This is a genomic window from Pyrodictium brockii (assembly GCF_055379715.1).
The window spans coordinates 785,496-897,549 of the sequence record NZ_AP042401.1; the positions used below are offsets into that span (position 1 = coordinate 785,496).

Annotated in this window: 124 protein-coding genes, 2 tRNA genes and 1 pseudogene (1 of these 127 running past the window's edge); 35 read left to right on the plus strand and 92 right to left on the minus strand. The window is 61.6% G+C overall.

Annotation, left to right across the window (positions count from 1 at the left end; translation table 11 throughout):
* A protein-coding gene (locus ACZ42Y_RS04250; RefSeq protein ID WP_464735760.1) for a coiled-coil domain-containing protein crosses the window boundary here: on the minus strand, positions 1-738 show its start. It extends 1,419 nt beyond the left edge of the window; the window shows 738 of its 2,157 coding nt (coding positions 1-738); its start codon is at positions 736-738; its stop codon lies off the left edge, out of view.
* Positions 739-954: 216 nt separating this feature from the next.
* Between ACZ42Y_RS04250 and ACZ42Y_RS04255 the strand changes: the two genes are divergently transcribed.
* Positions 955-2,163 (plus strand): helix-turn-helix transcriptional regulator, encoded by a 1,209-nt coding sequence (locus ACZ42Y_RS04255; RefSeq protein ID WP_058371113.1) that lies wholly within the window; start codon positions 955-957, stop codon positions 2,161-2,163.
* On the opposite strand, the gene ACZ42Y_RS04260 is transcribed toward ACZ42Y_RS04255, so the two are convergent.
* The 8 genes from ACZ42Y_RS04260 to lpdA all read right to left on the minus strand — a co-directional run bounded on the left by ACZ42Y_RS04260 (position 2,160) and on the right by lpdA (position 10,051).
* On the minus strand, positions 2,160-2,936 hold the full coding sequence (locus tag ACZ42Y_RS04260) for a beta/alpha barrel domain-containing protein (protein WP_464735761.1): 777 nt from the start codon (positions 2,934-2,936) through the stop codon (positions 2,160-2,162). The two genes, ACZ42Y_RS04255 and ACZ42Y_RS04260, sit on opposite strands and share 4 nt — an antisense overlap.
* A gap of 34 nt (positions 2,937-2,970) precedes the next feature.
* Positions 2,971-3,537: an anthranilate synthase component II gene (locus ACZ42Y_RS04265; RefSeq protein WP_058371111.1), complete on the minus strand. Its 567-nt coding sequence runs from the start codon at positions 3,535-3,537 to the stop codon at positions 2,971-2,973.
* Between the two features lie 30 nt (positions 3,538-3,567).
* Complete coding sequence (locus ACZ42Y_RS04270; protein WP_058371110.1) at positions 3,568-4,860, minus strand: anthranilate synthase component I family protein; 1,293 nt, start codon at positions 4,858-4,860, stop codon at positions 3,568-3,570.
* Positions 4,851-5,507: a phosphoribosylanthranilate isomerase gene (locus ACZ42Y_RS04275; protein WP_058371109.1), complete on the minus strand. Its 657-nt coding sequence runs from the start codon at positions 5,505-5,507 to the stop codon at positions 4,851-4,853. Before ACZ42Y_RS04275 ends, ACZ42Y_RS04270 begins: the two co-directional genes overlap by 10 nt.
* On the minus strand, positions 5,495-6,535 hold the full coding sequence (trpD, locus tag ACZ42Y_RS04280; RefSeq protein ID WP_236698166.1) for an anthranilate phosphoribosyltransferase: 1,041 nt from the start codon (positions 6,533-6,535) through the stop codon (positions 5,495-5,497). The genes ACZ42Y_RS04275 and trpD overlap by 13 nt, the downstream gene beginning before the upstream one ends.
* On the minus strand, positions 6,532-7,827 hold the full coding sequence (locus ACZ42Y_RS04285; protein ID WP_058371108.1) for a TrpB-like pyridoxal phosphate-dependent enzyme: 1,296 nt from the start codon (positions 7,825-7,827) through the stop codon (positions 6,532-6,534). The genes trpD and ACZ42Y_RS04285 overlap by 4 nt, the downstream gene beginning before the upstream one ends.
* 2 nt (positions 7,828-7,829) lie before the next feature.
* A complete protein-coding gene (trpA, locus tag ACZ42Y_RS04290; protein ID WP_058371107.1) occupies positions 7,830-8,591 on the minus strand; it encodes a tryptophan synthase subunit alpha in 762 nt (253 codons plus the stop codon).
* Between the two features lie 83 nt (positions 8,592-8,674).
* Positions 8,675-10,051 carry a dihydrolipoyl dehydrogenase gene (gene lpdA / locus ACZ42Y_RS04295; protein ID WP_058371106.1) on the minus strand — a complete coding sequence of 459 codons (1,377 nt, stop codon included), beginning with the start codon at positions 10,049-10,051 and terminating at the stop codon, positions 8,675-8,677.
* A 90-nt stretch (positions 10,052-10,141) separates the two neighbouring features.
* Here lpdA and ACZ42Y_RS04300 point away from each other — a divergent pair, with 90 nt between their 5' ends.
* On the plus strand, positions 10,142-10,633 hold the full coding sequence (locus ACZ42Y_RS04300; protein WP_058371105.1) for an alanyl-tRNA editing protein: 492 nt from the start codon (positions 10,142-10,144) through the stop codon (positions 10,631-10,633).
* Here ACZ42Y_RS04300 and ACZ42Y_RS04305 read toward each other — a convergent pair.
* From ACZ42Y_RS04305 to aroF, 3 genes are read right to left on the minus strand one after another with little or no spacing between them, the layout of a single operon-like run.
* Positions 10,630-11,334, minus strand: a complete 705-nt coding sequence (locus tag ACZ42Y_RS04305; RefSeq protein ID WP_058371104.1) for a type I 3-dehydroquinate dehydratase — start codon at positions 11,332-11,334, stop codon at positions 10,630-10,632. The two genes, ACZ42Y_RS04300 and ACZ42Y_RS04305, sit on opposite strands and share 4 nt — an antisense overlap.
* The gene (aroB, locus tag ACZ42Y_RS04310; RefSeq protein ID WP_058371103.1) at positions 11,309-12,424 is read right to left on the minus strand and encodes a 3-dehydroquinate synthase; all 1,116 of its coding nucleotides are present in this window, start codon (positions 12,422-12,424) and stop codon (positions 11,309-11,311) included. The genes ACZ42Y_RS04305 and aroB overlap by 26 nt, the downstream gene beginning before the upstream one ends.
* A complete protein-coding gene (aroF, locus tag ACZ42Y_RS04315; protein ID WP_058371102.1) occupies positions 12,421-13,239 on the minus strand; it encodes a 3-deoxy-7-phosphoheptulonate synthase in 819 nt (272 codons plus the stop codon). Before aroF ends, aroB begins: the two co-directional genes overlap by 4 nt.
* Before the next feature lie 181 nt (positions 13,240-13,420).
* Between aroF and ACZ42Y_RS04320 the strand changes: the two genes are divergently transcribed.
* The 3 genes and pseudogenes from ACZ42Y_RS04320 to ACZ42Y_RS04330 all read left to right on the plus strand — a co-directional run.
* Entirely contained in the window at positions 13,421-14,227 is an 807-nt protein-coding gene (locus tag ACZ42Y_RS04320) for a transketolase (protein WP_464735762.1), read from the plus strand.
* Positions 14,193-15,173, plus strand: coding sequence for a transketolase family protein (locus tag ACZ42Y_RS04325; RefSeq protein ID WP_464735763.1), 981 nt, complete (start codon positions 14,193-14,195; stop codon positions 15,171-15,173). The genes ACZ42Y_RS04320 and ACZ42Y_RS04325 overlap by 35 nt, the downstream gene beginning before the upstream one ends.
* A 9-nt stretch (positions 15,174-15,182) precedes the next feature.
* Positions 15,183-15,806, plus strand: a pseudogene (locus ACZ42Y_RS04330) (prephenate dehydrogenase/arogenate dehydrogenase family protein); the annotation flags it as partial.
* Between the two features lie 705 nt (positions 15,807-16,511).
* Here the strand turns inward: ACZ42Y_RS04330 and aroC are convergent.
* Positions 16,512-17,750, minus strand: a complete 1,239-nt coding sequence (gene aroC, locus ACZ42Y_RS04335) for a chorismate synthase (RefSeq protein ID WP_464735764.1) — start codon at positions 17,748-17,750, stop codon at positions 16,512-16,514.
* A gap of 43 nt (positions 17,751-17,793) precedes the next feature.
* Positions 17,794-19,050 carry a 3-phosphoshikimate 1-carboxyvinyltransferase gene (gene aroA / locus ACZ42Y_RS04340; protein ID WP_464735765.1) on the minus strand — a complete coding sequence of 419 codons (1,257 nt, stop codon included), beginning with the start codon at positions 19,048-19,050 and terminating at the stop codon, positions 17,794-17,796.
* Between the two features lie 152 nt (positions 19,051-19,202).
* Between aroA and ACZ42Y_RS04345 the strand changes: the two genes are divergently transcribed.
* Entirely contained in the window at positions 19,203-20,087 is an 885-nt protein-coding gene (locus ACZ42Y_RS04345) for a shikimate kinase (protein WP_058371097.1), read from the plus strand.
* Positions 20,088-20,162: 75 nt separating this feature from the next.
* On the opposite strand, the gene ACZ42Y_RS04350 is transcribed toward ACZ42Y_RS04345, so the two are convergent.
* The 5 genes from ACZ42Y_RS04350 to pstS form a co-directional block, all read right to left on the minus strand.
* Positions 20,163-23,588 carry a hypothetical protein gene (locus ACZ42Y_RS04350; protein WP_464735766.1) on the minus strand — a complete coding sequence of 1,142 codons (3,426 nt, stop codon included), beginning with the start codon at positions 23,586-23,588 and terminating at the stop codon, positions 20,163-20,165.
* Between the two features lie 184 nt (positions 23,589-23,772).
* Positions 23,773-24,534, minus strand: a complete 762-nt coding sequence (locus ACZ42Y_RS04355; RefSeq protein ID WP_464735767.1) for a phosphate ABC transporter ATP-binding protein — start codon at positions 24,532-24,534, stop codon at positions 23,773-23,775.
* Between the two features lies 1 nt (position 24,535).
* Complete coding sequence (gene pstA, locus ACZ42Y_RS04360) at positions 24,536-25,405, minus strand: phosphate ABC transporter permease PstA (protein ID WP_058371094.1); 870 nt, start codon at positions 25,403-25,405, stop codon at positions 24,536-24,538.
* Entirely contained in the window at positions 25,398-26,384 is a 987-nt protein-coding gene (gene pstC / locus ACZ42Y_RS04365) for a phosphate ABC transporter permease subunit PstC (RefSeq protein ID WP_201783093.1), read from the minus strand. The genes pstA and pstC overlap by 8 nt, the downstream gene beginning before the upstream one ends.
* A gap of 22 nt (positions 26,385-26,406) precedes the next feature.
* A complete protein-coding gene (gene pstS / locus ACZ42Y_RS04370) occupies positions 26,407-27,606 on the minus strand; it encodes a phosphate ABC transporter substrate-binding protein PstS (RefSeq protein WP_058371093.1) in 1,200 nt (399 codons plus the stop codon).
* 418 nt (positions 27,607-28,024) lie between these two features.
* Here pstS and ACZ42Y_RS04375 point away from each other — a divergent pair, with 418 nt between their 5' ends.
* The gene (locus ACZ42Y_RS04375; RefSeq protein WP_058371092.1) at positions 28,025-28,369 is read left to right on the plus strand and encodes an MTH1187 family thiamine-binding protein; all 345 of its coding nucleotides are present in this window, start codon (positions 28,025-28,027) and stop codon (positions 28,367-28,369) included.
* A gap of 24 nt (positions 28,370-28,393) precedes the next feature.
* Here ACZ42Y_RS04375 and ACZ42Y_RS04380 read toward each other — a convergent pair whose 3' ends face one another.
* Positions 28,394-29,446 carry a 60S ribosomal export protein NMD3 gene (locus ACZ42Y_RS04380; protein ID WP_083494544.1) on the minus strand — a complete coding sequence of 351 codons (1,053 nt, stop codon included), beginning with the start codon at positions 29,444-29,446 and terminating at the stop codon, positions 28,394-28,396.
* 164 nt (positions 29,447-29,610) lie between these two features.
* On the opposite strand from ACZ42Y_RS04380, the gene ACZ42Y_RS04385 reads away from it, so the two are divergent.
* Positions 29,611-31,164: an amidohydrolase gene (locus ACZ42Y_RS04385; RefSeq protein ID WP_058371090.1), complete on the plus strand. Its 1,554-nt coding sequence runs from the start codon at positions 29,611-29,613 to the stop codon at positions 31,162-31,164.
* Entirely contained in the window at positions 31,149-32,063 is a 915-nt protein-coding gene (locus ACZ42Y_RS04390; protein ID WP_058371089.1) for a triphosphoribosyl-dephospho-CoA synthase, read from the plus strand. The genes ACZ42Y_RS04385 and ACZ42Y_RS04390 overlap by 16 nt, the downstream gene beginning before the upstream one ends.
* Here ACZ42Y_RS04390 and ACZ42Y_RS04395 read toward each other — a convergent pair.
* On the minus strand, positions 31,993-35,124 hold the full coding sequence (locus ACZ42Y_RS04395) for a DEAD/DEAH box helicase (protein WP_058371088.1): 3,132 nt from the start codon (positions 35,122-35,124) through the stop codon (positions 31,993-31,995). The two genes, ACZ42Y_RS04390 and ACZ42Y_RS04395, sit on opposite strands and share 71 nt — an antisense overlap.
* Positions 35,125-35,216: 92 nt before the next feature.
* Between ACZ42Y_RS04395 and ACZ42Y_RS04400 the strand changes: the two genes are divergently transcribed.
* Positions 35,217-35,909, plus strand: coding sequence for a diphthine--ammonia ligase (locus tag ACZ42Y_RS04400; protein WP_058371087.1), 693 nt, complete (start codon positions 35,217-35,219; stop codon positions 35,907-35,909).
* A gap of 481 nt (positions 35,910-36,390) precedes the next feature.
* On the opposite strand, the gene ACZ42Y_RS04405 is transcribed toward ACZ42Y_RS04400, so the two are convergent.
* Positions 36,391-36,750, minus strand: coding sequence for a hypothetical protein (locus tag ACZ42Y_RS04405; protein ID WP_464735168.1), 360 nt, complete (start codon positions 36,748-36,750; stop codon positions 36,391-36,393).
* Entirely contained in the window at positions 36,747-37,547 is an 801-nt protein-coding gene (locus tag ACZ42Y_RS04410; RefSeq protein WP_058371085.1) for a nucleoside phosphorylase, read from the minus strand. Before ACZ42Y_RS04410 ends, ACZ42Y_RS04405 begins: the two co-directional genes overlap by 4 nt.
* Before the next feature lie 211 nt (positions 37,548-37,758).
* On the opposite strand from ACZ42Y_RS04410, the gene speD reads away from it, so the two are divergent.
* Entirely contained in the window at positions 37,759-38,154 is a 396-nt protein-coding gene (speD, locus tag ACZ42Y_RS04415; protein ID WP_058371439.1) for an adenosylmethionine decarboxylase, read from the plus strand.
* Positions 38,155-38,218: 64 nt separating this feature from the next.
* Here the strand turns inward: speD and ACZ42Y_RS04420 are convergent, their stop codons facing one another.
* From ACZ42Y_RS04420 to glmM, 5 genes are all read right to left on the minus strand, one after another.
* A complete protein-coding gene (locus ACZ42Y_RS04420; RefSeq protein ID WP_058371084.1) occupies positions 38,219-39,217 on the minus strand; it encodes a hypothetical protein in 999 nt (332 codons plus the stop codon).
* 96 nt (positions 39,218-39,313) lie between these two features.
* The gene (locus tag ACZ42Y_RS04425) at positions 39,314-39,547 is read right to left on the minus strand and encodes a hypothetical protein (protein WP_058371083.1); all 234 of its coding nucleotides are present in this window, start codon (positions 39,545-39,547) and stop codon (positions 39,314-39,316) included.
* Between the two features lie 138 nt (positions 39,548-39,685).
* Positions 39,686-40,531 (minus strand): 5'/3'-nucleotidase SurE, encoded by an 846-nt coding sequence (gene surE / locus ACZ42Y_RS04430; protein WP_236698165.1) that lies wholly within the window; start codon positions 40,529-40,531, stop codon positions 39,686-39,688.
* Between the two features lie 63 nt (positions 40,532-40,594).
* The gene (locus tag ACZ42Y_RS04435; protein WP_464735169.1) at positions 40,595-41,020 is read right to left on the minus strand and encodes a Trm112 family protein; all 426 of its coding nucleotides are present in this window, start codon (positions 41,018-41,020) and stop codon (positions 40,595-40,597) included.
* Positions 41,017-42,405: a phosphoglucosamine mutase gene (gene glmM, locus ACZ42Y_RS04440; protein WP_464735784.1), complete on the minus strand. Its 1,389-nt coding sequence runs from the start codon at positions 42,403-42,405 to the stop codon at positions 41,017-41,019. Before glmM ends, ACZ42Y_RS04435 begins: the two co-directional genes overlap by 4 nt.
* A gap of 115 nt (positions 42,406-42,520) precedes the next feature.
* Here glmM and ACZ42Y_RS04445 point away from each other — a divergent pair, with 115 nt between their 5' ends.
* Positions 42,521-43,543, plus strand: a complete 1,023-nt coding sequence (locus ACZ42Y_RS04445) for a DUF1152 domain-containing protein (RefSeq protein WP_058371080.1) — start codon at positions 42,521-42,523, stop codon at positions 43,541-43,543.
* A 37-nt stretch (positions 43,544-43,580) separates the two neighbouring features.
* Here the strand turns inward: ACZ42Y_RS04445 and ACZ42Y_RS04450 are convergent, their stop codons facing one another.
* The 4 genes from ACZ42Y_RS04450 to ACZ42Y_RS04465 form a co-directional block, all read right to left on the minus strand.
* Positions 43,581-43,736, minus strand: coding sequence for a hypothetical protein (locus ACZ42Y_RS04450; RefSeq protein WP_168371323.1), 156 nt, complete (start codon positions 43,734-43,736; stop codon positions 43,581-43,583).
* A gap of 97 nt (positions 43,737-43,833) precedes the next feature.
* Entirely contained in the window at positions 43,834-44,262 is a 429-nt protein-coding gene (locus ACZ42Y_RS04455) for an Hsp20/alpha crystallin family protein (protein WP_058371079.1), read from the minus strand.
* A 20-nt stretch (positions 44,263-44,282) separates the two neighbouring features.
* Positions 44,283-45,056: a proteasome assembly chaperone family protein gene (locus tag ACZ42Y_RS04460; RefSeq protein WP_058371078.1), complete on the minus strand. Its 774-nt coding sequence runs from the start codon at positions 45,054-45,056 to the stop codon at positions 44,283-44,285.
* Between the two features lie 150 nt (positions 45,057-45,206).
* Positions 45,207-45,560: a hypothetical protein gene (locus ACZ42Y_RS04465; protein WP_168371322.1), complete on the minus strand. Its 354-nt coding sequence runs from the start codon at positions 45,558-45,560 to the stop codon at positions 45,207-45,209.
* A gap of 261 nt (positions 45,561-45,821) precedes the next feature.
* On the opposite strand from ACZ42Y_RS04465, the gene ACZ42Y_RS04470 reads away from it, so the two are divergent.
* Positions 45,822-46,151, plus strand: coding sequence for a hypothetical protein (locus ACZ42Y_RS04470; protein ID WP_058371076.1), 330 nt, complete (start codon positions 45,822-45,824; stop codon positions 46,149-46,151).
* Here ACZ42Y_RS04470 and ACZ42Y_RS04475 read toward each other — a convergent pair.
* Positions 46,099-46,422 carry a DUF424 domain-containing protein gene (locus ACZ42Y_RS04475; protein WP_058371075.1) on the minus strand — a complete coding sequence of 108 codons (324 nt, stop codon included), beginning with the start codon at positions 46,420-46,422 and terminating at the stop codon, positions 46,099-46,101. The genes ACZ42Y_RS04470 and ACZ42Y_RS04475 overlap by 53 nt on opposite strands.
* A 91-nt stretch (positions 46,423-46,513) precedes the next feature.
* Here ACZ42Y_RS04475 and ACZ42Y_RS04480 point away from each other — a divergent pair, with 91 nt between their 5' ends.
* The 3 genes from ACZ42Y_RS04480 to uppS all read left to right on the plus strand — a co-directional run bounded on the left by ACZ42Y_RS04480 (position 46,514) and on the right by uppS (position 48,773).
* Positions 46,514-46,960: a translation initiation factor IF-2 subunit beta gene (locus ACZ42Y_RS04480; RefSeq protein ID WP_058371074.1), complete on the plus strand. Its 447-nt coding sequence runs from the start codon at positions 46,514-46,516 to the stop codon at positions 46,958-46,960.
* 62 nt (positions 46,961-47,022) lie between these two features.
* On the plus strand, positions 47,023-47,916 hold the full coding sequence (locus ACZ42Y_RS04485; RefSeq protein WP_058371073.1) for a CBS domain-containing protein: 894 nt from the start codon (positions 47,023-47,025) through the stop codon (positions 47,914-47,916).
* A gap of 131 nt (positions 47,917-48,047) precedes the next feature.
* Positions 48,048-48,773 carry a polyprenyl diphosphate synthase gene (gene uppS / locus ACZ42Y_RS04490; RefSeq protein ID WP_058371072.1) on the plus strand — a complete coding sequence of 242 codons (726 nt, stop codon included), beginning with the start codon at positions 48,048-48,050 and terminating at the stop codon, positions 48,771-48,773.
* Here uppS and ACZ42Y_RS04495 read toward each other — a convergent pair.
* The 5 genes from ACZ42Y_RS04495 to ACZ42Y_RS04515 form a co-directional block, all read right to left on the minus strand.
* Positions 48,682-49,839: a DUF373 family protein gene (locus ACZ42Y_RS04495; protein ID WP_058371071.1), complete on the minus strand. Its 1,158-nt coding sequence runs from the start codon at positions 49,837-49,839 to the stop codon at positions 48,682-48,684. The genes uppS and ACZ42Y_RS04495 overlap by 92 nt on opposite strands.
* Positions 49,802-50,740, minus strand: coding sequence for a coiled-coil protein (locus ACZ42Y_RS04500; RefSeq protein WP_464735170.1), 939 nt, complete (start codon positions 50,738-50,740; stop codon positions 49,802-49,804). The genes ACZ42Y_RS04495 and ACZ42Y_RS04500 overlap by 38 nt, the downstream gene beginning before the upstream one ends.
* A gap of 79 nt (positions 50,741-50,819) precedes the next feature.
* A complete protein-coding gene (locus ACZ42Y_RS04505) occupies positions 50,820-51,227 on the minus strand; it encodes an SWIM zinc finger family protein (protein ID WP_058371069.1) in 408 nt (135 codons plus the stop codon).
* Positions 51,224-51,973: a ribose 5-phosphate isomerase A gene (gene rpiA / locus ACZ42Y_RS04510; RefSeq protein ID WP_058371068.1), complete on the minus strand. Its 750-nt coding sequence runs from the start codon at positions 51,971-51,973 to the stop codon at positions 51,224-51,226. The genes ACZ42Y_RS04505 and rpiA overlap by 4 nt, the downstream gene beginning before the upstream one ends.
* Entirely contained in the window at positions 51,963-53,258 is a 1,296-nt protein-coding gene (locus tag ACZ42Y_RS04515; RefSeq protein WP_058371437.1) for a tRNA (N(6)-L-threonylcarbamoyladenosine(37)-C(2))-methylthiotransferase, read from the minus strand. Before ACZ42Y_RS04515 ends, rpiA begins: the two co-directional genes overlap by 11 nt.
* Positions 53,259-53,424: 166 nt before the next feature.
* On the opposite strand from ACZ42Y_RS04515, the gene ACZ42Y_RS04520 reads away from it, so the two are divergent.
* Positions 53,425-54,030: a YbhB/YbcL family Raf kinase inhibitor-like protein gene (locus ACZ42Y_RS04520; protein ID WP_070807838.1), complete on the plus strand. Its 606-nt coding sequence runs from the start codon at positions 53,425-53,427 to the stop codon at positions 54,028-54,030.
* Between the two features lies 1 nt (position 54,031).
* On the opposite strand, the gene ACZ42Y_RS04525 is transcribed toward ACZ42Y_RS04520, so the two are convergent.
* The gene (locus ACZ42Y_RS04525; RefSeq protein ID WP_058371067.1) at positions 54,032-54,307 is read right to left on the minus strand and encodes a MoaD/ThiS family protein; all 276 of its coding nucleotides are present in this window, start codon (positions 54,305-54,307) and stop codon (positions 54,032-54,034) included.
* A 202-nt stretch (positions 54,308-54,509) separates the two neighbouring features.
* On the opposite strand from ACZ42Y_RS04525, the gene ACZ42Y_RS04530 reads away from it, so the two are divergent.
* Entirely contained in the window at positions 54,510-54,905 is a 396-nt protein-coding gene (locus ACZ42Y_RS04530) for a thioredoxin family protein (RefSeq protein WP_058371066.1), read from the plus strand.
* Positions 54,906-54,945: 40 nt separating this feature from the next.
* On the opposite strand, the gene ACZ42Y_RS04535 is transcribed toward ACZ42Y_RS04530, so the two are convergent.
* The 33 genes from ACZ42Y_RS04535 to ACZ42Y_RS04695 form a co-directional block, all read right to left on the minus strand.
* Positions 54,946-55,275 (minus strand): P-II family nitrogen regulator, encoded by a 330-nt coding sequence (locus tag ACZ42Y_RS04535; RefSeq protein ID WP_058371065.1) that lies wholly within the window; start codon positions 55,273-55,275, stop codon positions 54,946-54,948.
* 3 nt (positions 55,276-55,278) lie between these two features.
* Positions 55,279-56,475, minus strand: a complete 1,197-nt coding sequence (locus ACZ42Y_RS04540; protein ID WP_464735785.1) for an ammonium transporter — start codon at positions 56,473-56,475, stop codon at positions 55,279-55,281.
* A 372-nt stretch (positions 56,476-56,847) separates the two neighbouring features.
* A tRNA-Ser gene (locus ACZ42Y_RS04545) sits at positions 56,848-56,935 on the minus strand.
* A 44-nt stretch (positions 56,936-56,979) separates the two neighbouring features.
* Positions 56,980-57,597 carry a class I SAM-dependent methyltransferase gene (locus ACZ42Y_RS04550; protein WP_464735171.1) on the minus strand — a complete coding sequence of 206 codons (618 nt, stop codon included), beginning with the start codon at positions 57,595-57,597 and terminating at the stop codon, positions 56,980-56,982.
* Entirely contained in the window at positions 57,594-58,637 is a 1,044-nt protein-coding gene (locus tag ACZ42Y_RS04555; RefSeq protein ID WP_083494540.1) for an RNA-guided pseudouridylation complex pseudouridine synthase subunit Cbf5, read from the minus strand. The genes ACZ42Y_RS04550 and ACZ42Y_RS04555 overlap by 4 nt, the downstream gene beginning before the upstream one ends.
* A gap of 147 nt (positions 58,638-58,784) precedes the next feature.
* The gene (locus ACZ42Y_RS04560) at positions 58,785-59,081 is read right to left on the minus strand and encodes a 50S ribosomal protein L14e (protein ID WP_058371063.1); all 297 of its coding nucleotides are present in this window, start codon (positions 59,079-59,081) and stop codon (positions 58,785-58,787) included.
* Positions 59,082-59,137: 56 nt separating this feature from the next.
* Positions 59,138-59,731, minus strand: coding sequence for a (d)CMP kinase (gene cmk, locus ACZ42Y_RS04565; protein ID WP_083494605.1), 594 nt, complete (start codon positions 59,729-59,731; stop codon positions 59,138-59,140).
* A gap of 157 nt (positions 59,732-59,888) precedes the next feature.
* Positions 59,889-60,194, minus strand: a complete 306-nt coding sequence (locus ACZ42Y_RS04570; RefSeq protein ID WP_058371062.1) for a 50S ribosomal protein L34e — start codon at positions 60,192-60,194, stop codon at positions 59,889-59,891.
* A gap of 23 nt (positions 60,195-60,217) precedes the next feature.
* Positions 60,218-60,718 (minus strand): hypothetical protein, encoded by a 501-nt coding sequence (locus ACZ42Y_RS04575; RefSeq protein WP_058371061.1) that lies wholly within the window; start codon positions 60,716-60,718, stop codon positions 60,218-60,220.
* A 68-nt stretch (positions 60,719-60,786) separates the two neighbouring features.
* Complete coding sequence (locus ACZ42Y_RS04580; RefSeq protein WP_464735172.1) at positions 60,787-61,404, minus strand: adenylate kinase; 618 nt, start codon at positions 61,402-61,404, stop codon at positions 60,787-60,789.
* 116 nt (positions 61,405-61,520) lie between these two features.
* Positions 61,521-62,900, minus strand: coding sequence for a preprotein translocase subunit SecY (secY, locus tag ACZ42Y_RS04585; RefSeq protein ID WP_464735173.1), 1,380 nt, complete (start codon positions 62,898-62,900; stop codon positions 61,521-61,523).
* A gap of 213 nt (positions 62,901-63,113) precedes the next feature.
* The gene (locus ACZ42Y_RS04590) at positions 63,114-63,575 is read right to left on the minus strand and encodes an uL15 family ribosomal protein (RefSeq protein WP_058371058.1); all 462 of its coding nucleotides are present in this window, start codon (positions 63,573-63,575) and stop codon (positions 63,114-63,116) included.
* A 25-nt stretch (positions 63,576-63,600) separates the two neighbouring features.
* The gene (locus ACZ42Y_RS04595; protein ID WP_058371433.1) at positions 63,601-64,131 is read right to left on the minus strand and encodes a 50S ribosomal protein L30; all 531 of its coding nucleotides are present in this window, start codon (positions 64,129-64,131) and stop codon (positions 63,601-63,603) included.
* 122 nt (positions 64,132-64,253) lie between these two features.
* Positions 64,254-64,904 (minus strand): 30S ribosomal protein S5, encoded by a 651-nt coding sequence (locus ACZ42Y_RS04600; RefSeq protein WP_058371057.1) that lies wholly within the window; start codon positions 64,902-64,904, stop codon positions 64,254-64,256.
* Positions 64,901-65,539, minus strand: a complete 639-nt coding sequence (locus ACZ42Y_RS04605) for a 50S ribosomal protein L18 (RefSeq protein WP_058371056.1) — start codon at positions 65,537-65,539, stop codon at positions 64,901-64,903. Before ACZ42Y_RS04605 ends, ACZ42Y_RS04600 begins: the two co-directional genes overlap by 4 nt.
* 142 nt (positions 65,540-65,681) lie before the next feature.
* A complete protein-coding gene (locus ACZ42Y_RS04610; protein ID WP_058371432.1) occupies positions 65,682-66,128 on the minus strand; it encodes a 50S ribosomal protein L19e in 447 nt (148 codons plus the stop codon).
* A 98-nt stretch (positions 66,129-66,226) separates the two neighbouring features.
* Positions 66,227-66,613 (minus strand): 50S ribosomal protein L32e, encoded by a 387-nt coding sequence (locus tag ACZ42Y_RS04615; RefSeq protein WP_058371055.1) that lies wholly within the window; start codon positions 66,611-66,613, stop codon positions 66,227-66,229.
* Positions 66,613-67,173: a 50S ribosomal protein L6 gene (locus tag ACZ42Y_RS04620; protein ID WP_058371054.1), complete on the minus strand. Its 561-nt coding sequence runs from the start codon at positions 67,171-67,173 to the stop codon at positions 66,613-66,615. The genes ACZ42Y_RS04615 and ACZ42Y_RS04620 overlap by 1 nt, the downstream gene beginning before the upstream one ends.
* Positions 67,174-67,280: 107 nt before the next feature.
* Complete coding sequence (locus tag ACZ42Y_RS04625; protein ID WP_058371053.1) at positions 67,281-67,682, minus strand: 30S ribosomal protein S8; 402 nt, start codon at positions 67,680-67,682, stop codon at positions 67,281-67,283.
* Positions 67,683-67,706: 24 nt separating this feature from the next.
* A complete protein-coding gene (locus ACZ42Y_RS04630) occupies positions 67,707-67,871 on the minus strand; it encodes a 30S ribosomal protein S14 (protein ID WP_058371052.1) in 165 nt (54 codons plus the stop codon).
* A 29-nt stretch (positions 67,872-67,900) separates the two neighbouring features.
* A complete protein-coding gene (locus tag ACZ42Y_RS04635; RefSeq protein ID WP_058371051.1) occupies positions 67,901-68,497 on the minus strand; it encodes a 50S ribosomal protein L5 in 597 nt (198 codons plus the stop codon).
* Positions 68,494-69,264 (minus strand): 30S ribosomal protein S4e, encoded by a 771-nt coding sequence (locus ACZ42Y_RS04640; protein WP_058371050.1) that lies wholly within the window; start codon positions 69,262-69,264, stop codon positions 68,494-68,496. The genes ACZ42Y_RS04635 and ACZ42Y_RS04640 overlap by 4 nt, the downstream gene beginning before the upstream one ends.
* A gap of 20 nt (positions 69,265-69,284) precedes the next feature.
* Positions 69,285-69,731: a 50S ribosomal protein L24 gene (gene rplX, locus ACZ42Y_RS04645; protein WP_058371049.1), complete on the minus strand. Its 447-nt coding sequence runs from the start codon at positions 69,729-69,731 to the stop codon at positions 69,285-69,287.
* A gap of 15 nt (positions 69,732-69,746) precedes the next feature.
* On the minus strand, positions 69,747-70,163 hold the full coding sequence (locus ACZ42Y_RS04650; protein WP_058371048.1) for a 50S ribosomal protein L14: 417 nt from the start codon (positions 70,161-70,163) through the stop codon (positions 69,747-69,749).
* A gap of 84 nt (positions 70,164-70,247) precedes the next feature.
* Positions 70,248-70,598: a 30S ribosomal protein S17 gene (locus ACZ42Y_RS04655; protein WP_058371047.1), complete on the minus strand. Its 351-nt coding sequence runs from the start codon at positions 70,596-70,598 to the stop codon at positions 70,248-70,250.
* Positions 70,537-70,890 carry a ribonuclease P protein component 1 gene (locus ACZ42Y_RS04660; RefSeq protein WP_058371046.1) on the minus strand — a complete coding sequence of 118 codons (354 nt, stop codon included), beginning with the start codon at positions 70,888-70,890 and terminating at the stop codon, positions 70,537-70,539. The genes ACZ42Y_RS04655 and ACZ42Y_RS04660 overlap by 62 nt, the downstream gene beginning before the upstream one ends.
* Positions 70,887-71,108 (minus strand): 50S ribosomal protein L29, encoded by a 222-nt coding sequence (gene rpmC / locus ACZ42Y_RS04665; protein ID WP_070807927.1) that lies wholly within the window; start codon positions 71,106-71,108, stop codon positions 70,887-70,889. The genes ACZ42Y_RS04660 and rpmC overlap by 4 nt, the downstream gene beginning before the upstream one ends.
* Positions 71,109-71,165: 57 nt before the next feature.
* Entirely contained in the window at positions 71,166-71,912 is a 747-nt protein-coding gene (locus tag ACZ42Y_RS04670; protein WP_058371045.1) for a 30S ribosomal protein S3, read from the minus strand.
* 2 nt (positions 71,913-71,914) lie between these two features.
* Positions 71,915-72,385, minus strand: coding sequence for a 50S ribosomal protein L22 (locus ACZ42Y_RS04675; RefSeq protein WP_058371044.1), 471 nt, complete (start codon positions 72,383-72,385; stop codon positions 71,915-71,917).
* A 445-nt stretch (positions 72,386-72,830) separates the two neighbouring features.
* Positions 72,831-73,091: a 50S ribosomal protein L23 gene (locus tag ACZ42Y_RS04680; RefSeq protein WP_058371043.1), complete on the minus strand. Its 261-nt coding sequence runs from the start codon at positions 73,089-73,091 to the stop codon at positions 72,831-72,833.
* Between the two features lie 13 nt (positions 73,092-73,104).
* Entirely contained in the window at positions 73,105-73,935 is an 831-nt protein-coding gene (gene rpl4p / locus ACZ42Y_RS04685; RefSeq protein ID WP_083494539.1) for a 50S ribosomal protein L4, read from the minus strand.
* Positions 73,936-73,960: 25 nt separating this feature from the next.
* Complete coding sequence (locus ACZ42Y_RS04690) at positions 73,961-75,004, minus strand: 50S ribosomal protein L3 (RefSeq protein ID WP_058371042.1); 1,044 nt, start codon at positions 75,002-75,004, stop codon at positions 73,961-73,963.
* Positions 75,005-75,089: 85 nt separating this feature from the next.
* On the minus strand, positions 75,090-75,941 hold the full coding sequence (locus ACZ42Y_RS04695; RefSeq protein ID WP_058371041.1) for a putative RNA uridine N3 methyltransferase: 852 nt from the start codon (positions 75,939-75,941) through the stop codon (positions 75,090-75,092).
* 487 nt (positions 75,942-76,428) lie between these two features.
* On the opposite strand from ACZ42Y_RS04695, the gene ACZ42Y_RS04700 reads away from it, so the two are divergent.
* Together ACZ42Y_RS04700 and ACZ42Y_RS04705 are read left to right on the plus strand one after the other, a co-directional pair.
* Positions 76,429-77,004, plus strand: a complete 576-nt coding sequence (locus ACZ42Y_RS04700; protein ID WP_058371040.1) for a YkgJ family cysteine cluster protein — start codon at positions 76,429-76,431, stop codon at positions 77,002-77,004.
* 2 nt (positions 77,005-77,006) lie between these two features.
* Positions 77,007-77,285 (plus strand): hypothetical protein, encoded by a 279-nt coding sequence (locus ACZ42Y_RS04705; RefSeq protein WP_058371039.1) that lies wholly within the window; start codon positions 77,007-77,009, stop codon positions 77,283-77,285.
* Positions 77,286-77,288: 3 nt separating this feature from the next.
* On the opposite strand, the gene ACZ42Y_RS04710 is transcribed toward ACZ42Y_RS04705, so the two are convergent.
* Positions 77,289-79,304 carry a VWA domain-containing protein gene (locus ACZ42Y_RS04710; protein ID WP_058371038.1) on the minus strand — a complete coding sequence of 672 codons (2,016 nt, stop codon included), beginning with the start codon at positions 79,302-79,304 and terminating at the stop codon, positions 77,289-77,291.
* On the minus strand, positions 79,264-80,280 hold the full coding sequence (locus ACZ42Y_RS04715; protein ID WP_083494538.1) for an AAA family ATPase: 1,017 nt from the start codon (positions 80,278-80,280) through the stop codon (positions 79,264-79,266). The genes ACZ42Y_RS04710 and ACZ42Y_RS04715 overlap by 41 nt, the downstream gene beginning before the upstream one ends.
* Positions 80,281-80,446: 166 nt before the next feature.
* Between ACZ42Y_RS04715 and ACZ42Y_RS04720 the strand changes: the two genes are divergently transcribed.
* Complete coding sequence (locus tag ACZ42Y_RS04720) at positions 80,447-80,899, plus strand: hypothetical protein (protein WP_058371037.1); 453 nt, start codon at positions 80,447-80,449, stop codon at positions 80,897-80,899.
* Here the strand turns inward: ACZ42Y_RS04720 and ACZ42Y_RS04725 are convergent.
* The 7 genes from ACZ42Y_RS04725 to ACZ42Y_RS04755 all read right to left on the minus strand — a co-directional run bounded on the left by ACZ42Y_RS04725 (position 80,815) and on the right by ACZ42Y_RS04755 (position 89,112).
* Positions 80,815-81,504: a class I SAM-dependent methyltransferase gene (locus ACZ42Y_RS04725; protein ID WP_464735174.1), complete on the minus strand. Its 690-nt coding sequence runs from the start codon at positions 81,502-81,504 to the stop codon at positions 80,815-80,817. The two genes, ACZ42Y_RS04720 and ACZ42Y_RS04725, sit on opposite strands and share 85 nt — an antisense overlap.
* A 109-nt stretch (positions 81,505-81,613) precedes the next feature.
* A complete protein-coding gene (locus tag ACZ42Y_RS04730) occupies positions 81,614-82,048 on the minus strand; it encodes a 30S ribosomal protein S19 (protein ID WP_058371428.1) in 435 nt (144 codons plus the stop codon).
* Between the two features lie 79 nt (positions 82,049-82,127).
* Positions 82,128-82,844 (minus strand): 50S ribosomal protein L2, encoded by a 717-nt coding sequence (locus ACZ42Y_RS04735; RefSeq protein WP_058371036.1) that lies wholly within the window; start codon positions 82,842-82,844, stop codon positions 82,128-82,130.
* Positions 82,810-84,273 carry an ATP-binding protein gene (locus ACZ42Y_RS04740; RefSeq protein WP_464735175.1) on the minus strand — a complete coding sequence of 488 codons (1,464 nt, stop codon included), beginning with the start codon at positions 84,271-84,273 and terminating at the stop codon, positions 82,810-82,812. The genes ACZ42Y_RS04735 and ACZ42Y_RS04740 overlap by 35 nt, the downstream gene beginning before the upstream one ends.
* Positions 84,274-84,444: 171 nt before the next feature.
* Positions 84,445-85,902 carry a hypothetical protein gene (locus ACZ42Y_RS04745; protein WP_058371034.1) on the minus strand — a complete coding sequence of 486 codons (1,458 nt, stop codon included), beginning with the start codon at positions 85,900-85,902 and terminating at the stop codon, positions 84,445-84,447.
* Between the two features lie 13 nt (positions 85,903-85,915).
* Positions 85,916-86,191: a DNA import protein CedA1 gene (cedA1, locus tag ACZ42Y_RS04750; RefSeq protein ID WP_058371033.1), complete on the minus strand. Its 276-nt coding sequence runs from the start codon at positions 86,189-86,191 to the stop codon at positions 85,916-85,918.
* 59 nt (positions 86,192-86,250) lie between these two features.
* Positions 86,251-89,112, minus strand: coding sequence for a DEAD/DEAH box helicase (locus ACZ42Y_RS04755; protein ID WP_464735176.1), 2,862 nt, complete (start codon positions 89,110-89,112; stop codon positions 86,251-86,253).
* Between the two features lie 93 nt (positions 89,113-89,205).
* Here ACZ42Y_RS04755 and ACZ42Y_RS04760 point away from each other — a divergent pair, with 93 nt between their 5' ends.
* Positions 89,206-91,050: an ATP-binding protein gene (locus ACZ42Y_RS04760; protein WP_464735177.1), complete on the plus strand. Its 1,845-nt coding sequence runs from the start codon at positions 89,206-89,208 to the stop codon at positions 91,048-91,050.
* 104 nt (positions 91,051-91,154) lie between these two features.
* Positions 91,155-91,388 (plus strand): RNA polymerase subunit Rpo13, encoded by a 234-nt coding sequence (locus ACZ42Y_RS04765; RefSeq protein ID WP_464735178.1) that lies wholly within the window; start codon positions 91,155-91,157, stop codon positions 91,386-91,388.
* A 16-nt stretch (positions 91,389-91,404) separates the two neighbouring features.
* On the opposite strand, the gene ACZ42Y_RS04770 is transcribed toward ACZ42Y_RS04765, so the two are convergent.
* On the minus strand, positions 91,405-91,785 hold the full coding sequence (locus ACZ42Y_RS04770; RefSeq protein ID WP_464735179.1) for a hypothetical protein: 381 nt from the start codon (positions 91,783-91,785) through the stop codon (positions 91,405-91,407).
* 269 nt (positions 91,786-92,054) lie between these two features.
* On the opposite strand from ACZ42Y_RS04770, the gene ACZ42Y_RS04775 reads away from it, so the two are divergent.
* Positions 92,055-92,297 carry a hypothetical protein gene (locus ACZ42Y_RS04775; RefSeq protein WP_058371028.1) on the plus strand — a complete coding sequence of 81 codons (243 nt, stop codon included), beginning with the start codon at positions 92,055-92,057 and terminating at the stop codon, positions 92,295-92,297.
* A gap of 32 nt (positions 92,298-92,329) precedes the next feature.
* On the opposite strand, the gene ACZ42Y_RS04780 is transcribed toward ACZ42Y_RS04775, so the two are convergent.
* The 4 genes from ACZ42Y_RS04780 to ACZ42Y_RS04795 all read right to left on the minus strand — a co-directional run bounded on the left by ACZ42Y_RS04780 (position 92,330) and on the right by ACZ42Y_RS04795 (position 95,419).
* Complete coding sequence (locus ACZ42Y_RS04780) at positions 92,330-93,091, minus strand: DNA polymerase sliding clamp (protein WP_464735180.1); 762 nt, start codon at positions 93,089-93,091, stop codon at positions 92,330-92,332.
* A gap of 175 nt (positions 93,092-93,266) precedes the next feature.
* The gene (locus ACZ42Y_RS04785; protein WP_058371026.1) at positions 93,267-94,064 is read right to left on the minus strand and encodes a DUF72 domain-containing protein; all 798 of its coding nucleotides are present in this window, start codon (positions 94,062-94,064) and stop codon (positions 93,267-93,269) included.
* A 15-nt stretch (positions 94,065-94,079) separates the two neighbouring features.
* Positions 94,080-94,490, minus strand: a complete 411-nt coding sequence (locus ACZ42Y_RS04790) for an AbrB/MazE/SpoVT family DNA-binding domain-containing protein (RefSeq protein WP_464735181.1) — start codon at positions 94,488-94,490, stop codon at positions 94,080-94,082.
* Positions 94,491-94,546: 56 nt separating this feature from the next.
* Positions 94,547-95,419, minus strand: coding sequence for an Mrp/NBP35 family ATP-binding protein (locus ACZ42Y_RS04795; protein WP_058371024.1), 873 nt, complete (start codon positions 95,417-95,419; stop codon positions 94,547-94,549).
* Between the two features lie 167 nt (positions 95,420-95,586).
* Between ACZ42Y_RS04795 and ACZ42Y_RS04800 the strand changes: the two genes are divergently transcribed.
* From ACZ42Y_RS04800 to ACZ42Y_RS04815, 4 genes are all read left to right on the plus strand, one after another.
* Entirely contained in the window at positions 95,587-96,267 is a 681-nt protein-coding gene (locus tag ACZ42Y_RS04800; RefSeq protein ID WP_058371023.1) for a helix-turn-helix domain-containing protein, read from the plus strand.
* Between the two features lie 8 nt (positions 96,268-96,275).
* Positions 96,276-96,821, plus strand: coding sequence for a hypothetical protein (locus ACZ42Y_RS04805; protein ID WP_168371319.1), 546 nt, complete (start codon positions 96,276-96,278; stop codon positions 96,819-96,821).
* A 123-nt stretch (positions 96,822-96,944) separates the two neighbouring features.
* The gene (locus tag ACZ42Y_RS04810) at positions 96,945-98,480 is read left to right on the plus strand and encodes a DEAD/DEAH box helicase (RefSeq protein WP_070807836.1); all 1,536 of its coding nucleotides are present in this window, start codon (positions 96,945-96,947) and stop codon (positions 98,478-98,480) included.
* A gap of 637 nt (positions 98,481-99,117) precedes the next feature.
* On the plus strand, positions 99,118-99,609 hold the full coding sequence (locus ACZ42Y_RS04815; protein WP_168371318.1) for a CARDB domain-containing protein: 492 nt from the start codon (positions 99,118-99,120) through the stop codon (positions 99,607-99,609).
* A gap of 75 nt (positions 99,610-99,684) precedes the next feature.
* Here ACZ42Y_RS04815 and hjc read toward each other — a convergent pair whose 3' ends face one another.
* Both hjc and ACZ42Y_RS04825 read right to left on the minus strand, forming a co-directional pair.
* Positions 99,685-100,143 (minus strand): Holliday junction resolvase Hjc, encoded by a 459-nt coding sequence (gene hjc, locus ACZ42Y_RS04820; RefSeq protein WP_058371019.1) that lies wholly within the window; start codon positions 100,141-100,143, stop codon positions 99,685-99,687.
* 39 nt (positions 100,144-100,182) lie between these two features.
* Positions 100,183-101,742, minus strand: coding sequence for a PINc/VapC family ATPase (locus tag ACZ42Y_RS04825; protein ID WP_058371018.1), 1,560 nt, complete (start codon positions 101,740-101,742; stop codon positions 100,183-100,185).
* 148 nt (positions 101,743-101,890) lie between these two features.
* On the opposite strand from ACZ42Y_RS04825, the gene ACZ42Y_RS04830 reads away from it, so the two are divergent.
* From ACZ42Y_RS04830 to ACZ42Y_RS04840, 3 genes are all read left to right on the plus strand, one after another.
* The gene (locus tag ACZ42Y_RS04830) at positions 101,891-102,109 is read left to right on the plus strand and encodes a helix-turn-helix domain-containing protein (protein WP_168371317.1); all 219 of its coding nucleotides are present in this window, start codon (positions 101,891-101,893) and stop codon (positions 102,107-102,109) included.
* 1 nt (position 102,110) lies between these two features.
* Positions 102,111-102,464, plus strand: coding sequence for a hypothetical protein (locus ACZ42Y_RS04835; protein ID WP_464735182.1), 354 nt, complete (start codon positions 102,111-102,113; stop codon positions 102,462-102,464).
* Positions 102,465-102,600: 136 nt separating this feature from the next.
* Positions 102,601-103,119, plus strand: coding sequence for a DUF2286 domain-containing protein (locus tag ACZ42Y_RS04840; RefSeq protein ID WP_058371015.1), 519 nt, complete (start codon positions 102,601-102,603; stop codon positions 103,117-103,119).
* Between the two features lie 11 nt (positions 103,120-103,130).
* Here the strand turns inward: ACZ42Y_RS04840 and ACZ42Y_RS04845 are convergent, their stop codons facing one another.
* The gene (locus ACZ42Y_RS04845; protein ID WP_236698160.1) at positions 103,131-106,172 is read right to left on the minus strand and encodes a DNA-directed DNA polymerase I; all 3,042 of its coding nucleotides are present in this window, start codon (positions 106,170-106,172) and stop codon (positions 103,131-103,133) included.
* Between the two features lie 139 nt (positions 106,173-106,311).
* On the opposite strand from ACZ42Y_RS04845, the gene ACZ42Y_RS04850 reads away from it, so the two are divergent.
* Together ACZ42Y_RS04850 and ACZ42Y_RS04855 are read left to right on the plus strand one after the other, a co-directional pair.
* Positions 106,312-106,389, plus strand: a tRNA-Arg gene (locus ACZ42Y_RS04850).
* A gap of 131 nt (positions 106,390-106,520) precedes the next feature.
* Positions 106,521-107,438 (plus strand): hypothetical protein, encoded by a 918-nt coding sequence (locus tag ACZ42Y_RS04855; RefSeq protein ID WP_168371316.1) that lies wholly within the window; start codon positions 106,521-106,523, stop codon positions 107,436-107,438.
* Between the two features lie 75 nt (positions 107,439-107,513).
* On the opposite strand, the gene ACZ42Y_RS04860 is transcribed toward ACZ42Y_RS04855, so the two are convergent.
* Positions 107,514-107,843: a hypothetical protein gene (locus ACZ42Y_RS04860; protein WP_236698159.1), complete on the minus strand. Its 330-nt coding sequence runs from the start codon at positions 107,841-107,843 to the stop codon at positions 107,514-107,516.
* Positions 107,844-107,902: 59 nt separating this feature from the next.
* Complete coding sequence (locus tag ACZ42Y_RS04865) at positions 107,903-108,193, minus strand: hypothetical protein (RefSeq protein ID WP_168371315.1); 291 nt, start codon at positions 108,191-108,193, stop codon at positions 107,903-107,905.
* Positions 108,194-108,542: 349 nt separating this feature from the next.
* Here ACZ42Y_RS04865 and ACZ42Y_RS04870 point away from each other — a divergent pair, with 349 nt between their 5' ends.
* Together ACZ42Y_RS04870 and ACZ42Y_RS04875 are read left to right on the plus strand one after the other, a co-directional pair.
* Positions 108,543-108,929: a hypothetical protein gene (locus tag ACZ42Y_RS04870; protein WP_058371011.1), complete on the plus strand. Its 387-nt coding sequence runs from the start codon at positions 108,543-108,545 to the stop codon at positions 108,927-108,929.
* Positions 108,895-109,521 (plus strand): MarC family protein, encoded by a 627-nt coding sequence (locus tag ACZ42Y_RS04875; RefSeq protein WP_236698158.1) that lies wholly within the window; start codon positions 108,895-108,897, stop codon positions 109,519-109,521. Before ACZ42Y_RS04870 ends, ACZ42Y_RS04875 begins: the two co-directional genes overlap by 35 nt.
* 36 nt (positions 109,522-109,557) lie before the next feature.
* Here the strand turns inward: ACZ42Y_RS04875 and ppsA are convergent, their stop codons facing one another.
* Complete coding sequence (ppsA, locus tag ACZ42Y_RS04880; RefSeq protein WP_058371010.1) at positions 109,558-111,984, minus strand: phosphoenolpyruvate synthase; 2,427 nt, start codon at positions 111,982-111,984, stop codon at positions 109,558-109,560.
* Between the last annotated feature and the right edge of the window lie 70 nt (positions 111,985-112,054).

A 112,054-nucleotide genomic window follows, 5' to 3' on the forward strand; every position in this document is an offset into this window, starting at 1 on the left:
CATGAATATCTTCGCCGCCTCTATCCGGGCCACCACGCTCGACATTATACTGGTTAAGTTCTCCCGGGTGTAGTTGCCACTGAGCGCCATGCTGCGGAGCTGCTGGGCCAGGGCAGCGAGCTGGGTGTCGTTGAGCTGCCTCGCGAGCTGCTCCACGGTATGGGATATGCGTAGCAGTAGGTGTCGCTGCATCTGCCTCTGTATCCTCTCCCTAGCCTCTTCGGCCGCGTGGAGGTTGGCCTCCACCATCTTCTTGGCCAGCGCCCGGTAGGCTGAGGCCACCTTCTGGAGCAGCTCAGCGGCCTGCTGACTGGTCATGTTGCCGAGGGTTCTGGGCAGGTTGAGCGCCTCCTTCAGCGTCTCAGCGGTCTCTAGCGAGACGTTCAGGGCGGCCGCTATCTCTGCAGGGGTGGCGTTGAGCAGGCCCATCCTGGCCAGGGTGCTGCGTATCATAGCGCTGTAGGCTAGCAGCAGGGCGCGCACCGCGCCGGGGCTAAGCTGCGCGCCGGCGGTGGTGTTCGTAGCGGCTGCCGTGGTGTTGCCGCTGGTGCTTGCCGTTGCAGCCACGTTACTATTAGTGGTATTGGTTGTAGTGGTATTGGTGTTGTTTCCTGCTGGGCCGTTCTCCGCCAGGGCGACCGGGGCTAGCAGCGGTGATGGAGTGGCTGCTAGCAGTAGGGCCAGTACGCTCAGCGCGGCTGCTCCTAGGAGCCCGGTTCTATGGGCGCGTGCCTGCATCCGCCTCACCCTGTCCGCCTGGGTCCCCTGGTGTCCTCGGGTCCTCATAAGGGGGATGCTGGAACGTGTGCGGGAAACTGTTGTCCCGTAAGCGGTGGAACAAACCAGTTGTTCCTGGGAGTACCCGCTCCGGGGAGAGGGCCGCAAGAAGCTAATACCCGCGCCGCATCATGACAGCTATGAGCCGCCTAGAGTCTCATGGAGGGAGGAGAAGCGATGAGCCGGGTGTTGCTCTGCATAGCGCTGCCGGCGGCCATGCTGCTGCTCGCCTTCTCCGCCGCCGCGCACGCGGAGCTCTCCAAGACGCCAGTGGTCACTATACGGGACGACGGGACCGTCGTGGTGGAGATATGGGGCACCGCGGAGCCGGGGATGAACGAGTACCCTGCCCCGGTACCAGCGATACCCGCCACGATAGAGGCTAGGCTCGGCGGGAGCCTCGTCTCCGCTATCTACAGCGGCGGCAAGATCTACGTGGCCGCCTCGGGGAGGGGGAGCGTGTACATAGACTACCTGGGCAACGTCACCGAGCAGAATGGTGTGCTCCAGTTCCTGGTGAACTACACCGGCCTGGTGGAGCTGAGGGTCAGCCCGGGCGTAGTGCTGCTCAGCCTCCCCGAGGGCCTGGTGAACGCCACAACAGTGAACAACACGGTGGTGCTGTACCTGAGGGGCCCCGCCACCATCCGGTACGTGCTCGCGCCCCAGACGCCGCCGACCGCCACGGCAAAGACTAAGACCGGGGCCGCTGCGACTACAAGTACCCCCGCGTCAAAGACTTCAAAGACTACCGCTACCACCTTCACTACTACCACTACTACTACCAAGGCTGCTGCTAAGCCTGGAGGCACAACTACAACAACAAGAACAAGTGTAACAAGGGCGACTAAAGCCACGAGTACCACAACAGCCAGCACGACAGCTAGGACGGCAACTGCAACAAGCACCACTACCCCGGCAGCGCCCGTAGCCCCTGCAACTACGTCGACTGCTCTAGCGACCACGCGGCTCTCCACAACCATGAGGCCGGCGACAACCACCGGGAGGCCTTCGAGCCCACCGCCCGCCGCTGGCTCTAAGGGGCCCAGCACCGCGCTGATAGGAGGAGTTGCAGCTGTGCTGGTGGTAGCCGTGGCTGCCGGCCTGGCTCTCGCCCGCCGTGGGGGAGTTTTTGGCGGCGGGGGCGGCGTCCCCTCTAACGCCGCGGCCCCCATATCATCCACAGGCCTGGATGAGGTGGACCTGCTTATCCTCAGTAAGCTGGAGGAGCATGGGGGCTCTGTGCTCCAGAGCCAGCTGCTCCGGGAGACCGGGATTCCGAAGACCACGCTCTGGAGGCACGTCCGGAGGCTCGCAGCGATGGGGTACATAAGGATAGTTAAGGAGGGGAAGGCTAACAGGCTGATACTCCTAAAGAAGCCCTAGCTCCTGGAGCCCCGGAGCCTATCCCGGAGCCCCGCCAGCCCCCCTGGGCTCTTCATGGCCCATGTGCCTATGAGGAGCGCGTCAGCGCCCGCCCGGGCGAGCTCCAGGGCCTTCCCGGGGCTGTCTATGCTGCTCTCCGCCACTAGGAGAGCCCTGCTCGGCTTCCTCTCGGCGGCCCGGGCGATCTCCTCTAGGAGCCTCCGGTAGCTGATCTCCAGCGTCTCCAGGTTCCTCGCGTTTATCCCCACCAGGGCCTCGGGGTAGCTATTCATCGCCTCCACCGCCGGGCCCGCGCTCGTGGTCTCTATTAGGGCTTCCAGGCCGAGGCTCCTCGCCTCCTGGTAGAGCGCGTCCAGCCGCCTCCACCCCAGCATGTCCAGTATCAGGAGGGCCGCCGAGGCCCCGTGGCGGCGGTACAGCTGGAGCTGCTCGGCGGTGGAGGCGAAGTCCTTAGCCAGCACGGGGCGGTGGCGGGCGAAGAAGGCCACCAGCTCGGGGCTGCCGCAGAACCAGTAGGGCTCCACCAGCACCGAGTAGGCGTCTGCCACGCTTAGCGTGGCCTCCAGGTACTCCCAGGGGGTGCGCCAGGCCACGAAGCCCCCGGGGCTGCACCGCTTGTACTCTATCAGCAGCCCGGGCCTCCCCTCGGAGAGGGCCTTCTCCACCGCGCCGCGGAGGCTGCCGGGCCGCGGTGGAGAGCCCAGCAGCCTGGAGCGCTCCAGGCTCCTCCCGAGAGCCTCCCCCAGGAAGCCTCCAGGACGCCCCTCCCCCAAGGCCGCCCCTGCCTCCTTCCCTGCACCGGCGCCTCTACCACGGGTCGTCGAGGAAGTTGCGGAGCAGCCTGGGGCCGTGGGGGGTTGCTATGCTCTCCGGGTGGAACTGGACCCCGTGGACTGGGTGCTCCCGGTGCCGGACCCCCATTACCTCGCCGTCGCTCCTGCTCCTTGCCGTGACCTCCAGCACTGGGGGGATCTCGTCCAGCACGAGGCTGTGGTACCTGGCGGCGGTGAACACCCTGGGCACCCCGCGGTAGAGGCTGCCGCCGTAGTGCTCTATCTCGTCCGTCTTCCCGTGCATTATCCTCCGGGCGCGCCTCACCTTGGCGCCGTAGGCTACGCCCACCACCTGGTGGCCTAGGCAGACGCCTAGCACCGGGATCCTGGGGCCGAGCCTCTTCACGGCCTCCACGGACACGCCTACATCGCGGGCGGAGAGGGGGCTGCCGGGGCCCGGCGAGACTATTATCCTGTCCGGGTTTATCCTCTCTATCCCCGACACGGTTATCTCGTCGTTCCTCACGACTATGCTCCTGGCCCCGAGCTCCGCGAGCACGTTCACAAGGTTGTAGACGAAGCTGTCGTAGTTGTCTATTATGAGGACTAGGGTGTCGTAGGCCGTTCCTGCTCACCTCCCGCCGCCGGCTCCCAGGGCCCGGTGGATCGCGGCAAGCTTGTGTACGGTCTCCATGTACTCTCTCTCGGGCCTGGAGTCGTAGACTATCCCCGCGCCCGCCCTAGTCTCCAGCGTGGAGTCGTCTATGCTCCAGACGCTCCTTATCACTATGGCTGTCTCGCCCGCCTGGTCCGAGTAGACCCCGACGGCGCCGGCGTAGGGGCCGCGGGGCCTGTCCTCGAGCCTAGCTATGGTCTCCATTGCCCTCGGCTTCGGGGCGCCGGACACCGTGCCGGCGGGGTTGACCGCTGCCAGGACGTCGGCGTAGCCCAGCCCGGGCCGGGCCACAGCCTCCACCCTGCTCACGATATGCTGGACCGCGCTGTACTTCTCCACGTCCATGAGCCTCGTCACTCTCACCGTGCCGGGCAACGCTACCCGGCCCAGGTCGTTCCTGGCGAGGTCGACGAGCATGAGGTGCTCCGCCCTCTCCTTCTCGTCGCCCAGCAGCTCCTCCTCGAGGGCCAGGTCCTCCTCCGGCGTCCTGCCGCGGGGCCGGGTCCCGGCTATAGGGTGCGTCTCCAGCCTCCCCCCGTCCATCCTGACGAGCAGCTCGGGGCTGGAGCCGGCTATCCACCTCTCCCCCAGCCTCATGTAGAACATGTAGGGGGAGGGGTTCCGGTCCGCCAGCCTGGCGTAGAGCGCCAGCGGCTCGCCCTGGTACTCGTAGCGCTCGAATCTCGAGAGCACTACTTGTAGGAACTCGCCCCTCTCAAGCATCTCCCTGGCCTCTGCCACCCACTGCTCGAAGAGCCTGCGGGGCGTCTCCTCCACGGGGCCCCTGGCCGGGCTCCAGCCGCCGAGAGGCTTCTCCCCGGCCTCGGCGTCCCCGGGGCAGAGCGTGGCGTGGCCCCTGGCGTGGTCGTAGACCACGAGGGTCTCGGGCTCGAAGACTAGGAGCGCCGGCCACTCGTGGCGGCCCAGCATCGGGGCCAGCCAGGGCTCCGCCCCGGCCACCGCCTCGTAGCCGACCACGCCGAAGAGCATGCTCCTGCAGGGGATGCTGGCGCAGCCCCTGCCCGCGGCTGCCTCGCGGAGCCTGGCGTAGGCCTCCAGGGGGCTGCCCTCCACCACCCGGCGGGCCCCGTAGGCCACCAGGGTGTAGCGGGCCTTCTCCCCCGGCCCCGCGCCGCTCTCGAGCAGCGCGACATAGCCGTAGCGCTCCTCCGCCCACACCGCCAGCCGGCGGGGCTCCGGGGCGCTTGGGAGGGGGACGCGGCGGCACCCGGCCCAGTCTAGCTGCATGAGCGCAGCACCTCCAGCAGCTTCTCCACCCTGGAGAGGTCCTTGCGGCCCGGCTCGGCCTCGACGCCGCTGCTCACGTCGAGCATCGAGACCCCGGTGGAGGCGACGAGGCAGGCGTTCTCCGGCACCACCCCGCCGGCGGCTGCCGCGCGGCTGCTGCACACTGCCGCCCGGAGGTACGCCTCGAGGGGCGCCCTCAGGCCCCCGGCGTAGCGGAGGCCCAGCCCCTTGACGGCGTCCACTAGGAGGTACTCGTGCCCCGGCGCCACGGTCGCCGCCTCGCAGGGGTCTGGGCTCAGCCTCCTGCCGTCCCAGAGGGAGACGGGGGCCAGGGAGACTCCTATCGAGCCCAGCTCCCTGGCCAGGCCGGCGAGCACCTCGGGGCCCGCGGGCTCGTGGTACTGGAGCACCCTGAACGCCTCGAGCCTCGCCGCCAGCTCCACTGCGTCGCGGGGCCCATAGCCGGCCGCCACCAGGACGGGGCGGCTCCTAGACACGGTCTCGGCCAGGCTCCTGGCCTCCCCGGGGCTCAGCACGCGGGGGCTCAGCCTCGACGGGGCGACCACGAAGCCCAGGTAGTCGGCGGCGCCGTCGAGCGCCTCCACGTCCTCTGGCCGGGTGAGCCCGCAGATCTTTAGCCGCAGCAAGCCCTGCAGGCCTCCACGAGCCTCTCAAGGTAGGCCGCCACTGTGCCGTCCCCGAGGGCCTGGAGGGCCTGCTCGGCGGCGTCCCTGAGGCTCCCCGCCAGCCCTGCAGCGTAGATTGCCGCGGCCGCGTTGGCTGCTATGAAGTCGCGGTCCTGCCTCCTCCCGGCGCCGCGGGCCACGGCTAGGAAGCGCTCCACGCTCTCCCCGGGCGCCTCCACCCGGAGGTCCGCCAGCCGGTGGCGGCCGAGCCCCAGGTCCTCGGGCTCTATGCTGTACTCCTCCACCCTGCCGCCCCGGATCTCGTAGACGGTGGTCCTGCCGGAGACGCTGACCTCGTCTATCCCTGGCTCGCCGTGGACCAGGAGGAGCCTCTCGTAGCCCAGCAGCCGGGCCGCCCCCGCCATGACCTCGAGCAGCTCGGGCCTCGCGACGCCGAGCACCTGGCGGCGCACCCCGGCGGGGTTGGAGAGGGGGCCCACAAGGTTGAAGACCGTCCTTATCCCGAGCCTCCTGCGGACCGGCATCACCCTCTTCATTGCCGGGTGGTAGCGGGGCGCGTAGAGGAAGGCGAAGCCGGCGCGGCTGAGCATGCAGGCGGCCTCGGCGGGGCCGTGGTCGATCCGGTAGCCCAGGGCCTCCATGAAGTCGGCGCTCCCGCTCCTGCTGCTCACGCCGCGGTTACCGTGCTTGGCCACCCTGGCGCCCAGGCTAGCGGCGACTATCGCGGCCGCGGTGGAGGCGTTGAGCGTGTGGGCCCCGTCTCCGCCGGTGCCGGCGGTGTCTATCGGCTCCAGGCCCCCGGCGGGCACCTTCACGCAGGTCTCGCGCAGCGCTGCCGAGAAGCCCGCCACCGTCTCCGCTGTCTCGCCCTTGGCCCTCAGGGCGACCAGTATCGCCGCTATAGCCACGTCGTCCAGGCCGCCCCGGAGCATCTCTAGGGCGACGCTCCTGGCCTCCTCGAAGCCCATGCCGCGGCCGGAGAGCAGGTCCTCCAGCAGCCTGGGGAGGTCGGCCACAGCCGCGGTCACCTCCTGGTCCCCGTGGGCTCGGGGAGCCTGCCCTCGACTATCCTGGAGGAGAGAGTCTCGTAGGCGTCGATATCCATGAGCCCGTGGCCGCTGAGGTTGAAAGCTATCACCGTGCCCTTGGGCGCGCGGCGGGCGATGTCGATCACAGCCCTTATCGCGTGGGCGCTCTCCGGCGCCGGGAGCAGGGCCTCGGAGCGGGCGAAGATCCGGGCCGCCTCGAACACCTCCTCCTGGCCGTAGGCCACGGCCTCCACCAGACCGAGCCTGCGCAGCAGCGAGAGGCTCGCGGCGGCCCCGTGGTAGCGGAGCCCGGCAGCGTGTATCGGGGGCGGCACGTAGTCCTTGCCGAGGCTGTACATCCTCGCCAGGGGGAGGACCAGGCCGGTGTCTAGGCCGTCGTACCTGTAGCTCCCCTTCGTCAGCCGGGGGGCTGCCGCCGACTCAGCCGCCACGAAGCGGGTCTTCTCGAAGCCCTCGCCGCGGAGCCTCATCCCTATAGCGGGGTAGGTGAACCCGGCCAGGTTGCTGCCTCCGCCGACGCAGGCTACCATGTAGTCCGGCTCCTCCGGCAGCTGCTGGAGAACCTCCTGGCCTATCACCGTCTGGTGGGTAACGACGCTCTCCATGACTGAGCCGGCTACGTAGCGGCGCTTGGGGTTCCCAAGCACGTACTCTATAGCCTCCGTTATGGCGAGGCCCAGGCTACCGGGGTGGTCGGGCCTCTCCTCCAGCGCCCTCCTCCCAGCCTCGGTGACCCTGCTGGGGCTGGGGTACACCGTGGCGCCCATGGCCTGCATTGCGAGCCTCCTGGGCTTCTTCCGCTCGTAGCTGCTCCTAGTCATGAACACCGTCGCCTTGACACCCAGCATGGCCGCCGCTGTGGCGACCGCGAGGCCCCACTGGCCCGCCCCCGTCTCGGTGGCCACCTCCTCCGCTCCGTCCAGGAGCGCGTAGTAGACCTGGGGTAGCGCCGTGTTCAGCTTATGGCTCCCCGTGGGCAGGGCGCCCTCGTACTTGTAGTAGATCCTCACCCTCCCGCTCACGCCCAGCGCCCTCTCCAGCCCCTCGGCGCGGAGCAGCGGGGTAGGCCTCCCCGCCCTGGCGTAGGCCTCGCGTATCCTCTCTGGTATCGGGATGAGCCTGCTCAGCGTGTACTCCTCGTCTATCAGCCTGGAGGGGAGTATCCTCACCAGCAGCGCTATCCTCGACTCCTCGTCGTCGAGCGGGTCGATGAGGGGCGGCAGCGGCTCCGGGAGATCCGCCACAATGTTGTACCAGTACCTGGGCACCACGGCTACGCAGCCCCGCGGGCAGCGCTGTGGACAGCCCGGTGGATGCTGCAGGCCAGCCCCCTGGCCTCCTCGACGCCTCCCTCCTCCAGGGCGCGCAGCACCGCCGAGCCCACTACCACGGCGTCGGCGCCGGCGCGTATCAGGGCGGCGGCTGCCTCCGGGTGGCGGATGGCGAAGCCGGTGAGCAGGTAGCGGTCGCCGACAAGCCTCCTGGCGAGCCTCACGTTCTTCTCCACCGCTATCGGCAGCTCCACACCGGTGGCGGGCTGGAGGCCTAGGTAGATGTAGAGCGGGTCGAGGGCCGCGTAGCGCTGGAGCCAGGCGTGGGGGAACCTGCTGGAGGCGAAGAAGCAGGGCCGGAGCCCGGCCCTCTCGCTCTCCTCGACGTAGCGGTCCAGCTCGCCGGGGTAGTCGAAGGCTAGGTCGGGCAGCAGCACGCAGCCCGCGCCAGCGCTGGCAGCGGCCTCCATGAGGCCCCGCAGGCTCCCAGCATAGTCCTCCATGTAGGCCATTAGGGTGAATGGCTTCCCCACACTGGTCCTCTCAAGGAGCCTCAGCGCCTCTAGGCCCCGGAGGCCCCTCGCCACGACGCGCCTATGGCTAGCGCGCACCGTCGGGCCGTCGTACTTGGGCCTCGCCGTGGGCAGGCCGAGCTCGTAGAAGTCGACACAGGCCTCGAGGGCCTCGAGGGCCTGGGGGAACCGGGCCGGCTCGGGGAACCCGATGGTCAGGTAGACGCTGAACCCCGGCCGGCTCAAAGCCATTGGCGCTCCATCACGCCCTCCCTCCATCGCCCAGGGATCAGGGTCCAGGCCTGGCAGGCCCACGGGGCTCCCGCTATTAAAGCCTAGCGGCCCCGCCTCTTCACCAGGTAGTGGGTCGGCCTCCCGAGCGCGGCCGCAGCCGCCTCCCCCAGCGCCTCCACCAGGGATGGATGGGGGTGGATGAGGCCGGCAACCTCCTCCAGCGTGAGGCCCCTCTCCACCGCGAGCGCCGCCTCGCCGGCGATCTCCGAGGCCCGGGGCGCCGCAATCACCACCCCCAGTAGCTTGAGGCTGCGCCTGTCATAGACGAGCTTCACCAGGCCCGCCTCAGCGCCCTCTATCACCGCGGAGGCCACTCCCCCCAGCCTTATCCGGGCCTCCGCGGCGTCGTAACCCGCTCTCCTGGCCTCCTCGAGCGTATAGCCTACCTGGAGCAGCTCCGGCTCGGTGTAGACAACGAGTGGCACCGCCCGGGGCTTGTAAGCGGCGTTGCCGCCGGCCGCGTTGACCCCCGCCACTATGGACTGGGCCATAGCCTTGTGGGCCAGGAGCGGCGGCCCGGTAGCGTCGCCCGCCGCGTAGACCCCGGGGGCGCTGGTGGCCATTCTCTCGTCCACCCTTATGTAGCCCTTCTCGTCCACCTCTACTCCCAGCTCCTCGAGGCCCAGCCCCCTGGTGGCGGGCCTCCTCCCCGTGACCACGAGGACGGCGTCGACCTCCAGCCTCTCCCCCTTATCAAGCACAGCTACCACCGTGTCCCCGTGCCTCTCGAGGCCGGCTACACGCGTCGAGGTGTAGACCCTCACGCCCAGCTCGCGGAGGACGCGGCGCGCGGCCAGGGAGAGGTCGCGGTCCATGCTCGGGAGGAGCCTGGGCATCATCTCGACAAGGGTTACCTCGGCCCCCAGCCTGGCCATGGTCTCGGCGTACTCTACGCCCGCCGGGCCGCCGCCCACAACAAGCAGCCTAGAGGGCAGGTCCTCGAGGGAGACTATGCTCCTATTATCATGGACTAGGCGGCCGTCGGGCTCCAGGCCCGGGGGATAGGCGGGCACCGTGCCCGGAGCGAGCACTATACGCTCCGCCTCCAGGACGCTGCCCCCCGCCTCTACTGCGCGGCCGCTGCGGAGCCTGGCGCGGGCCCGCAGGACCTCAACCCCGTAGCCCTCCATGAGGCTCTCGAGGCCGGAGCGGAGCCTCGCCACAACCCTCCTAGCCTCCTCCAGGGCCTTGCGGGCGTCTACCTCGACCCGGGCTATCCTCGAGGCAACGCTGGCCGCCTCGGCGAGCCTGTGGAGGGCCTTACTGGGTATGCAGCCATAGTTGGTGCACTCTCCCCCCAGCGCCCGCTCCTCGACCAGCGCCACCCGTAGGCCGGCCCGGGCGGCGTGGATCGCCGCGGGGTAGCCGCCGGGGCCCCCTCCGACCACGACGAGGTCGTAGCGCCTGGAGCCGGGCAACCAGACCGTACCCAGCCCCTCCGGCCCCGGGGGCTGCCGGTATTAACAGGGCTCCCCCACCGAGGTGGGCGCGCGGGAGGCTGGGAGGGATTGGGCTGCACGGGCTCCTACCCGGTAGAGGTGCGCACCCACACAGCTCTCCACGTGCTGAAGGGGGCTGTCGTCCGGGTCCTGGGCGAGGCCGCCAGGTGGACGGCCTCCACCTACGTCAAGGGGGGCCATGGGAGGCTCGTGGTCCAGTTCGACAGGAAGCCCAGCCCCGAGGAGCTGGCCAGGATAGAGGAGCTGGCAAACAAGACGGTGGAGTGGGACCTTCCAGTGGAGGTGGTAACCCTTCCTAGGAGGGAGGCCGAGGAGAGGTACGGGGATGCGATATACGATCTCTTCCCGGTGCCCGAGGACGTGCAGGAGCTCAGCATAGTCCTGATAAGGGACCCCGGGGGCGGGATATGGAACATAAACGCGTGCAACAAGGAGCACACAGCCAGCACCGGATGCATAGGCCGCCTATCCCTGGGGAAGCCGAGGTTCAGGAGGAGCAAGAGGCTGCTAGAGCTACCCTTCGACATCGAGCCCGGCTAGGCCTCCTCCCCCAGCACGCCCATGAGCCTCCAGGCCTCGAGCAGCTCCTCCAGGGACAGCTGGCCCGGCGCCACCGGGTCGCCGAGGCTAGCATAGGTGAGGGCCCCGCCTATCAAGGGGGCCAGTATCCTTGAGAGCCTCCCGCGCCTCCCCATGGCGAAGGCTGCCACCCTGCCCGGCCACCTGGCGTTGACGCCGAGGATCCTCCAGTTGTCCCCCAGGCTCCGGGCCATGGTAGCTATCTTCGCCACCGCGGCGCCCCGGCGCAGCATGTCGCCGGCGTAGCTGTAGAGCACCTCCGGGGGCGGGGTCCAGCGGAAGTCGTGGATCGAGGCGAGCACCCGGCCGGGGGCCTGGCGGAGGGCCTCGTCTAGCAGGGGGAACCGGTACTCCACATCTATCAGCCAGGCGCCGTGGTCGAGCATGTAGAGGAGCGTCTCCAGCTTCTCCTCGGCGGGGCCGCTGTAGCGGCCTCCCTCCCCCGCGTCGCGGAGGGTGGCTATGACGCGCACCCCGTGCGGGGACAGCCTCTCCAGCGCCTGGCGGGCCTCGGCGCGGCTGTAGCCTAGGATGTCGAGCCTCAGCTCGACGAGCCTGCAGCCGGCCGAGAGGGCCTCCTCCGCGAGCCTCCCCGGCGGCGCGGGCCTGGGTATGCAGGCCACCCTCTCCAGGAGGCTACTCCCCGCCGGCCCCCGCCGCAATCCTCCACGCCTCCTCTAGGAGGCTCAGCGCCTCCCCAAGCTCCATCTCGACTATCACCGGGTCGCCCACGGCGCGGAGCATGGGGACCAGTATGCGGCCGCCGCGCCTCTTCTTGTCCAGCTTCACCGCCTCCAAAGCGCTCCTCGGGTCTAGCTCCCGTGGCGGCGCGATGGGGAGGCCTAGGCTGGCGAGCAGCTCCCTGACCTCCTCCACCGTCTCCCTGGGCAGGCCCAGTTTAAGGGAGGCCGCTATACCCTCCACAACGAGGCCCACGGCTACCGCGTGGCCGTGACGCATCGTGTAGCCCGTGGCCTTCTCCAGCGCGTGGGCCACCGTGTGGCCCAGGTTGAGGAGCATCCTGTCCCCCTTCCTCTCCCTATAGTCCCTGGCCACTATCCTCATCTTCGCGTCGAGGCTCCTCCTGACAGCCTCGGTGAGCACGGCGAGGTCGCGCTCCAGGAGGCGCCCGGCGCTGCGGCGGAGCCAGTCTAGGAACTCTCTCCCCTCTAGGAGGGCGTGCTTCACTACCTCCGCGAGGCCGGAGACATAGTCCTCCCTGGGCAGGGTCTCTGCGAGCTCCACGTCGGCCAGTACTATCCTCGGGTGGTGAAACGCGCCGACAATATTCTTGGCTGAGAGGTTGACCGCTGTCTTCCCGCCTACCGCGGCGTCGGCCATAGAGAGGAGGGTTGTCGGCACCGTGGCCCAGTCTATGCCCCTCATGTAGGTGGCGGCGGCGAAGCCCGCGGTGTCGGAGACCGCTCCCCCGCCGTAGGCGACTAGGAGCGTGTCCCTGGGGAGCCCGTGCCCCGCCATCCAGCCCCAGAGGCCGACGAGGGTTTCGAGGTTCTTGACCCCCTCGCCTCCCGGGAGCGTCTTCTCGTAGACGGGGAGCCCCGCGGCGCGCAGCGCCTCGGCTAAGTCGCGTAGGGGGCCCCTGGGCGCGCCCCCGTCCGCCACGAGGGCTGCGGCGGAGTAGGGGCCCGCCTCCCGGGCTAGCCGGCCCAGCTCCCGGCGGGCTCCGGGGCCGACAACAATCTCAACCTCTATGCTGTCCTCTACCCTCCAGCGGCTCCTCTCGAGGCTCATATCAGCCCGGCACCTCTCAGCTCCCTGGCGAGCTTCTCGAACATATCGAAGCTGAGCTGCTGCTTCGCGTCGCTCAGCGCCTTGTCGGGGCTGGGGTGGACCTCTATCATCACCCCATGGGCTCCCGCCGCGAGGGCTGCCTTGGCCAGGGGCGGGACTAGGCTGCGGCGGCCTGCGGGGTGGCTCACGTCGACTATTATGGGCAGCCTCGAGACCTCCCTTATTATTGGCACCACGGTTATGTCGAGGGTGAAGCGGGCGTACTCGTTTATCCCCCTCGTCCCCCTCTCTATCAGTGCCACCTCCTCCAGGCCGCCGGCTAGGAGGTACTCGGCGCTGCAGAGCCACTCGTTTATCGTGGCGCCGAAGTGCCTCTTGAGGAGCACGGGCTTCCCTGCCTTGGCCAGCTCGCGGAGGAGCGGGGTGTTCTGCATATTCCGGGCCCCCACCCATATCGCGTCAACGTACTCCGCCGCAGTCCCCACGTCCCTCGGATCCAACACCTCGGTGGCGACGGGGAGCCCCGTCTTGTCGCCGGCCTCGCGGAGCCATTCAAGCGCCCTGGCGCCATGGCCCTGGAAGCTGTAGGGGCTCGTGCGGGGCTTCCAGGCGCCTCCCCGGAGCACCACATTGGTGAAGCCCAGCTCGTCGACGAGTATCCTCTTTATAGCCATGGCGGTCTCTATTATCATCTCCCTGCTCTCGACGCTGCAGGGCCCCGCTATTATGAGGGGCTTGTCACCGTTGACCTCGACGCCGCGTATATGGAAGCGCACCGGCTCCCCATGCTCCCGGAGGACGAGCCTACAGTCCATGAGGGGTTCCACCTCTCTCCAGCTCTCCGGGGGCTCTGGCCCCGTGTCCCGGGGCGCGCGAAAGAACTTTATACCGTTCCCACCTCGGTGGGAACATGGCGCGACATGAAGCATAAAATCGAGGCAGAGGGGACCGCCTATTGTATCGCAGCTAGAGCCTGGGCTGGGTGATGCCCTTGGAATGGGGGGAGATGCCCTTGGAATTCGGCTCGAGAGGCTCCACGAGATAGCCCGCCGCGCCCGCCGCCGCGTCGTGCGGATGGGCGTGGTTGAGAGGAGCGTGCACGTGGGGGCCTCGCTCAGCGTTCTCGACATACTGGTCGCGATCTACTTCGGCAGGGGGCTCCGGAGGAGCGGGGAGAAGCCTACCGAGAGGGACTGGCTCATCCTGAGCAAGGGCCACGCCGTCCCAGCCCTCTACGCGGTTCTCGCCGAGGCCGGTGTCATACCCGAAGAGAAGCTGGAGAAGATAAGGGCTATAGACGGGCTCGAGGGCCACCCAGATTTCACCACCAGCGGGGTCGATGTCTCCACCGGGAGCCTCGGCCAGGGCCTCAGCATAGCGGCCGGCATCGCCTACGCTATGAGGCTTGCCGGGACGGAGGATAGGCACCGGGTATACGTCATACTGGGCGATGGGGAGCTTGACGAGGGCCAGGTCTGGGAGGCGGCAGCCACGGTCTCCCACCTCGGGCTCCGAAGCGTGGTCGCCATCGTTGATGTTAACGGCTTCCAGCTCGACGGGCCCGTGGAGGCCGTGAAGACGAAGGGCGACCTGGCGGCTAGGTGGAGGAGTCTAGGCTGGAGCGTCATCGAGGTCGACGGCCACGACTACGAGATGCTCCTGGAGGCGCTGAGGGCCGCCGACGTGGCGGGGAGGCCGACGGTGGTGCTCGCCTACACCCGTAGGGGGAAGGGTCTAGGCTTCCTGGAGGCTAGCGGGGGGCAGCACATTGACCCTAAGCATGCAGGGAGCTTCACCGAGTAGCCCGGGTGGCCTCGGCACCATTAGGGATGCTGTGGGCAAGGCGCTGCTCTACCTAGGCGACGCCGATCCAGATGTGGTAGTGGTCACCGCCGACGTCGCGAGGAGCACGAGGACCGCCTGGTTCGGCGAGAGGTTCCCGGAGAGGTTCGTGAACATCGGGATCTCGGAGCAGGACCTGGTGGACTTCGCCGCCGGGCTCGCGCTGGCCGGGAAGCGGCCCTACGCCGCCGCCTTCGCCATGTTCATGATGAGGGCCTGGGAGCAGATAAGGAACACCGTGGATAGGATGAGGCTCGACGTGAAGCTGGTGGCTACCCACAGCGGGTTCAGCGACCACGGGGACGGGGCGAGCCACCAGAGCCTCGAGGACATAGCGTTGATGCGCGTGCTCCACAACATGACCGTGGTGGTGCCTGCCGACCCGCCGCAGGCCTACAAGGCTCTGGTAAGGGTGCACGAGCAGGTGAGGGGCCCGGTCTACTTCCGCGTCGGCCGCGACTACTCGCCGCTGGTTACCGACCCCGGGGCCGAGTACAGGCTCGGGAGGCTCGAGATCCTGCGTGACGGGAGCGACGTGGCGCTGGTCTCCGCCGGGCCCCTCCTGGCCCAGGTGCTCGAGGCCGCTAGGATGCTCGGTGAGAGGGGCGTCAGCGCCGCTGTGGCCAACCTCCACACTGTTAAGCCGCTGGACGAGGAGGGGTTGGAGAGGCTGGCCAGGGCTACCGGGCTTGTCGTCGTGGTTGAGGAGCACCTGCCGAGGGGAGGGCTCTTCGGCGCCGTGGCCGAGGCGCTTGCGCAGCGCTACCCGGCCCCCGTGTACCCGGTGGCCGCGAGGGGCTACGGGCACAGCGCGAGGAGCGTGCTCGACCTCTACCGGGAGCACGGGCTCCTGGCCGAGCAGATAGCGAGGAGGGTGCTGGAGCTGCTCGCGGGGAGGGAGGGGTGAGCCCCGGGGATGGAGGGGGCTGCTGAGGCGCTGCGAAGCAGCCTGCTCCGCATAGACAGGAGCCTGGTCAGCCTCGTGGCGGCGAGGCTCAACATCGCGGACGTGCTGGGCAGTGTCAAGCGCGGGGAGGGTATGCCCGTCTACGACCCCTCGAGGGAGATAGCGGTAGCCAACCTCCTGGTGGAGGAGGCAAGGAGGCTGGGGGTCCCGGAGAACCTGGTGAAGGAGATCTACTTCCTGCTCGCGAGGGAGTCCAGGTGCAGGCAGCTCTACTGCCCCGAGGCGCTGCGCGTAGCCTTCTACGGCTACGGCCGCATGGCCAGGACCCTCGCCTCCGCCATGGCTAGGGGCGGCTGCTGGGTGGCGATCACCGGGAGGAGCGTGGAGAAGGCTAGGGAGGCCGCCGGCGCCGTGGGCGCCAAGTACATGGAGCCCGGGAGGGCGCTGGACTGGGCCGACGTGCTGGTCTACGCTGTGCCCGGCGATGCCGTGCCCGGGCTGCTCCGCGAACACCTACCCATGCTCCGGGAGAGCATGCTGGTGGCGGACATAGCCTCCGTGAAGACCCCGCTGGTGAGGGAGATCGCCGGGCTCCTTGGGGACGGCGGCCCGGAGTACGCCAGCCTCCACCCCCTCTTCGGCCCCCTTGACTGCCCCGCCGGCGAGACCGTAGCCATAGTGCCGGTCAGGCTCCAGCGCTGGAGGCCCCGGCTCGAGAGGCTGCTGGCCGGGCTGGGACTCTCCCCAGCGTACCTCAGCGCCGAGGAGCACGACAAAGTGATGGCCGTCAACCAGGTGCTCCACCACCTTGTCTACGACCTCTACCGTGAGGCCGCGAGGCTGCTCGAGGAGAGGCTGGACATCCCCACGGACAAGAGGAAGGAGCTGGTGACGCATAGCCTCCGCTCCACGGAGAGGGTGGCGGCGAGGCTGGAGAGGCTGCGCGGGGTGGTCGAGGAGATACGCCGGCTGAACCCCTACACCGGGGAAGTGCTCAAGGCCCTCAGGGAGGCGCTGGAGGGGCTGGCGGCCAGCACCGACAGCGGCCTCGAGCCTCGGGGGTAGCCCGCTGCCTTTTCCACGCCGACCGGGGGCCTCCCGGGGGCTCCGCGGGAGAGCGGGGGAGGGCTTGTAAGAGGCCCCCTGGGGCCTATAGACCGGCCGGTGGCAGGGGCTGCCATGGGTTTGCGGGGCTGCTTGACGCCGCACTGCATGAGCATACACATGGTCGTGGCCGGGCCTTTGGGGCTGCTTCTGGCAGCCCTCCTACTGGCTGCCTGGCTGGCGGTGACGGTCTACGTCTACCGTGACGCCTCGCTCCGGTATCCCAGGGGCAGCCTAGCCCCCCTCATCTGGGCCCTCGCCACGCTCCTGGGGGGCCCTCTGGTGCTTCTCTTCTACCTCCTTGTCCGGCCTCCCAGGGGGAGGGGGGAAGGCGGCTAGAAGGCCTCTCTCGAGCCGGTGGTAGTGCTCCAGCCTCCAGGGGAGCCAGCGGAGCAGGTGGTCGGCCACCACCAGGGCCGCCATGGCCTCCACTACGGGGACGGCGCGGACCGCTATGGCAGGGTCGTGGCGGCCTCTGCCGGTTATGACTGCCTCATCCAGGCCGCGCCAGTCTATGGTTCTCAGCGGCCTCCTTATCGTCGAGGTGGGCTTGAAAGCAACCCTGGCCACTATCGGGGCGCCGGCGGAGAGGCCTCCAAGCACTCCCCCGCTGTGGCCCGGGGTGGGGAGCGGCTCGCCGCCGGGGCCCAGTGTGAGCTCGTCTGTCGCCTCCGAGCCCCTCATCCTGGCAGCCTTCATCCCGAGGCCTATCTCGAAGCCCCTGGCGCCCGGTATGGCGAAGAAGGCCTTCGCCAGGTCGCCGTCAAGGGTGTCGAAGGGGGGCTCGCCGAGGCCTGGCGGCGTGCCGAGGATCCAGACCTCCACGAGGCCTCCGAGGCTGTCGCCGGCCTTGACCGCCTCCACCAGGGCCTCCTCCATCCTCTTGGAGGCGTCGGGGTCGTGGCAGAAGAAGGGGCTCCGGTTCCTCTCCCTCCTCAGCTCCTCGAGCGCCTCGGGGCCCCGCTCCATGAGCTCCCGTGGCTCGGGGCACTCGGCGTGCCCGAGGCCCCGGAGGTAGGCGTAGAACTCTACACCGTGGAGCCCCGCTATCTTCTTGGCCACTGCTCCGGCGGCTACCACTGCCGCCGTGAGCCTGCCGGAGAACGGGCCCCCGCCGCGGTAGTCGTTGAACCCCATGCTGCGGAGCCTCGCGGTTAGGTCGGCGTGGCCCGGGCGGGGGCGGTGGCGGACGACCTGCTCGTAGAAGCTGCTGTCCACGTCCCGGTTGCGTATTATCATCGCCAGGGGTGCTCCGGTCGTGTGGCCCATGTATACGCCGGAGAGTATCTCGACCCGGTCCTCCTCCCTCCTCGGGGTGGTGAACCGTCTCCCGGGCCGGCGGAGGGCCAGCTCCCTGTCTATCTCCTCGCTGGAGACCGGTATGCCCGGCGGCACGCCCTCGAGCACTGCGCCTATGCAGCAGCCGTGGCTCTCCCCGAATATGGTTAGGCGGAGCATCCTGCCCAGAGGCAAGGCCTCTGCTGCACCCCGGCGGCATGGTCCCCGAGGGGAGGGTTCAGCCCTCCGCCAGCGCCACGCCCAGGCCGCGGAGGGCCTCCCAGAAGCCCGGGTACGACTTGGCAACCACGTCGGCCGGCTCGACCACCACCGGTTTCTCCGAGGCGAGGCCCATCAGCGCCGCCGCCATTGCTACCCTGTGGTCCCCGTGGCTGCTGTAGGCTACGCCCCCGGGCAGCCTGCCGCAGCGGCCCCTCACCTCTATGCAGAGGCCCATGCCGGGCTCCTCGGCGAGCCTGGCCTCGACGCGGGAGCGGTGGAGGAGGTCCAGCACCGCCTCCACCCGGTCACTCTCCTTGAGCCTCAGGCGGTCGGCGCAGCATATCCTGGAGACGCCGCAGGCCGGGGCGGCGAGGGCAGCCAGCAGGGGTGCCAGGTCGGGGCTGTCCCGGATACAGGCTGTGAAGGCCTCGAGCCTCCCCGTAGACTCCGCCTCCACCAGGGAGCCGGAGACCCGCACCCGGGCGCCCGCCTCCCGGAGCACCTCCACCACCGCCCTGTCTGGCTGCGGGTCCCCCGGGTCGAGGCCCGCGACGCCCACCCGGCCGGCGAGCGCGCCCGCGGCGAGGAGGGGGGCGGCGCTGCTCCAGTCGCCCGGGACCCGGTACCGGGTGGCCCGGAGCCCGCCGGCCACGCGGAACCAGGAGTAGCCGCTCCTCTCCACCCTGGCGCCGAACGCCTCCAGAACCCTCACAGTCACGTCCACATAGGGCCTGGACTCGAGCCTCTCAACGCTCACCTCGAGGCCCCCGGGGAGCCCGGCGCCGAGGATGAGGAGCGCCGAGAGGTACTGGCTGCTCCCCCATGCATCCACCTTCGTGGAGCCGCTCTGGGCCGGGCCCTGGACTGAGTGGGGAGGACAGCAGCCGGAGGCGAGGTAGCGGACGCCGAGCCCCGCCAGCGCCTCAAGGAGGGGCCGGACCGGCCTCCGGTGGAGCCTCCCCCTCCCGTAGACGAGGACCGGCCTGTCGAGCAGCGAGGCCACCGCGGTGACGAGCCTCATAGTGGTGCCGGACTCCGCCGCGTCTATGCAGGGCGTCCAGGAGAGGCCCGCGGCGCCGGGAGAGCTGAGCCTGGCGACGCGCCCCCGGCTCTCAACGCTGGCGCCGAGCCTCTCCACCGCCTCCAGGGTGGCGAGCGTGTCGCCGCTCCAGAGCGGGTTCTCCACCAGGGACACGCCCCCGGCGAGGAGGGCCGCCAGCAGGGCCCGGTGGGTGTAGCTCTTCGATGGAGGGGCGTCGGCCCGCCCCTCCACCGGGCCCGGCGAGACAATGATGCGCCTGGGGAGCCAGTGGCTGTGCATAGCGCCCAGACCTGTCGTCCCCTCAGGCCCGGGGAGCCCGGGGGCCCTCTAGGGGATAAACCCTTGCCCACCCGGCTCCCACACGAGGAGGGCTGGCAGGGGCCTTGGAGCGCTCACGGAGCAGGGCCCACGCCGCGCTGGGGCTGGTGAACGCTATAGGCACCGGCGGCCTGGGGGCCGCCGCGGCCCTCGACCTCTGGGTCGAGGTCGAGGTGTGGAGGTGCAGCAGCCCCAGGGGCTACACGGTCACGAGGGGCGAGAGGGTCGAGATACACCCGGCTATACTGGAGTCCGTCTCCGAGGCGGCCGCCGGGCTCCTGGGCCGCAGCCCCGGCCCCGTGTGCGCCCGCGGCTCCTCCGATATCCCCCTGGAGGCCGGGTTGAAGGGGAGCAGCGCCCTGGTGAACGCGCTCCTCGAGGCCGTGCTGAGGCTCCACGGCGTGAGCGTGGGGGTGGAGGAGCTGGCTAGGCTGGGGGTTGAGGCTGCGAGGCGGGCAGGGCTCACCGTGACCGGGGCGCTGGACGACCATCTAGCGGTCAGCGGCTGCGGGGGCTACGCCACCGACAACACCAGGCAGGCCATAGTCGCCAGGATGCCGAGGGTGAGCGGCTACGCTGCAGTAGTGGTGCCGGGGAGGAGGAGCATAAGGAGCATAGACCCGGGCAGCTTCGCGAAGTACAGGAGGCTCTACATGGCTGCCTGGAGGCTGCTCGAGAGCGGCGACTGGCTCTCAGCAGCCACCGTTAACGGCGCCGCAACCATGCTGGCCACAGGGGGCGAGCCGGGGAGGCTCCTAGGCCTTCTAGGGGAGGAGGGCGCGCTCGCAGTAGGAGTCTCGGGCAAGGGGCCCGCCGCCTACATAGTGGCCGGCTCCAGGGGCGAGGCGGAGAGGCTCCTAGAGCCCCTGGCGGCGGCGCTAGGCGCGGGGGAGGCTCTGACCGCGAGGATACTGCCATGCCCCGGCGGGGAGGCCGGCCCACGCCCGTAGAGCCTGGGGCGGGCTGGCGGGCAGCAGCCCCAGGCCCTGGCGCCGGGGAGGGAAAAAGGTCCCGGCAGGGTGGGGCTAGCCTGGGTAGTACGCTAGGCTCAGGGTTACTGTGAGCGTCGCCACCGCCCCGGCGGGCCCGGCCTCCAGGCCTACCAGGGTGACCGAGAGCGTGGACCCCGGCGGGCCCGCGACGGCGAGCTCTATCCTGGCTGCGGCCGGCGCCTCGACTGCCAGCACGCGGAGCCCTGGCAGGATCTCGCCGTAGTCGCTGGCCGGGGCGCCGGAGACCTTGATCCTGGCGCCTGGTGGGCCCTCCACGAGTATGTAGTAGGTGCCGGGCTTTACGCTGTAGACCAGCTCCGCGTGGTCGCTGTAGAGGGTGTAGGACACGGAGATGCTGCCGCGGGCGAGGGGCTTTGACGGGCCGGCCGGCTGCCTGGAGCCGCTGCCTGCCTTGGCCGCCGTCCCCGCGCGGTAGAGGGCCACCGCCACGGGGCCGGGGCTGCCTCGGATCACCAGCCTGGCCCCGGCCTCCTCCTTGGCCTCTACAGTCAGTATCTTGACGCCAGCCGCGGGCTGCTCTACCCGGGCCGTGGCGGCGCCCTCTAGCTCTACCTCCACGCCCCCACTGCTCTTCACTGCTATGTAGTAGGTGCCGGGGCCTAGCGTATAGTCTAGCGTGCTGCCGCCCGGCGAGGCCAGGATGAAGTTGCTCGCCACGAGGCCGGCACTGGAGTCGATGCCCTTCACGTACTTCTCGAGCTCTCCTAGGATCTCCTCGGCTGCGCTCTTCACCTCCTCCCCCGCGCCCGGCCGCCTCGGCTTCATGGCCCAGTCGAGGGCCTCGAGCAGCAGGGTCCTGGCAGCATCGTTGGAGCCGGCCTCTACCTCGAAGCTGAAGTACACGGAGCGGTACCAGTGCTCCCGGTCCCGGTAGCGGTCGTACGCCACTATCCCGGCCAGGCCGTCGGGGGAGACCGCCACCAGGCTCGCCGGAGGGGAGGGGAGCAGCTGCTCGGCGAGCTCCCCGCTGAGGCCCGCCGGGAGGCCCAGCTGTAGCGTCTTGGAGGCCGCCCGGAGCCTCAATGCTATCCTAGCCTCCCCGTCCACGATGCTAGTGTTGGCCAGGGCGCTGCGGAGCAGGGGCAGCCCCCTCGAGGCGGCGTCCTCTACGCCCCTCCAGGCCGGCGCCATGCGCCCCGTAATGTTGGCCACCAGGCTGTCGAGCAGCTGGTAGTAGGCCCTCGACTCCCCCACCAGCCTGGGCAGGAGCTTCAGCACCGTCCAGCCGCCGGCCTGAGGGAGGCCGAGCTGCCAGCCCACAAGGGTGTATGCCTTAATGCTAGCATTGGCCTCCATATACGGGTTAGGCACCACCACGGGCTCGTCTGGTACTCTCCAGCCCATCTGCTTGGCCGCGTCGGTGGCCACAAGCCTGCCGTCCCAGGGCACCCACGGGTAGAGAAGCGGCGTAGAGCCCAGGAGCAGGCCCAGTGCCGCCAGCAATGAGTCCCCGGAGCCGTACTGGAGCAGGGTCTCGGCCACCGTGTCGCGGAGCTGCTCGTAGACCGGGATGAGGCGGAGGCCCAGCATGGCCGCCAGCGAGCCCGAGTCCAGCGAGTCGCTTAGAGTGTAGCCTGCATGGCCCCGGGCCATCACCTTGACCCTCCTGCCGTCCCCGAGCCAGACTACCAGGTCGCTGAGGGTCGCATGCGTGGCTATGAGGCCGGCGTGGTTCTCCTCGATGTAGTTGACGAGGGCTCTCCACGCCCTAGGGTGGTCGCGGAGATCCCAGTCGAGAACGCTGGAGCCCGTGGCGCTGAGGCCTGGCCACAGGTTGCTCAGGATAATTGCGTCCGGCTTGTACTCGTCTAGCGCCTCGGGCAGCTCGTCGATGCTCGTAACCACTACGAGGCGGTACCTGGCGCCCACGTATTCCCAGTGGTGGAACACCAGCAGCGGCGCGAGCCGGCTGGAGGCGTTAAGCAGGCTGAGGGCCTCCTCGAGATAGGCGGAGAGGAAGGGGAGGCCCCTGGCCAGGCTGCTCCCGGCGAGCAAGGCGAGCCGGGCCGCGTTATACTTGGCCAGCCAGAGCGGCACGCTGGGGTCCACTACCAGCACGGTCTTATCCGAGTCGCTGTTGTAGACGTAGTAGAGGCCTGCGGGGCTCGTGACAGAGTTGAGGCCCTTGTGGCTCTCGTCGCTCGCCTCCGCCCTGAAGAGCACGTAGCTGCCGGGGGGCTGGCCAGGTATCTCCCCGTACATGGCCTTCACGTCGGGGCATGTGGTGTAGGGGGAGCCCCTGGCCAAAGGGGCCAGGATGCTGCTGAACCCCTCGAGGAACTTGTTGACCAGGAACACTAGGCTGCCGCACTGCCTCCGCATCCCGGCGAGCAGGGCGGAGGTGCCGGGGTAATCGCTTAGGCCCAGCCTCACCCAGTCGCCGCCGTTAACCGAGACGTAGAGGCCGATACCGCTGAGGCCCCTATCATCCACCGCTATAACGGTCACCGGCAGCGGTCTGAAGCCGGGGTAGCTCCAGCCCCTTGGCGAGAGCCCGAGCGCCTCCTCCCCCCGAAGGCCTGCTGCTAGCTGCAGCTTCCCCGCGAAGGCCAGCACGAGCGGCGGGAGGTCGGCCAGCTCAGCGCCAGGCTTGAGGGGCTTTACCCTGTAGCTGTTGCTGTAGACCGTCTTGCCGTCCACAAGCACGTTGTACTCCACGCGGGAGTCCAATATTACCCGTATGCTCTTAACCACCTTTCCTCTAAGGTCGTAGAGGTCAAGCTTGTAGAGTATGTACTTGAATAGATTGTCTGGCAGGCTAGTGTTGAAGGCCGGTAGACCCGGCATCAGGGCAACATAGTAGCCGCCTATGGGGGCCATGGGCACCGAGAAGGGCATCTTCAGCTCGGTGGAGCTAGCTCCCGTAAAAGCTTCCTCTATAGCCTTCATCACCGGGCTGGCTGTGATCTCCACCTTCTGGATGGCCGTGGGAGGCTGTGCCGCTCCGACGCTGCCCGAGCCCACGTACTCGTAGAGCCCGTCGCCATCGGCATCGTAGAACGCGTAGACCTTGAATGCTTCGCCGGGCTTGCCCGCCCTCACGGCCGCGTAGCCATTAAGGCTCGCCCGGGCGCTGCAGACCTCGCCGGTGCTGGCGCTCTCCACTAGGAGGAGCGCGTTCGATGCAGGCTCCCCATTGTCAAGGCGGACGGTCACATCTATTTCCGCCGAGCCCCTGCAGCCGGGGAGCTTAGCCACCTCTACACCGGCTGATATATTGATGAGTATGCTGCCCTCGACACTGGCCTTACCCGCCCCGGGGCCGCCGGCCGGGTAGTAGACTATGACGGGCTGCCCCGCCAGGGGCTCCGCGGGGTACTGGCCGGCCGCCTTGCTGGGGTCCTCAGCCCTGGCTATACCGGCTATAGATGCCGACAGCAGCAGGGTGGCTGCCAGAAGGAGGAGAGCAGCTCTGGGCGCCCTTAATCGTGCATTCATCTCCCGGGAAACACCTCGAAGCGACCGAGGTGTACGCGCATTATTAACCTTAGGGCGTACTTGGGCTGGAGGAGCCGCGTGCAAGACGCCAGGTCTTTGTACAACGCGGGGGCCGCGGCTGGAGACGGTGCAGGAGCGGAGGCCCCGGGTGAGGGATGGGGGCTGCCTCGGAGCCCCCCGGGGGCTAGATCTGGCGGAGCAGATACCTCTCGGTCAGCTTGCTGCGGGGCTCCGTGAACACCCTGCTTGTCGGCCCCACCTCGACCAGCTCGCCCATGTAGAGGAATGCGGTGTAGTCGGATATCCGGGCTGCCTGCTGCGGGTTATGAGTCACTATGATTATCGGTATCTCCTTCTTCAGGCTTATCACGAGCTCCTCTATCTTCTCCGTCGCCACGGGATCCAGGTTGGCCGTGGGCTCATCCATGAGGAGCAGCCGGGGCTTCAGCGCCAGGGCACGGGCTATGCTGAGCCTCTGCTTCTGGCCGCCGCTGAGCTTCGCAGCCGGCACGTGCAGGCGATCCTTCACCTCGTCCCAGAGGAAGGCCTTCTCTAGGGCCCAGCGGACCAGCTCGTCGAGCTCCTTCTTGTTCTTAACCATCCTGTTGAGCCGGGGGCCTATGGCCACGTTATCGTATATGCTCAGGTGGGGGAACGGGTTGGGGTGCTGGAACACCATCCCTATCCTGCGGCGCACCCAGGTGGGATCGACGTCCGGCGCATAGATGTCGATACCGTCGAAGTATACGTGGCCTTCCACCCTGGCTTCCTCGTAGAGGTCGATTATCCTATTGAGCGCCCGCAGCAGCGTCGACTTGCCCGAGCCGCTGGGGCCCATTAGGGCGAACACGCTCCGGTCCGGCACCTCGAAGCTCACGTTCTTCACGACATGCTTCTCGCTATACCATATGTTGAGGTTCTCTACGCGGAGCGCCGGGCCGGCCATGCTAGAGCTCCACCTCCTTCACTAGCATCCTCGCCGCTATCATTATCGCGAATATTATCACCAGCAGCACGAGGCTCGCGCCCCAGGCCAGCTCATGATAGCCGTCCCCGGGCTGCTGTATAAACTCGTATATAAGAAGGGGCACCGCGCCCCCGGGCTTAAGCAGCCCCGAGGGGGGCTCGCCATACGTGCCGCCTAGGGTGAAGAGTAGGGGTGCCGTCTCGCCCGCCACCTTCGCGAGGCCGACCAGTATGCCTACCAGTATGCCGCGGCGCGCTATGCCGAGTATAACCCTGTACACAGTCTTGAGCCGTGGGAGGCCCAGGCTGAAGGCTGCCTCCCGGAGCTCGTGGGGCACGCCGCGGAGGGCCTCGCTTACATGAACAATCACGTAGGGCATCATGACCAGGGCTAATGCCAGTGCGCCGGCCAGCACGCTGTAGGTGCCCAGGGGCTCCACCAGGGTAGCGTATATGTAGAGGCCCATTAGTATGGTGGGGAACTCCACCAGCAGCAGTCCGAGCACCAGCACCAGCCTGGAGATGCCGGCGCGGCGGAACTCGGCCACTAAAACGCCCGCCGGCAGCGCCATGGCCACGCCCATCAGCGAGGATAGGGCGACCAGCACCAGGCTGCCGAGCAGCACCGGGCCTATGCCGCCGGGGTTCTCGGGGTTCTGGGGCCTGGGGGGCGCAGTTAGGAACTCCCAGAGCCCAGACCTGGCTATAGCCTTGTACCCATTGACCGCGACGGTGTAAACTATGTGGAGGAGGGGCGCTACAGCCGCCGCGGCCAGGGCGGCTATGAGTGCGAGGCCAAGCACGTTCTTAGCCCTTCTCCAGGCGTCTATACGTGGCGCCTCCCTAGACACGGCTGATCTCCTCCTCCCAGCGCCTTATGTAGAGCATCCCTATGACGTTCACCGCCAGGCCTATCACGAATAGGGCTAGGCCGCCCGCAAAGAGGGCGCTCTCCATGTACTTGTAGTAGCTAGCCGTCTTGAACATGCTTGCTATGAGGCTTGACACCGTTATACCTGGTTTCGAGACCGCCACGGGTATGTCGAATGCGTTGCCCACCACCAGGCTGACCGCCACGGTCTCCCCCATAGCCCTGCCGAACGCAAGCACTAAGCCAGCAACTATGCTAGGCTTCACGAGGCCGAGAAGTATCCGGATCACCTCGAACCTCGTGGCCCCGATGCTGTAGGCCGCCTCGCGGAGGTGCTGGGGCACCATAGAGTACGCCTCCCTTATCAGGGCGGCCGCATATGGGACAACCATTATGCCCAGCATGACGCCCGCGGTGGCTATGGTATAGCCCGTCACCGGGGGCTCGCTGAAGAAAGGTATCCAGCCGAAATGCCTGTACATGAAGTCGAGGAAGTTTCTCATAACCGGGGCCAGGTAGACCATGGCCCAGACACCGTAGATTATCGTGGGGGTGGCAGCCATCAGGTCTACTAGGGTTGCTACGAGGCCCCGGAGCCTCTTGGGGGTCAGCTCCTCCAGCGCCACTGCCAGGCTTATCGAGAGGGGCGCCGCTATCAGCACAGCTATGACGCTGGTGTATATTGTGCCATATATTGCTGCGAGGAGCCCGTACTCCTCCTTCTCCGGGTTGTCCTCGACCGCTCTCCACACGTTCTTCACGAACACCGAGAGGCCCTCGTGACGTATCACCGGGAGAGACTTGACGAGTATCACTGCGAGCATCGAGGCTAGTATGAGGAATACGAGAATAGAGACCGGGATGTGGACTATGAAGAACCGCTTGTCGTCGCGGCTGCGGAGGCGGGGTAGGAACCCTTCGGTAAAAATGCGTGCACTGGTTCTAGCCTTGGCCCGCACCCCCTCGGCACCCCCCGGGGGGTTAGCCGCACTCCAGGAGGCTGGCAGCCTTTAGCACAACGTTCCTAAGCACCTGGGGCAGCGGCGCGTAGCCTGGTGGCAGGTTCTCCTGGCCCTTAGTAGCTATGTACTCTAGGAACTGCTTCATAGCATTGCACTTTGCGGGGTCGCTCCACTTCTTCCAGACCAGCAGGAAGGTCTGGCCCGCTATGGGGTAGGCGTCGGGGCTGGCGTTAGAGTATATGAACGTCTTTGCAACATTGCTCCAGTCGTCAAGCGGGCTTGGCGGGTTCTTCAGGGCGAAGGCGGCTGATACGGTCTCGGGGGTGGGTGCTACGAACTTGCCGGCGGGGTTCTGTATCCTAGCGTAGGGCATGTGGTACTTCAACGCGTAGGCGAGCTCCACGTAGCCTATCGAGTACTTGGTGCTGAGTACTGCCTGGGTCACGCCGGGGTTACCGTTCTGGCCTACGCCGCGGCCGAGCTTGTCGACGGGCCAGTTCACAGACTTGCCGGAACCAACCTTCTCGGCCCACTCCTTGGAGGTCTTTGAGAGGAAGGTTGTGAATATCTGCGTGGTACCGCTGGCGTCGCTACGGTGCACAGCTATTATCTCCTTGTGGGGTAGCTTGTCCGCCACGCCAGGGTTCAGCTGCTTTATAGCGGGGTCGTCCCAGTACTTGATCTCGCCCAGGTATATCTTGGCTATAACCTCGCCGGTGAGGTTCAGCTGCGTATTGCCTATCTCGGGCACGTTGTAGACAACCACCACTGCGCCCAGCTCCACGGGGAACTGGAGTATCTGGCCACGGTGCTTCTCCCAGATGCTGCGTGGCAGCGGCGGGTCGCTACCAGCGAAGTCCACTAGGTGATGGAGTATATCGTTGACTCCCTTGCCGCTGCCGCCGCCGGTGTATTCTATGTGTATGTTGGGGTGCTCCGCCTCGAACCCTGCTATCCACTTGTTCATGGCCGGCCATACGAAGGTGGAGCCGCTGCCTATCAGAGTGATCTTCCCGCCTGCGGCCGCGCCTGAAGTAGTAGTGCCTGGCTGCGTGGATGCAGCTGTTGTCGTAGCTGCTGCTGTTGTAGTAATCGTGGTTGTTGCTGTGGCCGTCTGGGTTGTATGGCCACCGCCGCTCCTCATGAGCGCTGCTCCCGCGGCGGCTACGGCTATGACGATTATCGCCACGGCTATTATGCCTAGGGTCTTGCTATCCATTTCCAGCACCTCTCTTCCACGAGTCCTTTGCAGTCCCTCTTGGTCCGGGTGTCCCCCACTGGGGCCGCTGCTCTATAGAGTCTACGTACTGTGGCTACATACGCTACAGAGCATATGTGGAGCTTATGTAGGCCTCTATACGCTCTAGAGTGGCTGGGCTCCACCTGCCTAGGGCTGTATGGTGGAGGAGTGGAGCAGGGGGCAGGCCCTGGGGGCTCAGACTAGGTGTTGCTCCCCATTGCCCCGGGGGAGGGCTCGGCCTCGGCTGTAGTCAGCACCTTTCCTCCTTGGCTGTGTCTCCGGCAGGCTCGCAGGTATAAGTATCAGCTATGCCTCCTCTAGTGCCGGGCTAAGCCCGGGAGGCCTTGCCGCACCTCCCCTCGGGCCCCTGGGGCTGGCTTGATGGAGGGATAGTGGGATGCCCATAGTCTCGCTCAAGGTTATGCCCATGGGTGTGGGGACTAGCGTCTCGCGCTACATAGCCAGGGTGGTTGCCCTCCTAGAGGCGCATGGCTACAAGCCGGAGGTGACGCCCGACACCACGGTCATACAGGTTAGCGATCTAAGTGAGGTCGGTGCAATAGTCCGGATGGTGCATGACGAGCTCTACAGCATGGGTGTGCCCCGGGTAGTCACCATCGTGATGATAGATGATAGGAGGGATGTGGAGGAGGCTAGCCCGGAGGAGATGGTTCAGAAGGTGCTGAGGAAGGTCGAGGAGGAGAGGAAGAACGTTAAGGGCGACGTCCACGGCGTGATGTAGCCGCCTCTCCTGCGGTCCAGGATGCTACTCCCGGCGGGGTATTAGGTAGTAGTGGTTTTTATGTATGAGTAGCTCTGCCTCCACGCCCTCCCGCAGCTCGCCCTCGACTCTCAGCCCGCTCCTGGGTATCTCGAGGTACTCGTAGCCTCCGTCGAGGTACTGGAGGTGCACCCAGCCCGGCTCCAGCGCCACCACCATGACGCGGCGGTGGTCGTCGAGCCTAGGCTCGCTTAGGAGCCTCCAGGCGTCCTCCACTGTTAGGCGGTGGAGCCTGCGGCCGCCAAGCCTGCGGATGAGCACGTAGCCCTTGTCTATCTCCTCTACCCTAGCTAGCTCGCCCTGGTACTCGACTATGTTGCCTGGCTTGAAGAATGGGAGGCGGACGGAGAGGGTTAGCCTCGATACCCTGCGGCCGTCGTTCCTCCTCCCCACAACCTTGTGGCTCTCCTTGACTCGGGCCGCGAGCTTGCTGCGCAGCTTCGCCGCTAGGGCGCGGGCCGCGTTCTGGTCGAGCAGCTTGAGGTCTATCCCCTCCCTCAGCTCGTCCACCGAGAGTATAGCATCCGCTATGTAGTCGTCGAGCTCGCTCATAACATCCTCTACCGCTTCTCGCTCCTCCTCGCTGAGCCGGCCGCCGGGGCCCCTTACCTGCACTATCGCCGCGGGGGAGCCGGCCGCCTTCTGGAAGCAGACGGGGCAGAGCTGCTTCCTGACGACAATGGGCACGGTGTAGACTACCGAGACCTCCTCGTCGACTCCCCTGAGCCGGCCGGCCGCCCTCACGACCGCCCTGCCCGTCTCGTAGTCTATACTGGCCTCCTCGACCCGATAGTACTCGGTGTGCTCCGAGGGCCGGAAGCTGGCCTGAAAGAGGAGGGCTGCCACCTCCTCTAGCCCCCCGCCGGGCGGGGGGAGCCACCTGCCCTGGTACCGGTAGCTCCCGCACCTGGGGCAGACTACTATGCTCAGCCGCTCCGGCGGCTTCCCGAGCCCGTGGAGCTCGAGGTAGCAGCTGGGGCAGAGCCTCCCGTCTACCAGCCTATCCACCTCTCGGCCGCAGCGGATGCACATAGGCATGCCGGCGTCACGCCTCCCCCGTTATCCCGGGGCGCCTGGCTGTTCCCACAGAGGCCCCCTGGGGAGGAGCCCTCGGGGCACCCAGGTATCTAGCCTCCGGCCGGCTAGCCGCGCGGTATAGAGGGGAGCCCTCAGGGTTTGTTCCAGCCGGGGCTTGGAGGAGCTTGCCCGGCGGCAGCTGCCCCGTTGTATTTACAGCCGAGAGGATCTACACCGGGTTCAAGCCGACCAGGTATGTGGAGGCGCTGGCTCTACACGGGGGGAGGGTGGTCTACGCGGGCTACGCCGCCGAGGCCGCCCGGGTGGCGAGGGAGATAGCGGGCGCCACGGGCTGCGGCCGCCCGCGGGTCATGGAGGCCGGCGGCGTAGCCCTGCCCGGGTTCGTGGACGCCCACCTCCACGTGGCGGGGCTGGGAGCTGCCAAGTACTCAATAGACCTCACCGACGTGGAGTCTATGGAGGAGCTGCTGGAGAAGGTGGCGAGGGAGGCCGGGAGGTTCACCGGCTGGGTGCTGGGCAGGGGCTGGGACCAGGAGAGGCTCGGGGGCTGGCCGACCCGCTACGAGCTGGACGAGGCCGTCGGGGATAAGCCCGTGGTCCTCCTCCGCGTCTGCGGCCACGCAGCCGCGCTCAACACGCGAGCCATGAAGCTGCTGGGGCTCCTCGACTCCGACAGCCCGCTGGTGGACAGGGGCTGCGACGGCAAGCCTACGGGGATAGTGTTCGAGGAGCTCGCCGCCAAGGCGTACCGGGAGGCGGTGAGGAGCATTGACCCGGTCCAGCTGGTGCTCGAAGGAGCTAGCGAGGCGCTGCGCAACGGCGTAACCATGGCAGGCGCCATGGACGTTGACGCCCACGGGTTCCAGGGCCTCGTCTTGGCGTGGAGGCTCGGGCTCCTGGCCATCAGGCTCCGCGTCTACCTCTCCAGCGAGCTGTTCACCCAGCTCGACCGGGTCGGGGCGGTCCCAGCACTGGGCGACGAGATGCTCCGCGTAGCAGGGGTCAAGGCCTACATGGACGGGAGCCTCGGGGCCAGGACCGCATGGCTCCGGGAGCCCTACAGCGATGACCCCGGAGCCCGGGGAAGGAGGCTCCTCTCAGCCGGGGAGCTAGCCAGGCTCGCGGAGAGGGCTAGACGCTGGGGCCTAGACCTGGCGGTCCACGCTATAGGCGACGCCGCCGTCGAGGAGGCGCTGAGGGGCATGGCTGCGGCGGGCTGCAGGTGCAGGATAGAGCACGCCAGCCTCGCGCCCCCGGATCTCATAGAGCGGATGGCCTCGCTGGGCGTCAGGGCGGCAGTGCAGCCCAGGTTCCTGGCGAGCGACTACTGGGCTGCCGAGAGGCTGGGCCCCCGGAGGGCCAGGTGGCTCTACCCGTTCCGCAGCATGCTCTCCGCCGGGGTAGCCCTGGGCTTCTCCAGCGACGCACCGGTGGAGCCCGTTAACCCGCTCGAGGGGGTGCATGCAGCCGTCACCAGGGGCAGCCTGGCCGAGTACAGCAGGGAGGAGGCGCTCGACGTGGAGACCGCGCTCCACCTCTACACGGCGGGCTCCGCCATGGTGCTCGGCGAGACCAGGGCGGGGTGCCTGGAGCCCGGCTGCTACGCCGACATAGCTGTCCTGGACCGCGACCCCCTCGAGGTGGATGTGGAGGAGCTGCCCGGGCTGAGGGTTGAGGAGACCCTGGTGGCGGGAGAGCTGGCTTGGAGCCGGAGGTAGCCTGCCGCCTCTTCGCCCGCGCCTGCTCGGCCGCCGTGGCAGTGGACGCTGCGGTGCCGAGGCCGGGGCTCACGAGCTTCCAGCGGCCCCGTAGAGACCTGGACCCCCTAGCATTCGCGGGGCTCACGGGCCTCGCCTACGAGGCCTGCCTCTGCAGCTGCCTCGCAGCCGCCGCGGGCGAGCTGGGCGCCTGGCCGGGCTGCTGGCTAGCCGCCGTCGAGGACATGGCGGCTGCCTGGGGGAACCCGGGGCTCGGGAGCCTCTTCCTGCTCACCCTCCAGGCCGCCGGCCTGGGCTACGCCGAGGCGCGGGGGAGGAGGAGCCTAGAGGCCGTGATGGCGTCGACGGGACTCGCCGTGGACGCCGGCGGGGTGGAGGCTGCAGCAGCCTTCTACCGGGGGCTCCAGCTGGCCTCGCCGAGCTACCTGGCCCGCATCTCCTGGAGCGGGCTCCCCGAGGTGGACGGCAGGCTCTCCATAATGGAGGTGTGGGAGAAGAGGGTGACGCTCAGGGAGCTGCTGGAGAAGGCCTCCCTCTACGACCCGGTCTCCAGGGACGCTGCGGGGATGATGAGGCTCAGCCTGGGCATGGCGTTGCCTACGCTGCTAGAGGAGGAATGTCTCGGCCGGGGGGTGAGGAGGGCAACCTACCTGCTGGCAGGCCTGGAGGGCGATCTCCTGGTCTCGAGGAAGTCCGGCCGGGTGACCCGGGAGCTGTGGCTACGGGCCGCGCGGGGCGACCCCGGGGCGGAGGAGGAGCTGTGGCGGCTCCTAGCCGGGGCCGGGCCCGGCTCTGCCGCCGACCTGGTGGTGAATGCTGTGGCGAGGCTCATCTACGAGTATCTCTCCGGTCTCCGGCCCCGGCCGAGGCTTCACTGCGGCTTCCGGTCTCCACCCTGATCCTCCCCTTCTCCGCCGCCAGGAGGATCCTGTAGGCCGCAGCGGTCATCGCTGAGGCTAGGCTGCGCAGCGCGTTCTCAAGCTCCTCAGGGTCGCGGCGGGCCTTCGCCTTGTTGGCCCACTCGAGGTAGCTCCTAACCCTGGGCTCCACGAGGGTGAGGAGAGGGGTATCGCCGGCGAGCCTGCTAGCCCTCTCAGCCGCGTCCACCAGGCGGCCCTCCTGCTCCGCCGCCCGGAGCGCCATCACGCCAGTGTAGCTGCCCGCGAGGAGGCGGATGAACATGTTCCGCTGCTCCTGCCCGTAGTAGGCTACGCGGAGCCCCTGGCTGAGCAGCCGGTCCAGGTGCTTAAGGGCCATCCTTGCCAGCTGGGCGGAGGAGTCTAGCCCAATGCCGCCACGGTAGCTGTCAACCTCCATCCGCTCTCCATCGTAGCTAGCCACCGCCGCGACCGACACGGTCTTGCCGTCGGCCTCCAGGGTCTCGTACACTGCCGCCACCGCTCCTATGCCGTGGCTCTTCGAGGGCCTCGGATGCTCGACAACAACACCCCCAGCCCGGACGGCCCGGGAGCCGGCAACAACCCTGGCCGCGTGGGCTGCTAGCTCGCGGAGCCTCTCGACAGGGACCTCACCCCTCATCACCCTCACCGCAGAGGATGGGTCGATGGCGGCCAGGAGGGGGACCGTTATGCCCGGGTAGTCGAAGCGCTCCACCTTCTCCGCCACCTCCATCCAGTCGAGGGACTCGAGCAGACCTGCCGCCTCCTGCTCCCAGAGGTGGATCAGCTTAACCGGCCCGACGGAGACCACCCTGTATCTTATCAGGCCTAGGGGGATGGCGTAGCCGGGGTCGAGGCGGAGGTAGACTAGGAGGGCTGCCAGGCCGAGGCGGAGGTCCTCTGAGGAGATCACGCCGGGAGCCTCAAAGACATAGCCATAGGTGTAGTCCCGGTACCTGCCGGCCACCGGGGCGTTCAGCTCCAGCGAGGCGACCTCGTGGTAGACCCTCACCATCCCGCCGGCCCGGCCGGCGAGGCGCGGGCGGCGGCTCTCGACCAGCCACTCGACCTCTACGGGCTCCTCTACAAGCTCTCCGAAGCCGCCCGTTGGGGCGGAGACGTTGAGAACGGCCACGGTGAATATCCTGCCATAGCGGAGGTCGTTGTTAAACTCCGGCCTCTCGCCCCAGGCCCTCTTGAGGTCCTCATACCTCGCCAGGGCTCGAGCCAGCCAGTCGTGCTCCTCCACCGCCTCCTCGGGGGGCTGCTCGTAGATCCTCAGCTCTCTGGGCTCAACCCGCACCACTATGGACTCGCTGACCGGGTCATAGGTGCCGGGCTGGTACTTCTCCACCACGTCCCGATGGGAGACCTCCTCGTTCCGCAGCACCGTCTCCTTGCCAGCCCTCACCAAGACCTTGCGGTAGCCGTATGGAGGGCCGTGCTCGTAGAAGCCCAGGTCGTTCCAGAATGCCCATCCCTTGCGGCTGAGGGTGAGCCTGCCACCGCTCAGCGACTGGTACTCCTCCACGAGGCCTAGCTCACAGAGGAGCCTCTCCTCCCCGGGCTCGACGGGAAGGCCGCGGAGAAGCTTCCACATGGCGCTGAATATCCTGGCGTAGGCATTCGACGGGTTTATGTAGAGCTTCTCGAGGGGCAGGCTAAGCCACTGCTTCAGCGCCGAGCCCCCGGCCTCCAGCAGCTTCCGGTCCCATAGCCCGGAGGGCACCACCACAGTCTCGGTGACCCCCAGCTCGCGGCGCCTCCCCTTCCTCCCCTCCCTCTGCATGAACTCCCTGAGATCGCTAGGCAGCCCGACATGAACTACGCGCTTAACACTCCCAATGTCTATGCCCTGGGCGAGCGTGCGCACCGTTATTATCATGGCTATCTTGCCTCTCCGCGCCGCCTCCTCGAGCGCCTCACGCCTCTGCTTCGGCACCAGGTGGTGGTGGACCCCGACGAGCCTCTGTTTCTCCGCCGGAAGCCTCTCTATCAGCCTCCGGTAGAGCCGCTCAGCCATCCTGATGCTCCTGGTGAAGACCAGGGTCACCGTGCCGGGCTCCGAGGCCTCGAGGACGGCCTGGAGCACCTCCACCGGGTCAAGGCCGGGCCTGGGGGGCCGGAGGCCTATCGCTTCTAGGGCCTCGTAGACCTCGTACAAGTGCTCGCGGAACTCCTCCTCGTTGTGGAGCATGTCGAGTATCCAGGGGGCCCGGGAGGCTATTACGCTCGAGTACGCGCGTATGTAGTCCCGGAGCGCCTCGACCCCCTTGCCTATAACGACTATCATCCTGTTAGGGGTCTTGAACGGCTTGCCCTCGATAACCCTCGTCTCCCTGCCGGTGATCCTGGTCAGCAGGGAGGCCAGCTCTCCCGGGTTGCCCAGGGTGGCAGAGAGCACCACCACCCTCGGGGGCTTGGAGGCCAGATGCCTGGAGACAAGTTCCACTATGGCTAGGAGTAGGTGGGCGCCGCGGGGCCCGTAGAAGTCTAGCTCGTCGAACACCAGGAGGTCCACGTGGGAGAGGTAGTCCTCCAGCAGGGCCCGGTTGGGGTGGACCGCGAGCCTCTTCATCTCTGCAAGGAGGAAGGCCGGGTTAGTTACAACAATCCGCGCGGAGGCCAGCAGCCTTAGCAGCTCCTCGCCCCGGCGCCCCCTTCTCTCGAGGCTCGGCCGGTCTATCCTCACCACCGCCCCGGGGAGCCCGGCGGCGGCGTAGTAGCTCTCGAGTCTCCTAATCTGGTCGGCGGCGAGGGCCAGGGTGGGGTAGACCGCTAGAACCCGCCAGCCCTCCCGGAGCGCCGCCAGGGCCCAGGCCTCAGTCTTGCCGGAGCCCGTCCTCGCTGTGAGCACCACGTTCATCCCGGAGGAGAGGGCCTCCACGGCCTCCAGCTGGTGCCTGTAGAGGCGGAGCCCCGCCTTCTCATGGCCCCGGAGGGAGGGGGCCACGTCGGCGAAGGTCTTGCCGGCCTGCTCAGGCTCCTCGCCGGGCTCCTCCCAGACCAGTATCTCGTAGCCCAGGCTCCTCAGCGCCGCCGCCACCCTGGAGCCTGCCATCCCTCACCCCTTCGCGCCCCGGCATACAGCCTGGATGGCCCTCCTGGGGTTAAAGGACGCTGAGCCTCGGCCAGGATGCTCAGGGGCTGCGGGTGCGGGCCTGCAGCATGTTCAGCGGCGGGAAGGACAGCACCTACGCGCTTCACTGGGCGGTGCTCCACGGCTTCCAGGTCTGCTGCCTGGTGACCCTTAGACCGAGGCTGGGCTGGGCGAGCATGCTGTTCCACTATCCTGGCGTGGAGCTCACCAGGCTCCAGGCAGAGGCTCTGGAGCTGCCTCTGGTCGAGGGCGAGGCCGGGGAGGACGAAGAGGCGGGGCTTGTGGAGGTGCTGCGTAGGGCCCGTGGACGGGGCTGCGAGGCGGTGGTTGCCGGGGCTCTGCTGAGCGACTACCAGAGGCTGAGGTTTGCAGCCGCCGCCGAGGAGGTGGGGCTCCGCATCTTTACGCCGCTCTGGAGGATAAACCAGGTAGAGTACATGAGGAGCCTGGTGCGCGAGGGCTTCAAGGTGATGGTGGTGAGCGTTCAGGCCTACGGGCTCCCTGGGAGCCTCGTTGGAAGAGTTCTCGACGAGGAGACGGTGGAGGAGATAATAGAGAGAGCGAGGCGCTACGGCTTTAACCCGGCCTTCGAGGGCGGGGAAGCGGAGACACTAGTCCTTGATGCTCCACTTTTCCGAAAACAGCTTAGAGTTGAGGGCGTCGTAGAGCGGCTTGGACCAGACCACTATTTCTATAAGATCACCCGTGCATGGCTTGTCCCTAAGCATGGGGTCCCTGGCGGCTAGCACCCGGAGGCTGAGGCAGGCCAGCCCGCCTAGCAGCCTCCAGAGCGGCTCCACGAGCAGCGGGAGCCCCACGACTGTGGCGGCAGCGGCGTAGAGCCCGGGGCTCACCGGGGCGATGGGAGCCTCCTTCTCCACCACCTGCTGGGCTTCAGGCATCGCCTGCAGCACCCAGTCCAGGAGCTGGCCCAGCCACTCGATAGAGCCCTTGGCCACTAGCGCCGCGGCGGGCGGCGCCACTATCGAGGCGAGGGCCCCCGTCAAGGGGTCGAAGAGGGGTCGGGGCGCCGGCTCCTCAGCCTCCCCGGCGCGCTCCAGCAAGATGCCCGCGAGCCTGTAGACGTAGGACGAGGAGAGGTAGGAGACCGTGCCGGCCGAGGCCCCGGCGGCGAGCCATAGCGCCAGCGCGGGGCCGGGCAGGCCCAGCGCGAGGAGCGCTAGCGAGGAAGCGAAGAGCACCGCTGCGGCTAGCGCGGCTGCCCTGCTAAGCCGTCTCGCCAGGTCTAGGGGGGCTAGGAGCCGCCCGTGCACGCCTCAGCACCGCCGCTGGCACCGGTTTCCACGAGTACACTGCGGTGCTGCAAAACCTCTCCTCGCGGTATTTAAGCGGGGTCCCGGCTCCGCAGCCCCTGGAGGCGAGGCTGTAGAGTACACCCCGTAGCTCGGCAAGCTTGTCGCGGAGCCTAACCAGGGAGGTGTAGGTGGAATAGACGCTCCCCGGGCTCACGCGCTCCCCGCTGCTTGCCGCCTCAGCCAGCTCGCCTACAGACTTCTCCACGAGCTCCAGAAGGGCCATAGCCTCGTCTAGGAGGCGTAGGGCCTCGTCCGCCTCGCCGCGGCTCATAGCCCAGCACCGGGCCTAGGCGAGGAGAGCTTAATACCCTTCATCTTCTCCATGTGCAGGGCCAGCGCCTCGAGCAGGGGCCGGAGTAGCCTCTCGATGCTGTCTAGCACCTTTTTGCGCAGCTCCTCCGACTCCTCCTCTAGATACGAGGAGCCCCTCTCGATTCCCTTGGGGAGGCTCGACTCGATGACGAGAACCGAGGCTGACATCAGCCTCCTGCTCATGGACACCGTGAATAGCGACGCGGTGTCCATGTCTAGGGCGAGGGCTATCTTGCCGTAGAGCCGGGCGCCCTGCTCCAGCAGCTGTTCATTGAGGTAGAACGTGTCAAGGCTCCAGACCACCCCCGCCACTGTCTTTATGTCGTGGATCTCGAGCGACTGCTGTATATGGCGGAGCAGCGTATAGTCGGGTATGGCCGGCACCTCCATTGGCGCGTAGGTCTTCGAAACCCCGTCGCCCTTTATCGCCGCCGTGGCCAGTACAACGCTACCGATACCCAGGCTGGGCGATATGGCGAGCCCGGTATCCAGGTGGAGCAGCACCCGGGCGCCGAGCCTCGACAGCTCCTCTATGAGTATAGCGAGGGCCGAGGGCCCCACGGGCCTCAGCGCCACCGAGAGCCGGGCACGGTGGATGCTCCCCGTCGCCAGCCTGAAGCCGGGCCTCCCAGGCCTCTCCACAACATCGTGGAGGAGGCTTACAGCATGCTCATAGACCTCTTCAAGGCTAGTTACAAGCACATGAGTTGACACGTCACCCTTGCCAGCCTTGGTGAAGGGCTGAATCCTGGGCAACACCTTGGCACCCTAGATAGCGAACCTTCCCCCGCCATCCAAGCGTAGCGGGCACCAGACTCGTAGGGGTTAATCAATGCTCTACCCTAAGCCCGGAGGGCAGACATCGGGGATGTACGGGAGCGCGCCACCCCCGAGCGCGGCGGCCCGGGGGGAGGGGGGTAAGTCTTAAAGCTAATCATAGCTGTGCCCCCCTCCCCCGGTGAGCACTATGGAGACGACGCCCGTTATCAAGCCAAGGCCTCAGCCAGCGCCGGGCGAGCCCAGGGTCTACGGCAAGCATGTCTACGGCAACCTCTACGAGTGCGACCGCGAAGTGCTGAGCAACGAGGAGAGGCTACGCCAGATAGTGGTCAACGCCGCCAAGCTGGGCAACATGACCCTGCTGGATGTGAGGAGCTGGAAAATAGGCGAGGGCGTCAGCGTGGTCGCGATAGTGCTGGAGAGCCATATAACAATACACACCTGGCCCGAGTACTCGTTCGCAACCGTAGATGTTTACAGCTGCGGCAAGCACACCGACCCGGAGAAGGCCTTCAACTACATAGCTGCTGCGCTGCGTGCTAAGCGCATCGAGAAGAAGGTCACAGAGAGGCACCTAGAATAGGAGTTCCCAGCGCTAATACCTCCAGAGTTTTTAGCTGGTAAGGCCCCCTACTCCTCGCAGCTCTCTACACCGCTCCGACGCCAACAACCCTTCTCAGCGCCTCCGAGGCCTTAAGCGCCGCATCCGCGCCTATAAGTAGGTGCTCGCCTCCATCAACGACCAGCCTGCCCCCCGAAACCACTGTCTCGACTCTAGGCCTAGAGGCGGTAAGGCTCCAGGGCCTTGCAGCCCTGGGCTCGGGTAGCCAGCCGGGCGGCTCAGAGGCGTCCACCACCACGAGGTGGGCGGGGGCGCCGTAGACCCGGTAGCCCGGGTCCAGGACTCCATGGATCCCCTTGGCCAGCGTCTTGTACGCGTCGAGACGGCCCCGGCTCATTAGGCTCCAGGGGCTCGCCTCGTGGGGGTAGAGGGGCTCCAGCCTCAGCTGCCCAGCGCCCGGCGCCTCCAGCACACCGTTATCCATCCTATAGACTACCTCGGCCTTCTCGGGCACGCCTTCTGGAGGCTCCGGGCCGCAGAGCGCGACGCCAACGCGCACCTTGCTCCTGTCTATCCCGCGGGCCTCGAGGCCTCTAAGGGCCTCCTCGAAGCTCCTCCGGGGCGTCAGGCTACAGCCCTGGGGATAGAGGACGGCGCCCTCAAGCCCCGAGTCGATTATCGCCCTGGCCACTGCCTCCAGGTGGGGGTCTATGGCTATCACCCTGGTGTAGCCGTGGAGGGCGAGGTCGTAGGCCGCCATGAGGGCCGCGTAGTAGGCCTCGCGCTCCCCCAGCTGCGCCACCCTGGAAGCCACGCTGCTCCAGGGATACTCCCGGGGCTCGACACCGTCGAGCTGGCTGCGGAAGGGGTAGAGCTCGAGGTAGACTGGGGGAGAGGCGAACCCCGGGTAGACTATCCTCCCGGGCCCCCCGGCCACTAGTTCAGCGGCCTGCATCTCCTCCGGCGGCTCCCCCTCCCCGATGCCGTCTACACCGCCTCCTGAGAGGCGGATATAGCCCGGGCCGTGAGCCACGCCGTCCTCGTCAAAGTAGTAGATGTCGTGGAAGAGGATGCGGAGAGGCAAGCCGCTGCTCCACCTCTAGGTCGTGCGTGGCGAGGCTCAACCGGGGGGTGCCGTGCAGCCACGGGGGATAGAAGGCTGGCGCCCCCGGGGCGGCGGCTAGTCGGGGCACACCCAGTCGGAGACGACACGTATCCTTGAGGGGCCGCAGATAGCCATGCACGCAAGGCAGACGGTACAGAGCCCCGGCTCTACGACAACGCGGCCCGCGTCGAAGCGTAGCGCGTCGGTGGGGCAGACGCTGCTGCATTCCTCGGGGTCGAGGTCGCCGAGGACCTCTATACTCCGGGCCACTATGGTGCAGGGCTTCTCCGGTCTACGCCTCCACGCCATAGCGCGGCGCCCAGCGCTGGGCAGGGGATGCCTGTGTACCCGAGGTCGGACCCGGCGCCATATCACCCCGGGAGCCGGGGGTCATCTCGTCCGCCGGGCCACCACCCCGGGAGAGCTGGGTGTAATGGTGCTCCGCTGTTAACTCTTGCTGGCCCCGGCCAGCTCGGCCTCGACAAGGCTCACCATGGGCTTCAGCTTCTCGACCATAGTGCTCCAGGAGCTCCTCGGCGGGTTCATGTTGAGCGAGAGCGGGGTCACCGCTATAGCGTTCTCCACATGGACCACGTATACATCGGAGCCGGGCTCCGGCTCCACTAGTGTGCCGTAAAGCCAGTAGTACTTCCTACCGCGGGGGTCGTAGAGGACGCTCACCTTCTGCAGGAACTTTATCCTAGCAGCCGGCGCTATCTTGACCCTGGTCTCCCTGGTCACCCTCCGGGGGAAGTTGACGCTGATAATGTCGGCGCCCTCGGGGATCCCGTTATCCAGCACCCATAGGACTATGCGGCGTATAATCTTCTTGATGTTCTCCCAGGTCTCCCTGTCCTCCTCGAGCTGGCTGGCCTCGTCCACGTTGGCTGAGAAGGCTAGGCCTGGTATGCCGAGTAGTGCGGCCTGGGCGGCTGCACCTATGGTTCCCGACGAGAGTATGACCTGTATACTCGTGTTATCGCCTATATTGACCCCGGAGACTACTATGTCGAGATGGGGGGAGAACTCCTCTATAGCCAGGTATATCACGTCGCTGGGTGTGCCGTTAGTCATGTAGACGTCTACGTCGCTCCAAAGCCTCACTCTGGTTATCCGCAAGGGCTTGTGGAGCGTTATGCCAAGCCCGCTGGCGCTCTTAGGGGTCTCGGGTGCGAGGACGTAGGCTTTCCCTATATCCTTTACAGCCTCATATAGCAGTCTGAGCCCTGGGCTGTAGACGCCATCGTCGTTAGTTACCAGTATCTTAGGCGTGCTCCCCGCCACTACGGTCACACCCGGAAGGCTCCTTAGCGAAAAGGTGCCCTGTAAAGGAGGCTGGCCTAGGGTGGCGCCCCCTTAGCTCCCGCGGAGGTTCCAGGGCTTGCCATGGCGGACTATCTTCTCGGGGAGCCGGTCCTGGTACTTGCGGAGGAAGCGTAGGTCCTCCTCCCTCTTCCGCAGGTTGTCGGGAAGCATCCTGGGTATCTCATCTATTATCGGGTACCAGCGGCCGCAGTTGGGACAGTAGAGGACGCCGGTAACGACCTCGACCTTCAAGCACTCGGCGCAGGGGGCTGCAGAGCCGACCTCCTCTATCTTCTTGCCTACGGGGGTCTGGAGCCGGTAGCAGTAGAGCTCGCAGAGCGGCGGCTTGAAGCGCTCAAGCAGCTTCCTTATCTCCTGCTCCCTCTCCGGGTACGTCCTCTCCTCTATCACGTAGAGCTCCAGGGGGAAGTGCTTACACATAGGGCATGCTGCGAGGTCCATGAACCGGTACTTCATCCCGCTGCCAGCCTCCTCGCCTTCTCCACGAGGCTCTCGGCAAGCTCTTTAGCCCTATCTGGGCTCCTCGCCTCCACCATTACCCTTAGCACCGGCTCGGTGCCGCTGGGGCGGACGAGGAACCAGTAGTCGTCCGCATCAACCCTCAACCCGTCTATGGTCAGCACGCGGTAGCCGGGCTTGCCGCTGTACTCCTGCCTCAGCGCCTCCACAACCCTGACTGCCTTCTCCCTCGGCATCGGCACCTTGGTCTTCACAGCGTAGTAGCGGGGCAGCTCGCCGTAGAGCTGGGAAGCCCGGACACTCCTCCGGGCGAGCATCTCGAGGAAGAGGGCCAGCGTCATGCCGCCGTCGCGGGCCAGGAGGTGGGGAGGGTAGATGAAGCCGCCGTTATCCTCGAAGCCGGCGAGCCCGCCCTCCTCGAGGAGCCGGTAGCTTATGTTTACGGAGCCCACAGGGGTCCAGGCAACCTCTATCCCCCGGGGCTTGAGGTAGTCCTCCACAAGCCTGCTGCTGGAGACCGCTGTGTAGATCCTTTTGGGCGTGTCCAGGAGCTTTTCCTCGGCTATGTAGGCTGAGAGCAGTGCCCCGGTGCGGTCGCCCCACCAGGCCTCCCCCTTCTCATCCACGATTATCGCGCGGTCGCCGTCGCCGTCGTGGCCGACTCCCAGGTCGAGGCCCAGCGCTGTGACCGTCCTCGCCGCCTCCGCCAGGCTGCTGGGCGTCGGCTCGGGCTCCCGGTAGGGGATAGGGCTTAGATCGCAGGCTATTGTATAGGCTTTGACGCCGAGCCTCCGCAGTATCCTGGGCGTGGTGAGCGATGAGACGTTATTAGCGCAGTCGACTAGGACGCGGAAGCCCCTACTCCTTATCAGGGTCTTGTCTACCCGGTCCACCACCGCCTCCACGTAGATGTCTAGCACGCGGGGCTCGACCGTGGTGTCGTGCACCGCGCGGCTCCAGGGCACCCGGCGGAGCCGCTGCTCGAAGAAGATCTCCTCTATCTGCCTCTCGGTCTCCCGGTCCACCTCTATGCCCATTGGACCTATAACCTTGATGCCGTTGTACTGGGGCGGGTTATGGCTAGCAGTAACCATTACGCCCAGGTCGTAGCCCAGCTCCTTCACAGCATACTGGACCGCAGGGGTCGGGGCGAAGCCCCCGTCAGCCACCACGTGGACGCGGGCGCCGGAGGAGAGGAGGCCCGCGGCGACAGCATGGAGTATCATGTCGCCGCCTGCTCTCGCGTCGCGGCCGAGGAGCACGTGGACCCCTTCGCCGAAGTGGCTGGCTATGGCGGAGCCGAGGCGTAGAGCCAGCTCGGGGGTGAGCTGCTCGTTCACAACCCCTCGGACGCCGTCAGTGCCGAAGAGCCTGCCCAGGATGCAGACACCTCCCGGCCACCTGCTTCTCCTGCACGTCTAGCTGCGAGGAGGAGGACTAAGATTTCTAGCCGCCCTGAGCCCCGGGGCCCGGCGCGAGACGCTTGGGGGCCCTGCGGTGTGCATCACTGAGAGCATCTACGGCTGGAGGCCGCGCTGCGTCCTAGTAGTCTCGACCGGCGGCGGCGGGGACGTGGCCACAGCCTCGGTGCTGGCTGAGGCACTGCGCCGCGGGGGCGTCGAGGCCGTTGTAGCGGCTAGCCTCTGGGAGAGGTTCGTGAGGGACCCGGAGCCGGGGCCAATACCGCTCCACAGCATAGTAGGTGCGGAGCCCGTAGCCGGGGGAGCCGCGGCCCGCCTCCATCCAGGCTGCTACGCCGTCCGGGGCAGGATCCTAGAGCCTGGGGCCTGCCGGGCGGCGGGGCTCCTACGCGGCCTAGCCTTCTATGCCTTGGACGCCTGGGGTGGCGAGCTGGCCCTACGGAGGGCTCTGGAGGAGATAGCAGGGCTCCATGGCTGCGAGGCGCTGCTCGACGTGGACGTCGGCGGCGACGTGCTGGCGGAGGGCCGGGAGGAGGGCCTCTGGAGCCCCCTCGGCGACAGCCTCGGGCTAGCGGCGTCGGCCAACACGGGGCTCCCCGGGGTGCTCGGCGTCCACGCGCTGGGGGCGGACGGCGAGCTGGGGGAGGAGGAGCTGCTGGCCCGTATAGCAGCCGTGGCGGCGAGGGGCGGCTACCGCTGGATACGCGGCCTCGACCGCAGCGACCTGGAGCTGCTGGAGGAGGTGCTGAAGGCGGTGGAGACAGAGGCGAGCAGGATACCTCTCCTCGCCGCCCGCGGCGCCTACGGCTGGCTGGAGATACGCGGCGGCACGAGGAGGGTCCGCGTCACAGTGTACCAGGCCGCCACCGTGTTCCTAGGCCTCCGTGAGGCCTACGAGGCGACCCCGACCGCCAGGGCGGTGGCGGGGACGAGCAGCCTCGAGGAGGCCCGGGAGAGGCTCAACAGCCTCGGAGTCTACACCGAGCTGGACCTGGAGGAGGACATCCACCCCCTCCTGGAGCTCGGCCTGCTCACCCCCGAGAGGCTTCTCGATGCCAGGAGGGCTGGGCGGAGGAGGCTAGGAGCCCCGAAGAATTGACAGCCCTAAAAACTGGGAAGGGCGTGAGCTGTGCAGTCTACTTGTAGACCACTATGACGAGCCTGCCGCGCCACTCGCTCATCTCGATCTTGACCCGGTCGCCCTCGCGCCAGCGGAGGCTGGCCACTAGCTCCTCGGGGAGTCGGATCAAGTAGCCCTTCTCATCCTTGTCTATTACGCCTTCATACCCCATTCTCGCGCACCCCGCGTGGCTGGAAGACCCGCGTCACCGCATCCCAGCCGGGTTCAGCGTAATTAAAAGCTCCCAGACGGCTCCCGGGGCCTCCTCTCTACTCACGCTTCTTGGGCAGTGTTATCTCCACTATCTTGTTCGGCCTAACCCTCACCTGGACGCCGCTGGGGTCGGCGTCGGGTGGAAGGGTGAGCTCATGCTTATAGTGGCGGAAGGTCAGCCCGTGCCCCATCGATGTACCATAGATGTCGCTGAACCGGACCTCGCGCTCCAGCTTGGCCTCAAGGATCAGCTTGTCGCCGGAGACCTTCACCTCCAGGGACGAGGTGTCGGCGGCCGCCAGGTCGACGAGTATGGTGTAATGGTCGGGGTGCTCGTAGACCGTGTAGAGCGGGCGGAGCGCTCCCTCGGGAGACCAGCCTGCATGAACGATCTCCTCCAGCTCGTAGAACAGCCTATCCATCTCCTCGATTATCCTGCGCCGCAGCCTCTCCCACTCGCGGCGCAGCTCCTCGTAGGCGGACAATGCACCCCACCCCTCCGCCTCTAGGCGTACATTAGGGAGCTTGGAGCCCTCATCTCCGCCATGGCCTGCCTCGTCTGCTTCATGAGGCCGCGGAGCCTCAGCCGTATCATCTCTGCCTGCTCGAGCAGCTTCTTGACGTCGATCTCAATATTCACTATTCTCGAGATTACCTTTAGGACCTCTGCGGCGGCCTCGGGGTCGGGGAACTCCACGTAGGCGTCTGCGAGCAGCACGAGGTTGGCGACGCGCCTGCGTATAGCCTGCTTGAGTATGAGCGCGTAGGGGCCTACCAGGTAGCCGTTGGAGAAGTTCCTTATATCAAGACCGTCTACGAGTTTCTGTGCCTTCTCGCTGCTAGCTATCCAGTAGACGCCAGGCTTATCCATATTGATCCGGTTGGGAGAGGCTATACCAACTATCGACATAACGTAGTCAACGCCACTCTTCATGGCATAGTCTATTAGGAGTCTCGAAAGCGGGTATATAGCTGGCGGAGGCACCGGAGTCTCAGCCGTAACCACAAGCAGATTATCGCGCGCATATATCCTTATGGGAGGGCGTACAGCGCCGTTAGATATGACTGCTACCGGAGGCATCATTGAGAGTATGTCTATCCCCGCAACCTCCCTCATCTGAAGCGTTTCCACCAGATGGCTTGACGATATGACGCCGACGAGCCCTGTATCGGGAAGCCCCAGCACCATGAAGCTTGGCTTCTTCAGCTTGAATTCCTCGTACTCCGCGAGGAGGAGACTGTCAAACTCCTCCTCATAGACCGGGCGGCTTACGGGCATCGATCCTCCCCCTAGAGCTGAGGGCTACACGACTGCATGTAGAGCCCCCTTCTGGGGAGGGGCTGGTCACGGCAGCCAGCCCTTCTACCCGGGTTAGGGGTAAGATTGGACTATGGCTCCGCATCATATAGATGCTGCTAGCCTAGGGGTCTAGAGAGCTAGAGCCGCCAGCTCCTCGGGCATCCTGCTAAACAGTAGGTACTCCTCCAGAACTATTTTAGTCCTCCTGCCGGCCCGCGCTAGGTTGAGCGCCATGCCCGCCACCCGGTAGGCGACTATGTAGGGTGGGGCTCCCGTAGCCAGCGCTACCAGTATGGAGGGCGCGCCCGCTAGGGCCGCCAGGACGCGTATCCGGTCAAGCCTCCCTATGTGCTCGTGTTCCAGCAACCGGCTCACACTGCCCATGGCGGCGGCTGCCTCCTTCACCGCCTCAGCTAGACTGCTATAGGAGTGCGCGAGCTCTCCAGCGACTCTTGCCGCCTCGGACGCCCTTACCGTGCCCACCGTCTCCACCTCTCGGAGGTCTCTCCAGCGGCTTCACTCCTTTACTGCAGTGTTGTAAGGCGTGCAACGGGCAATACTACCCAGGTGCTACCGGGCTTGGGGCGGGCAGGCGTCCGGAGCAGAGCTAGCCCTTGGGGGAGGCTACAGCGTGTGCTCCGCTGTAATTGTAATGGCTCACGTGGCAATCAATGTTGCGTAATGGCTCTCAAACATGTTTTAGGGCCCCGGGTCCCCGGGGGCCGGGGGCCGGGGAGGAGCCCTTTGGTTGAGGTCGAGATAACCACGAGAGAGAACGATGGCGCAGCCTGGTACAAGGATAACGTGATATACATAAATGTGAGGTGGCTCCAACTAGAGGAGGAGGCTGAATGGTTTATTGACGAAAGCTTCATGCACGAGTACATAGAGCACGTGCTCGGCCTGGGCCACGAGAAGGCTATCTTCATAGAGATGGTGTTACGCGACAGCCTCTACCGGGACTGGTACGGCGTCAACCCTCTTAAGCTGCTGTACCACCCTGCTCCGAGAGAGAGCAGGGCTAGTAGAGCATTCTCACAGCTTGAGCATGAGGCACTCCAGCTATCCTTATAACGGCCTCCGGGTGCACGAGCCCCTCTCTTATCGCTGCGTTCACCACGTTCTCCCCCACAAGGTTTAGAACCGTGGCCTCACGCGCCTTGGTAATCGCGTAGCTGAGCGGCACCAGCTGGCCTCCGTAGAACCTCTCACTCACGTGAAGCGCAATACGGCCGTCTACAAGCTTTACACCGAGCAGCTCCTCGTCGCACATAGCTATTATCTTCTCGCCCTGGGCCTCTATCACGTTGATGTAGACTAGAGGCTCGGCGGCATCCTCCGGCATAGCCAGGCTACCCCGGTACCTTGCACCCTAAGCGGCTACGGGATTAATTAGCTGCCCGAGGGTTCACCAGGTGCTGTGGGGATGGGGAGAGTTGGGCCAGGCTAGAGGAGGCAGGATCCAGCTGATATACGACTATGAATACCTGTTGAGGAGGCTCTATGAGAGGCTGCCGGCCAAGACTGCTAAGGCTTCTAGATTCGAGCTGCCCAGGCTCGTGGTTGAGAGGGTGGGCACCAAGACCGTTATAAGGAACTTCAAGCAGGTAGCCGACGTTATGAGGCGGGAGCCCAGGCTGCTGATGAGGTACCTGCTCAAGGAGCTTGGAACAAGCGGCAACTATGACGAGGAGAACGGTATGCTGGTGATAAACGCCAAAGTGTCTACGGCGACGCTCAATAACCTGATCCAGAGATTCGTAAAGACCTACGTCATATGCCCGACATGTGGCGCCCCCGACACGAGGCTGGTGCGCAAGGGGAAGACGTGGATACTCGTCTGCGACGCCTGCGGCGCGGAGCAGCCCGTGCCGCCCTTCTAGCCCCAGGAGGCCACACTCTTTCTATACGCCGGGTGTACGCCTCATACATGTAGGGGCACGCTTTGCCCAGGAGGCTTGTGCTCCTAGGACAGTATCCGCCCACTGTGGTGCTTGAGCCCGGTCAGAGCCTGCTCGAGGCCCTCCTGGCCCTTGACCAGAGAGGGGTGCGCCATGGAGTCGTTGTCGACAATGAGGGTAGGCTGCAGGGCATACTCTCGATACGCCGCATACTATCCTTAATAGACCGGCGGCTCGGCCAGGGAGAGAGCGTCTACAAGGGGCTCGAGGAGTCGCGTGTAGAGGAGCTGATGTGGCGTAACCCGCCCCGTGTCATCCTAGGGGAGTACGGTATAGAGGACGTAATCTACATAATGTCGAGGCTCAACGTGGGCGCAGTCACCGTCGTGGATAGGGATGAGAGGGTGCTCGGTATTGTCTCTGAGAAGCATATAACCGGCATAATGGCTATGACCAGCATCAATGTAGCGGTGCACGAGATTATGACTAGCCCAGCTGAGAGCCTTGGGAGGGATGCCAGGCTACGTGAGGCTCTGAGCATAATGGCCTCTCATCGGTATAGGCATGTGCCTCTAGTGGACGAGGAGGGCAGAGTTGAGGAGATGGTGACTGCCAGGGACATTATAGGCTACGTGGCTCTCGAGCCCACACTGGAGAAGCTAAGAGAGGGGAGGGATAGCGAGGTGTTCAACATCCCTGCGTCGAGCATCGCTACCGGCGCCCCCGCCACGGTGGAACCCGACGTGGATGTGTCGAGGGCTCTCCGGGCCATGAAGAAGATGGGTATAAGCGGCTTGGCCGTGGTCGACCAGGAGGGGAGGCTTCAGGGCATTGTTACCGAGAGGGATGCCGTGATAAAGCTGCCGAAGGTAGTCGGCACGGAGATATTCTATGACCAGGCACGCTCCCGCCTCTATGTGGCGAGGATAGTATCATAGCTCCCGGGGCCTTATAACCCCTTAAGCCCCGGGGGCCTAGTAGGCATAAAGAGCTAGAGGATATCCCCCGGAGGCTAGCACTTCTCGGCGGGGTAGTGGCTGGGGCTCTACTCGGCTGGGTGGGCAATACGGTGTACCGGAGGCTGTTGGCGAGGCTGCTGCGGAGGAGGCTGGCGAGGGATAAGCTGCCCCACCACGTGGCCATCATACCTGATGGTAACCGGCGCTGGGCCCGCCGGCGGGGGCTGCCAGCTGTAGCCGGCCATCTACGGGGCTACCAGGTTGCCAGGAGAACGCTCGACCTGCTCTGGAGCCTGGGGGTCCGTCACGTCACCTTCTACGGGCTCTCTAGGGAGAACTGCCTCTACAGGCCGAGGGAGGAGCTGGAGAACCTTCACCGCCTGCTGGGCCGGGCTGTAGAGGAGCTGGCGAGGGATAAGCGTGTCGAGAGTGGCCGGACGAGGGTGTTCTTCGGTGGCGATCTCTCCCTTCTGCCAGGCTGGCTCGTGGAGAGCATGGAGTGGATAAACAGCTCAACAAAGGGTAACGCCCCCTACACACTGGCGGTAGCGGTCTGCTACAGCGGGCGCTGGGAGGTGGAGGAGGCGGCCCGGAGGCTCTGCAGAGAGGCGGGGGCCTGGGAGGGGCTCCGCAAGGCCATGGTATTCGGCTGGCTCCCCGAGCCCGACCTGCTGATCAGGACAGGAGGAGAGCTGAGACTCAGCGGCTTCCTCCTCTACCATGTGGCGTACACCGAGTTCTACTTCACTCGCCGTCTCTGGCCCGCGTTTGACGAGGCTGAGCTGTACCGTGCTCTTCTCTCCTTTCAGCGGAGGGAGAGGAGGTTCGGTAGGTAGGCCTCTCCAGCAGCCTAGCCGCGCGCCATGCTATGGCCATCAATAGTACCGAGACTATAGTGTAGACGGCGAAGTTGCTGGCCATCAACGCGTGTATCAGCGAGCTGAGGCTGAAGCTGTTCATCATATCCAACGCCTCTGCCAGCGTGTCGAGGAGCACTACAACGGCTACAACAGTAACTATCGAGACAAGCTCCCGGCCCAGCCTGGTGCTGCCGGAAACAAACTTCGAGGCAGCATGGCCGAGAATGGCGATGCTCGCCGCGAAGCCCAGTAGACCGGTGGCGCCCCGTATCGTGTCGGCCACCACGCCTGGCGTCACTGTCTCAGCGTGGATGAACTGAAGGACTGCAAGGACTATGCCTAGAGCGGCTGATATGCCTGCTATGGCGTAGGATACGAGAGCCACCGGGGTCTCCGTCAGTGTCTTCACTATCCTTTCCTCCAGGTCGAAGCCCCTTACAACCATGGCTGCGCCGGCCAGCATAAGCACTACTAGGAGGGCCTCGCGGAGCATGTGCATGAGGGCGAGCACCGAGAAAGCCACGAGGATTATGCCGGGCACCCCTAGGAACATGCGGGAGAACCTCGGCTCGGTAATCACCTTCTTGATATACTTGGCCAGGAGGATGTAGGTCTCCTCGACTCCCCGGAGCTGTTTTATGACGAGACGGTGAACCCCGTAGACGGGGGCCAGGGAGGACACCATTGGCACGAGTAGCTCGTCCTCGGAGCCGTCAGAGACCACCACCACGCCATCCGGCTGGTACTCCTCTATCAGCCTTTCAAGCTCCTGCCTGGCCCTCATACTCGCCTCTGCGCCACCCAGCTCGCTGCCGGCGACCACCGCAGGCGCTGCGTCATAGCCCTTGCCGCGTAGCTCGTCGGCCAGCTTCACCGCCGCGAAAAGCACGTTGGCGTCAGAATCCTCGGGGTCGTAGAGAGCGAAGCGTATAGCTGCATCTAGGACCCGGTCACGGCCGAGTATAGGGGTAGGTATACCTGCACGGCCTAGATCGTTGTCAAGGTCAACCGCCAGCACTAGTATCCTCTTCGCGTCCCTCATTACCCTCTTCCTCTAGCTCCTCTAGCTGTGATGCGTACAACAGCCTCAACTCCTCTAGTGTTAACGGCTCGCCTCGTTTAAGCTTCTCCTCAACTTGGCGCTTCCTCTCCGCGTATATCTGGAGGAGCCTCTCCTTCTCCATGCCGGTGTAGAGGTTCTTCAACTGCTGGCTGAGCTGCCGTAGCTCCTGGACCTTGCTGTTTATCTCCTCCCTGAGCCGGTCTATCTCCTTGCTCTTCTCATCTATGGTCTTGGTCAGCTCGTCTATCCTTGGACTGAGCTTGTCTAGCTCCTGCCTCAGCTCGTTTATCCTCTCATCTATCCTTGATATGCGCTCGCTCCGGGACCTTATCTCCTCGCCGTAGCTGCGGAGCTGGAGACGGAGCCCCATCAATTCCGCCCGCTTCTCCGCCAGCTCCTGGAGAACCTGGCGCGCCTCCAGCGTCTTCTGGAGCAGCGCCTCAAGGCGGACTATCTCGTCCACTATCTCCTTCTCCTGCTCAGGCGTGAGGATCTGGGTCTGCTGCCTCCACTCCAGCTCCTCTATCCTCCTGCGTATCGCGTTTATACTCCGGCGGGCGAGGGGCCGCAGCTCTGCAGCTATCTTCCGCTGCTGCTCTAGCTCGTTGACCGTGGAGCGGAGCTTCTCGAGCAGCTCACGGCGCTGCTGGCGGAGGCTCCTGACCTCCTCCACGAGCTTCCTCCTCTTCTCGCGGAGCTGGCGCAGCTGGTCCCGAAGCAGCCTAGCCCTTTCTATGAGGCTTCGCCTCTCCTGGCGGAGGCTCCTGACCTCCTCTATCAGCGAGTACCGCTTCTCCTTGAGCCTCTTTATCTCCTCTCTCAGCTCGGTCATCCTGTCCAGTATCTCCTTCTCTGAGGCCCCTGCTAGGCCTGGCTGCAAGGATGCATCAACCCTTCCGGAGCCTGGTGGACGCGCGTGGGCCCGAGAGGGTTATGGGCCCTGCCGCCCAGGCTATATTTTACTGCTTCCCTTGGCGGCTCTGCTGGTAGAGGAGCCTTCTCAGGGTGCGGGTCCTCCCCTCGAAAATAGTTTCAAGCAGCACGTCTACCAGCTTGTCGCCTCTAAGCACCATTGACAAGTCGTGGAACCTCCCGGTTCTCCTTGCTATGTCGACTGCCACTAGGTGGTAGCAGGGCTCGCTCGACTCCCCGCCGGCGACCCTTATGGTGAAGTGGGGGCAGCTACAGTACGTGCCTGGTATTGCTATATAGTCGGACTCCCTCCCCATAACTATCCAGAGTTCCACGGGGCTACGGGCTATACGTACCGCCCTCATCTCCCCCGCTGCCGCGGCCTCCTGGCCCCGGGCCTCCTCGCTCCTCCTAGCTATCCGGCGCCGGAGCTCCATGAGCCTGGGGGTAGTCAAAGCGTCGGGTTCCTCCAGCGCCTTCTGCACTCATAGACCTCTGAGCCGCCGTCACCCCTGCCCACTACGAGGGCATCGGCATAGCCTATGAACAAGCCGTGGCCCATCACGCCAGGAATCCTATCGAGGAGGCTGGAGTACTCCATGGGCTCTATGACCCCCCAGGGCCAGGTATCCACCACCACGCCACAGTTATCCGTGAGAGCGGGGCCGTCACGGCAGCCGCAGCCGAGCCGGGGTTCGGCTCTCACCCCACGGGCCCTAAGCTCCTCGATGACCGGCTGGAGGGCGGGCTCCAGCACCTCCACGGGGACGGGCTTCCCCAGCTCTCCGAGCCGGCTGGAGAGCTTAGACTCGTCCACCACTATCACGGTGTACCTGCTGTTGTAGGCCATTATCTTCTCCCGCAGCATCGCCGCGCCCCTGCCCTTCACCAGCATGCACTCGCCGCCGACCGGGGCTGCCTCGTCGGCTCCGTCGAAGTAGAGGTCCAGGCCCCTGCCCGGCACCTGGGTGTAGGCCTCCACTCCATGGCTGCGCAGCAGGAGGAGGGTTGAGAGGCTTGAGGCGTAGACCCTAGCCCCTCTAAGCGCCCTGGACAGCTCGGGGTCGCGTAGCAGCGCCTCCACCACCGCCGCCACGGTGGAGCCGGTGCCGACTCCCACTCTCTCCGCCTCGAGGAGCCTTGGCCGAAGTAGCTCGACCGCCCTCTCCGCGGCGGCACGCTTAGCCGGGCTAGCAGTCAAGAACGCGTCCCCGGAGATCATACCAGGTGGCGTCGGTTACTTCAATGCACCTCCACTCACCAGGCTCCGCAGAGCCCTCGGGGAGTATCACCGGAGTGTAGTTGTAGAGCTTCGCGTCCAGGCCTCCGCGTTCGCCCCGTGAGACCACGAGCGCGCGGGCCCGGGAGCCGATGTACTTCCGGTGCTCCTCGAGCCCTATCCTCTCCACCACCGCCATGAGCCTCTTAGAGCGGCTCTTCTTCACCGGGTCCGGGACCTGGGGCAGCCCCGCTGCCACTGTGCGGGGCCGGGGCGTGTACTGGGCTAGGTGCACTCTCTCGAACCTTAGCTCCTCGACGAGCCTCACAGTGTTGCCGAAGGCCTCCTCGTCCTCGCCGGGGTGTCCCACTATTATGTCGGTGGCCACCATTACGCCGGGTATCTTGCTCCTTATCTCCCTCACCATTGAGCGGTACTCGTCCACCGTGTAGCGGCGCTTCATTATCCTGAGCACCCTGTCGTCACCGCTCTGGACCGGGAGGTGGATGAACTTGAAGAACCTAGGCGCCTTCAGCGCCTCTATGAACTCGTCGAGTATGGGCATAAGCTGGTCGGGGCTCATCATGCCGACGCGTATCATGAAGCTACCCGGCAGCTCTGCTAGGCGCTGGAGCAGCTCCGGGAGCATCCTCTTCCCGTAGATGTCTACACCGTATACCGCCACATCCTGGCCAGTTATCCTGATCTCCACCACGCCCCGGCGGGCAAGAGCCCTTACGAGGTCGACAACCTTCTCCATCGGGCGGCTGTAGACCCTGCGGCGGGCAAGCTTGGTTATGCAGAAGCTGCAGTCGTTGAGGCAGCCGTCGGCTATCGGGACCTCCGCCACCCTACCTCTTTGCATCAGCCCCGGCTCCGGGGTGTAGAGGGTCTTAGGCCTAGGAGGCTCGCCGAGAAGGTCCCGGCCCTGCTCCAGCGCCTCGTGCACACGGTGCACATTATAGGTTGCTACGAGCAGCGCCTCTGGCGCAATCCGCTTCACGGTGTAGGGCTGGGCGGTGGCCATGCAGCCTGCCACAACTAGGGCTGCAGACCGGCTCCGGGCAAGCTTGTACAGCTCCCTTATCCTCCTCCTCATCTTCTCCTCGGTGTCCAGCCTCACCGTGCAGGTATTCACTACTATCACGTCTGCGTCCTCGAGGCTATCCACTATCTCGTAGCCCCTACGGGCCAGCGCACTCTTCATTATAGCGGTGTCGGCGTGATTGAGCGCGCAGCCATAGGTCTCGAAGTAGACCCTAGCCATAGCGGCGGCCACCTCTGCAGCAGCCCTCGGCCGCAGCCAGGGGGCTCCGGGCCAACATCATTCCAGTGCATGAATTCCTGAGAGAGGGCTAATCTAGAGTTCTCTAGGAGCAACCGTTCTAGAGCCCCTGGAGCGCCAGGACTACAGAGCCGGGGCGGGGGGCTCCTTGAGGCGGGAAGTGCTCCTGGCAGCCCTCCTGCTTGCGGCCCTCCTGGCTGCAGTCATCTACCTCCACCGGCAGGGCGGCGGGGCGCCTAGAGGGGCCGGGGAGCTGCCGCTCCCCGAGCTGGTGGCCGGGGCGCCCAGGAGCATCGAGGTAGCGTCGCCTGCGTTCAGCGAAGGGGGGAGGATTCCTAGCCGCTATACCTGCGACGGCGGGGACGTGTCGCCCCCGCTCCTCCTGAAGGGTGTGCCTGAGAAGGCTAGGAGCCTGCTTATACTGGTCTACGACCCCGACGCGCCTGGGGGAGTTTTCATCCACTGGCTCCTCTACAGCATACCCCCTGCAACCACCTATATCCCGGAGGCCGTGCCCAAGACGCCCGTAGTCCAGGGCCTAGGGGTCCAGGGCCGTAACAGCTTCGGCAGGATAGGCTACAACGGGCCCTGCCCGCCCCGCGGCGACCGGCCACACCGCTACGTCTTCCTCGTGGTTGCGCTCGACGTGCCCAGCACGGGGCTGGGGCCTGGAGCTACGTGGAAAACCTTGGAGGAGCGGGTAAGGGGCCACGTGCTCGCCTACGGCTACACCTACGGGCTCTACTCCCGCTAGGCTAGCCGCCGGAGGCCGGCGGGAGTAACACCACCTCGTCCCCGGGCCCCACCCTTGTATCCCTCGAGGCACTCCTCCCGTTAACCAGGTAGACTACCTGCATCCCCCTCCTCTCCAGCTCCTCGACTAGGCTGCGGAGCCTGGGATGTCTGGCGAACAGCTTCTCTAGGACCTCCCCCAGCGTGGCGCCGTCGCCACCGAGCTCAAGCTCTAGCTCCTGCTGCCCGCCGACGGCCTCGCGGAGGAGGGAAACGAGCCTCACCCTGACACCCGCCAAGACGCGTCAGCCCCCTGCTCAGCTGAGGCCCTCGGTACGGCTAGGGGCCTGGGAGGGTTAACTCGCTCATCCCCAGAGCGCCTCATGCGATGGTGTGGCCGGCGCTACCCTTTATAGAGGGATGCCTCACGGGGGTATCTGCTGGGCCTGCTCCCAGTATAGAAGTATGGGTAGGCTCGTAGCCAGCTAGAAGGTGGTTACTATGATGGAGGAGGTAGACTTCTATACGAGAATGTACGATGAGATAGAGAGGATGAGGAAGGAGGGTATAGTGGAATATGTAACCAGCTATGCCAGGTTCCGCGAGATACTAAAGAACCACCGCGTCACTGTGGCGGTATTCACCACGCCCACATGCACCGCCTGCATGGTGTATAAGCCGATATTCTACATGACCGCCGAGAAGCTCCGCGACCAGGCCAAGTGGATAGAGGTGGACGCCTACGAGGCCCCCGAGGCGGCGTTCGAGTGGGGGGTGACGGCCACGCCGACAACAATAGTCTACGTGAACGGCGAGGCTGTAGAGGCCTTCGTCGGCGTCCTCGACGATGAGAGTCTCGAGGAAATAGTCAAAGGAGCGGTCGAGAGAGTGAAATAATGATAGAAACATGAGGGCTTCAGAGGAGTCCCAGCCCCTTCTATTCCTGCACCTCACCAGTACGCACCTTGATGGCTTTCTCCACCGGTACTATGAAGACCCTGCCGTCGCCGGGCCTCCCCGTCCGCGCGTTCTCCGCTATTATCCTGGCCACCTTCTCCGCGTCCTCGTCGGGGACAACCACCTCTATCTGAACTTTCGGTATCAGGTCGACCATTATCGACCTGCCGCGGAACTCTAGGCTTATGCCACCCTGCTCTCCACGACCCCTGGCCTCGATCACTGTCATGGCTGTGTAGCCGTTCTCCCCGAGCGCTCTCTTAACCTGCTCAAGCTTCTCCGGCCTTATTACTGCTATAACCATCTTCATAGGCTACTCACCCCACGCGTAGGCCTCCTCTCCATGCTGGGCCAGGTCTAGGCCCACGTACTCCTCTTCAGTGCTCACGCGCAGCCCTATCAACGCGTCTACGAGTTTTGCAAGCACGTAGGTCGCCACCACAGTGTAGGCTACAGCTACGCCCACATCAACCAGCTGAGCCAGGAACTGGGCCACGCCGCCGTAGAGCAGGCCCCTCGCACCGCCCACGCTGGGGTCGGCGAATATCCCGGTGGCTATCGAGCCCCAGACGCCGCCGATGCCGTGGACTGCCCAGGCGTCCAAGCTCTCGTCGAGGCCGCGAGATACGCGGAAAAGCATGGCGGCGTAGCATAGCATCCCTGCTAGCGCCCCTATGATTATCGCAGCGCCCACGCCGACGTAGCCTGCTGCAGGCGTTATTGCCACGAGGCCTGCTACCGCGCCGCTGGCTAGGCCCAGTGAGCTGGGCTTGCCGCGCGCCCAGCTTGCGAGCAGCCAGGCAAGGGCGCCGGAGGCGGCAGCTATATGGGTTACGAGCAGCGCGTTAGCTGCGGAGGCGTTCGCCGCGAGAGCACTCCCGGCGTTGAACCCGAACCAGCCGAACCAGAGCAGCGCTGTGCCTATGAGAGTTAGAGGTATGTTGTGAGGAGGCATATTGTACTCGCCGTAGCCCAACCTCTTGCCTATTACCAGGGCTAGCACGAGCGCTGCGAAGCCCGAGGTTATATGCACCACAGTGCCGCCGGCGAAGTCTAGCGGCACCGCACCCAGGACCCGGTGAAGCCAGGTGTGGAGCCAGCCTCCTCCCCAGACCCAGTGGGCCACCGGGTCGTAGACGAGGGTCGTCCAGAGCAGGCCCAGGAGGAGGAAGGCGCCCAGCTTAGCCCTCTCGGCGAGAGCGCTGGTGAGTATAGCCAGCGTTATAGCCGCAAAGGCCATCTGGAAAGCTACGAACGCCGTGTGGGGCAGCTGGCTAGCCCCAGGCGCTGGCTGGTCTGGCGTCACGCCGCGGAGGCCAATGTACTTCAGCCCGCCTATGAAGCTTCCCAGCACATTGTCCCCGAAGCTCAGGCTGTACCCTAGCAGGGGCCACTGGAGGCTCACCAGGGCCAGTGACACGAACGAGAGTATTATCATTGATACAGCATTCTTCCTCCTGACCATGCCGCCATAGAAGAAGCCCAGCCCCATAGTCATCAATACTACCATCGATGTTGACGCCAGCAGCCAGGCCGTATCCCCGGAGCTGAAGGCCGCCACTGCTATCGACCGGGGGCCGCCGCCGCTACGAACGCCGCTAAGGTGATTACCACCAAGGAGGGCTGCATGCGTACAGGGTTCACGTCAACACAAATGCAGAAAATACCAACAGCTGTACGGAATTGATGTACAGTAGCCGACCTATCAAGGGTGCAGCATCAAGGTGTGAGAGTACAGACGTCTAGTGGGGTGCCTAGGCAACAGAACTCTAGCTCTATAGTAGCGCCGGCTCCCGGGGCCGTGAGGCATACTGCAGAGGCGGCTCGAGGTACAGGGCCCCAGGAGGTGTAGGGAGATGGGGGATCTAGGGTTGCGGAGATGTGGCGCCGGGGGCGGGATTTGAACCCGCGCGGCCTGCGCGGCCACCGGCTCTCCAGGCCGGCCCCTTGGACCGCTCGGGCACCCCGGCGCCCGGGAGGCCCCTGGAGTAGGAGAGGGGCGGCACCGGGGAGGTTATTGGCTTTCCCCGGGGCCCTGGCCCAGCTTCCTCGCGTATAGTATGGTGTAGCCTTTCTTCCGTAGCAGTACACGGGCCTCCCCGAAGACGCTCCTCATAAGCTCTAGGGCCTTGTTGGCCCCCTTCTTCATCACCAGCTGGAGGCTGCCGCCGGGCGCCAAGTGGCGCGGGGCACCGCGTATAATCTCCTCAACGGTCTTCATGCCCGCCGCGAGGGGAGGGTTGGAGAGTATGGCGTCGAACACCATGCCCTCGACGGGCTCGTAGAGGCTTCCCTGCAGCACCGTGACGCGGTCCTCGACCCCGTTGTGCCTGGCGTTGAGCCTGGCCAGCTCCACGGCGCGCGGGTTAACATCCACCATGACCACGCGCAGCCCCAGGTACGCCTTGGCGAGGGTTATGCCTATCACTCCGTAGCCGCAGCCCAGGTCGAGCACCGTGCCCCTCTCGGGCACCAGCGCGTGTTCGATCAGGAGGCGTGTGCCCGTGTCGACCTCGCCCGGGGAGAAGACGTCGGTGGAGACGTAGAACTCCACCGTGACGCCGCGGAGGTGGTCGCTGACCAGCCACCTGGGGCCGCGGCGCCCCCGCGGCCTGAAGTAGTGGCTGGTCAACTCCTCCCACGCCGCTTCCAGGCTTGGGGGTAGACCCCGGGCTTCATTATGACCCGGCGCATCTTCACCGCTATGCCGCGCCGCGCCTTAGCTATCTCCTCGCTGCTCATCTGCGCCACCCCCACCGCCACCAGCTCCCCCTTGAGCGTGAAGAGGGCTACGAGGTCGCCCCGTTTGATGCCCTCGTGGAGCCTCGCTATCCCCGGCACCGCGAGGTTCGCGCCATGGGCTATGGCGTCCACCGCGGTATCGCGTATAACTATCTTGGGCAGGTGGCTCACGGCGTACTCGACGGGCTTGATGTAGCTCCGCAGCAGGTCCTCCTTGCCCTCGTTCTTCCAGCGGTAGAGGGCCTCGCTCAGCTCCTGCAGCCGGACCAGCCCGTGCTGCTCGCGGAAGGGGCCGCTCTTGGTGCGCCTCAGCTCCCTCATGTGGGCGCCCACGCCGAGGATGAGGCCGGCGTCGTGGCAGAGCTTTCTCATGTATGTGCCGGCCTCGCAGAGCACCCTCATGAGCGCGTACCTGCCGTTGTACTCCAGCAGCTCTATCTCGTATATCCTCTTGACGCGGAGGCTTCTCTTAACACTGCTGCGGAGCGGCGGCCTCTGGTAGATCTCGCCCACGAACATGCCTAGAACGCGGCGCAGCTCCTCCTCCGGCACCGGGCGGTGGAGCTGCATTACGCACATGTACTCCTTGCTCGTGTGCACCACCAGGCCTATGACCTTGGTTGCTTCCTCCAGGGCTACGGGGAGGACGCCGGTGACCTTCGGGTCCAGCGTGCCTCCGTGACCCGCCTTGGAGAGGCCGAACATCCTCTTAACCCAGGCGACGACCTCGTGGCTCGTAGGCCCCGGCGGCTTGTCTAGAGCTATGACGCCCAGCCGGATGTGCTGCTCTATCGGCCTCCTCCAGGGCGGCACGCCGTACTCGGGGCTCGTATCCTCCTCAACCTTGACTATCCACCGTCTATCGAGCCCCGCGAACCTGTCAAGGCCCTCTATGAACTCTAGGCCCTGCCTCGTGAGGCTGCTCGACAAGGCTTTCCGGGTCCCCTCCACCCGCTACCCGGGGGAGGACCGGGAGGGGCGGCAGCACTGAATAAACCCCTGGTCAACGAGGCCTCCCGGCTCCACGACTACGCGGGATACCCTGGGAGGGCGCAGGGAAGGAGGGGGCTAGAAGGGTTAGAGTAGGCCGGGTTTCAGCTCTACGCGCACCCTCTCCTTCATGAAGTCTAGGAGCCCGGCCTCCTCAAGCGCCTTTTTGACTTCCTCGTCGCTGGCGCCAGGCTCAATGTTGATCTTCTCGGGGAGCACTTCTATGTGATTGATGTTAGCCCTTCTCCTCTTAACCCCCGAGACGTCCTTGGGCCCGGTTATTAGCACAAAGTTGTCATCTATAATCTCCACTATGACACACTTCCTACCAGCCTCGCGGCCGCGTATCTTGACACAGAGCCTGCCGACCTCTATCGCGGGCACCGCTTCCTCAACCCCCAACCTCTAGGCCCCGGGGGCCGGCGAGCTTCATTTAAGCCTTACCGGCTGCACGCGCCTAGCCTAAACCCCCTTCTTGCTAGCAGCCTGCAGGTGTAGGTCCTTATCATGAAGTACGCCTCCTCTATATCGAGAGGCTCCGTGTCCACTACAAGATTGAAGATCTGCAGGTTGGTTACATCAACCCCGTAGTAGTCGAGGAAGCGGCGCCAGTGCATGTACTCTCTGGCCACGGTCTCCCGGTAGACCTCCTTCAGCGGCCTCCCCTCCCGAGAGGCTATCCTCCTAATCCTCGCCTCGAGCGGCGCCGTCACGTATATCTTGACGTCCGCGACGCCGGCGAGAACCCAGGCGACGAGGTGTCCCTCGAGCACCACGCCGCCCCGGCAGCCCAGCTCCAGGGTCCTCCGGTCTATCTCAAGGTCTATGCTCGGGTCGCTGGCCGCCACGCGGTTGAGCTCCTCCACGCTGACGCCGCGGCTACGCGCCACCTCGCGGAAAATCATGCCCGCGGAGTAGTAGTCTAGGCCGAGGTCCTCCGCCAGCCGCCGGGCGTAGGTGGTCTTCCCGCTACCGGGGGGCCCGCTCACAGCTATCGTGGGGCCCTTCTTCCCGCCGCTGCACCCCGCGCTGATCAAACTGTACGCCCCGGTGGAGTCGTGGAACCCGGGCTGCGAGGATAAGACTGCTTGTAGGCGTGCGGGAGGCGCTGAGCCAGAGAGGGGATGCAGACGCGCCGGAGGGGGCCTGGCCCCGGTGGAAAGCGCTCTGCGAGGCCCCGGGGGGCAGGGGCTACTGGCTTGCCCGGGCTGCGCGCAGCTGCTCTAGGAGCTGGCTCCTTATAGTCTTCTTGAGGAGCTTGGCGAGGCAGCTGGGGCAGATTACGCCCCCGTACATGCGCTCGGGCCTCTTGGCAGTCTTCGGCAGCTTCCTCAGCTCCACGGGGCGCAGCCTCGGCACGCCGTTGAGAGGCCTGCCGCATATAGCGCACCGGGCCGGGCCCGGCCTCCTCTTCTCATAGTGTATCTTCGTCTCGCCGCCTGGAGTCCTCACATACACTCTGCGCAGCGAGCGGCTCCTCTGATGAGGCCTAGGCATAGCCGTGCACACCCCGCGCTAGCCTATACCCCGGGCTCCCGGTCAGCATGCCTCCAGGCTTTCTTAAGCATTAGCACCCCGACGAGGTCATACTGGACCACGGGCAGGGACGCGAGGAAGGCGAGCGCCGCCACCAGCCCGGAGGGGGCCACGCAGACCCCGGAGCCCCCCAGGGTGAGGGCCGGGATGCAGCAGGCCGAGGGGAAGAGCACTGGGCGGATAGTAAATGCGATCACGGCTGCAGCGTAGACGGGGGTGAGAAGGCTCAGGCGGAGCAGGGCATAGCGGCGCACGGTCCTCTGCAGCACCGGCAGCCTAGAGTGCAGCTTCCCGGCCCGCCTCTGGGCCCGCTTATCCCCCCGGCCGCGGAGGCTGCGGTACGTGCTGAGCAGCTGCTCCAGCTCCACGCGGGCCTCGAGATAGGCCGCGCCGGCCACCCGGTAGAATATGGTCTCGGCCGCGGCCACCCCGAGCAGGGCGAGTAGGACCACGTATGCCTCGTAGGCTAGCAGGTCTACGTCCAACAGGGGACCCTCTGCCGTTATGCCGCTCGGGGAGGAGCCGCCGGAGGGAAAGAAGAGGGCCCCGGGGGCTAGCGGAGCATGTAGGCGAGCTCGACTACTTTCCCTGCAGCCACCCGGGGATTGCCCTCAACGTTTTCGACGATGTAGACGCTGGCCGCCACCAGCACCGCGCTCGACATGGCAGCGGAGCGGGCCATGTCGAGCAGCAGCTTTATAGCCTCGACACCTCCTATGTCGCTCCTAACCCTTGTCTTGTCCCTCTGCTGCCTCGCGAGTATAACCTCGGGCGGCGCCTCAACGAGAACTATGGAGTCGGGCCGCAGCTCCTCAACGACGTTCTCGGGCAACCCGGGCCAGTACCCTGTAGACGTCTTGATAACCGCATGGGTGTCTATGAATAGGAAGCCGCGCTCCGAGAGCCCCTGCTCCGCGTCGCTCCTTATGCTCCTGGCGGCGTGCTCCTGCAGCTCAAGCTGCTTCCGGAGGGGGAGGTGCCGCATCTCATCCCGGTGCTTGACCAGCCCCTGCTCCGAGGCTACACGGAACATGTAGTCGCCGAAGTTCACCACCAGGATCTCGCCGCCTCTCTCCCTAATCATCTCCGATACATGGTTGAGCACGGTGGTCTTCCCTACGCCGGGCACGCCCGTCACAATTATTGTTACGAAAGGGTTACGCAGCACCACCGGCCTCCACCCCTCTCAACGGCTCTAGAGAGGCCCACGGCCCGTGGGCCTCCCGTGGGTCTCCGGCTGCCTGACCGCGGTGCAGCCGAGGGCGCTTTAAAAACCTGGCAGGAGGGCTAGCCTCCTATTATCCTCTGAAGTATTGGGTACATCTCCAGCGTCCTCTCGTAGGTCAGCGTCTCGTAGAAGCTATACACTATACCCACTAGCAGCACTAGGCCCGAGCCGGTGCCGTAGGCGCCGAATATGTCTGCAATGATGGCGAGCGCTGTGACGAGCAGCGAGCTTATCACGGTGAGCGGGTAGATGTACCTCGCCAGCACCTTCTCGAGCAGCTTCACGTTCCGCCTGAGCCCGGGAAGCTCCATACCCGATTTTATCAGGTTCTCGGCCTGCTGCCTCGGGCTCAGCCCCGCTATCTCGACCCAGATGAAGCCATAGAGGAGGCCCATCGCCAGCCACGCGAGGGCGAAGATGAGTGTGCGCAGCGGCGTGTGCACGGCGTCGAGGAGGCCCCGCGGCGGCCTCGTGTAATGGTAGAGCACGTAGAGCGCCCTAGAGAGTGGGTCTGTGCCTCCCGTCACGCCGGCTATCATCTGGTAGAATATTGCCAGGTCGGACACTGTTATGGCTACGAAGAGTATAGGTATGTTAGTCACGTATATGAAGTTGAGCGGTATCCTCGTCTTTATGCTGCCGTACCTGGGGCTGGTTACCGGGATGTATACCCTCATTAGCTGGAAGTAGGTGAGCACCATGATTATAGCTATGGTGGCTAGCAGCCCAACGAGATCGGGCAGCCCGTAGCGGAGTATAGCCGGGTCGCCGGTCTTGACCACGTGGACGAGCCAGCCATAGTACTCGGTGGGGTTGCTGCGAACCAGCACGGGGCCTGCGAGGCGCCAGAAGAGGCCCTTAACCACGTTAGCCACTATGAAGAGGCTGAGCGCCGAGCCGATACCCCACCCTTCGCGGACCAGGTCGTCGAACCACATTAGTATGAGCGTGGCGAACACTAGCTGGAGCACGACCAGCGCCTTGATCCCGAGGCCCACCGGGCAGCCTCCACCGCCCAGCGCCGTGGTCCAGAACCGGCAGCCAGCGGCATAGGCTGCTGCCTCGAGGAGGGCGAAGAGTAGCGCTAGGGTACGCTGGGCACCCATGAATATCTTGCGGTCCCTGGGCTTAGTGAGGTCCATCTCTACGAGGCCGCCGCCCACCAGCACCTCGAGCACTATACCGGCGGTCACTATCGGGCCTATACCCAGCGTCATCAACGAGCCCAGGTTCATACCCAGCAGCAGGGAGGCCAGCGCCTGCGTCGTCTGCTGCCGGTAGCCGAGGACGCCATAGAGCGGTATCTCGCTCATAATCAGGTAGAGGAGCACAACTATACCCGTCCACGCCAGCCTGGTCGGCAGAGGGGGCCTCCTAGCAGGCTTGCCCACCGCGGGTATGTACTTTGAGATCTCGGCGAGAGCCTCTAGAACGCCCACTGGAAGCTCGCCTCCCCTAGTACTCCCCGGAGGCCGGCTGGACTCCACATTACAGCACTATTTAAAGAAGCAGCAGCCCGGCCCCGGCGAGCTTCTCGAAGCCGGCATTGGCCCGGGGGAGCAGGAGAAGGGAGCCCGGGGGATGGCCCCGTAAAGAGGGCCGAGAGCTTCTAGGCTGGAGCCCTGCAGGCGTCTCTGGGGTGGGAGGAGGGGCTACTCCTCTCCCTCCTCGCCCGGGACCGCTACCTCGCCGCCGGCCTCCCTTATCTTGCGCACCGCTGACTCGGTGGCTGCAGGCACTATCACCTTGACGGGCCTAGTTATCTTGCCGCGGCCCAGCAGCTTGTTGTAGCCTAGGCTAGCCAGGTCTACCACTATCCTGCCCTCCTCCTCCCTCGCCTTGCCCTCGCGCAGCCACGCGTCGAGCTTCTCGGACAGCTCGCCCACGTTTATAGCATTGATCTTGACCTCGTAGGTTAGGGGCCGGTTGAACCCGTGCTTGCCGAACCAGGTGGGAGCGTATTTGACAACCCAGGTCCACATGTGCTTATGCATGCCCGCTGCACCGAAGCCTCCACGGCTGCCGCTGCCGCGGTGCTGGCCTATACGGCCCCAGCCCATGGTCCTCGTGCGGCCCCTTAGGTGCCTGCTCTTCCTCCTGCGGCGGACGACCAAGACCGCCTCCCCTCGCGGGCCGCGTCTAGAGCATTCTCCTTATAAGCTCGTTTATCGCGGGCCCCCGGTAGCCCAGCTCGCCGCCAGCCCCGTAGGGCTTCTTTATGCTCCCCCGGAACCCGCCGCGCGGCGGGTGCAGCCTAAACACAGGCTTGATCAACCAGATCTTCCTCCTCTTGTCGTATAGCCGGTGGAGCACTATCTCCGCCCTGAGCAGCTTGTCGGCAAGTTCCTCTATGCCTCCCTTGAGGCCCAGCTTCTCGCGGACATAGTCATCGGTGAGCGGCTTGTTGCCTGGCACCCTGCCGCGGCGGCGCAGCAGCTCTATCAGAGTCTCCCTGTCTATCTCGCCCCAGGTAGCCCAGTCCTTGACCTTGTGGAGCATCCCCCATATGCCGGGAAGCGTGGAGGGGTAAAGGACCAGGTGGAACTTTCGGTGCAGCCGCAGCAGAGCCAGGGTGTGCTCCACGTCCGGGTGGACATCCACCCTGCCACGTATCCTTATTACCGCGTAGAGCCTCACCTGGCTAGCCTGAGCCTTCTCCCCCTCGGCCATTGATACCGCCACGGCGTGCCACCCCGCTCGGCCTCTGGAGGGCATGGGCTAAGGGCTCTGCGAGCCCTAAACCAGCGGCCTGGAAACCGGAAGGATTTAACATAGGGTGCGGCCACGGGGCTCTAGGCTGTGCCGGCCCGGGCCCAGTCGATGGGGGTCACGAACTTGTAGGTCTGCTTGAGCGCGTTATAGGTGGCCTTCACGAAGTTGAGCGTAGTCCTTGTATCACCGCGGGTGAAGCTCCAGACGTCCTTTATCCCGGCCATGCGTAGCACCACCTTCGCGGCATCGCCGGCCACTAGCCCGGTGCCTCGGGGCGCGGGCTTCAGCACTATCTCCACGCTGCCGCTCTTACCCCGCACTGTGAAGGGCACGCTGTGGGGCTGATCGCAGAGGCACTCCCAGCTGCCGCAGCCACGCCTCACTGGGATTATGTTGAGCTTTGCGTTACGCGTCGCCTTCTCTATCGCTGTGCGGAGCTGTCTAGCCTTCCCCTGGCCGACGCCGACGAAGCCGTTCTCATTACCTATGACCACTACTACCCTGAACCTGTTAATCCTGCCTGCGTCGGTCATCTTCTGGACCAGCCTAACGTCGACGGTCTCGGACTTCAGCTCAGGGCCTATGAGGTAATCGACTATCTCCGGCTCGAGTATCGGCAGGTTGCGCTCGAATATCTCGCTGAGGCTCTGTATCCTTCCCTCCTTCACCAGCCTGCCTACGAAGGTACGGGGCTTCCACTCCTGCTCAAGCTCGTAGGGCGAGACGCTCATTGCGAGGCAGCCTCCTTGGCAGCCTTTACCTTCCCAAGAACGTCGCGGTAGTCCTCCAGTATTTTATTCTTAACCTCCTCAAAATGCTTGGGTAGGTCCTCCGGCTTTAGCCCACGCTTTAGGTAGAGGCCGAACCTCCGCTCGTACAGCTCCGGGTTCTCCTGCGCGAGCATAGCAGCATACTTGGCTACATGCTCACCCCGAATCCTGTACTCCTCTGGCAATATCTCCTCGCTGTGGGGTATCTCGAGGCCAGCGTCCACCGCCCCCTTCATGGCAGCAAATACCCTGGAGCCCTTCACTGGCCGGTGCAGCCCAATGTCGAGAACCGCGTAGGTTATGCCCGCGCGGAGAGCGCGCAGCCCGGCGAGCATGCCAGTCAGGTAGGCGGCCGAGGTGTTCTTGGTGCCGCCAAGCCATCCATAGCGCTTGACAAGCTCCCTGCTATGAGCAGCCGCCACCGTGACATCGCCCTGAGGCTTAGCTATAATCACCTGAGCCCATATGTACTGGTTGGTCCTCCTCACAACAAACCGAGGCTTACCCGAGAGCACCATGACATAGCGCTTGTAGTAGTTGGTCTTACCCTCCCTACGCCGCCTCCTCGGCACCTTATACCTAGGACCATGTGCCATGTCTGTCCACCAGCCCTAGCCGTGCACCCGGGGCGGAGGCCCCGGCAGCACGAGCCCTAAATAAATACAAGCCATGCACGCGGGAAAGCCATGCAGAGAGGAGAGCAGGACCGGGAAGGAGGCCGACGGGTGCGCCGGCGGCCTACTTCCTCACGCTCGTCGGGTACCCGTGCTCCTCGAGCCAGCGCTTCAGCGAGGCGAAGGTGGGGAACATGCCGCCCTTGGCCCACATGTAGAGCTTCCGGTATGTCCTCCGGTCTATTACCCCGTGGTCACGGAGGAAGCGGAGGTAGCGGCGCATCTTCCTTATCCTGCTGGCCCACTCCTCCTTCGGGTCCCGCCGGGCGGTGGCCTCGCCCTTACGCCTCCCGTAGCCGCGATGCCTGCCCCTCTTACGCGCCTCGTGGCGCTCCCGCCAGCGGCCCCGGGAGGGGCTGTGAGCTGGCTTAACCCTGATAACACCCTCCTTGATGAGCCTGCGTACCTCGTCCCTAGTTATAGCGCTGGCAACATCCTCTATTCTTGCAGGGTCTATCCATATCCTTGACTCGCCCACCCCGAGTATCTCCGCCGCAAGCCTACGCTGCATCGACAGGTCCTGCGCCAAGGGCCCGCCACCTCGTTAACCCTGCCCGAAACCCCGGGAGGGGACGCCGGAGGCCGGGAGGGGTATAATAAAGGAGAGGACTAGGCGTTAGCTACCTTGAAGCCCTTCTCCCGGGCCTTCTTCAGTATCTCTAGCCTCTTCCTCAGCCCAACCCCGGCGGCGATGTAGACTATGTGCCTCGAGGGGTCCAAGTTCTCCAGCTCAGCAGGGCTCGATACCCGCACCGGCTGGAGCCCCGTAGGGTGGAAGCCGCGGACCGCGGCGGGGGAGCCGTAGCCTATCTCGACCATTGGCTGCCTGCCCTTCAGCTTCAGCCTGATTGGGTTGTCAATGCCCTTAGGCCTACGCCACTTGGGGTCATTCTTGAACTTGGGGAACTTCCACCAGAGGGTGCGTAGGAACTCGGGCTTCTTGGACTTGAGCCTCTTCCTTACACGGAGCAGCCTCTCCACATCCTGGTTCGCCATTACTCAGCCACCCCCTTCTCGTAGATGTATATGCCGTCGAGGAAAACGCGTCTATCCTTATCCTTCACCTTAGTTGCCTGCTCTATGTTAGCTGCGGTCTGCCCTACAGCCTCTATATCGATACCCTCCACTATAACGTCATCCTTCTGGACCTTCACTGTGACGCCTGGCATTATCCTTGCTATCCTAGGCGCCTTCTCGCCTAGGAAGTTCTCTATAACAACCTTGTCGCCCTGCACCTTGACTGTTACCGGGAAGTGGGAGAATACCACCTTGAGCTTGTACCGGAACCCCTTGGTGACACCAGTTATCATGTTCTCTATATGGGCTGCAATTGTGCCGACCAGCGCTTTCAGCCTCCTATCGGCAAAGTAGCTCTCAATAACAACCTTCCTGCCCTCCTCGTCCTCGTCGACACGTATAATCACGCCTTTGGCGTGGGAGAAGTCCCTCGTGAGCTCCCCCTTCGGTCCCTTGACTGTTACCTTCATGCCGTCGACGCTTACCTCCACGCCCTCCGGTATAGGCACCTCTTCAACCACGTGGGTTATCTTGGGCATCCCTCCACACCCTCAACATGGCTAGACACGAGCTCCCAGGCGGCTGGCGGCGAGCTGGGAGGAGAGCTGTTCAGGAGTAAAACCCGGTATTGTAGGCGCTCGGCACCTTAGTAGACGTAGGCCAGGAGTACGCCGCCTATCTTACGCTCGAGAGCCTCCCTGTGTGATATGACGCCCTGGCTAGTAGATATTATCAGTATCCCGATGTCCCTGCTGGGCAGGTACTTGCGGAGCCACTCGGGCATCCTTATGAGGTCGCGGTACTTGACCGAGTACCTGGGCTTTATCACGCCAGCCTTGTTTATACGGCCCAGCAGCCTTACCCTGATCTTGCCCCAGCGGCCGTCATCGATGTACTCGAACTCGCCCACGTAGCCTTCACGCTGCATGACGCGCAGCACGTTGGCTATCAGCTTGGACGCGGGCATTATCACTACCTCGGGCTTAGCCCTCATCTCAGCATTGACTATCGCGGCCATAGCGTTCGCGAGGGTATCAAGCATCACCATGGCTCGGCCACCTCGAGGCTCATGCTACATGTACTTGCGGAAACCCAGGCTGACTGCAAGCTCGCGGAAGCACTGGCGGCAGAGCATGAGGCCATACTTCTTTATCACGGCGTCGCGGCTGCCGCAGCGCTGACACTTGTAGGCACCGCGGCCATATCTCACAACCTTGGGCGGCCTGTACTTGCCCATACCACCGCACCCGCGTGAGGTGGCCACTTTCACCTGGGCTCTATAACTACTCCGAACATCTCGTGGAGGAGCACCATTGACTCCTCCTTGGTCACTCTATGGCGCCTCGGTATCCTGCTGCGGGCCCTCCTCCTCCTAGCCACGCGGTAGCCGGGCCTCTCAACAGTCACCACAACATCCATACCGAAGACGCCTATTTCGGGGTCGTAGCGTACGCCGGGGATCAGTATATGCTCCTTTATCCCGAAGGCCACGTTGCCGAACTCGTCGAACTGGCTGGCCCGGAGCTTGTTGCCCACCGCCTGCAGAGCCTTGCGGAGGAACTCTACCGCCCGCCCGCGGCGTAGAGTAACCACCGCCGCTATGGGCTCCCCCTTCCTTATGCCGAAGTCTCGTATGGTCCTCTTAGCTCTCCTGACCGAGGGCTTCTGCCCAGTGAGCATCTCTAGTACTCTGACGGCCTTCTGCAGCCTCTCACCGGACTCGCCGACGCCGATGTTCACAGTCACCTTGACGAGCCGCGGTTTCAGCATAGGGTTCTGCTCCCAGCGGCGTTTGATCTCCTCAACCCGCTCCGGGGGCAGGGGGAGGGAAGAGGACTCCTGGGCGGCGGCTAGCTGGCTCATTTCCACGCACCCTCGGGCAGGCTTATCCAGGGCTCCTCTCCGGGCGGTGCGATCACGAAGATGTAGTCCAGGCTTGTCTGGAGCTTCTCGCCGCGGGCGTCCTCGAGGGTCACTATGCTCCTCTTCCGGCCGATTCCACGCTGTATGGATACCACCCTGCCGACGCGGCCCACGTTCCGGCCACCCACCACTATGGCAAGGCTGTCCGTCTCCAGCGGGGCGTAGCCGAGGAGCTCCTGCTGGGGTAGGCTTATCTTGACAGTGCCCAGGGTGCGGTACTCCTTAGCCTCCACCGGGTTGGTGGGATCCGAGACCCGTATCAGCACATTTCTCCCATCATGCAGGTGCAGCTGCACGTGGCCGCCCTTCACTGTGGATTTGTCCTCTATCCTGCCTAGCTTGAAGCCAGCCTCCTCCCTGGGTATGGGGTGGAGGGTGAAGAAGCGCACCGGGTAGGGCAGTAGCCGGTAGGCCTCACCCGTATCTACTATCTCGACTACATCCATGAAGCCCACAGGGTACTTGTAGTTCCTCCTAACCCTGCCATCTATCTTGAAGTGGCCCTCGGCTATCAGCTTCCTGGCCTCCCGGCCGGTCTTGGCGTAGCCGAGTACATCTCTCACCAGTATCAGCAGCGGTATCGACCTCTCCACGGGGTGGGGCCCCGGCGAGGGCTTCACGGTGAAGACGCCGACTCGCTGCCTCACGGGCCAGAACTTAGGCGCAGCCAGCGTCTTGAGGTGCCTACGCCCGCCCATCCGCGCCATTGTGTGCCACCTCGTTAACCCTACTGCTGGGCCCCCTGCTCCCGGCCCCCTATAGCCTGCTCTCCCCCGCCACGGAGGAGGGCGAGCTGGGCCTCGCGCTGCTTGCGCTTACGCTCTATTATCTCGCGGCGCCTCTTGTCGTCAAGGTTGAGCGAGACTATCATGACCTTGGAGGGGTGGAGCGGGTAGTACCTGGGCTCGCCCCTGGCATTATTCACGGTGACACCGTCAACGTATATCCTCATGCGGCGCAGGTCTACCTTGACCACCTTGCCCTTGTGGCCCTTGAAGTCGCCCCTCATCACTACTACCTCGTCACCCGTCCTCACTGGAAGGCTGCGTATACCATACTGCCTGCGCAGCTCCGGGCTTAGAGGCGCCGCCATGAGCTTCTGCCTCTTGTGGAGGGGAGCGTTGAAGAGCGCCCTCCTCTGCTTCCTCGGCTGCCTGGACTTGACCCACCTCACACCGACCACCCAGAGCTATATTATTATACTGGCTATGTTGGCTACCCTGGGCCAGCGCTCGGCAGCCTCCCGGGCCACCGGGCCACGGATCTCACTGCCCTTAGGGGCGCCGTCAGGGCTCACTATAACCACAGCATTGTCCTCGAAAGCCACCCAGGTGCCGTCGGGCCTCCGATACGGCCTCCTCTGCCTAATCACTATAGCCCTTGTAACCTGCCTCCTCATCTCCGGCGTGCCCTTCTTCACGGTCACAACAACCATGTCGCCGACTGCCGCCGGAGGGATCCTGCGGAGGCGGCCACGGTAGCCTATCACACCTATAATCATGGCCTCCTTGGCCCCGCTGTTATCGGCAACCCTGACGTAGCTGCCCACCTGCAGGCCGGGAGCTATGTGCCGCCTGGATCCTGCGCCTGCACCGCCCTTGGGCATAGAGGCTGGCACCCCCAGGTGTCGAGGCCCCCAAGCGCCTAGAGCTATTTAAAGATGGCAACAACGTAACCTTCATTGGTTCCTTCAGCTCATGGTCTTCCTGCCCACGACGCCCAGGACCACGAAGTGTACTGTCTTTGCCAGCGGCCTGGTCTCGCCTATCACCACAATATCGCCCGGCTTAGCGTTGATGCAGGGCGGGTTGTGGGCATGTATCCTGCTCCTCCTCTTCTCGTATCTCTTGTACTTCCGGTCATAGTAGACGTACTCACGCTCCACAACCACGGTGTTCTTCATCTTAGCCTTGACCACGACGCCCGTCAGTACAAGGCCGCGCACCCGCACCCTGCCATGCCAAGGACACTTGGAGTCGTTACACGTCCTCTCCGGAGGGTTGACCCCAGGTATACCTACGCTTCTCACCCGCGCGGACAAGCCATCCTACCCCCTTGCTCCTCTCCAGCCGCTTGAGCCGCTCAGACTGCACACCCCGTATTTCTTCCCCTCGTACAACAACCCAGCTGCCGCCCGGCAGCTGGATTAGGAATATAGCATTTGCCTTCGAGACCCAGAGCCTCCGCCCATCGGCCTCCAGGAGGAGGCCGCGCCGTGTCTCTAGCAGAATTCTACCCTCGACACCACGGAGACCGGGGTCTGGATGGAGGAGCACACGGGCACGGAGGCCGACAAGCGTATGGAAAATAATGTTCCACTCGGTGTGCCTCAAGACCTTTTGCCCGCTACGTGCTGCTGCTTAAGCTCCTCCTCCCGCATCACGGTGAGTATCCTTGCTATAGTCTTCCTTATGGCGCGTATAGCGCCGGGGTTCTCGAGGGTACCCACCGAGGCCTTTAGACGGAGCTTGACCAGCTCCTCCCGGAGCTCCTCGAGCTTCTTGAGCCTCTCCTCGGGGCTCATTTTACGTATATCATCGGTCCTTATCATGTACTTGGCCACCGGGGCCACCCCTCCAGGAGCCTCTCTAGGGAGGCGGGAGAAGGGCTAGACTTTGGCCTCCTCGGGCTCCTCCTCTTCCACAGCCTCAGCCTCCTCGCTGGGGGCCTCGGCCGCAGCCTCCTTAAGCTTTTCAGCCTCAGCTGCGCGGATCTTCTCTAGCTCCTCGCGCACCTCCTCTATGAAGTCCTTGGCTTCCTCGGGCTCCTTGATCCGGACGTAGTCGCTGGGCTTAGCAGGTTTAACTATAGTGACCTCTATGCCGAAGGTGCCGGGCTTTAGAGTTATATGCATCACGGCGCGGTCAACCATATACTCTACCTGGTAGCCCGTGGAGTACACCTTACCCACGCGGACCTTCTCGTACCTAGCCCTCTCGGTGCGCAGCTTACCGCTTATGATTATCTGCACGCCTATGGCGCCTGCATTCAGTATGCGGCGGGCCATAACGTTTGCCACGCGGCGGTAGTAGGCACCTCTCTCAAGGAACACCGCTATCCTCGAGGCGGCGACCCGAGCGTTCAGGTCAGGGTTCTCCACGCGGCGTACAGTTATCTGCGGGTTCTGGAGCCCAAACTGGTGCTCAAATATGGCGGCTAGCTGCCTTATCGTCTCGCCCCTCCTGCCTATTATCATTGCAGGCCTCTCAGCGTCTATGAACACCTTCGTGCCCAGGGGGAACTGTATTATCTGCACGCCAGCGTAGCCGGCGCGGTAGAAGCGCTTGGCGAGGTACTCATCTATCCTGGCCTGGGCTATAGCCTTCTCGACGAAGAACTTCTTCACGAGCACCATCGCTACTCTTCCTCCGCCACAACCACTTCTATATGGCTATACTTCCTGAACCTGGGGCTCGAGCGGCCGAAGGCACGGGGCATCCACTTCTTAATCACGCGGCCCTTATGCACGCCTATATGTACGATGCGAAGCTTCTCAGTATCAAGCCCCTTTACCTCGGCGTTATTGGACACGCTCTCGAGGAGCTTGAGCAGTATGCGTGCAGCCTTAACAGGGTAGCGTCCCACTGGCCACCTGTACCTGGCCGCAAGCCCGCGGTGGTGAGCCTGCTTCCCCATGTACCTGCGGACCGGTATGGGCTCCTTACCAGCCGCTACCCGCTCAAGGAGCCGCTTCGCATCCTCTAGCCTCATGCCGCGCAGGAGCCGTGCAAGGTCTATAACCTTCTTGTAGGATATGGGCGCGTCCCACATCACAGCCTTAGCCGAGCGCTCCTCGTCAACCCTCACCGAGTAACGCCATACCGGCAAGACCTAAGCCACCCTCCCTGCTGCCACATCCCCCGGGCGGTGAGCCGCAGCCCTGCACGCCTAAATAAGTGAATAGAGCCCCTGGGACACGGGTAGTCCAGTGCACTCCCCGGGGGGATGAGCGCGCTGACCTGCACCGAGGCTATGCCGGGATGAGGAGCGGCTTTAGAGAGGTGCAGCGACCCCTACATCTCCTCCCCTCATCCCTCAGGGAAGCGTGTAAGGGGGGCCGTGACGCCTAGGGGTGGAGCCTCCACGCGCTCACCGGGCCCCGGGACACGGGGCACTCGCGCGGGCCTAGCTCCCGGTGTTGGGAGAGAGGCTGGGGGTTTCAACGCTTTCCTGGGGAGAGGCTAAGGCCTGGGGGACCCGGGGAGGGGTGCGAGCGGCGCGTCGCCCCTAGAGGAGGACCTGGAGGAGGCGGAGGGAGGGGGACGCCCAAAAGCTAGAGCATGCCTAGCCTAGCGGCCACGTCGCTGGCATTGTAGCCCCGGGCCAGCTTGACGTAGGCCTTCTTCTCGCCGCGGGGCGTTATCAGCGTATTAACCTTCTCGACCTTGACGCCGAAGGCTTGCTCAACAGCCCTCTTTATGTCGTGCTTAGTGGCGCTTCTGGCCACTATGAAGGTTAGCGTGTTCTGCTCCTCTATCAGCCTGAGAGCCTTCTCGCTCTGCACCGGCCTTATTATGATGCTCCAGGCGCTCACGCCGCCCACCTCCCTATGCGAGTATTATGCTATCAAACCTCTTGGCGAGCGCTTCCAGCGCGGATCTAGACACCACGGTGAGCCTGCCGGGCACACCGCCGGGGGCCAGCTGGAGCACGTTCACGTGCCAGGGGTCGGCGACGTCGACCCCTGGCAGGCCTGCAACCGCTCTCGCTAGCGGCGAGGTGTGGCTGCCAAGTATGAACAGGATGCTGCGCGGCGTTATGTAGCGCCTACCCCTCCTTTTGCCCTTGCCGGCGCGTATCCTGGTCCTCTCCTTAGCCCTCTCTATGTCCGGCCACACGCCCAGCTTCTCCAGGAGGGCCCTAGCGTCGCGGACACGGGATATAGCCTGCTCAGCCTCATCCTCTATGACCACTGGCACTGCCTCGGAGGTGAAGCGGTGGCCCCGCCTCTCCACAAACTCTCTCCTCGCCGTGGCCGCTAGCGCGGAGGCGGTGGCTAGCCTCTTCTCCTTCTTGTTTATCTCCTCGTGGATCCTCTTCTCAACCCTAGGCGGGTGAGCCAGGTGGCCGCCCACGGCAGAGTTTATGAAGGCCGCACGGCCCAGCCCGGGGATCCTCGGCACCCTTGCTATGCCCAGGCCGACGCCAAAGCTCCTGGCAGTGGTCCTCTTACCGGCCATCGGGTCGCGGCCCTTAGGCTGGAGCCTGGCGGTGAACTCTGAGAGGAAGGCACGCCTTATCAGATCAATGCGGACTGGCAGCCCGTAGACCCTAGGCAGCTTCACCTCGCCGGATTTCTCGCCAGACGCGCTGTACACCGGCACCGCCGGGGGCTCCTGGGCCAGGAGGAATACCATTGAGCCGAGCCTGCCAGGCATAGTTCATCCACCTCGCGGGTGGGGGTTAGTTGCCCTGCTTGCTCTGTAGGCTGATGTACGTGATCTTGGGGGCGGACTCGGGGGTCCAAGAGGGCCTGACAGGATGGCGGAGCACTATTGGCCTCTTGGGGGTGCCTGGTATGCTGCCGGCGAGCATGACGTAGGTGCTCCTCACTATGCCGTAGTGGGGGAAGCCTCCGGATGGGGTTACCTCCAGGCCGTTGTCGCCTATCCGGAGTATCCTCTTGTTGTACTCCGTCCTCCTATGGAACCCCATCTGGCCGGGCTGGGGCACCTCGCTCCAGGAGAAGGTGGTGGCGGGGCCCCTGCTGCCGGGACCGCTGCGGCTCCCCTTACGGTGCTTATGCCATCTCGGCAGCTCCTTTACGCCATACCTCTTTATTACACCCTGGAAGCCCTTACCCTTGGTAACCGCTATCACGTCGACTAGCTGGCCTTCTCTGAATACGCTCCTAACGTCTAAGGGGTTGCCCAGGAGCTTTACCGCATAGCCAAACCTGTCCTCGATACCCTTGCCACCGCCTATCTTTATCTCTATGAGGTCGGGCTTCTTCTTGCTAAGACCGCCCACGAGCCTAGGCTGGGTCGCAGCTATTATCCTCACGTCGTATACGCTGCCAAGCTTCTCCTCGAGCTTCTTAACAGCCTTCTCGGCGTCGGGGAACCGTAGCCTGGGTATAACGCGGTTTAGGCCGAGCTTGTACTTCTCCTCAAGGGTTTCGGGTTGGGCCCAGGCCTCTCCGAGGGTGTAGAGGCCTATGTTGGGGTCATAGCCGTAGACGCGGACTGCCGTCACTATCATGGGCGGCGTCTCCACTATCGTGACGGGCACGAATATCTCCCTGCCGTGCGTGAGCGAGCCAGGCTCATCGTCTATGACGAATACGTGGGTCATGCCCGCCTTGTAGCCTAGGAAGGCGAGTGGCAGAGGATTCTCACTCTCTACGTTAGGCCAGCTCTTAACCCGCGGCACGATACTTGAAGCTCTCTTACGTGGCCTTACAGCTAGACTGCCCCTACGAGGCGCGTGCTTCTTTCTTGCGCCCACTGGTCACCACCGCCGCTAGAGCAGCCCCATCCCCCACGCGGCCTCCGGCTACTAGCTTTTAACCCTAAGCCCGCGTTGGCTAGATCTACTCCAGGAAGAGGTTCAGTATGGATAGGGTGGCGGCGAGCGCCTCCTCGACGCGTACCGTACGGGTTCCCTGAAGCGGCACCGTGTTGTATATCCTATCCACCGACTCCTCCAGCACCATGCCCTCCCGCCTCGCCATCTCGTGAAGTCCCGCGTCGGGCGCCCCTAGGAGAACCGCCACCCCTCCCCGGGCCCGAGCCTCCAGGGAGTCGCGCCTCAGCTTCTCAGGAGTCACGGCTTCCCCCAGCCTACTTGTAGCAATCCGCAGGAGTCCCCGGGTGGCCTCCAGCGCGCCTCGGAGCCCCCTGGCCAGCTTTACTGTGAACCCCGTGTAGACCCTCTCCTCCCCCGGCTGGAGGATGCGGATCCGGGGCGGCTCCAATGAGATGATCTCCACCAGCACTCTCCTGCTGTGGAGGCGGCCAGGCTTTCTGCACCTAACCGGCCTCCCGAGGCCTGCCTCGAGCACCACTGCGTCGCCGAGATCGCGTATCACGAGCGCCTCGCGCACCTCACCAGCACGGGGGCCTCCAACCCCGTGGGTGGGCAGCTGGAGGGGAGGAAGGACGCCCGCATACCGTAGCTCTGGTTTGAGCGGGTATAGGAGCTTCCGGAGATAAGGTGCTGTCGCTATGTACTCCAGTATCTCTCTTAGCAGCTCCGCGTCTCTTTCAACCCCTGCCCTGTCCACGTATATGATGAGCCTGGTGACGCGGAACACGGCTAGCAGCCTAGCTAGTATCCCTGCTTTCACCGTCTTGAGGAGGAGGGTATGCTCTGTGGAAAGGTAGGAGGCTGGAACCGCGGCCACGAGTTCTAGCCTGCGGGGAGGAGCAGGCAGGGCAGCCATCCCTTTACCTATCCTCTGGCCGATCTAAGCCCTCCCGCGGGACACCGCTAAAAAACCGGCATAGGCTCCAGGGATTCGATACTGGCGGGTCAACGCTCGCGCTTGCCTGCGCGGCGCTGCTGCTTGCTCTTCTTGGCTGTGGACTCCTCCTTGGACATGAAGAGGCTGGTCCTCTGCCTACCGCCCATGCAGCATACCCGTGGTGGCTCACCTGGGCCCGGCTTAGGTACATTACTGCTTCGCTACAGCGTATAGGCCCCTGGGGCCGGTGACGTGTTTGCCGAGTGCTGAGCGGACAAGCCGTGCTGAGTAGACCCCTTCTACCGAGGCCCGCCAGCGGCTCTGGGGGCTCAGACGGGTTCAGCTCGTCACTGCCCTCGGGCGGCTAGGCGTTTGCACCCCTCATCACTGCCCGGCGATGGTCCAGCGGTCCTGGTAAAATACTGGAGCAGCTGAAGCCCGGTTTAGCCCAGGGTGCCTGGGCAGCATGGCCCGCGGGCTGCCTGTATTCAAGTGTCTCTTCTGCGAGCACTGCTGCTACTTCTCCGAGGAGTATGAGATGCCTGTAGTGTACCCCTGGGAGAAGAGGAGGCTTGAGGAGATAGCCTCGGTGCTGGGCGCCAAGCTCAGCTTCAAGCCGCTCCAAGTCTACATGGATGATGAGGGTAACTGCGCTGTCGCCCTCTACAGGTGGGTGATAAGGGGATTCTGCCCCTTCTTTGACCGGGCCACTAAGAGGTGCAGAATACACGAGGACAAGCCTCTTGCATGCAAGATGTACCCGATATTGCTGGAGATGCCCTCCGGCAACCTCCTCGTATCTGGGAAATGCGACTGGGTTAAGAAGCAGGGCCCCCAGCTCATGGAGAGGCTTGCCGCACGCCCAAATGATATACCCCGCGTATTCCCATCCGAGTTCGAAGCTGCCAAGAAGGCTTTCATAGAGTTCCTCACAATAGCCTCCTTCACAAAGGCGCATAGGCTGAGGCCGGTAAACGTTAATAAGCTAGAGGACTGCAAGAGCGTTGTAGACATGGACGACTACATGGCGAGGTTCGAGTAGGCTTGGGCAGGAAGAAGCGGCTCGTCAGGGTGTTCTTCAACACCTACTACGAAGATGTGGCGAGAGATGTGGTCAAGGGTCTAGAGGGCCTGGGTTACCCGGTGAGGATGTCGGCCTCGAGAGTTGTGCCGGAGCTATACTACGCTGAGATAGAGGTTGGAGAGGGTGATCTCGGTAAGGCTGTAGAAGAGGCGCGTAGGCTTCTCGAGGAGGCAAAGGCTAGGCATGGCGGCCTCCTTTTCGGGGTAAAGGTGTATGGTGTAGACGCGTCCTCGGAGTGAAGGCTAAGCGCGGACTATTCTCATCATAACCCTAGCCACATCCTCTGCCGAGCGCACCACGTGTAGGCGGGCATAGCTCTGTATACGCTGCGCCACTTCCACGTCGTACCGCGGCGGGAGTACTATTGTGATCCACCAGCCGCGGCGCCAGAGGCCCTCAAGAACCTCTTCTACGCGTGCAGAGGCCGCCACTGTCTGCCGGAGATCGCTTACAAGCACCAGGTGACCGGGGTTCAGGCCGGCTGCTGCCTGCTGTAGAGCCGACACTATGTCGGTGTAGCCGGAGAACTTTGTTGAGAATATCAGGTCGACCACGCGCAGCGGGTATAAGCGGCTAAGATTATTGTAGACCGTTACGTTCTCGTCGAATACCACTAGCCGCCTTATACTTGCCGCCAGGGAGGACGCTACAAGCACCGCATAGACCGCGTAGGGCTTCATACTACCGCTTTTGTCCACCACTACCACATACTGCCTCAGAGCATACTTGGCCCTGCGCACCAGGGGGCTGGGGTTCAGCCTCACCAGGTTTGCGAGCGTCCTGCGTACGTGGAGTCTGCCCTGCACGGGGCTGAACCTCGTCCTCCGAGATGGCCTTAGCCCGTAGCGGGCTCGGGCCTCTCTCCAGAGCTTCTTCATGAGCATTAGTGCGTAGTTTCTCAGCCTCCCGTCTCCCGTGCTACTGTACACTTCGTGGAGAAGCTTCAACGCCCCAAAGGCGTCCATATGCCTGACCATGCCTTTTAGGATGGTGTACGCGTCTCCACGCCTGGCCGCCTCCAGCAGCTGGCGGAGCTGGAGCATCTCCGATTCTATGATGTCCACTATTCTTCCATGGTAATTCTTCCTTATCTCCTCCCATCTCGCCACCGCCCTGCCAAGCTCGTACTCGGCATACTCGAGAGCTGCGCCCGTTGGGTCGGAGAGGCCTTTCAGAAGGTAGCTCTTCGCGGTAGCCACGGTGTTAAGGGTATCCAGCACCTCGTCGGGGGCTTCGCCTATGCTGCTGAGAAGTCCTGGCTCGTTTCTCTCGAGGATCTCGGACAGTGCACCCCGCCTGGAGGAGCGGGCGCCCAGCGCGCGTAGGGCTACCTCTACCGCCCCCTCCCGGTCGTGCCTAGCCATCTCTGCTGCTATGTCGAGAAGCGCCTCTCTCCCGAAGTCCCTGGCAGCCTTTTCGGCAAGGCGGGGGTTTCGCTCGAGTATATTTCGCAGGTGGTGCTGGCTCAGTACTCCTTCTCTACGGAGTATCTCGTAGACGCTTTCAGCGCTCGTATAGTGCTCTCCCCGGCCTACCTTGTCTGCTATTAGCCTGGACACGATGCGCCTAAGCTGTTTGTCTCTGCCCGCGTAGCGGTATAGCTTCACCAGCTCATCTACGCTGAAATCGCGAAGATCTATATAGTTGAGTACATCAACACCCATTGTAGCTATGAGGCTGCCGTTGCGTTTAATGCCTTGTTTTATGGCGTCCCTCACTGCCTCCCGGTAGCCCCCGTAGCGCCGCGCGAGGCTATCGATCATGCGGCGGGCCTGGCTGCTGCTGACTACATACTCTCCCTTGCGGCCTTTACGTATTATGCCCAGGAGGCGGAGCCTGGCATAGGCGCTTCGGGCCCGGCTGCTGGACGCGTAGTCCCTACGGCGCAGCTTGGCGCCATAGTAGAGGCCCAGGCTCTGGAGGTCCCTCTCTATCTCCTCCTCTATCCTCCTTGCAGGGTTCCCGGCCTGGCGGCGGCCGAACAGCTCCTCCACAGCCTCTCTCACTATCCTCTCCTCGCCCGCCCGCTTAGCATAGACGGAGGCTAGTACGAAGGCTATCTCCTCCGGGGACTGAGGCTTGAAGCCGGCTACCGCGGTGTAGAGGGCTAGGAGCCTCGAGGCCTCCACGATCTCGGCTGTAGATATGCGTAGTCCCTTTCTCCTCGCCTCGACTGCTACACGTAGCGCTAGCTCGCGGGGATCCTGGAGCCCGTCCCTAGGGCCGCAGCCCGAATACCTTCTCGAGGACCTCGTCAACTATCTCCTCCTCGTTAACCCTCTTGTAGAGGACTATGGTGGCCGCTTCGACAACGTCTCTTACAGCTGCCTGCCTCCTGCCCCGGAGGGCTGCCAGCCTGCCGGCTATGCGGGCCCAGAGCACGGTGTCGGCTGGCCCGGGCTTATAGGCTGCCTTCTGCCGCAGCAGGTTAACCACCTCTATCATCGACTTCAGTAGCCCGGAGTCGAGTTCAGCATCGGCGTCATACCTTAGCCTTACTATTTTAGCCTCGAGCTCCGGTGGGGGGTAGTTGAAGGGTATGCGCACCACTCTTCTTAGGAAGGCGTCGCTTAGCTCTCCCTGCGCATAGTCCTCGGGATTACTGGTGAAGATTACCTGGAAGCCCTCTCCCTTGGCGCGGAAGACGCGGCGCAGCTCTGGGACTATTATACGACGCTTATCTATAACGTCTAACAGCAAGTTCTGGAACTCCTCATTGCTCCTCCTTATCTCGTCTACGAGGACCCCCGTGTCGAGTATCATTGCGGCGAGCAGCGGCCGGGGTATGAAGCTCTTCTCGTTGAAGCCGTAGCGCAGCGCCATTAATGGGTGGAAGTCGCCTATGACGCGGTACTCGTCGTAGTTCTCGCTGCATGGTATCACTAGTGCAGGCTTCCCAGCCCATAGGGAGAGTATTGCCTCGCCTATCTCTGTCTTACCCGTGCCTGGGGGCCCCTCGAAGAGCACGGGTCTGCCGGCGAGAAAGGCCGCCACTGTTAGCGTCACGGTTTTCTTGTCAACGAGTAGTCTGTACTCTTTCTTGAGTATCTCGGTCATCTTGTCTACGTCGCGCACTGGCTTCCTCTTATGCTTCTCCACGACATCAGCGTATATGCTCGCAACCTTCTCCTCAATGCTCTCGCTTACCTGTTCACCTGCCTCGTGTAGGACCTCTCTTATGGCCGTAGCTTCAGCTTCCTGGTTATCCCAGCCACTGGTCTCCGGGCCGCTCATACCTGTGTACCCTTCTCTAAGCGTCCCCCGGGAGGGCTCCCTGAAGCTCCCTATCGATGGAGATGCTGGCTCTAGTCTTATAGGTGCTTACGGGAGTCCTACATAGATGGGCTGCGAGGCTTTATGAGGAGAATTAGGGGTCAGCCCCTCCCTACGGGGCCGTGCTTTGACCGGAGGGAGTAGGGAGCCAAACGTTATATATAGCGTCTGGGTGCGCCGCGGCCCCGACGTGCTTCACTACGACATGGTGTTTGACAGGGACGCGTTAAGGCTGATCTATCTCGGCGAGCATTGGGAAAGTATAAGGCCCAGGACGGGGCTGCAGAGGCGTGTCGACCTATTTATATACTCCCTCCGTAAGAGGAGGGAGAGGCTCCGGGGCGGTGAGGAGGTTGTTATAAGCTACTGTGATATCGTGGGGTATAAGCTTCTAAAGCCGCGTCCAAGGCCGCGTGAAGCCACGCTGGCGCCGGGCCTTCTGGAGGTGCTGCTGCGCGATGGAAGGCGTATACGCGTGGAGTTCTCCCCCAAGGTCTACGATATGGTCAAGAGCGCCGTTAAGAAGTATCTGGATGTAAGGCTTGGAGACTGCCGAGGGGCTGTGAAGAGGGCCCGATAGGCTGACCATCTAGAGCCGTGATGAGGGATCAACCGGCAGAGCCCCTGGCTGCTCTTACGTATGAAGACATAGTCCTTCGAGGTCTCTCCCGCGTAGAGCCCGTATTTCGGAATCTTCCTGGCAAACTGGTGGGCCTTCTTCAAACTGGTCACTATAGTATAGAGTTTAGTCACCCTGTCCATTTCCTTCAACGCTCTCGCTTTATCCTCGACTAGATCTACCACAGTGAACGAGAAAGTGTAGTCTATGCTCTTGCTGCGTAGGGGTATGTTCTCCGCGTCAGCTTCAATGCACTCAACCAGGTGGCCCAGGTTCAGGCTCGCTATGCGCCTTCTAGCGACCCGAAGCATCCCGGGAGATAGGTCTAGACAAATGTAGTAGAGGAGTCCTCCCAGCATGCCGGTAGTGTATAGGTATTCTAGGAGGAGGGCTGTGCCACAGCCGTCGTCGAGAACCTTTCCCCGGGGCTCTAGGAGGCGCATAGCGAGCCTGTACTTCTCGTACTGCTCATTCCTATAAAGCTCGTCGTAGCCAGAGCTGGTTACGTTGTACCTCTCCCGCATCACTGCCTTTATAGGCTTCTTGGATGCCAAAAGCTGCAGCACCTCGTTGTCGCCAGTTGTTTGCCTCGGAGAGTAGGATGCAGGGACTGCCGGGAGTACCGTGGGAGGAGGGAGGGGAAAGTCTGCTGGGTAGGGAAAACGGCGCCAGGAGCTACTTGAGGGCTACGTGGAGGCTGCTCCTCGTAGCTTTTAGACCCGGCTCGCCGTGCTGCACCTGGCGGCAGGTGGGGCTGAACTCGCCGAGATAATGGCCTATCATCTCGGGTGTTATGCGCACGGGGATGAACTCCTTCCCGTTGTAGACGGCTATGGTCATGCCGACCATCTCGGGCAGTATTATCATATCCCTCACGTGCGTCTTGACCACGACCTTCTTGCCTTGCAAGATCTTCTGGCGGGCCCGCCGTATCTTCCATAGGAGCCTGCGCTGGGCGTCGGTAAGGCCTCGTAGGAGGCTCCTCCTCTGCCTCGCGGGGAGCAGCTTTATGAAAGTATCCATAGGCATCGAGAGGAGCTGCTCTAAGGTGTAGCCGCGGTAACGGAACTTAAGCCACTCGGGCGGGAGCGTTTCAAGCCACTTTTTCATCTCTTCGTCGAGCTGCGGCCTAGCCTGCACTCATACCCACCCCAGGCCGGCTTCAGGGCCGCGTGCAGGGGGTTTAACGCTACCCCTTCCTGCGGCCCGTGGAGCGTGCAGCTATGTGGCCAACCTTCCTGCCTGGAGGAGCGTTCCTCGATACGGTGGTTGGGAAGCTTGGGCTCTGGTGGCTACCGCCGCCATGGGGATGGTCCACAGCGTTCATTGCCACGCCGCGTACGCGTGGCCATACGTGCGGCTTCGCGCTCCACTTGTAGTAGGCTGCACCAGCCTTGAGCAGCGGCTTCTCGGGGCGGCCGCCCCCAGCAGCTATGCCTACAGTAGCCCTGGCGTCATTAGGGATCTCCTTAACCTTGCCGCTTGGCAGCTGGACTATCGTCTTATTACCGCTACGCCCGAGGACGATGCCGTAAGCGCCGGAGGAGCGGGCCAGCTTCCCGCCATCACCAGGCCTTACCTCTATATTGTATACTTGAGTGCCCTCCGGTATCTTGCCAATAGGGAGGATGTTGCCGTTGGAGGGCTTGGCATCCGGGCCCACCTCTATTATCTGGCCCACATACATGCCCTCAGCAGCGGGTATCCAGAACTCCTCGCCATTCTCAAGAACCACATGAGCTAGAGGAACCCAGCGGCCAGGATCATGCACTAGCTCCACTACACGACCGCGGAGCGTCACCGGCACGAGTGGCGGATACCTGGCTGGAGCCGGATGGAGCCAGGGCCTGCTACGATATAGCGGCGACCCCCTACCTCTGCGCTGCACTATCAGCCGCTTGCCCATAACGTACCCTACCCCAGCTGCCCGTCCCGCCTACACCCGGATTCTTAACTGTTATCGGTGCCTGGAGGACTCTCACCGGGAGAGCCCTCCGCGAGCCATGATACTGCACAAGCGCCTCTCCAACCCCTAGACGGCGGATAAAGGAGACATCCTGAGAGGCCATCCCGCTAAGCCTCTTAATGCTCTCGAGATATGTTTCGTCGTGAGAGCCGAACACCACCGAGTTGCTTGAGTTACTCCATACATCGGGGCCGAAATCCTCCGGCTGCTGGGAGACCAGCATGAGGCTAATACCGCTGCTCCTCCCCTCCCTCACGATCTTCCTGACCACATAGCTCTCCTTAACCCGCCAGAACTCGTCGACTATGAGGAGCGATCTTCTACCAACGCCTTGCAGTAGCGAGAAGGCGTCTGACAAAGCTGTTTCGAGATGCAGGTATTTCTCCCCCTCACTTAGGTACCGTATGTCCACAACCACAATACCTCCTACGCTCTCGCCGAGGGCGCGAAGAATCCTAGAAGCAAGATAGGCTGCATCTCTGCTACTCTCAACCTCCACATGGACGGCTAGGCCGCTCCAGGATAACAGGCTCCATAGATCACCCTTGGGATCCACCGCCACCACTGTAGCGTTATGCAGCAGAGAAGAGAGCACAGCTACCAGTGCTGCAAGACTCGTCTTGCCCCTTCCGGTAGGCCCTACAACAACTGTATGCCTCGCCCCAGTGTCATCCCAGAGCGGGATGCCTACAATACGTCCCAGGAGGATGTCATAGCCTATAGGCACAAACGCTGACTCAACATACCGTGTCATAGAGTCTAAGTAATCCACTAGCTCCCAGAACTTGCCCAGAATGAGGCCGCGAGGCTGTATAACCCTCTTATTGAAACTTTTCAAAAAATTTACGCTAACACATTTAGGGCGGAGCTTACACCCTAACAGCGCTAGGGAGTCTGCGACACCGCGGTAGACGTCAACTATGGTTTCTGGCCCCCCGCAAACCATTATATGGAGGGAGGGCTCAACAGGCTCATCGCGCTCTACTATCGTCCTATAGATTTCTCGTAGCGTATCCAGTTTCACCCGTGCACGCATATTTTCGGGATTCCTTTCCAATTCTACCTCATAAGTTAGTATTTTAGATTCAAGCAGCCTAGCTGCGTAGCTGCTCCTAACACGCCTATATAGTATGAAGATGCCGCATATCCTGCTATCAATAAGGCTGAGCCTGTCGCTGAAGAGCTTTTTAAAACAGAGCTCGTCACCCTTAACTTCAGCAACAACGCCACTGATACCAGAGCCGATGTTTGTTACGCATAACCCTCCCACCCTCGCTATCCCGCTGGCCCAACTCCTGCTCCTACGTAGTTTAGATATATGATTAGTGATACTAGATATAATTCTGCTAATTATCATAGCTATCACCAACTACTTCTTATAAGCATAAATATAACTATATTTATTACCGATATTACAAATAGATACATATTTTTTGATAGCATACCATACATGGCTCCATAAAGGGAGATGCCGAGAGCTATGTACAAGGATCTTCTAAACGTTACCGCCAACTTCAATTTATTCACCACCAGCACGGTATTAGTCAAATATCACACGAGGATACGAGGCACCGATCACCCTCGCAAGGCTCAAAGACACCATCGACATAACTGTTAGGTAGGAGAAAACCGCAAGAGGGAAAGTTATCCCATTAACTATTATATCAATCGCAATATCTTCCAGCGAGCGCTCAGGATAAATCATGCCTTCCGAGAGCTCGAGATCATTCAGCTGGTAAAGCTCATGATAGTCGATATTCTTATAGAATTCTAGCGAGAGGGCTGTTGAGGCATTAGCCATTTCTAGAGTTATCGTCTTTACGTAGACTCTTACGCCCCTCCAAGGCTTCTCGCTTATGTTTACATAGTAGTTGTAGACGCCGTTTAGAGTATTAGGTTGCAGCTTGACATCGTTCGCGCCTAAGGAGTATATGTCGATCCTAACGTTGCCAGATAGCGGTGTGCACTTAAGCTTTAGCATCTTAAGGGACTGGTACACATTTTCTATATTGCATCCCTTGACTATCATAAGGCCTATGGGTTCGATGAATACTGCATCCCTCTCAACGGTTATATCCATGCGGTACTTTGCCTCGTCCAGCTCGTAGGTCAGCCTAGCGTCTCGTGGAAGATTCACGATAGCTTTGCTAGAGTTGAGAAGCACAGATAGGTACTCTACCTCTACTCTGTAGCTTCCACTGGGCAGCATCTTGAGCGGCTTGGTGACATAGTAGCAGCCGTCTACATGGATTATGAACTGGAACACTGCGCCATTGCTGTTTATAAACTTGACTAAGCCTACAGGTGGACGGTAGTTATAGGCGTCTTTTACCTCCCCCCACACATGTACCGGCTCTGTATTGTTTAGCAGGACTTCCACTGCCTTGGATCTCACTAGTGTTTGCTCAGAGCCAACACTGCTAGATATCAAGTTGATCCATTGAGGTAGGAATGGGAGCATTATGTTGCTTACAAGGATAAATGATAGGAGCGAGGCGCCAGCGTTCCTACCTATACGGAATGGTATAGATATTAGTGCTATTGCGAGAGCTGTGAGCTTAGCCTTAGCCGCTGAGATTATGCTTGCTAGCACAACTACCGTCGCTGCAGTCGTTACTATGCCCTGGATCACTAGTGAGAAGGGAAATGTGATTATGCTAAAGATTCTGCCTACGAGGCTATGGGCTATTGAGGCTACACCGACAAGCAGCTGCAATGCATAGTTCATTAGTATGAATTTCTCGAGCGTTAACTCCATATATGCTATTATCTCGCTTAGGGTGTGGCCGCTAAGCCTGGCAAGGCTGTCGGAGAAGCTGAGCAGTGCCGAGTATAGTGTCATCAATATGCTTGCCCAGAGGCTGTCCTGTATCAGCGTTGGAGCCCAGCGCTTGACCCCCCGCACTGGTATGGGTAACATGTACAACAGTACTCCCAGATAGTATGTCAGTACTGCGAGCTGGGCTGTTATTAGGAGGAAGTAGCCCGTCAGTATCAAAGGAGGGTCCCTCTTAGCCGGCGGTGGCGTTGAAGGGTACTGGGGGAGGTGACGCGATAGAGCTCACTATGTGGGATACGAGGGCGAATATTGAGGAACCCAGGGCTAGCCAGAAGGCCGCCCAAACAGCGTCCTCCACGAAGTCTTGACCTACCCTCTTGACTCTTAGGAGGGGTATCGGCGCTCCCCTGAGGAGCCAGCCTATGCTCCATGTCAGCAGAAAGAGGCCCCATGCTATACTTATCACTTTTATTGTAAGTGTGTTGATAAACTCCACTATGTTGTTCATGCGCCCCTACACATGCCCCGCCTTTAGGAAGCGTATTGAGCCGGGGGCGGCCGCAAGTATTACATGGCGCCGCTAGCCCTGCCTTTTCTCGAGCCTTTCTCGAGCCGATGCTTATACCGGTGATAGTTCGCCTCCGCCTCTACTATGGCACGGTAGAATGCATCCTCGCCAAACACTAGCTTCTGGAGCACCCGTCTAGCAGTCTGGGCCCCTATACCCGTTGACACAAGCGCTTCCACCGCCTTTTTGCCATAGCTAAGTACTAGATTGGCAGACTCCATGACCTCGTTCAACGCCTTCTTCTCCTGGGGGGAGAGGCGAGATCCTCTCCTCCTCTTTTCAAGAAGCCTCCTAGCCATGTTTATGCGGTCCTGGGAGAGGGCTGGGTATACAAGGCGGGCGGCACAGCGAGGACATTTCACCTCATTCTCCAGGTGCTTTAGCTGCCCTCTCCAAACATTACCGCACATTAGGCAGAGTAGCAGGATCTCCTTTGACTCTATCCTACGCTTAACGGCTTCGACAAGCACTGTTGAGGGCATGCTATTCGATACTACACGGTCTCCAAGCCTGGCCTCGGCTAAAGCATGCTCTGCGAGAGGAGAAGGCGTCCTAAGGCTCACTACGGCTAGCTCTATCCGGCCCCTTCTAAGATCCTCGAGAAACTTTAAGAGTATCCTGGAGTCTATTTTCCGTGTCTCTATTTCACGATACGCCTCTATACCTAGCAGGGTGTCCCTGAGCTTCTGTATAACCGACTTAACCCGCTTGATGTCTATGTCCCTACTTCTCCGCACGGCACCGCTTCTCACAGCAACGTGCAGCACAATCCACTGGAATAGCCTGCTGCCCAGAACCGCCTTATGCAGGAGCTTCTCCACCTCGTCCCGGGGCAGGCTGGCTATGCTACGAAGCACCTTCTCCATAAAGCCGGCGTGCTCGCGGGATGCAAGCCGGACTGCGACAATGTAGGGTGTGCTTGCAGTTACTGGGGAGTAGCCCTTAATCTCCGATATATAGGCTGATATAACGTACTCCAGTGCCTTGTTCCCCCTGCTCCCAAGCATACTATAGATTATGAAGGTGTCTCCATAATGCTCTATTACCACCCTCCTGTCGCTCGGCAGCGGCAGCCCTCTCGAAATGTGCCTAGACAGCGTTTCGTCGACAAGACGCCTAGCATTAGGGTCAAGCGGGTATAGGCCTAGTACACTGCTTCCCAGCCTCTCATAGCGCCGTAGCACGCTACCTATCTCACGTGCGACGCTATACTCTACCGGGATTAGGTCGCCCTCCCATGCAGGCGGGATCAGCCTTTCCTCCTTCGTCTGCCTAACCCTTACTCCAGCCTCCTCTACATTTACCACCTCCCAGGTCTGCCCGCCCAGGACGAACTTCGAGCCAGGCTCTAGGGTTGCTACAAACTCTTCGTCGAGCACACCGATCTTCCTGCCAGTGCCCACCTCGCATACATTGTACTGTTTGGTATCCGGTATCATTGTGACCGTGAAGTAGTAGCTCTTCGTGGCGGGGCCGAGTCTGACCCTACGCCCTCTAACCCTTGCGAGACCTGCAGCCTCCATGTAGCTTAACACTTGACGGAGCTCGTCAAGGCTGAGCTCCCTATAATAGCCGCTAGCGGACACAACATTATATATGGTGTTTATGCTTGTCTCGCCCAGCTCTACGAGCATCCCCGCAATCTGATGCACAAGGACGTCATAGGGTTTCCTTGGGTAACAAAACTTCTCCAAATTACCTCTCATAGCTCTTGCAGCTATAACCGCAGACTCAAGCACGTCAAACACATTGCCCGCAGCTACTATAACGCCCCTAGACACATCCGACACTCGGTGCCCCGCCCTGCCTACGCGCTGAACAAGCTTCACAACCTGCCTCGGAGACATGTACTGGATAACCCTGCTTACCGCGCCAACATCTATACCCAGCTCGAGGCTTGACGTGGCCACAACAGCCTTCACTTCACCGCTTCGGAGCCTCCGCTCAGCATCAACCCTCCTCTCACGGCTTAGACTACCGTGATGAACCTCTACTGCATTCTCGCCGAGAGCCTGCTTGAGCAGGGCACCCAGTACCTCGGCAGTGTCTCGCGTGTTTGTGAACACCAGAACATTGCCTCCAGTCTCCTCTATTATCCTCTTTATTATCGCTATCCTTGAGGCAAGCTCTCTCTGTGGATCACCACTCGTAGAGGCCGGCGGTGCCGTAACCGTTACATGGTATCGCTTAGCGCCGCCGGCCTCTACGATGCGTACATACCTATCGCCCGCGAGAAGCCTTGCAACGGTGAAGGGGTCGCTGACAGTAGCGGAGAGACCTATTATCTGAAGCCTTGACCTAGCGTAGAGTCTAGCCACTCTCTCTATGGCCAGGGATAGCTCTGCACCACGCTTATCCGAGACAAGCTCATGTGCTTCGTCAACTATTATGTATTTGAGCCCCCTTATACTCTGGCGGAATCGATCGACACTCAGGAGGAAGTAGAAGGACTCCGGAGTGGTAACCATTATGTGCGGAGGGTTCTCGAGGAACCTCTTCTTCTCGCTAGCCGTGCTGTCGCCGTGACGTACCTCTAGCTCGAGCCCGATAGCTGCCGCTATAGACTTCATGCGCTTGAATATGTCGCGGTTAAGGCTGCGCAAGGGGGTTATGTAGACAGCGTACACGCTGCCAGGCCGGGCACCTATAAGGCTCGAGAAAACCGGGAAGAGGACTGCCTCAGTCTTCCCGCTACCCGTGGGGGCTATCGCTAGCACATGGTTGCCGCGCAGAACCTCCGGTATCACCTTCTCCTGAATCTCGGTCAGCCTTATGTACCCATAGCGGGCTAGCACCTTCTGGAGAACGGGGTGCAGCAGCCGGAAGGCGCCCCGGATTCTTCCATCACTACGCCTGGTCATAGTATACTATTTCACCCTTAGGCCGCAGCCAGTGCTCCGGGCCACCACCAGGGGGCCAGGGGCTTGGACGCCACCGCCAGAGTCCGTTCATGGGTGCTAGCGCTAGTATTACTTTCGCTGGTCTCCACGCTGTTCAGCACCTGGGGAGGCTCTACAGGCTATACATCATCGATGACGCTCATAGCTGTAGTAGCTGCACTCCTCTCAAGATCCCTCGCCATAGCGGTAATCGCGCTGCTGCACAACGCGGCTATAAGCATCTACTCGCTCGCATTAAGCCTTTCAAAACCCGGGACGAGCCAGGCCGGCGCACCCCACGGCGGCATCGAGGCTCTCTGGAGAGGCTTTGCTTCAGACATACCCCTACTCTTGGCTCTAGTAGCCTCGGGAGCTGTATTCATAGCGAGACTTGTATCGCTGATACGCTCAAGGCCATACATAGATGTGGCGGCAAGGAACCTCCTACAAGCTATTAAGCCGAGTCTGCTGAAATACGGTCTCTGCATGGCACGCAGAAATGCAGCCATCATACTGATAACTTCATCCCTGCTGGCCTTCCCTGTAGAGGAGATGGTGAACCCGGTAAACTACATCGGGCAGAGCCTCTACCAGGCACTGCTTCTCTCATCAGCGGTCCTCGCGGTACCAGTGTCCCTTGTATCCTCGTTAGACACGTTAACGGCCGGCCTCCTCCTCCCGGTGCTCGTCGCCGCGCTCGCCTTGCCACAACCACTGCTGCTAGTGGCAATGATATCAGTACTCCCCGTCGAAGCACTACCCACTACACTAAGGCTCGCCGAGCGCACCGGCTACCGGTTAGGCGTCCTTGAAGCCGTGATGGTTTACGCCCCCACCATACGCTACACTATAACACAGACGCAGCCGATAACAGGCGCCTGGTGGGCGCCGAGCTACCCGAGGGTGGACTACCGCCTGGCCACAGCCACAACACGAGAGAACCCTCACGTGCTGATAACAGGAACGACAGGGGCGGGCAAGTCGTCCACAGCAATCCGGCTAGCCAGATCAATACTGGAGGAAGCCAAGAGCCCAATACTGCTGGTCATAGACCCCCATGGAGAATACTCCACAATGCTCGGCGGGGTACCCGGTGTGAGGATAGTAGACGCCTCCAAGGAGGCACCCAACCCCCTTGACTTCACAGGGCAAAGCCCCCGAGAGAGGGCACTAGAGCTTGTAGAACTCATGGCAGAGCTCTACCAGCTGGGCCCGATACAGTCTAGAATACTCGAAGAAGCCATCCTGCTCGCCTACGAGAATGCCGGGATAAGGGAGGACGATCCCTCAACGTGGAACAGGAAGCTGCCAACAATTACCGACGTAGTGAAGATACTAGAGGGTATGGCCAAGAAGGAGCCCAGGGCCGGCATAGTAGCTATGTACCTGTCGTCCCTAGCCACGGCATTCGGAGGGAGCGTGCCGTTCCCCCTGCCTGGCAGCAGGACAGCAGCCATAGTCTTTGACCTATCCCGGCTGGCTACGAGGGAGCAAATGATACTATACACGGACACCTTACTTTACAAACTGTACTACATGGTTAAGAGGCTAGGCCCCTCGGACAAGCTGCGCTACATACTCCTTATAGACGAGGCACACCTCTTCGCGCGCAAGACGAGAAAACGTAACGTAGTAGCCCTCATAGCTGCTGAGCTTAGGAAGTATGGGGTAATGCTGGTTCTTGTAACCCAGAGAGCGAGCGAGATAGATAAGACAGTGGCGGCCAACATGGGTACAGTGATATGCCTTAGGCATACAGATCCTGCAGAGGCAAAATTCGCGGCAGAGGCCATCTCGAAGAACTCTGCCGACGACTCCTCAGAGGCGCTCGCTTACACAATAGCGAGGCTGCCGAAAGGCTACGTGGTTGTAGGCGATGTAGGGTTAGACGCGCCACTGCTAGTAAATATTGCTCGGTGATCACTATCCGGGAGTTGTGATTGAAGAGGTTATTGAAGAGGTTTAGGTAAGAGTTTATTGCCGGAAACCCAGAGGATGGCGGGTACGCTAGGGTGAGGGCGGCAATGTCGGAGGAGGTATTCGAGGAAGTCAGCGAGAAGGCCCGCGGGAGTGAGGAAGAAGTTGAGGAGGAGAATATCGATATTAACGCAGCTCTCCTCGAGGCCATGGTTAAGCGCACAGAGATACTTGAGAAGTATGTAAAGGGGGAGGTCGGGAAGGCCGAAGCCACTAGCATGCTTAGTGCGGTGAAAGTGCCTACCCTGGGTAGGAGACGTAGAAGGAAACAGCCTGCATAACCTCCGGGCCTGCAAGCTAAAACGCCTTCTTTATTTCGACCTTGTAGCCCAGCGCCCGTAGCGCGTCGGCAATGATGTCAACGTCTACTCTCCTATCAAACACTATCACAACCCGTTTCTCCTCGTCCTCCTTATAGAGCTTGATCTTGTCCACAACTACGGCACCCCTGATATAGTCTTCCGGCTTGTGCGGCGGCGCAATATAGTCCTTGAACTTCTTGCGCATATACGTGTAGAACTCGTCGAAATTCCTAATATACCTTATAACCTCCTGCATATCCGGCGTAAGCCCACCTCTAAGCTCACCAATCTTTTCTAGAAGTTTTAGAGCTTCATCGCCTGGAAGATCCACCATCTTGTACTTAGCCATATCGACCTCTACCACTACGCGCTGCATGGAGGCATCCCAGCTAGCCCAGAGTTAACGCGCAAATAACTCTTATACCGCACAAGGCGGCTACGGCATCATCCCTCGTGCCAGCCTACACCACGGGGCGGCAGAGCCCCGAGAGCTGTGCCCCGCCGCGATTACTGGCTACTCATCGGTCAGCCGTCGCCAGTACAGCGGGGAGACACCCGGGATAAACCCTATCTAGTCAACCCGGGGCCTCATGGCATTTATAGCTTGGGGCGCGGGGGCATACACCGTACCGGGTGCTTGAAGTATTGAGCATATTCTGGGAGCGCTGCAGTATATGCGGGCGCCACTACCCAGTGAAGCAGTGCTGGCTTCACAGTGAGCGGAATGTCTGCCCCTACTGCTGCCTAGCCTGTCCCGAGCGCAGTATCTGCCCGAAGCCTGTATGGTTTCCAAAGCTGCGCAGGCTCTACGCGAGAAGGAGGCAGGAGGAGAGGACTGAGGCCAAGAAGGCGCTAGAAGAGTTGTTGAAAAGGCTTGAGTCGCCCTAGCATTTTACATTTTAGAATGCAGCCATACCTAGCTATATTCTCGGTGACACCCAGTATATCAGCAGCCCGCCGCTGGGTAGATCGAAGCTTATCCTCATAGGGAGAGCTTCCCCGTACTGGATGGTCACGGTGTCTGCAGCAGATGTCGCCTTTACACTGGCCTTCAGCAAGTCTATAGAGTACTTAGCCTTCACGGGAGTGCTGCCCTCAACCTCTAGGCTGATGAGGGGCTCGCCTACACGGAATACACCATGATAGCGTTTCTGAGCGGACTCTGCATAAACCTCCATTCTATCCTCGTAGCTGCTGAACTCCACTTCATCGCTCACCACCTTGGCATCATTTATAATGTTTTTGAAGTCGTCGGCAACCATTCTGGCAGTGACTGTAAGCTCTACCTGGGGCTCGCTCAGCTCCTCGACAACACCCTCCCTCAGCGGCACGTAGAAGCTTCTCACAACACCCGTCTTCTTATCTATGAAGTTCACTTCGAGACGGCGATGCTCCTCGTCGAGCTTAAGCTCTACAAGATCGTTACGGGTACCCCTCTTGGCTATACGGTTAAGCTCGTCAGAGGGTACTATAAACGTCTTCTTATCCTCCGTGAGCTCGTACTCCTCGAACGTCGTTACTGGGAGTCTCATTACAATCATTGTAGTCTTGTCAGGGGTCAGCGTTCTCACATCGAGCCCTTCATGGGTCGCTGTGAAGGGTATCTCATCCATAACCTTAACTATCGACTGGACTATGTACTTAAACTTCGTAGCTGCAGGATAGACCGCCCTGAAGGTCAACGTAGACCACCCTACCCCGGGAATAGGTTTGTAGGGATGGGCAGGCTTTCACTATTTTCCGGGCACCTTAGTACCCTGGGGCCGCTGTGATGCAGCTCTACCCGCCTGGAGCGCGCGGGCTGTGAAGAGCATACCACCGGCTGAGTGGCCCCAGGGTACCAGGTAGGTAGCTGGACTAGATTACCCGGAGTCCCATGCCCGCGGCTATCTCCCTAAACCTCTGGGCATCCTCCCCCATATAGATATTGTTAAACATAACATAGACTTCCCTTACACTGTCATACTCCTCTAATATGCTGGCCAGGATGGATGCAAGCCTGGCCAGGTCCTCATCTCTATACTTGTACCGGTAGTTCACCTCCCTCCCCCCGAGGCCATGAAGACGGAAATATAGTAGCTCTTGTCCCTCACATACAACCGGCGGCCTTCTAAGAATGTCAACAACATGTATGAGGCCGGGCCTGCCACAAACTATATCCTTTATAGCATCATAGTTCTCGAGCCAACTACCTCTAGGCTCCCAGCCTACAAGCATGGCGTCCCCGACTGCCTCCAACGCTCTGGAGAAGAATTCCCTAGCGTTACGCTCGTTCTCGCCGCTGTAACCGAAGCTCGGGGGAGTCTGCAGGACCATAACCCTTGCCCGCAGCGTCTCCGCGATCTCCACGCTCTTACGCCACGCTTCAAGGTTCTCAGGGGTAGGTCTCAGGTAGCCATAGTTCTCCAGCCTGCCCTGAGGACGCCTCCTCATGCGTCTCCATGTGGGGCTTGTAGGGGGGTGCGTTATGACCTGCCACGCCTTCATGTTAAATATGAAGGAGCTGGGCGCCTCTCTACGCCATTTCTCGGCAAGGCTCCTCTCGGGGAGATCGTAGAAGGTCTGCTGCAGCTCAACCGTGGAGAACAACTCGTAGTACTTCTTCCTAGAGAATGGGAAGCCGCAGCATCCAACAAAAACCGCGGCAGGCGCCATGGGGGCCCCGGGGACCTAGCGCTGGAGAGGTCTGGCCTGTATAAAACGGACTTCCTCGAGCGAGGATAGCTCCTTCTTTACAGTTTCTATGTTCTTATCACTGTGGGAGAGATCTATAATTATTATGCACTCTGCATACTCTCCCCGCTTGACTGTGGTGCACTGCGTAGTAACCTGGTCAACTCCTAACTCGGCTAGTTTCTCCGAGGCTCTCGCCAGAGCCCCTGGTACATCTTTGAACTCTATGCGTAGCTCATAGAGCCTGCTCTCCGCACTGGGCAGCGGGGTTAGGACAATCTCACGCTTGTCTGGGTCGGCGATTAGGATTAGATTCATACCCTCGACTATATTGAGGGCCTCGCGCACCACTAGGGGGATTGTGACCCTGCCCTTGCTATCAACCTTTACTATCTCGGCAAGTCGCACCTAAGTCCACCGTTCGACATGCAGAAATATATTGAAATATAAGTCTTGCCAACCATCTACCCACCGGTTCCCTGTTCTACGATCTCTGCTATGGTCTTAGCCAGCTCCAGTATAACCTTAGAAGCCTTGCTGTCCGGGTACTTTACGAAGAAAGGCTCCCCCGCGTCATTGGCACGGGATATGCGAGGGTCTATAGGTACCTCGCCTAGGAATCTTATTCCATACTTCTCCGCTATCTTCTTAGCCACGCCCTCTCCAAATATGTAGTGTTTAGATCCATCAGGACACTCGAAGTAGCTCATATTCTCTATAATGCCTACTATTGGGACGTTCAGCTTACGTGCGAAATTAACAGCCTTCGCTACGACAACCCTAGACACGTCAGAGGGTATGGTGACTATTATCGTGCCGGTAAGATCCTTTATCAACTGAGCTATAGTGAGCTGCTCGTCCCCAGTGCCCGGAGGCAGGTCTATGAAGAGGTAGTCGAGCTCACTCCAGTCAGTATAGGCTAGCATCTCCCGGATGGCCGAGGTTGAGAGCGGGCCGCGCCAGATAACGGGCACATCCTCCTCCGGTAGGAGCAGGCCTATGGAGATTACCTTGACGCCTAGAGGGGCTGTAACTGGTATAATTCTTCCATCCGATGTAGCCATAACCGACTGGCCCTGCACACCCATCATCTTGGGTATTGACGGCCCGTATATATCAGCATCTAGAACACCTACCTTGCGCCCTAGATAGCTCATAGCGAATGCGAGACTCGCTGTGATAAAGGACTTCCCGACGCCACCCTTACCGCTCAATACTGCTATCTTGTACTTTATCTTTTTCATATTCTCTTCTACTTTCTTCTCCTGCTCGCGTATCTTCTTGAAAGCCTCTATACGCGCTTTGACCTCTGGAGGAATCCTTGCCTGGGAGGACACCGCAGCCCCCTCTCCATAAGTGCTTGTGAGTGTGGCCTAGTATTTCTACATACTCCCGAGGAACGTTAATATTTAGCATACTCGCTTCACACCTCCACTGCCAGGCGACGTACAACACATGCTGCCATGGCACTGACTGGCAACATTATCTGGGGAGGGCTAACACTATGAGGATTGACGAGTTGGCGAGGAGAACCATATCTATAAGCATGCTCCGGTTTCTGCACCGCTTCTACACCTACAGGGAGCTGAGCAGCAAGCTCTCAATACCACCATCTATGATAAGCAGGTATTTGCGTGGCCACACCCTGCCTAGTATGAAGCATGCGGAGCTAATAATCAAGTTGTTCACGGGCGATACTAACGTGAAGAGGTACCTAGCTAGAATAATCTCGTCGGAAGCTATAGACGACATAGTCGGGGACATGGAAGTTCTCGAGATCCTCGCGTTTATGCTCACGGAGCGTGTACGTGAAGCGGGGCAAATATTTGATCGCGTCCTGGTAGTGAACGATTTGTCATCCGTAATAGGGCTCCGTGTGTCACAGAAGCTAGCGATCCCCCTTATGATAGGGTTCATCCCTCCCCTTGCGCCTCCCGGAGCTACAACATGCGTGACCATAGGCCAGTACATTAGTTCACTCACTCTATGTCTTAATATAGAGGGCGTCGGCAGGCTACGTCGATTAAGTGTACTCTTCATCCAGCCTCTAACTCTTCCCGCAAGGTACATGCCCTATGTAAGGGAGAGACTCCTTGATCTCTTCGGGCAAGTGTATGTAGCTTCGCCCATATGTAGAGGGGGTGAAGCGAATAGCGGTGCCTTGTGCGGACTTATAGTAGGGTAGTTATGCCTGTGTGCGGTACTACCGAAGAGGCGGCGATGACCGAGGTTTTAAACACTGAGAAGAAGAGAGATGATGTGGAACCCACGCAGGGAGCCTCTTTCTGCGCCATACTGAAGAAACATAGAGGTCTTTACATAGGCGCATTTGCAGAGCTAAATGACTGTAAATATGTTATCGCATATACCCTTGGGAGACTCGAGGGCTCCGACATACTAGTTGGCTGCGTATTCCGAGTTCTAATGCCGCTAGAGCCTCTCAGCGAAGACGGGCCGCCGAGGATAATTCTAGAGGGGTTGCTCATTGCCGCTAGACCGCCAAGCCGGGCCATAGATCTACTTGAGGAGAGGGCTAGCATTACTGACATATTATACGTTGATAGAGATAGCAAGATATTCATTGCAATAGTCGAGAATGATTCCGAGCCTTCAAAGATTATTGAGAGGAGCGTCGCGAGGGACGTGCATGCCGGAAGCATAGGCTATATGTGTGTGTCCTCATTCAGCGAGCTGCGGGATAAGGCATTTACTGTATTACCGAGCCGTAATGCTGCATAGCGAGTATCGGCAATGACGGCTTCCGGGCCGCTATACCTGCGGTAGCGATGCGGTGGTAGTTTGTATCTGCGGTTCCGAATATGCCGATGGCTTGATAGAGAAGATTTCCGCCGAATAGCCAGCATGGCATCCTATCTAGGCAGACGTGATGGCTGTAGCTGGTTCGAGCTAACAACGGACATAAGTAATGTTGACAAACTAACAGATATTATTGACACCTTGAAGTCCTATGGCGCGGAGCTTGACAAAGACTCGCGCAGCGTTCTTGAAAAGCTCCTTGAAGAGTCAAGCATAGTTGAGATATATGCATCCCCCAAGGGATTCCTTCTACGATCAAAACGCCTCCTAACAGATTATCTTGCCGTATTTAGGGATAAAGGGGTCGTCAGATACTCTAGGGCTCTTAGAGGATTCGTAGTGAAGCCTTACGCGCTGCTTGATGTAATTGAGAGGCTACGGCATGAAGGCTTCAGTATACATGACCGTACAGGGCTTCTCGGGACAGGCAGCTACCCTATCTCGTTCAGGGGAAAACTGCGTGACTACCAGGAGGAGGCAGTAGATACTTGGATACGTAACGGGTATCGTGGAGTTATCGCGTTGCCCACTGGAGCCGGCAAAACGGTGGTAGCGCTGGCGGCCATGGCCAGGCTCTCTGTGCCTACACTCATAGTAGTTTACACCCGTGAGCAGCTCGTGGAGTGGATGGATAAGATAGAAAAGTTCACCTCCCTCTCCAAATCGTCTGTCGGTGCCTTCTACTCTGACGAGAAGAGCGTGAAGCCTGTTACTATCGCTACTTATCAGTCCGCCTTCCGTAACATCGGCTTGCTATTTGATAAGTTCTCTCTCCTCGTAGTTGATGAGGCTCACCACCTGCCTGCTGATAAGTTTAGGGCTATTGCAGAATCCGTGCTTGCACCCTATAGGCTTGGTTTATCGGCTACACCATACCGGGAGGATGGTAAACATGAGGAGCTTTTCCGGCTCGTAGGCGGAGTAGTCTATGAACGTTCTATCGAGGACCTCATGTCTGCTGGGTACATAGCATCATTCGAAATAATTCCCGTGCTTGTGGATCTTAGCCGGAAGGAGCTGGAGGAGTACAAGAGGCTCCGTAAGGACTACCTAGTACTAGCTAGGGGTAGGAGGGTAGAGGAACTCGTAAAGGCTGCGTCGATGGGCGACGAGTCGGCCCGTAAAGCTCTGCAGCTATTGGCTCGGATTAGGCGTATACTAGCACTGTCAAAGTCCAAGCTTGAGAAGGCTCGGAGCATTATAGAGGCTGAGTACATGAGAGGCTCGAAGATAATAGTATTTACGCAGTATGTTGACCAGGCCCAGGCTGTTGGAAAAGAGCTTGGAATCCCCGTGGTGACTGGAAAGACGGAGAAAAGCAAGAGGAAAATCATATTCGAGCTATTTAAGCATAATAGGTTAAAAGCGCTTGTACTCACAACTGTAGGGGATGAGGGTATAGATATACCTGATGCTAATGTAGGCGTGGTGCTCTCCGGCACTGCCTCAAGAAGACAGTTTATACAGAGGCTTGGAAGACTGCTCAGGCCGAAACCCGGCAAATCTGCAAAACTCTACTATATAGCAATACGAGGCACTCAAGAGGAGGCTACTCTAAGAAAGCTGCTACGCTCCCTCTGACCGCTAGTAGCATGTCGTAGTTCCAGCCTTGCCCGGCCTGCCAGGCTCTTGATCCATGGAGGCACGTAATGTACTAAAAGTGGAACGTTATCACCAGAATGCTGGAAGGAGGGACTACTCTATGAGTGATGGAGGTCTGCAACTATACGTTAGCGGCCAGGGTAACATGGATCTAGTGTATGAGAATAGCTTGCCCGAGGTCACGTTAGGGGGTTCCGGGCACCCAACTACCTACTCGACAACATTCGAGCATGGCATAAGATCCGCCACTGTGGACAAGGCGCTGCTCGAGGTTGGGGCAAGGAGCGCTACCATGGAGATACCCCGGTGGAAGGTGCTATTTAACGGTGTTGTAGTTACGAGAGAGTTTAAGCCGAGTATATGTGCCAGAATGGGGGATGGCTTTTTCTGTAAGCTGGTGTTCGATGTCACACCCATAGTCAACTCGAAGCGACGCAAGGATCACACTGTGGGCATCGAGTATATGGGTGTAAGAGAGTTTGTGGTAGACCATGTAGGTCTACTGCTCATGGGATCCTATGATACAGTCCGCTCGTTTTACCATTTCTGGAGCGGTGCGATATCACTCAAACCCGGCGATGTCATTGAGCTGAGCCTACCGGGGCGGCTCAGCGGTATGAAGGCTAGAATAGTGGCTTACATACCACACACGAGTGCGAGCCTTGTAGTTAGCACCGGTGAGGGTACTTCAACGATAAGCAAAAGCGTTGGTACAAACGAGTTTGCCCTGGATATAGGCGATGCAGTACAACTTAGGCTTGAGCATAAAGGCACCGGCGAGTACTATCCCAGGGAGCTGCTAGTGTCTTCGATACTCGTGTACCGCATCGAAGCACCGGAGCCTAGGATAGAAGCCAGCTACAGTGTTAGCGCTGATGCTTTAAAGCTCGAAGTGTCCAATGCCGGCGACGATAGGGCCGAGAATCTTGTCGTGACAGTATTCGCGGTAGGAAACGTGGTCGACAGGGCTGTGGTGGGCGAGCTGAAGCCAGGCGAGTCAAAGACGCTCAATCTAAGGCTGAAGCCAGGCTCTACGAACACAGTGCGTGTGATATGGAGGCATCGTGGCAAGCTTATGTTCAGGGATATAAGGCTTAGGCCTGACTAGGGCTCACCGGCCGCTAGGCATAGGTGCGTGATGAGTTACTCCCGGACGGATAAGCATGTGGGGGATGAAGATAACTTACCCAGCTGAGTCCTGGCCCCTCTTCATGAAGCTCTCCAGGCTAGTATTCGTAGCGTAGGTTACGAACTCTTCCAGGCTCATGGCCTTCTTGAGCACTTCCTCGTCTATCCTTATTCTCCCGGAGGAGGTCTCCTTGGCCACTCTTAGCGGTACTAGGCGCCAGCCCTGATGCGGCCTCTTAACTGCTATCAAGGGTGTGGCTCCTGCCCTGCGAGCAAACTCTAGGAGTTTCTGTATCTGCTCCTTCTCGATGTAGATGGGGGAGTTGTCACTGCGGTATTTAACCTCAAGCGCGAATATCTTGCCTTTAAACATGGCCACTATATCCGGGTACACGGCTTTCCTCACACGGGCGCCGCTAGCGGGTGCGCGCACGACAGCGAAGCCGCTGCCCCAGAGCTTCCTCACAAGCTCCCGCTCAGCTTCAAAACCCCTCCTCCGCCTAGTATCGCTCATTGCGTATCCGCCCGCTCCCTCTGAGGGATGGAGGGGCGGCTAGCCCGTCATATTGACCCTTATGGATACCCCGTACTTGTCCTCGAGCTTCTTTATCTTCTTCATCTTCTTCATGAGTGCCTTAGCCGCAACCCTCGGCACGTTAACAACTACTAGGTTGTCCTTCACCTCCACCTCGGCTCCAGGAAGCATACGCTCTATTAGCCTCTTTATCCTTTCTCCGAACGCTGAAAATGATACCTGTTTCACGGGCACTACTACGGTCTGCTCTCCGAATGTGTAGATCTCGTAGGCTAACTCGCCGGTGAGAGCATCACGAACCTCTACAACCGGTCTAGCAAGCTCTGCTTCCCGGAGCCCCGTGGGCAGCTTCACCGTCATACGGAGCTCGTATACGGTTTCCACGCGTCCCTTGTTTATGAATATCACAGTGTCTATTATGCTTGGGAGCATGCCTATATCTACTCTACGGATGAACCGCTGCACCGCGTCTATCGGCGTGGTAGCGTGAACTACTCCAATCATCCCAATGCCTGCTAGGCGTAGGTCTATGTAGAGGCGGAAGTCCTGGTCGTCGCGGAGCTCGTCGAAGACCGTGTAGTCGGGCCTGCTGAGGAGGAGTATATCATGGAGCTCTCCTATGTCAGCACAGTTCTTTGAGTATTGCGTTATGTCCGGAGGCAGTATCATGTCGCGTGGCGATTCTATTGTCTTAACCACCTTGCCTTTACGCGCATAGTACTCTGCAAGAGCTTGGGCGAAGGTTGTCTTGCCCATGCCCGGCGCCCCTGCTATTAGTATGCCCTCCGCTCTTTCGTCAAGCCGGCGCAGGAGCTTCGACGGCAAGTTGTAGTCCTCTATGTGGAGCTTCTTCACGGGCCTTACTGCCGTTATCTCCCAGCCCTCGCTTAGTGGCGGCCTAGTTATCACTATCCTGTAGCTGCCGAGCTGGATTATGGTTGAGCCTTCCCGGTCTATCTCTATGAACCCGTCCGGGCGGCGTTTAGCGGCTTCAACGGTCTCCTGGGCTATGGTTTCCACGTCCTCCCTGCTTAGCGGCTTAGCGGACAGGTCTACGAGGACCCAGTTGCCGGGGGTGCCCTTCTTTGCCCGGGGAGGACTCCCCTCTTTGAGATGGACGCTCATAGTGTTCTCGTCGAAGAATTCTTCAAGGCGTAGCTTCTCCTCCCCATGCGGCTGTATGTATATTACACTTACTCCTATTGCCTCGGCTACTAGCGCTTGTATGCGGTCGGCTGTGATGAGAGTTGCACCCGCCTCATAGGCATAGTCCCTTATGATGGCATCTATCGCGCCTATCCCAGCGCCTCTGATTTCCTGCAGGCTTGGCCTCTGGCCAGCCAGCTCGAGGTCTATGAGGCCCTTCTCGGCTAGCTCTCTTAGCCTGCGTATCTCCTCAAGGCCTGCGTAGCCAGTGGCCCTCCCCTTGTTGGCCTGGCTCTCAAGCTCGGCTATGACGGCTCTGTGGATTATTATCTTGCCCCTTATTTTTCCCTCACTAATGAGTTTTGAGACCACGCCCTCCACAATGACGCTTGTATCCGGCACATACACTGGCACATGCTCTAGAGTGTACACGGCCCCATGCAGCCCCCGCTATGATGCATAGTACCACCTGGAGAGGCTCTAAAGCTCTAATTCTCTCAGCAGAGAGGAGGCGTAGCCATTAGCTTCGGCTGCCTCCCAGAAGCGTAGCCGCAGGACCGCCGACGCTAATGGGGAGGAGATGCCGCGCGTGAGGATTGATGTTAGCAGGCTTGCGTCCACACTACTAACGCTAGGCTATATATATGTAACGGTTGACCAGCTGGCCTACATACTTGGAGTCTCCACACGGACCGCCGGCAGGATTCTGGCGGAGATGGCTAGGCGTGGGCTGGCCAGACGATGGAGCAGAAGAGCATATAAGCTTGAGCTTCCAAGCCGCTACGAGGTGAGCGGTTAAGGTGACTAAGCCCGTCAAGCTCGTGCTGGTGACAGCAGAACATCACCCGCAACACCGGCTATGGGTACAGCTATTAGAGGAGGTCGCCAAGGAGACGGGCCTAGAAAAGGAGATACGAATAGAGGACTACCTACTGCTCACAGAGCACGGCGATACCGATGATCTAGGCATGCCCTGGCTCCCACAGCTCCTAGTGCAGCTGGATGATGGCTCATTCCAGGTCCTGCTCTCCCGCCTACCTCTTGGAAAGGATCTAAACCCTGATATCGAGGAAGCTAAACACATAGTACTTAAAAACATTAGAGAGCTGCAAAACCCCCAGAGCCTTAGCTATATGTTTTACTACTGCAACTAGTGTAACAGGGTGGAGCGCAGCCTATACCCATATTAGGACAAGACTAGAGGCTGAGCCAGGCCCTCGGAAACCCCTAACACTACCGCTTCAGAAGTAGTATGCAGAAACACGGGCTAAACTCCAAGGGTGACAGGGCGTGAAAATCCTAGTAATAAGATCCGATGAGGGCAAGCTAACCCGCTCAGACGTAGTCGAAGGCGATTTTAATACAGTAGCGAAGGACATAGTAAGGAAAGCCCTGGAGGAATGGCACCCTAGCGAAAGCGATCTAACAGCCCTACGGACCAAGTTTGAGCTAAGATACAAGCTCCCAATAGACCCCGACCTCTATGATAAGCTGGTAGAACTCAACCTAGAACTCATGAGGGAAGGTAACGAGCTTGTAGTTAATCTACCGGTACTGACCATAAGCTTCGATAATGCATGGCTCGAGGACGCATACCTTGACAGACGCATGTATGTGATATCCTACTACCTTGACGAGGCGGCAAAACGACAGCTAGAGGAGTACGCCATAGAGGCAACAAAAGAGCCCAAGAAGATGGGCGGGGAGGCACAGCTATCGCTTGGCGAAGAGGAGATCAAGCGACTCGAGGAAGGCTTGGAAGAGCTAGAGGAGAGGCCTAAGAAGAGGCGTAGAAGCCGGAAAAGATAGCTTTCTTCAAGCTAGCCCCGGCGGCTAAAGAAGGCCTCAAGCCTCGAGGAGCCTATTATCTCATCCCACGACATACTTATTGCAAGCAGTAGCTGTTCAAACACATTCCTCATGCTCTCCACATACTTCTCTACATCAACCTCCGGCAGTCTTGCGAGTTGGACCGGCTTAACACCCTCCTTGCCCTTCACTTTAACGAAGGATATGACATCACCTGGCAGCACCTGCACCCCCGCCCTTATGAGCTGCCGCGCAGCCTTCACATGCTGGGGCGTATTCTTGGTATAGGCCTCAACGGGCTTGTTTAAAGCCATCCTTATGGCTAGCTCGTCTAAGTTGAACTCCAGGTCGCGCAGGCCATGGTATACTTTGCGCAGCCTTTCACGTATAACTCTCCTCACCTTTATGAAGTCCTCAGGGCTCTTAACAGAGCCTATAACTGCTAGCATCTCGCTAAACTCCTTCTTGAGGAACTCCGGCGTATTACGCTTCTTAGCGACCATACCCTTGACATCGATGCTTCCATCCTCGTAGGCGCCTATATAGTTCTTCTTCAGGCCGCTAAATGTCACGAATTTATAGACCTTATCAACCTCAAGGTCTAGGCCAAAGTTCTTCTCTACATACTCTTGCAGCTCCCGCAGCTTATCCTCATCTGGATTCCATATGAATAGTGAGTCCGTATCGCCATAGAGCACGCGGAGCCCTAGTTCGCCAGCCTTCTGCAGCGTCTGCTTGATAGTATACCTGCCTATGGCTGTGACGCTCTCCGCTACCGGCGGCGCGTAGAACGGGAAGCTCTCGGCCCCGAAGACTCCATAGCTGGCATTTATATACACCTTCATGGCTGCCTGGACTGTATTATACCATGCTCTAACATCATCCGGCAGACTCTTATCCTTGGCCTTCTTCTTGTATATCTTGACTCGATAGTCCCTAAGCAGGCCAACTATCTGCGAGGTCAGGCCGGGTATGCTCATGCACACCTTATGCCCTACATCGGGAACCTCCACTAGCTTCGATTCGGGGCAGTATACGGGGTTTACGGTCTCGTAGCTTAGGTTCCACCTCTTTATTATACTGGGGTACAGGCTGGCGAAGTCAAGCACCACTATGTTGAAGTATATGCCGCTAGGCGGGTCAAGGACTAGCGCCCCCTGATACTTCTTACCCTTTATCAGGGCTTCAGAGCGGGTGGTGCCCTTAAGCCGTATTATCTCCTCCCTTGATGGTATTAGGTAGCCCCTCCTCCTATGCTCCCAGTAGAATAAGCTCTTCACCCAAGCTGAGACCTGGCTTCTCGTGACATCCTCCAGAGGCAGCTTGGAGATACGCATTAGCAGTATGATAAGGGACCATACCAGGTCGTTGTTGAACGTTGTTAGCCTAAGGGTTAGATCAGCGTCACGCACATTATACCTGACCAGCTCAAAGAATGGTAGGTCGCTTACAGTAGACTCGACCTCCACCTTGTGCTCCCCCAGCAACGCAGAGGCTATAGCATCAAGGGTGAACTCCTGGTAAGCGTTGCCGAAGGCATATGCCTGAACCGCCTTGGTGCTGAAGAACTTATAGAGGTCTATATGGAAGCCGTACTCCAATGTCACATAGTCGCTTCTAGCACGGAATGGTATGTACTCGCGTGGTATGCCTAGTTTTACTGCCCGGTTGTAGAGGTAGGGGAGGTCAAAGTTATCACCGTTGAAGGTGAGCAGCACCGGGTAGTTTGATATAAGCCGGAACGCCTCCAATATGAGTGCACGCTCATCGTCGAATATCTCTACGTGTAGATTCTCGGGTAATGGGCCACGCGGGGGATTCATAGGCACGCCCGGGCGCGCCAGCACATAGACCGCGCGCCACCCCTCGTCCGAGGACATAGCTACACTGATTACAGGGTAGCTGGCTGTGGAAGGGTCTGGTATACGGCCCTTGAAGGGAGTGAATACCTCGATGTCCACTGCAAGTCTACGAGGCTTAGGGGGAGGCTGCTCAAACAGGGAGAGCCATTTTACTGCCATCTCAATAGTGCTTTCATCCTCACCACTGAATATCTCGCGTATATGGCGCTCATCGTCCCCGCTAGCCTCTCCCCCCAGGAGGATTAGCCTGCCCTTCCCGACGCGGTACTTCATTCCAGGCACTAGCCCATAATCATATATATAGTTGTGGTGAAACTTTATATTGGCCTCCCAGGCGCGTGGAACCTTGTCACGGAGCACCCTCACCACATCGGGGGTCTTTACAACGATCTTAGTAACCTTCCTACGCTGCCAACGCAGGAGATCAAACTTCTCCACAACCTCAACATGGTCGAACCCCTTATGCCGCACCACCTCGTGAAGCTCCTGCAGCTTGTCCGGTGGTATATCGGTTAGAAAGTATGGCATGTAACCAGTCCTATCAAAGTAGACGTAGACAATGCCATTACGGTCGTCATATATCTTAGCCGCCGCAACACCCCTCTCCCCGTCATACATTGTTTGAAGCAGGAAACCCTCAACCCCATCACGCGCTTCCAGGGGTTTGCGCGTAAGCGGGAGAGCGGAAAGTCTCTCAAGGGCACCCCGTGAGCCCCCTAGCAGCGAACCCAGCTTCCCTGCCAGATCATCTCCATACCCCGCGGGGGGCGTAGAGCTCTGAGGCACCATAGTGCTCCATGCATGCTGCTCAGCCCAGGTTTCTGCATCCACGTTCACCACGGCCTTCTCTGTCGTTAGCCCTTGGTGCGTAGCAAGCTGCGGCTGAGCCTTCATGCCGCCAGTGAGATCAGCCCCCTCCCGATCATCGTCTCTTGGATGGCTAGACCCGCGTCTCCTAGATGAGGATATTTCCGATAACAGTTCGTAGAGGCTGTTATCGTATAGCCTCTCCACCCCGGCCCTCCTGGCCGTATTCCCCTCCCAGAGGGGCTTAGCACCATCCCTCTCGCTGCCCGTACCATCCCCGCTCTCGGTGGTTCGACCCTTAGCCCTGCGGGCGCCGGTTACGCCACCAGCTAGGAACTCGAGTAGGTCGCGCTCCCCTCCACGCCTCTTTGAGCGCCTAACCACGCACCGCCCCCCTATCCAGCTCCCACGTATCACCGTATAAGGTGGGTGACCTAAGCCGCGCGCAGAGTCCCTTAGAATTGCATGTAATGTTTAAAAGGAGCCTGGAGCGCCTTGAGCCTATGGATGGAGTGGCCCGGGCGGGCCCGTAGTCTAGCCAGGATAGGACGCCGGCCTGCGGAGCCGGTAGTCCGGGGTTCAAATCCCCGCGGGCCCGCCACAGCACATCCTCGCCGCTCATAACCTGCATGGATGACCGTCTTGGCTGGCTACCCAGACGCTGCCACGCTGCCCCCGTGGTGTACAGGCCGCAGACCATCCAGTACTCCTCTATCCCCCGGCGACATCCTAGTGGCTGGAGATGGGCGGGTACTCCTCTACGTACGCCGCCTCAACGCCGCAAAGATCCTGGTGGTCCCCAAGTATATCAGCGGCCCAGGACCCTGGAGACTGCCCCGCCTAACCAGCCTCAGACGAGTAATAGGCACATACTCTCCCCGTGGGGTGGCCTCGCTAAGCCATCTCACTGATAAGGAGCATCTCCCCTACTACGGCGTCGAAGCCCCCGTCTACGACATGGCCTCACACCGAGGGCTTGTATGCAGCCTACGCCCGCCGGTCGAGAATTACATTAACGAGCTGGATAAGATCTCTGGAGGCTACTGGTCGCTCCTTGCTGAGAGGCTGCCAGGGCTACTCGAGTGCGGCAAGCCTACGGGATCGCTGCTCACAGCATCAATAAGGGAATTCTCCGACATAGACGTGGTATACGTCATCGATAGTAGCTCCTGCATAAAAGCACTGGAAGAGCATCTGGAAAGCCGAGTCACGCCGCTCCCCAGAAGCCAGCTCGAAGAGTGGGCCCTGAGGGAGGCAAGGGCCCGGAGCCTCCCCGCGAGCACTGTTGCTAGGCTCTACCGCCCCTGGGCCCGGTTCATACTGGGAAGGAGAACAATCTCATTCTCAGCAGCTTCATGGAGGCTCCGCTGGAGAGAGGAGAGGAGAATCATCCATGTGACGGGAGGGCCCCTAGAGGTGAAGCTACGTCTCGAGCCTCTTAGCCCGGGACTAGCCGATTTCCCCGGTATAGCTGAGACTAGGGAAGGTATACAGCTAATTGTCTATGATGGCTTGTTCCTTCCGGCCCTATACGAGGGGGGAGTGTTCAGGGTGCGGGGGCTCGCTGCAACAATAACTCTCCCAGGGGGGGACGCCGAGGCTGTAGTGGTGGGGGTTAGGGAAGCGCTAACCTTCATAGAACCATTATAGAAGTGCAGTCCATGCCCCTGGCAACGCGGCCCGCTGGAGAGCTAATGAAAAACGTCAACAAGCCTATCAAGGCTGCTAGGTAGTTGCATGCTCTAGGCTTGACCGCAGTATCTCTACCGCGCGCTCCAGAGCCTTCTTCCTCTCCTCCTCGCTCCCCGCGGCCAGCGCATCCACAACCGCTGCGAAAAGGCGGTAGAGATTGGCTACCTCACCCCTAAGCTTGTCGGTTTTCTCCTCTAGGTCGGATATACGCGTATTCATAGTATCCATCAATACGTCTATGGTGTGAAGCAGCTCATCAAGCCCCTCCGCATGATGATGGTGGTGGTGCTCATGCTCGTGATGGGTCTCGGCGACCTCCTCAACCACCTTCTGCAGGTCTGCCTCCTTCTTAGGGAGAGTCATACGCATGCGCTTACCCATTATGCATCACCGCTGCCGAAGCGCTCCTCCTTCAGCAGGGTTTAACCCTCGTCCTCCTCCCCTTCAAATACCTCCTCCTCGAATTCATCGAATTCACCGGTGAGCACGAGATCTCTACTATACCTGCTGCCATTGGCCAGGTATAGGATGACCTTCTTGGCGCCCCGCGAGTCTATGCACTTGGTCTCGTACTGTACACCATTAACATCCTCGGCGATAATACGCCTCATACCAGGCGCGTCGCAGTCTTCGGCCCAGAACCTCTTAATGAGGCCGAGGGCTGCCATACCCTCCATATAGGCTACGTGAATACGCCTACGCTGCTCTGTCATGTACACCCCCTTCCCCGTAATCGGTATGCACAGGTATATCATTAAACTCTGCCGCCAAACCGGCCTCCGACTGGCGTCTAAGCCCCTCAGGCTATGCCGCAGCAATGCACTAGTGATATAATAATTGAGGCTAGAGCTATTAGCGAAGCAAGCATGTTAACAGAGCGCAGCGCCTCCGGCCTACCGCTGCGTGGAACAAGCATTCTCTGAGCGGCGGATGTAAGAGCGAGAAGTACAGTACCCGCGTATATTATAGCAAGTGCCGAGCCGCTGCACAAGGGGGGCCCAGCCTCCAGGCTGCCCCCACCCCGAGGGGTGCTTAACGACTTTAGCTAGCAGCCCCGGGGCGATGCCTTCCAGGGGCGGCAGCACCGTGGAGGGCAGCGATAAGCTCGCTGAGCTTGCCCTGCGCATGGCCAGAGCATTCAAATCCTTCCAGGGGTTTATCTACCAGCGGGGAATAGACGATCCGAGAGATGTACTAGCGGTAGCAAGGTCCAGCGGCATAGGCATGCTACTGAACAATATTGTCCTAAGCCAGGAGCATGGAATATACGCGCTGCTCCCGAACGATAGGGCCTGCAGGACCGAATGCACCTATGAAAGAGGCTGCAAGCCTAATGATAGCGAATGCATAAACAAGTGCATGAACGAGTGCAGGTCAAGGACTGTAGAAAGAATAGTGGAGGCGCTGGAAAAGTATGCCGGCTCCAGACGTGGGCATGGTAAGCCTTAACGCGCTTATCCGCTCTCTCCTGGTACTCTTCATAGCAATAGACCCGCTGGGGAATGCTCCACTATTCTACGGGCTCACCGCAACCCTGTCCGATGAGAGGCGCAGCACGATAATAAAGAAGAGCTGCGAGGTAGCAACACTGATACTCATAGCATTCGCGCTGGGCGGAGACATGCTGCTCTACTACTTCGGGCTATCGCTAGCAGACTTCCGCATCTCCGGCGGCATAATACTGCTCATCTACGGCATAGCTGGCATATTCGGCTGGACGGAGGCAACGATGCTCCAACGCCCAGAAGACGCCGAAACCATAGCCATAGTGCCCCTGGCGACGCCTCTGCTAGCAGGACCCGCTGCAATAGCTACCGTGCTATACGTCAAGGCCGTATACGGCATACTGTACGCGATCACCGCCATACTAGTCAACACCATTATAACCTTCATAACGCTCATAAACAGCGATAAGCTGATGAAGCTGCTTGGTAGCAATGGTGCAATAGCACTATCCAAGATTATGTCGATACTCCTAGCCGCAATAGCGGTTGCCATGATACGAGAAGGGATAATAGAAGCCATGAACGAGGCAGGGTAAGAGTTCAGCAGAAAAACACTCTTAGCTTGCTAAAGGCTAGAGCTCCATGCCCCCTTTAAGCTCACGGAGAGCTTTCTCTACCTCCTCAAGCCTGCGCATCATTAGGCGGCGCTCTATCGAAGCCACGAGACGCCTAGTGGGTATCACCGCGTCGGGATTCACGCTGATGCTATCAATACCGCTGGCAACGAGGAACTCAACAACCTCCGGGTAGACGCTCGGAGCCTGCCCACATATCGATACCGTACGGCCGTGGCGGTGGGCGGCGTCTATGAGCATTTTTATCGCCCTCAGCACAGCGGGGTCACGCTCGTCGAAGTAGCCCATACCAGCCAGCAGCTGCGAATCCCTGTCAACACCTAGCACAAGCTGGGTTAGATCGTTGCTGCCTATGCTGAATCCGTCCACAAGCTTCGAGAACTCGTCGGCAAGCAGTACTACGCTAGGCACCTCAGCCATTATCCATACTTTGAAGTCCTTACCCCGCTGAAGCCCCTCGTCAGCCATTATCTCGAGGACCTTCTCAACCTCCCACGTGGTCCTCACGAAGGGCAGCATCACCCATACGTTCTTCAGCCCCATCTCGTCGCGAACCTTCTTTATCGCCCTTACCTCGAGGCGGAAAGCCTTCTCGTAGGCAGGGTGGATGTACCTAGAGACGCCGCGCCAGCCCAGCATCGGGTTACGCTCTTCAGGCTCGTACTTCTCGCCGCCCTTGAGCCCGCGGTACTCGTTGGTCTTGAAGTCGCTGAACCTCACAACAACAGGCCGCGGGTATATCGCGCTAGCAACCTTAGCTATACCCTCTGCGAGCCTGTCTACAAAGAAGTCGGCCTTACCGGTCTCTATGAGGTAGAGCGGGTGATAGCCTATCCAGTCGGTGAGTATGAACTCTATCCTCATCAGCCCAATGCCGTCGAACGGGAGGTGCACATACTTGTCTATAACGTCGGGCTCGCCGAGGTTCATGTATATCTTGGTGCCCGTGACGGGGTAGAGATTGCGGAGGGTCTCAGGGTCTATGGCTGCAGCGGCTGCGGCGGCCTCCTCCCCTGCCTTGCTCCTGGATATCTCGACTCTCCCCTCGTAGACCACGCCGCGGCTGCCATCAACCGTTACCAGGGTGCCCGTCTTAATGACCTTTGTAGCGTTTCCTGTGCCGACCACAGCGGGTATACCGAGCTCGCGGGAGACTATGGCGGCGTGGCTCGTCATACCGCCCTCGTCGGTGACTATGGCGGCCGCCTTCTTCATCAAAGGAACCCAGTCGGGATCGGTCATCCTGGTTACCAGTACGTCGCCTTCACGGAATTCCTGCGCTTCAGGGCTATGGGGGTCAAGGATTACCCTGGCTACGCCAGTAGCTACGCCAGGGCTTGCAGGGAGGCCGCGGACCAGTACCCTGCCGCCGGTCTCCTCTGCCGCCTTAGCCTCGGCCTCCCTCGCTTCGCCGGCTTCGGCCTTTCTCCTGCTCCAGACCGTCTCGTATCTAGCCTGTACTATGAATATGTTGTTGGGAGGCTGAATATCCTTATCGATGGCCCACTCAATATCCATTGGGTGATTGTAGTGCTTCTCTATCATTAGCCCATACCTGGCCAGGGCCTTTACCTCGTCATCGCTCAGGCTAGGCTCGGTTGCCTTATCCTCGGGGAGCTTTACCTCAACCGTCCCGCCGGTCTCCGGGTCATAGGTTATCATTATCTCCTTGCGGCTTATCTTCTTATCAACTATCTCCAGGGTCTTCTTGTCTACAACGAACTCGTCCGGCGTCACCTTACCCGCCACGACAGCCTCGCCCAGACCCCAGCTTGACTCTATGACGATAACGCTAGTATCTCCCGTGACCGGGTGAAGCGTGAACATGACACCCGCGGAGCGGGCGTTAACCATCTTCTGGACTACAACGGCCATAGCAGTCTTGAAATGGTCTATCCCATGCTGTGCCCTGTAGAATATGGCGCGGGCAGTGAAGAGGCTAGCCCAGCAGGCCTTAACCTTCTCAACAACCTGGTTGGCACCCTTAACGTTTAGATAGGTGTCCTGCTGCCCTGCGAAGCTGGCCTCCGGAAGATCCTCTGCGGAAGCGCTGCTCCTAACAGCGACGAGAGGCTCCTCGATACCGACGCGCTTGCCCAGCTCGATGTAATAGCTCTTCACAACCTCTGCTATCTCTCTTGGCATCTCAGCAGCCATTATCATCTCTCTTATCTTCCTGCTAGCCTCCTCAAGGGCTCTGGTATCGTTCACATCAAGGTTCTCGAGAATGCTCTTAATCTTATCCCGGAGCCCGGTGCTCTCGATGAATTTCTTGTATGCTTCAGTCGTGACAACAAAGCCGGGCGGGACAGGGACACCGGCCGAGACGAGCTCGCCGAGGTTTGCACCCTTGCCACCAGCAAGCTCAACATCGTTAGCACGTAGCTCCTCGATCCATACAACGAGAGGCCTCTGCCCGGCCAAGACCCCATCCCGGGGCCTCCTCTAGCGGGAGATCCACAATATAAGCATTCAAACAAGGGATAACAGTAGC

Coding starts and splice junctions, on each gene's coding strand:
- aroF (WP_058371102.1), bottom strand. CDS start 13,239: ATGGACTGTAGGCTCGTCCTCCGGGAGCATGGGGAGCCGGTGCGCTTC.
- ACZ42Y_RS04735 (WP_058371036.1), bottom strand. CDS start 82,844: ATGGGCAAGCGGCTGATAGTGCAGCGCAGAGGTAGGGGGTCGCCGCTA.
- rpmC (WP_070807927.1), bottom strand. CDS start 71,108: ATGATAAGGACCGATGATATACGTAAAATGAGCCCCGAGGAGAGGCTC.
- ACZ42Y_RS04620 (WP_058371054.1), bottom strand. CDS start 67,173: ATGCCCAAGATAACCCACGTGGTTGAAGAGGTGCCTATACCGGAGGGC.
- ACZ42Y_RS04495 (WP_058371071.1), bottom strand. CDS start 49,839: ATGAGGGACGCGAAGAGGATACTAGTGCTGGCGGTTGACCTTGACAAC.
- ACZ42Y_RS04875 (WP_236698158.1), top strand. CDS start 108,895: ATGCCGGCTCCAGACGTGGGCATGGTAAGCCTTAACGCGCTTATCCGC.
- ACZ42Y_RS04570 (WP_058371062.1), bottom strand. CDS start 60,194: ATGCCTAGGCCTCATCAGAGGAGCCGCTCGCTGCGCAGAGTGTATGTG.
- ACZ42Y_RS04375 (WP_058371092.1), top strand. CDS start 28,025: ATGCCCATAGTCTCGCTCAAGGTTATGCCCATGGGTGTGGGGACTAGC.
- ACZ42Y_RS04380 (WP_083494544.1), bottom strand. CDS start 29,446: ATGCCTATGTGCATCCGCTGCGGCCGAGAGGTGGATAGGCTGGTAGAC.
- ACZ42Y_RS04595 (WP_058371433.1), bottom strand. CDS start 64,131: ATGGCCGAGGGGGAGAAGGCTCAGGCTAGCCAGGTGAGGCTCTACGCG.
- ACZ42Y_RS04540 (WP_464735785.1), bottom strand. CDS start 56,475: ATGGTAGTATTGATGACTATGGGGCTGGGCTTCTTCTATGGCGGCATG.
- pstS (WP_058371093.1), bottom strand. CDS start 27,606: ATGGATAGCAAGACCCTAGGCATAATAGCCGTGGCGATAATCGTCATA.
- trpA (WP_058371107.1), bottom strand. CDS start 8,591: ATGGCTTTGAGCCGGCCGGGGTTCAGCGTCTACCTGACCATCGGGTTC.
- ACZ42Y_RS04475 (WP_058371075.1), bottom strand. CDS start 46,422: ATGCCGGAGGATGCCGCCGAGCCTCTAGTCTACATCAACGTGATAGAG.
- ACZ42Y_RS04830 (WP_168371317.1), top strand. CDS start 101,891: ATGCCGCGCGTGAGGATTGATGTTAGCAGGCTTGCGTCCACACTACTA.
- ACZ42Y_RS04870 (WP_058371011.1), top strand. CDS start 108,543: ATGCCTTCCAGGGGCGGCAGCACCGTGGAGGGCAGCGATAAGCTCGCT.
- ACZ42Y_RS04770 (WP_464735179.1), bottom strand. CDS start 91,785: ATGCAGCGCGTAGTGGTAGAGGTCGATATGGCTAAGTACAAGATGGTG.
- ACZ42Y_RS04435 (WP_464735169.1), bottom strand. CDS start 41,020: ATGAAGTACCGGTTCATGGACCTCGCAGCATGCCCTATGTGTAAGCAC.
- ACZ42Y_RS04815 (WP_168371318.1), top strand. CDS start 99,118: ATGAAGGCTAGAATAGTGGCTTACATACCACACACGAGTGCGAGCCTT.
- aroB (WP_058371103.1), bottom strand. CDS start 12,424: ATGAGCCTCGAGAGGAGCCGCTGGAGGGTAGAGGACAGCATAGAGGTT.
- ACZ42Y_RS04755 (WP_464735176.1), bottom strand. CDS start 89,112: ATGACCAGGCGTAGTGATGGAAGAATCCGGGGCGCCTTCCGGCTGCTG.
- rpl4p (WP_083494539.1), bottom strand. CDS start 73,935: ATGCCTGGCAGGCTCGGCTCAATGGTATTCCTCCTGGCCCAGGAGCCC.
- ACZ42Y_RS04395 (WP_058371088.1), bottom strand. CDS start 35,124: ATGGCAGGCTCCAGGGTGGCGGCGGCGCTGAGGAGCCTGGGCTACGAG.
- ACZ42Y_RS04255 (WP_058371113.1), top strand. CDS start 955: ATGAGCCGGGTGTTGCTCTGCATAGCGCTGCCGGCGGCCATGCTGCTG.
- ACZ42Y_RS04635 (WP_058371051.1), bottom strand. CDS start 68,497: ATGAGCCAGCTAGCCGCCGCCCAGGAGTCCTCTTCCCTCCCCCTGCCC.
- ACZ42Y_RS04460 (WP_058371078.1), bottom strand. CDS start 45,056: ATGCCCGTAAGCCGCCCGGTCTATGAGGAGGAGTTTGACAGTCTCCTC.
- ACZ42Y_RS04785 (WP_058371026.1), bottom strand. CDS start 94,064: ATGGCGCCTGCCGCGGTTTTTGTTGGATGCTGCGGCTTCCCATTCTCT.
- ACZ42Y_RS04860 (WP_236698159.1), bottom strand. CDS start 107,843: ATGACTCTCCCTAAGAAGGAGGCAGACCTGCAGAAGGTGGTTGAGGAG.
- ACZ42Y_RS04700 (WP_058371040.1), top strand. CDS start 76,429: ATGGCCCGCGGGCTGCCTGTATTCAAGTGTCTCTTCTGCGAGCACTGC.
- ACZ42Y_RS04405 (WP_464735168.1), bottom strand. CDS start 36,750: ATGAGCCGCGGCGAGGCGGACGAGGCCCTACGCCTCCTAGACGAGGCT.
- ACZ42Y_RS04810 (WP_070807836.1), top strand. CDS start 96,945: ATGGCATCCTATCTAGGCAGACGTGATGGCTGTAGCTGGTTCGAGCTA.
- ACZ42Y_RS04270 (WP_058371110.1), bottom strand. CDS start 4,860: ATGCAGCTAGACTGGGCCGGGTGCCGCCGCGTCCCCCTCCCAAGCGCC.
- ACZ42Y_RS04530 (WP_058371066.1), top strand. CDS start 54,510: ATGATGGAGGAGGTAGACTTCTATACGAGAATGTACGATGAGATAGAG.
- ACZ42Y_RS04865 (WP_168371315.1), bottom strand. CDS start 108,193: ATGACAGAGCAGCGTAGGCGTATTCACGTAGCCTATATGGAGGGTATG.
- ACZ42Y_RS04515 (WP_058371437.1), bottom strand. CDS start 53,258: ATGGCTAGGGTCTACTTCGAGACCTATGGCTGCGCGCTCAATCACGCC.
- ACZ42Y_RS04625 (WP_058371053.1), bottom strand. CDS start 67,682: ATGGTGATGCTTGATACCCTCGCGAACGCTATGGCCGCGATAGTCAAT.
- speD (WP_058371439.1), top strand. CDS start 37,759: ATGGAGACGACGCCCGTTATCAAGCCAAGGCCTCAGCCAGCGCCGGGC.
- ACZ42Y_RS04730 (WP_058371428.1), bottom strand. CDS start 82,048: ATGAAAAAGTGGCTTGAAACGCTCCCGCCCGAGTGGCTTAAGTTCCGT.
- ACZ42Y_RS04650 (WP_058371048.1), bottom strand. CDS start 70,163: ATGCCCAAGGGCGGTGCAGGCGCAGGATCCAGGCGGCACATAGCTCCC.
- ACZ42Y_RS04425 (WP_058371083.1), bottom strand. CDS start 39,547: ATGGCGTGGAGGCGTAGACCGGAGAAGCCCTGCACCATAGTGGCCCGG.
- ACZ42Y_RS04630 (WP_058371052.1), bottom strand. CDS start 67,871: ATGGGCAAGTACAGGCCGCCCAAGGTTGTGAGATATGGCCGCGGTGCC.
- ACZ42Y_RS04765 (WP_464735178.1), top strand. CDS start 91,155: ATGTCGGAGGAGGTATTCGAGGAAGTCAGCGAGAAGGCCCGCGGGAGT.
- ACZ42Y_RS04615 (WP_058371055.1), bottom strand. CDS start 66,613: ATGGCGAACCAGGATGTGGAGAGGCTGCTCCGTGTAAGGAAGAGGCTC.
- ACZ42Y_RS04715 (WP_083494538.1), bottom strand. CDS start 80,280: ATGAGCGGCCCGGAGACCAGTGGCTGGGATAACCAGGAAGCTGAAGCT.
- ACZ42Y_RS04450 (WP_168371323.1), bottom strand. CDS start 43,736: ATGGGGTATGAAGGCGTAATAGACAAGGATGAGAAGGGCTACTTGATC.
- ACZ42Y_RS04670 (WP_058371045.1), bottom strand. CDS start 71,912: ATGGTGCTCGTGAAGAAGTTCTTCGTCGAGAAGGCTATAGCCCAGGCC.
- ACZ42Y_RS04610 (WP_058371432.1), bottom strand. CDS start 66,128: ATGCAGCGTAGGCTTGCGGCGGAGATACTCGGGGTGGGCGAGTCAAGG.
- hjc (WP_058371019.1), bottom strand. CDS start 100,143: ATGAGCGATACTAGGCGGAGGAGGGGTTTTGAAGCTGAGCGGGAGCTT.
- ACZ42Y_RS04350 (WP_464735766.1), bottom strand. CDS start 23,588: ATGAATGCACGATTAAGGGCGCCCAGAGCTGCTCTCCTCCTTCTGGCA.
- ACZ42Y_RS04695 (WP_058371041.1), bottom strand. CDS start 75,941: ATGGCTGCCCTGCCTGCTCCTCCCCGCAGGCTAGAACTCGTGGCCGCG.
- cedA1 (WP_058371033.1), bottom strand. CDS start 86,191: ATGAACAACATAGTGGAGTTTATCAACACACTTACAATAAAAGTGATA.
- ACZ42Y_RS04535 (WP_058371065.1), bottom strand. CDS start 55,275: ATGAAGATGGTTATAGCAGTAATAAGGCCGGAGAAGCTTGAGCAGGTT.
- ACZ42Y_RS04605 (WP_058371056.1), bottom strand. CDS start 65,539: ATGGCACATGGTCCTAGGTATAAGGTGCCGAGGAGGCGGCGTAGGGAG.
- ACZ42Y_RS04800 (WP_058371023.1), top strand. CDS start 95,587: ATGAGGATTGACGAGTTGGCGAGGAGAACCATATCTATAAGCATGCTC.
- ACZ42Y_RS04320 (WP_464735762.1), top strand. CDS start 13,421: ATGGGGGGAGATGCCCTTGGAATTCGGCTCGAGAGGCTCCACGAGATA.
- ACZ42Y_RS04355 (WP_464735767.1), bottom strand. CDS start 24,534: ATGGCCGGCCCGGCGCTCCGCGTAGAGAACCTCAACATATGGTATAGC.
- ACZ42Y_RS04640 (WP_058371050.1), bottom strand. CDS start 69,264: ATGGCGCGGATGGGCGGGCGTAGGCACCTCAAGACGCTGGCTGCGCCT.
- ACZ42Y_RS04600 (WP_058371057.1), bottom strand. CDS start 64,904: ATGAGCGTCTCGCCCTACGAGCTTGAGCAGGAGTGGAAGCCCCGTACC.